This is a genomic window from Caballeronia sp. LZ024, assembly GCF_031451455.1.
Classification (GTDB): Bacteria; Pseudomonadota; Gammaproteobacteria; order Burkholderiales; family Burkholderiaceae; genus Caballeronia; species Caballeronia telluris.
Map to the genome: position 1 here is coordinate 1475069 of NZ_JARUXL010000004.1, position 107356 is coordinate 1582424.

87 protein-coding genes, 1 tRNA gene and 2 pseudogenes are annotated in these 107356 nt (G+C 64.4%); 31 read left to right on the plus strand and 59 right to left on the minus strand.

Features of this window, described 5'->3' with window-relative positions; genetic code table 11:
* Positions 1 to 171, minus strand: a pseudogene (locus QCE48_RS28815) (oxalate/formate MFS antiporter); the annotation flags it as partial.
* A gap of 451 nt (positions 172 to 622) precedes the next feature.
* Between QCE48_RS28815 and QCE48_RS28820 the strand changes: the two are divergent.
* Both QCE48_RS28820 and QCE48_RS28825 read left to right on the plus strand, forming a co-directional pair.
* The gene (locus tag QCE48_RS28820) at positions 623 to 1567 is read left to right on the plus strand and encodes a LysR family transcriptional regulator (protein ID WP_087632838.1); all 945 of its coding nucleotides are present in this window, start codon (positions 623 to 625) and stop codon (positions 1565 to 1567) included.
* Between the two features lie 99 nt (positions 1568 to 1666).
* Positions 1667 to 2005 carry a hypothetical protein gene (locus QCE48_RS28825; RefSeq protein ID WP_309781952.1) on the plus strand — a complete coding sequence of 113 codons (339 nt, stop codon included), beginning with the start codon at positions 1667 to 1669 and terminating at the stop codon, positions 2003 to 2005.
* A 48-nt stretch (positions 2006 to 2053) separates the two neighbouring features.
* Here the strand turns inward: QCE48_RS28825 and QCE48_RS28830 are convergent, their stop codons facing one another.
* From QCE48_RS28830 to QCE48_RS28860, 6 genes are all read right to left on the minus strand, one after another.
* A complete protein-coding gene (locus tag QCE48_RS28830) occupies positions 2054 to 3355 on the minus strand; it encodes an aldehyde dehydrogenase family protein (protein ID WP_309781950.1) in 1302 nt (433 codons plus the stop codon).
* Between the two features lie 123 nt (positions 3356 to 3478).
* Positions 3479 to 3555 (minus strand) — tRNA-Ile (locus QCE48_RS28835).
* A 120-nt stretch (positions 3556 to 3675) separates the two neighbouring features.
* Positions 3676 to 6156, minus strand: coding sequence for an RNA polymerase sigma factor RpoD (gene rpoD / locus QCE48_RS28840; protein ID WP_404981918.1), 2481 nt, complete (start codon positions 6154 to 6156; stop codon positions 3676 to 3678).
* 118 nt (positions 6157 to 6274) lie between these two features.
* Positions 6275 to 8152 carry a DNA primase gene (dnaG, locus tag QCE48_RS28850; protein ID WP_309781949.1) on the minus strand — a complete coding sequence of 626 codons (1878 nt, stop codon included), beginning with the start codon at positions 8150 to 8152 and terminating at the stop codon, positions 6275 to 6277.
* 9 nt (positions 8153 to 8161) lie between these two features.
* A complete protein-coding gene (locus QCE48_RS28855) occupies positions 8162 to 8608 on the minus strand; it encodes a GatB/YqeY domain-containing protein (RefSeq protein ID WP_087632826.1) in 447 nt (148 codons plus the stop codon).
* Positions 8609 to 8953: 345 nt separating this feature from the next.
* The gene (locus tag QCE48_RS28860; protein WP_309781947.1) at positions 8954 to 10186 is read right to left on the minus strand and encodes an NAD(P)/FAD-dependent oxidoreductase; all 1233 of its coding nucleotides are present in this window, start codon (positions 10184 to 10186) and stop codon (positions 8954 to 8956) included.
* A gap of 100 nt (positions 10187 to 10286) precedes the next feature.
* On the opposite strand from QCE48_RS28860, the gene tsaD reads away from it, so the two are divergent.
* Positions 10287 to 11315 (plus strand): tRNA (adenosine(37)-N6)-threonylcarbamoyltransferase complex transferase subunit TsaD, encoded by a 1029-nt coding sequence (tsaD, locus tag QCE48_RS28865; RefSeq protein WP_309781946.1) that lies wholly within the window; start codon positions 10287 to 10289, stop codon positions 11313 to 11315.
* A gap of 3 nt (positions 11316 to 11318) precedes the next feature.
* Here tsaD and QCE48_RS28870 read toward each other — a convergent pair whose 3' ends face one another.
* Both QCE48_RS28870 and QCE48_RS28875 read right to left on the minus strand, forming a co-directional pair.
* Positions 11319 to 11945, minus strand: a complete 627-nt coding sequence (locus QCE48_RS28870; RefSeq protein ID WP_309781945.1) for a glutathione S-transferase family protein — start codon at positions 11943 to 11945, stop codon at positions 11319 to 11321.
* A gap of 38 nt (positions 11946 to 11983) precedes the next feature.
* Entirely contained in the window at positions 11984 to 13276 is a 1293-nt protein-coding gene (locus QCE48_RS28875; RefSeq protein WP_309781942.1) for an MFS transporter, read from the minus strand.
* 29 nt (positions 13277 to 13305) lie between these two features.
* Between QCE48_RS28875 and QCE48_RS28880 the strand changes: the two genes are divergently transcribed.
* Complete coding sequence (locus tag QCE48_RS28880; protein ID WP_309781940.1) at positions 13306 to 14184, plus strand: LysR substrate-binding domain-containing protein; 879 nt, start codon at positions 13306 to 13308, stop codon at positions 14182 to 14184.
* Between the two features lie 46 nt (positions 14185 to 14230).
* On the opposite strand, the gene folE2 is transcribed toward QCE48_RS28880, so the two are convergent.
* From folE2 to QCE48_RS28900, 4 genes are all read right to left on the minus strand, one after another.
* Positions 14231 to 15034: a GTP cyclohydrolase FolE2 gene (gene folE2 / locus QCE48_RS28885; protein WP_309781938.1), complete on the minus strand. Its 804-nt coding sequence runs from the start codon at positions 15032 to 15034 to the stop codon at positions 14231 to 14233.
* A 138-nt stretch (positions 15035 to 15172) separates the two neighbouring features.
* Positions 15173 to 17086 (minus strand): 1-deoxy-D-xylulose-5-phosphate synthase, encoded by a 1914-nt coding sequence (gene dxs / locus QCE48_RS28890; RefSeq protein ID WP_309781937.1) that lies wholly within the window; start codon positions 17084 to 17086, stop codon positions 15173 to 15175.
* A gap of 78 nt (positions 17087 to 17164) precedes the next feature.
* The gene (locus QCE48_RS28895; RefSeq protein ID WP_309781936.1) at positions 17165 to 18052 is read right to left on the minus strand and encodes a farnesyl diphosphate synthase; all 888 of its coding nucleotides are present in this window, start codon (positions 18050 to 18052) and stop codon (positions 17165 to 17167) included.
* Positions 18049 to 18348 (minus strand): exodeoxyribonuclease VII small subunit, encoded by a 300-nt coding sequence (locus tag QCE48_RS28900; RefSeq protein ID WP_309781935.1) that lies wholly within the window; start codon positions 18346 to 18348, stop codon positions 18049 to 18051. Before QCE48_RS28900 ends, QCE48_RS28895 begins: the two co-directional genes overlap by 4 nt.
* Before the next feature lie 319 nt (positions 18349 to 18667).
* On the opposite strand from QCE48_RS28900, the gene QCE48_RS28905 reads away from it, so the two are divergent.
* The gene (locus QCE48_RS28905; protein WP_309781934.1) at positions 18668 to 19774 is read left to right on the plus strand and encodes an aromatic ring-hydroxylating dioxygenase subunit alpha; all 1107 of its coding nucleotides are present in this window, start codon (positions 18668 to 18670) and stop codon (positions 19772 to 19774) included.
* Positions 19775 to 19977: 203 nt separating this feature from the next.
* Entirely contained in the window at positions 19978 to 20847 is an 870-nt protein-coding gene (locus QCE48_RS28910) for a sulfurtransferase (protein ID WP_309781932.1), read from the plus strand.
* A 25-nt stretch (positions 20848 to 20872) separates the two neighbouring features.
* On the opposite strand, the gene QCE48_RS28915 is transcribed toward QCE48_RS28910, so the two are convergent.
* From QCE48_RS28915 to polA, 3 genes are all read right to left on the minus strand, one after another.
* Positions 20873 to 21748: a dienelactone hydrolase family protein gene (locus QCE48_RS28915; protein ID WP_309781931.1), complete on the minus strand. Its 876-nt coding sequence runs from the start codon at positions 21746 to 21748 to the stop codon at positions 20873 to 20875.
* 198 nt (positions 21749 to 21946) lie between these two features.
* Complete coding sequence (locus tag QCE48_RS28920; protein WP_309781930.1) at positions 21947 to 23284, minus strand: NAD(P)/FAD-dependent oxidoreductase; 1338 nt, start codon at positions 23282 to 23284, stop codon at positions 21947 to 21949.
* Between the two features lie 175 nt (positions 23285 to 23459).
* Positions 23460 to 26198 (minus strand): DNA polymerase I, encoded by a 2739-nt coding sequence (gene polA, locus QCE48_RS28925; protein WP_309783749.1) that lies wholly within the window; start codon positions 26196 to 26198, stop codon positions 23460 to 23462.
* A gap of 1 nt (position 26199) precedes the next feature.
* Between polA and QCE48_RS28930 the strand changes: the two genes are divergently transcribed.
* Positions 26200 to 26949: a TIGR00730 family Rossman fold protein gene (locus tag QCE48_RS28930; protein WP_116566132.1), complete on the plus strand. Its 750-nt coding sequence runs from the start codon at positions 26200 to 26202 to the stop codon at positions 26947 to 26949.
* A gap of 60 nt (positions 26950 to 27009) precedes the next feature.
* Here QCE48_RS28930 and QCE48_RS28935 read toward each other — a convergent pair whose 3' ends face one another.
* Positions 27010 to 28539, minus strand: a complete 1530-nt coding sequence (locus tag QCE48_RS28935) for an AMP nucleosidase (RefSeq protein WP_309781925.1) — start codon at positions 28537 to 28539, stop codon at positions 27010 to 27012.
* A gap of 201 nt (positions 28540 to 28740) precedes the next feature.
* Here QCE48_RS28935 and QCE48_RS28940 point away from each other — a divergent pair, with 201 nt between their 5' ends.
* From QCE48_RS28940 to QCE48_RS28960, 5 genes are all read left to right on the plus strand, one after another.
* Positions 28741 to 29142 carry a hypothetical protein gene (locus tag QCE48_RS28940; protein ID WP_309781923.1) on the plus strand — a complete coding sequence of 134 codons (402 nt, stop codon included), beginning with the start codon at positions 28741 to 28743 and terminating at the stop codon, positions 29140 to 29142.
* A 151-nt stretch (positions 29143 to 29293) separates the two neighbouring features.
* Positions 29294 to 30265 (plus strand): homoserine kinase, encoded by a 972-nt coding sequence (locus tag QCE48_RS28945; protein ID WP_309781921.1) that lies wholly within the window; start codon positions 29294 to 29296, stop codon positions 30263 to 30265.
* A gap of 9 nt (positions 30266 to 30274) precedes the next feature.
* On the plus strand, positions 30275 to 31096 hold the full coding sequence (locus tag QCE48_RS28950) for a BPSS1780 family membrane protein (protein WP_309781919.1): 822 nt from the start codon (positions 30275 to 30277) through the stop codon (positions 31094 to 31096).
* 112 nt (positions 31097 to 31208) lie between these two features.
* On the plus strand, positions 31209 to 31661 hold the full coding sequence (locus tag QCE48_RS28955) for a MarR family transcriptional regulator (protein ID WP_309781916.1): 453 nt from the start codon (positions 31209 to 31211) through the stop codon (positions 31659 to 31661).
* 117 nt (positions 31662 to 31778) lie between these two features.
* Positions 31779 to 32198, plus strand: a complete 420-nt coding sequence (locus QCE48_RS28960) for an organic hydroperoxide resistance protein (protein WP_309781914.1) — start codon at positions 31779 to 31781, stop codon at positions 32196 to 32198.
* 124 nt (positions 32199 to 32322) lie between these two features.
* Here the strand turns inward: QCE48_RS28960 and QCE48_RS28965 are convergent, their stop codons facing one another.
* The gene (locus QCE48_RS28965) at positions 32323 to 32496 is read right to left on the minus strand and encodes a DUF3563 family protein (protein ID WP_309781913.1); all 174 of its coding nucleotides are present in this window, start codon (positions 32494 to 32496) and stop codon (positions 32323 to 32325) included.
* A 135-nt stretch (positions 32497 to 32631) separates the two neighbouring features.
* Entirely contained in the window at positions 32632 to 33789 is a 1158-nt protein-coding gene (locus tag QCE48_RS28970; protein ID WP_309781911.1) for a PHB depolymerase family esterase, read from the minus strand.
* Positions 33790 to 34142: 353 nt separating this feature from the next.
* Here QCE48_RS28970 and QCE48_RS28975 point away from each other — a divergent pair, with 353 nt between their 5' ends.
* Positions 34143 to 34826, plus strand: a complete 684-nt coding sequence (locus QCE48_RS28975) for a phosphatase PAP2 family protein (protein WP_309781909.1) — start codon at positions 34143 to 34145, stop codon at positions 34824 to 34826.
* Between the two features lie 19 nt (positions 34827 to 34845).
* Here QCE48_RS28975 and QCE48_RS28980 read toward each other — a convergent pair whose 3' ends face one another.
* Together QCE48_RS28980 and QCE48_RS28985 are read right to left on the minus strand one after the other, a co-directional pair.
* Positions 34846 to 35676 carry a TOBE domain-containing protein gene (locus QCE48_RS28980; RefSeq protein WP_309781908.1) on the minus strand — a complete coding sequence of 277 codons (831 nt, stop codon included), beginning with the start codon at positions 35674 to 35676 and terminating at the stop codon, positions 34846 to 34848.
* A 79-nt stretch (positions 35677 to 35755) separates the two neighbouring features.
* The gene (locus tag QCE48_RS28985; protein ID WP_309781906.1) at positions 35756 to 37234 is read right to left on the minus strand and encodes a CHAD domain-containing protein; all 1479 of its coding nucleotides are present in this window, start codon (positions 37232 to 37234) and stop codon (positions 35756 to 35758) included.
* A 170-nt stretch (positions 37235 to 37404) separates the two neighbouring features.
* Between QCE48_RS28985 and QCE48_RS28990 the strand changes: the two genes are divergently transcribed.
* The 3 genes from QCE48_RS28990 to QCE48_RS29000 all read left to right on the plus strand — a co-directional run bounded on the left by QCE48_RS28990 (position 37405) and on the right by QCE48_RS29000 (position 40373).
* Positions 37405 to 38991, plus strand: coding sequence for an inorganic phosphate transporter (locus tag QCE48_RS28990; RefSeq protein ID WP_309781905.1), 1587 nt, complete (start codon positions 37405 to 37407; stop codon positions 38989 to 38991).
* A 298-nt stretch (positions 38992 to 39289) separates the two neighbouring features.
* Positions 39290 to 39448, plus strand: coding sequence for a DUF3309 family protein (locus tag QCE48_RS28995; RefSeq protein WP_087134915.1), 159 nt, complete (start codon positions 39290 to 39292; stop codon positions 39446 to 39448).
* Positions 39449 to 39584: 136 nt separating this feature from the next.
* Positions 39585 to 40373, plus strand: a complete 789-nt coding sequence (locus tag QCE48_RS29000; RefSeq protein WP_309781900.1) for an SDR family oxidoreductase — start codon at positions 39585 to 39587, stop codon at positions 40371 to 40373.
* Between the two features lie 75 nt (positions 40374 to 40448).
* Here the strand turns inward: QCE48_RS29000 and QCE48_RS29005 are convergent, their stop codons facing one another.
* Both QCE48_RS29005 and QCE48_RS29010 read right to left on the minus strand, forming a co-directional pair.
* Positions 40449 to 40787 (minus strand): hypothetical protein, encoded by a 339-nt coding sequence (locus QCE48_RS29005; RefSeq protein ID WP_309781898.1) that lies wholly within the window; start codon positions 40785 to 40787, stop codon positions 40449 to 40451.
* 19 nt (positions 40788 to 40806) lie between these two features.
* A complete protein-coding gene (locus tag QCE48_RS29010) occupies positions 40807 to 41034 on the minus strand; it encodes a hypothetical protein (protein ID WP_309781896.1) in 228 nt (75 codons plus the stop codon).
* Between the two features lie 258 nt (positions 41035 to 41292).
* On the opposite strand from QCE48_RS29010, the gene QCE48_RS29015 reads away from it, so the two are divergent.
* The 3 genes from QCE48_RS29015 to QCE48_RS29025 all read left to right on the plus strand — a co-directional run bounded on the left by QCE48_RS29015 (position 41293) and on the right by QCE48_RS29025 (position 42805).
* Positions 41293 to 41556, plus strand: coding sequence for a DUF2866 domain-containing protein (locus QCE48_RS29015; RefSeq protein ID WP_309781894.1), 264 nt, complete (start codon positions 41293 to 41295; stop codon positions 41554 to 41556).
* A 140-nt stretch (positions 41557 to 41696) separates the two neighbouring features.
* Positions 41697 to 42077, plus strand: a complete 381-nt coding sequence (locus QCE48_RS29020) for an antitoxin Xre/MbcA/ParS toxin-binding domain-containing protein (protein WP_404981906.1) — start codon at positions 41697 to 41699, stop codon at positions 42075 to 42077.
* A complete protein-coding gene (locus QCE48_RS29025; protein ID WP_404981905.1) occupies positions 42074 to 42805 on the plus strand; it encodes an RES family NAD+ phosphorylase in 732 nt (243 codons plus the stop codon). Before QCE48_RS29020 ends, QCE48_RS29025 begins: the two co-directional genes overlap by 4 nt.
* Before the next feature lie 9 nt (positions 42806 to 42814).
* Here the strand turns inward: QCE48_RS29025 and QCE48_RS29030 are convergent, their stop codons facing one another.
* Positions 42815 to 44071, minus strand: coding sequence for a DNA topoisomerase IB (locus QCE48_RS29030; protein ID WP_309783746.1), 1257 nt, complete (start codon positions 44069 to 44071; stop codon positions 42815 to 42817).
* 136 nt (positions 44072 to 44207) lie between these two features.
* Positions 44208 to 44945, minus strand: coding sequence for a metallophosphoesterase (locus tag QCE48_RS29035; RefSeq protein WP_309781891.1), 738 nt, complete (start codon positions 44943 to 44945; stop codon positions 44208 to 44210).
* A gap of 287 nt (positions 44946 to 45232) precedes the next feature.
* Between QCE48_RS29035 and QCE48_RS29040 the strand changes: the two genes are divergently transcribed.
* From QCE48_RS29040 to treY, 9 genes are all read left to right on the plus strand, one after another.
* On the plus strand, positions 45233 to 45892 hold the full coding sequence (locus tag QCE48_RS29040; RefSeq protein ID WP_309781890.1) for a DUF1345 domain-containing protein: 660 nt from the start codon (positions 45233 to 45235) through the stop codon (positions 45890 to 45892).
* Positions 45893 to 46222: 330 nt separating this feature from the next.
* Positions 46223 to 47842 (plus strand): glycogen synthase GlgA, encoded by a 1620-nt coding sequence (gene glgA / locus QCE48_RS29045; RefSeq protein ID WP_309781889.1) that lies wholly within the window; start codon positions 46223 to 46225, stop codon positions 47840 to 47842.
* Positions 47843 to 48172: 330 nt separating this feature from the next.
* A complete protein-coding gene (locus QCE48_RS29050) occupies positions 48173 to 51565 on the plus strand; it encodes a maltotransferase domain-containing protein (RefSeq protein WP_309781887.1) in 3393 nt (1130 codons plus the stop codon).
* A gap of 135 nt (positions 51566 to 51700) precedes the next feature.
* Positions 51701 to 55162 carry a maltose alpha-D-glucosyltransferase gene (treS, locus tag QCE48_RS29055; RefSeq protein ID WP_404982287.1) on the plus strand — a complete coding sequence of 1154 codons (3462 nt, stop codon included), beginning with the start codon at positions 51701 to 51703 and terminating at the stop codon, positions 55160 to 55162.
* A complete protein-coding gene (glgB, locus tag QCE48_RS29060) occupies positions 55155 to 57371 on the plus strand; it encodes a 1,4-alpha-glucan branching protein GlgB (protein ID WP_309781881.1) in 2217 nt (738 codons plus the stop codon). The genes treS and glgB overlap by 8 nt, the downstream gene beginning before the upstream one ends.
* 89 nt (positions 57372 to 57460) lie before the next feature.
* Positions 57461 to 59722, plus strand: a complete 2262-nt coding sequence (gene glgX, locus QCE48_RS29065) for a glycogen debranching protein GlgX (RefSeq protein WP_309781880.1) — start codon at positions 57461 to 57463, stop codon at positions 59720 to 59722.
* 48 nt (positions 59723 to 59770) lie between these two features.
* Positions 59771 to 61672: a malto-oligosyltrehalose trehalohydrolase gene (gene treZ, locus QCE48_RS29070; protein ID WP_309781879.1), complete on the plus strand. Its 1902-nt coding sequence runs from the start codon at positions 59771 to 59773 to the stop codon at positions 61670 to 61672.
* Between the two features lie 29 nt (positions 61673 to 61701).
* Positions 61702 to 63855 (plus strand): 4-alpha-glucanotransferase, encoded by a 2154-nt coding sequence (malQ, locus tag QCE48_RS29075; RefSeq protein ID WP_309783744.1) that lies wholly within the window; start codon positions 61702 to 61704, stop codon positions 63853 to 63855.
* Positions 63852 to 66719 (plus strand): malto-oligosyltrehalose synthase, encoded by a 2868-nt coding sequence (gene treY / locus QCE48_RS29080; RefSeq protein WP_309781878.1) that lies wholly within the window; start codon positions 63852 to 63854, stop codon positions 66717 to 66719. The genes malQ and treY overlap by 4 nt, the downstream gene beginning before the upstream one ends.
* 9 nt (positions 66720 to 66728) lie before the next feature.
* Here treY and QCE48_RS29085 read toward each other — a convergent pair whose 3' ends face one another.
* Together QCE48_RS29085 and QCE48_RS29090 are read right to left on the minus strand one after the other, a co-directional pair.
* A complete protein-coding gene (locus QCE48_RS29085; protein ID WP_309781877.1) occupies positions 66729 to 68093 on the minus strand; it encodes a hemolysin family protein in 1365 nt (454 codons plus the stop codon).
* 113 nt (positions 68094 to 68206) lie between these two features.
* Positions 68207 to 69331, minus strand: coding sequence for a HAMP domain-containing sensor histidine kinase (locus QCE48_RS29090; protein ID WP_309781876.1), 1125 nt, complete (start codon positions 69329 to 69331; stop codon positions 68207 to 68209).
* A 253-nt stretch (positions 69332 to 69584) separates the two neighbouring features.
* Between QCE48_RS29090 and QCE48_RS29095 the strand changes: the two genes are divergently transcribed.
* Together QCE48_RS29095 and QCE48_RS29100 are read left to right on the plus strand one after the other, a co-directional pair.
* The gene (locus tag QCE48_RS29095; RefSeq protein ID WP_309781874.1) at positions 69585 to 69926 is read left to right on the plus strand and encodes an FKBP-type peptidyl-prolyl cis-trans isomerase; all 342 of its coding nucleotides are present in this window, start codon (positions 69585 to 69587) and stop codon (positions 69924 to 69926) included.
* Between the two features lie 10 nt (positions 69927 to 69936).
* On the plus strand, positions 69937 to 70680 hold the full coding sequence (locus tag QCE48_RS29100) for an AraC family transcriptional regulator (RefSeq protein ID WP_309781873.1): 744 nt from the start codon (positions 69937 to 69939) through the stop codon (positions 70678 to 70680).
* Between the two features lie 34 nt (positions 70681 to 70714).
* On the opposite strand, the gene QCE48_RS29105 is transcribed toward QCE48_RS29100, so the two are convergent.
* The 17 genes from QCE48_RS29105 to leuC form a co-directional block, all read right to left on the minus strand.
* Positions 70715 to 71905, minus strand: a complete 1191-nt coding sequence (locus QCE48_RS29105; protein ID WP_309781871.1) for an O-succinylhomoserine sulfhydrylase — start codon at positions 71903 to 71905, stop codon at positions 70715 to 70717.
* Positions 71906 to 72161: 256 nt separating this feature from the next.
* A complete protein-coding gene (purF, locus tag QCE48_RS29110) occupies positions 72162 to 73709 on the minus strand; it encodes an amidophosphoribosyltransferase (protein WP_309781870.1) in 1548 nt (515 codons plus the stop codon).
* 137 nt (positions 73710 to 73846) lie between these two features.
* A complete protein-coding gene (locus QCE48_RS29115) occupies positions 73847 to 74371 on the minus strand; it encodes a CvpA family protein (protein WP_309781867.1) in 525 nt (174 codons plus the stop codon).
* A 14-nt stretch (positions 74372 to 74385) separates the two neighbouring features.
* A complete protein-coding gene (locus QCE48_RS29120) occupies positions 74386 to 75252 on the minus strand; it encodes an SPOR domain-containing protein (RefSeq protein WP_309781866.1) in 867 nt (288 codons plus the stop codon).
* 51 nt (positions 75253 to 75303) lie between these two features.
* Positions 75304 to 76614 carry a bifunctional tetrahydrofolate synthase/dihydrofolate synthase gene (folC, locus tag QCE48_RS29125; RefSeq protein ID WP_309781864.1) on the minus strand — a complete coding sequence of 437 codons (1311 nt, stop codon included), beginning with the start codon at positions 76612 to 76614 and terminating at the stop codon, positions 75304 to 75306.
* Positions 76615 to 76702: 88 nt separating this feature from the next.
* Complete coding sequence (accD, locus tag QCE48_RS29130; protein ID WP_087632779.1) at positions 76703 to 77575, minus strand: acetyl-CoA carboxylase, carboxyltransferase subunit beta; 873 nt, start codon at positions 77573 to 77575, stop codon at positions 76703 to 76705.
* A 55-nt stretch (positions 77576 to 77630) separates the two neighbouring features.
* Complete coding sequence (gene trpA / locus QCE48_RS29135) at positions 77631 to 78434, minus strand: tryptophan synthase subunit alpha (RefSeq protein WP_309781862.1); 804 nt, start codon at positions 78432 to 78434, stop codon at positions 77631 to 77633.
* Positions 78435 to 78541: 107 nt separating this feature from the next.
* On the minus strand, positions 78542 to 79423 hold the full coding sequence (locus tag QCE48_RS29140; RefSeq protein WP_309781861.1) for a site-specific DNA-methyltransferase: 882 nt from the start codon (positions 79421 to 79423) through the stop codon (positions 78542 to 78544).
* Positions 79424 to 79434: 11 nt separating this feature from the next.
* On the minus strand, positions 79435 to 80628 hold the full coding sequence (gene trpB / locus QCE48_RS29145; protein ID WP_309781860.1) for a tryptophan synthase subunit beta: 1194 nt from the start codon (positions 80626 to 80628) through the stop codon (positions 79435 to 79437).
* Positions 80629 to 80678: 50 nt separating this feature from the next.
* The gene (locus QCE48_RS29150; protein WP_309781859.1) at positions 80679 to 81347 is read right to left on the minus strand and encodes a phosphoribosylanthranilate isomerase; all 669 of its coding nucleotides are present in this window, start codon (positions 81345 to 81347) and stop codon (positions 80679 to 80681) included.
* Entirely contained in the window at positions 81344 to 82147 is an 804-nt protein-coding gene (gene truA, locus QCE48_RS29155) for a tRNA pseudouridine(38-40) synthase TruA (protein ID WP_309781858.1), read from the minus strand. The genes QCE48_RS29150 and truA overlap by 4 nt, the downstream gene beginning before the upstream one ends.
* Position 82148: 1 nt before the next feature.
* A complete protein-coding gene (locus tag QCE48_RS29160; RefSeq protein ID WP_309781857.1) occupies positions 82149 to 84284 on the minus strand; it encodes a FimV/HubP family polar landmark protein in 2136 nt (711 codons plus the stop codon).
* Between the two features lie 124 nt (positions 84285 to 84408).
* Entirely contained in the window at positions 84409 to 85530 is a 1122-nt protein-coding gene (gene asd, locus QCE48_RS29165; RefSeq protein WP_309781856.1) for an aspartate-semialdehyde dehydrogenase, read from the minus strand.
* Positions 85531 to 85908: 378 nt separating this feature from the next.
* Positions 85909 to 86976: a 3-isopropylmalate dehydrogenase gene (leuB, locus tag QCE48_RS29170; protein ID WP_309781855.1), complete on the minus strand. Its 1068-nt coding sequence runs from the start codon at positions 86974 to 86976 to the stop codon at positions 85909 to 85911.
* 26 nt (positions 86977 to 87002) lie between these two features.
* Positions 87003 to 87653, minus strand: coding sequence for a 3-isopropylmalate dehydratase small subunit (gene leuD, locus QCE48_RS29175; protein WP_062640267.1), 651 nt, complete (start codon positions 87651 to 87653; stop codon positions 87003 to 87005).
* Between the two features lie 39 nt (positions 87654 to 87692).
* Positions 87693 to 87815, minus strand: coding sequence for an entericidin A/B family lipoprotein (locus tag QCE48_RS29180; RefSeq protein WP_087632769.1), 123 nt, complete (start codon positions 87813 to 87815; stop codon positions 87693 to 87695).
* 28 nt (positions 87816 to 87843) lie between these two features.
* Complete coding sequence (gene leuC, locus QCE48_RS29185; protein WP_309781852.1) at positions 87844 to 89253, minus strand: 3-isopropylmalate dehydratase large subunit; 1410 nt, start codon at positions 89251 to 89253, stop codon at positions 87844 to 87846.
* A gap of 321 nt (positions 89254 to 89574) precedes the next feature.
* On the opposite strand from leuC, the gene QCE48_RS29190 reads away from it, so the two are divergent.
* Positions 89575 to 91227, plus strand: a complete 1653-nt coding sequence (locus QCE48_RS29190; protein ID WP_309781851.1) for a mechanosensitive ion channel domain-containing protein — start codon at positions 89575 to 89577, stop codon at positions 91225 to 91227.
* A gap of 86 nt (positions 91228 to 91313) precedes the next feature.
* Here QCE48_RS29190 and QCE48_RS29195 read toward each other — a convergent pair whose 3' ends face one another.
* The 15 genes and pseudogenes from QCE48_RS29195 to sdhB form a co-directional block, all read right to left on the minus strand.
* Positions 91314 to 92054, minus strand: a complete 741-nt coding sequence (locus QCE48_RS29195) for a WecB/TagA/CpsF family glycosyltransferase (RefSeq protein WP_309781849.1) — start codon at positions 92052 to 92054, stop codon at positions 91314 to 91316.
* Positions 92055 to 92900: a heparin lyase I family protein gene (locus QCE48_RS29200; RefSeq protein WP_309794364.1), complete on the minus strand. Its 846-nt coding sequence runs from the start codon at positions 92898 to 92900 to the stop codon at positions 92055 to 92057.
* Positions 92867 to 93982 carry a glycosyltransferase family 4 protein gene (locus tag QCE48_RS29205; RefSeq protein WP_309781847.1) on the minus strand — a complete coding sequence of 372 codons (1116 nt, stop codon included), beginning with the start codon at positions 93980 to 93982 and terminating at the stop codon, positions 92867 to 92869. Before QCE48_RS29205 ends, QCE48_RS29200 begins: the two co-directional genes overlap by 34 nt.
* A gap of 1 nt (position 93983) precedes the next feature.
* Positions 93984 to 95051, minus strand: coding sequence for an O-antigen ligase family protein (locus tag QCE48_RS29210; RefSeq protein ID WP_309794372.1), 1068 nt, complete (start codon positions 95049 to 95051; stop codon positions 93984 to 93986).
* A gap of 217 nt (positions 95052 to 95268) precedes the next feature.
* The gene (locus QCE48_RS29215; RefSeq protein WP_404981894.1) at positions 95269 to 96066 is read right to left on the minus strand and encodes a glycosyltransferase family 25 protein; all 798 of its coding nucleotides are present in this window, start codon (positions 96064 to 96066) and stop codon (positions 95269 to 95271) included.
* Positions 96067 to 96090: 24 nt separating this feature from the next.
* Entirely contained in the window at positions 96091 to 97365 is a 1275-nt protein-coding gene (locus QCE48_RS29220) for a flippase (protein ID WP_309781843.1), read from the minus strand.
* Positions 97362 to 98615 (minus strand): UDP-N-acetyl-D-mannosamine dehydrogenase, encoded by a 1254-nt coding sequence (gene wecC / locus QCE48_RS29225; RefSeq protein ID WP_309781842.1) that lies wholly within the window; start codon positions 98613 to 98615, stop codon positions 97362 to 97364. Before wecC ends, QCE48_RS29220 begins: the two co-directional genes overlap by 4 nt.
* A gap of 22 nt (positions 98616 to 98637) precedes the next feature.
* Positions 98638 to 99768 (minus strand): non-hydrolyzing UDP-N-acetylglucosamine 2-epimerase, encoded by a 1131-nt coding sequence (gene wecB / locus QCE48_RS29230; protein WP_309781840.1) that lies wholly within the window; start codon positions 99766 to 99768, stop codon positions 98638 to 98640.
* Between the two features lie 80 nt (positions 99769 to 99848).
* Positions 99849 to 102065 carry a polysaccharide biosynthesis tyrosine autokinase gene (locus QCE48_RS29235; protein ID WP_309783742.1) on the minus strand — a complete coding sequence of 739 codons (2217 nt, stop codon included), beginning with the start codon at positions 102063 to 102065 and terminating at the stop codon, positions 99849 to 99851.
* Between the two features lies 1 nt (position 102066).
* Complete coding sequence (locus QCE48_RS29240; RefSeq protein WP_309781839.1) at positions 102067 to 102510, minus strand: low molecular weight protein-tyrosine-phosphatase; 444 nt, start codon at positions 102508 to 102510, stop codon at positions 102067 to 102069.
* Entirely contained in the window at positions 102507 to 103655 is a 1149-nt protein-coding gene (locus QCE48_RS29245; RefSeq protein ID WP_404981891.1) for a polysaccharide biosynthesis/export family protein, read from the minus strand. The genes QCE48_RS29240 and QCE48_RS29245 overlap by 4 nt, the downstream gene beginning before the upstream one ends.
* 112 nt (positions 103656 to 103767) lie before the next feature.
* Positions 103768 to 105171 (minus strand): undecaprenyl-phosphate glucose phosphotransferase, encoded by a 1404-nt coding sequence (locus QCE48_RS29250; RefSeq protein ID WP_309781838.1) that lies wholly within the window; start codon positions 105169 to 105171, stop codon positions 103768 to 103770.
* Between the two features lie 393 nt (positions 105172 to 105564).
* Entirely contained in the window at positions 105565 to 106866 is a 1302-nt protein-coding gene (gltA, locus tag QCE48_RS29255) for a citrate synthase (protein WP_116566244.1), read from the minus strand.
* Positions 106867 to 106970: 104 nt separating this feature from the next.
* On the minus strand, positions 106971 to 107243 hold the full coding sequence (locus QCE48_RS29260) for a succinate dehydrogenase assembly factor 2 (RefSeq protein ID WP_087632765.1): 273 nt from the start codon (positions 107241 to 107243) through the stop codon (positions 106971 to 106973).
* Positions 107244 to 107257: 14 nt separating this feature from the next.
* Positions 107258 to 107356: pseudogene (gene sdhB / locus QCE48_RS29265) on the minus strand (succinate dehydrogenase iron-sulfur subunit); the annotation flags it as partial.

Here is a 107356-nt window from a genome sequence, read left to right on the forward strand (position 1 = left end):
CGCCGCTTGTCCCCAATGGTGCTTGGCATCCATCGGCACGACGAAGAGCGTCCACGCGTATTGCAGATTCGCGACCAGGCCCATGCAGATGATGCCGATCGCCAGTTGAACCCATCGGTTGGAATGACGGCCGAGCGGTCGCCCGGACGTGACTGTGCCTGCGTTTGCCATGTCTGTCTCCAATTTTTAAGTCGTAGCGCTCGTGCGGCGCTTGATGTCGTGCAGGATCACCGGCGTATTGTGCCGGTGCAGCATCGGGTCGGTCTGTCAGGGGAAATGCTCAAGCCACGCGGCGCGGGCAGGCAACCGCACGGCAAACGGAGTACGCGGATTGAAACAGTCGCCACGCTCCGGACAATACGATCGACGCATCATTTTCTGGCGAATCCCAATATCCGCGGGCTTGCGGAAGGTTGGCGCAGCTTCTTGATGCGCTGCTTGCATCGCCTGTTTCCGGCCGCGCGAGGGGCAAAAAACGCGGCCGTCGACGATGATGAATGTTGCACGGCTTACAACAATTGCCGGGCGTGAAAGCATCGTGGGGGAGAAAAACGATTAGGGAAAGTTATAAAAATTTATTGTATAAATTAGCGATCGTGAATGGATGGAGGGCTTCGCCGTGATGCGCAATGCCACGCTTCGGCAGTTGAAAATCTTCGAAACGGTCGCGCGCCGACTGAGTTTTTCGCGCGCCGCAGAGGAGCTTTACCTGACGCAGCCGGCGGTTTCGACGCAAGTCAAGCAGTTGGAAGAACACGCGGGGCTGCCGCTTTTCGAGCAGCTCGGCAAGAAAATCTATCTGACGCCAGCCGGTAATGAAATGCTTCATTACAGTCGGGCGATTCTGGAGCAATTCCGCGAAGCCGACGACGCCATGGCGCGCCTGAAAGGCATTTCGGGCGGGACGCTGAATGTCGCCGTCATCAGCGCCGGCGACTATTTCTTTCCGCGCCTGCTCGCCGCCTTCACGCAGCGCAACAGCGACGTGCGGCTGAACCTCGCGGTCCACAATCGCGAGGAACTGCTGCATCAGCTGTCCGACAATCTCACCGATCTCGCGATCATGGTCCGCCCACCGAAAGACATGGATACCGAGAACGTGTCGTTCGCGCCGCATCCGTATGTGATCGTCGCGCCGCCGGATCATCCGCTCGTCGGCAAGACGCGCATTCCGCTCGAAGCGCTCGCCGACGAACCGTTCATCGTCCGCGAAAAGGGCTCGGACACCTGGAATTCAATGGAGGAAGGCTTCGCGGGCCGGCTGCCGCGGCTGAATATCGCGATGGAAATCACCAGCACCGAGACGATCAAGCAGGCGGTCATCGCGGGCATGGGCATCAGCTTTCTCTCCGCGCATACGATCAGCCTGGAATTGCAGGTCGGCAAGCTCGCCGTGCTGGACATCGAAGGGTTTCCGGTGAAGCTCAACTGGTTCATCGTGCACCGGAACAACAAACGGCTGCCGCCGGTCGCGCTCGCGTTCAAGCAATTCCTGATCGATGAAGGCGCCGCGCAGATCGAAGAGATCACCCATATCGGTGCAGAAACCGGCAGGCCGAATTCATAAAGTTTTTCTTATCGTTATTCGAAAAAACTTTAACTGTCGTATATGGATTGAAGTTCCTATCCTGTTTCTAACCCCTCACGGCCAAAACAGGAGACGACGATGATCCACGCAACGCACAGCGACGACCGCGAAACCCAGGCGCAACTCTGCGCGTACAACAACGCCTTCGAGGAACTCGACCTGATGTTCCGCTGGGATGCCGATACGTACCGCTCGCTCGCTGCCGTCGAGAGCGACTACGGCCGCATCGCGAAGTACATCGAATCGCATTGCCCGCATCTGCTGACGGCTTATAGCGCCGATTTCCTGTGCCAGGCGATCGTCGAGCGCAAGAACGCCGTGCTGGAAGCGTGCCGCGCGAACACCGTCAAGAACGACGACAGCGCCCGCCGCGCCCGTCTCTGGCGCTCGCGCAACGAAGTTTCCGCGCATGCCTGAGCGTCGCGGGTGCGTTGAAGGAAAGGCGGCCTCGGCCGCCTTTCTTCGTCAGGGCGCGAGCGACACCCATACGGCCTTCGGCTCCGTGAAGTTTTCGATCGCTACATCGCCATGCTCGCGCCCGAAGCCGGAATCGCCGGAGCCGCCCCACGGCAGCCGCACGTCGGTGTAGCCGTAGGTGTTGATCCACACTGTCCCTGCCTTCAATTCCGCCGCCATCCGGTGCACGCGGCCGATATCCGCGCTCCAGACGCCCGCCGCGAGGCTGTACGCCGTGCCGTTGGCGATGCGCAGCGCGTCGGCTTCATCGTCGAACGGGATCACGCTCACCACCGGACCGAAGATTTCCTCCTGCGAGATACGCATCTCGTGCTCGACGTTGGCGAACACGGCCGGCTCGACGAAGTAGCCGCGCTCGCCCACGCGCTGGCCGCCGGTCACGAGCGACGCGCCCTCGCCCCGCCCGATGTCGACGTAATCCAGCACGGTCTGCATCTGTTTCGCGGAAATCAGCGGGCCCATGCCGGTCTCGCTCTTCGACGGATCGCCGAGCTTGATCGCCCGCGCGCGCTCCGCGAGCCGCTCGACGACGTCGTCGTAGACCGCGCGCTGCACCAGCACGCGCGAGCCCGCCGAGCACACCTGACCCGCGTTGAAGAAGATGCCGGACGCGGCGGCGCGGGTGGCGGCGTCGAGATTGGCGTCGGCGAAAATCACGTTCGCCGACTTGCCGCCGAGTTCCAGCGTCACGCGCTTGAAGTTGCCGGCGGCGCCTTGCAGAATCCCGCGTCCGACCGACGGCGAGCCGGTGAACGTGACCTTGTCGACGCCCGGATGCGCGACGAGTGCATCGCCGACCACCGATCCCTTGCCCGTCACGATATTGAGCACGCCCGGCGGCACGCCGGCTTCGAGCGCGAGCCGGCCGATCATCAGCGCCGAGAGTGGCGTGATTTCCGCGGGTTTCACGATCAGCGTGCAGCCGCAGGCGAGCGCGGGCGCGATCTTCCACATGCCGATCATCAGCGGGAAATTCCACGGCACGATCGCCGCGACCACGCCGACCGGCTCGCGCACGGTGTACATGAGCGCGTCCGGGCGCGCGGGGACGACTTGTCCGTTGATTAGGATGCGGCCGCGTTCGGCGGCGCGGATGGCGTTCCACGGCTTGAGCGCGGCGCGCGCGGCCTGCACGGCGCGGTCGACGTCGGCCGCGGTGCCCTGTGCGACCTGCGCGATCGGCTTTTCGGTGGCGGGGTCGAGGTCGGTCGAATAAGTGCCACCGCTCGGCGGCACGGATTCGCCGCCGATCAGCAGTTCATAGCGCTTCAGGTTCGATGTGTTGTCCATGTGTCTCGCTCCTTTTGATGCGTAGAGGGCTTTCGTGACCCTTTCGTCGATTCTATGCGCATCGCAGAAAAGCGGAGGCGCACAGGCGCGGGCGCGCAGGAGGAGTACAGGAGAGAGACGAGCTGGTGGGCCGGGTGGGACTCGAACCCACTATCGGTCGATTATGAGTCGACAGCTTATACCAATTAAGCTTCCGGCCCTTTTAATGAGCAAGGGCAAAAATAAAGCGCCGGGCGGCGCTTTTCGATACATCGGAACATTGCGCTTGTTCTGCGAGGGTTGCGAGTTTGCCTCACAACGCCTCGCAAGACAAGAGCCGGTCAGTTCCCTTCGAGGAACGACTTCAGCTTGTCGGAGCGGCTCGGGTGACGAAGCTTGCGCAACGCCTTCGCTTCGATCTGACGAATCCGCTCGCGCGTCACGTCGAACTGCTTGCCGACTTCTTCAAGCGTATGGTCCGTGCTCATTTCGATGCCGAAACGCATGCGCAGCACCTTCGCCTCGCGCGGTGTCAGCGAATCGAGCACGTCCTTCACGACATCGCGCATGCTCGCGTGCAGCGCGGCGTCGGCCGGGGCGACCGTGTTCGTGTCCTCGATGAAGTCGCCGAGATGCGAATCGTCGTCGTCGCCGATCGGCGTTTCCATCGAGATCGGCTCCTTCGCGATCTTCATGATCTTGCGGATCTTGTCTTCCGGCATCTCCATCTTTTCGGCGAGCGTAGCCGGATCGGGTTCCAAACCCGTTTCCTGCAAGATCTGCCGCGAAATCCGGTTCATCTTGTTAATCGTTTCGATCATGTGGACCGGAATCCGGATGGTGCGCGCCTGGTCCGCGATCGACCGCGTGATGGCCTGACGAATCCACCACGTCGCGTAAGTCGAGAACTTGTAGCCGCGACGATATTCGAACTTGTCCACCGCCTTCATCAGGCCGATATTGCCTTCCTGGATCAGATCGAGGAATTGCAGGCCGCGGTTCGTGTACTTCTTCGCGATGGAAATCACGAGACGCAGGTTCGCTTCCGTCATTTCGCGCTTCGCCTGACGCGCCTTCAGTTCGCCCGCCGCCATCTGGCGATTGGTTTCCTTCAGGTCCTTGAGCGGCAACACGACGCGCGCCTGCAAGTCGAGCAGACGTTGCTGCTGCTCGCGGATCGCGGGAATGTTGCGTTCGAGGATCGCGCTATAGCCATGACCTTCCCCGACGACCTTCTCTGACCAGTCGAGGTCCGTCTCGTTGCCCGGGAAGCGCGTGATGAACTCGGCACGCGGCATGCCGCACTTGTCGACGACCGTGTGCAAAATCTGGCGCTCCACCTGACGCACCTCATCGACCTGCGCGCGCAGCGTGTCGCACAGGCGTTCGACGGTACGCGCGGTGAAGCGGATCGACATCAGTTCGGTCTGGATGGCTTCCTGCGCCTTCAAATACGCCTTCGACTTGTAGCCTTCCTTCTCGTAGGCGCGGCGCATCTTGTCGAACCATTCGCTGATGAGCGAGAACTTCTCCAGCGACGCGCGCTTGAGCGCTTCGAGCTGAGCGGCGTTCGCATTCGCCTGCGCGGTGCTTTCGTCCTCTTCTTCCTCGTCGTCGCTCTCTTCCGCTTCCTCTTCCTCGTTTTCGCTTTCGATCGCTTCCGCTTCCTGCTCGGAAAAACCGTCGGCGTCCTCGGCGTTCGGATCGATCAGGCCGTCGACCAGTTCGTCGACGCGCGTCTCTTCGTTCTGCACGCGCTCGGCCATCGCGAGGATGTCCGCGATGGTGGTCGGGCAGGCGGAAATCGCCATGACCATGTGCTTCAGACCGTCTTCGATCCGCTTCGCGATCTCGATTTCGCCTTCGCGCGTGAGCAGCTCGACCGTGCCCATTTCGCGCATGTACATGCGGACCGGGTCGGTCGTGCGGCCGAATTCGGAATCGACGGTGGACAGCGCGACTTCGGCTTCTTCCTCGACTTCGTCGTCGGAGGACGCAGCGGGCGCGTTGTCGTTCAGGAGCAGCGTTTCCGCATCCGGAGCCTGTTCGTAGACGGCGACGCCCATGTCGTTGAACGTGCTGATGATCCCTTCGATCGCTTCCGTTTCCGTGAAGTTGTCGGGCAGGTGATCGTTGATTTCCGCGTATGTCAGGTAGCCGCGCTCCTTGCCGAGCTTGATGAGCGCGCGCAGTTTCGAGCGCCGCTCCTCCAGTTCTTCGAGCGTGCCGGGCGCCGCCGAGGCGAACGCATCCTTCAGCAGCGCTTTCTCCTTCGCGCGCCGATCACGTGCCTTCACCTTCGCCGACGGAGCCGCGACATTCGCAGGCTCTGCGTTTTGCGTTGCGTCGTCTTCGACGGGTACTTCGTTCAGCTTTTTCGTCATGGAATTCGCCGTGCCGGCTTTAGTCTCGACTCGCGGCTGCTGGACGGCAGCCGATGGAACCGTGGATACTGAATGTGCGCGCGCTGCTTCGTCCTGCGTGCCATGTCCCAGGTCGTCGCGGGGGCCTTCGCGTACTGGCGGACTTCGACCCTCGTTCCTACCCTCCATAACAGCCGCGACCCTTCTGCCCGTCTGTTCGGCTGCGAGCGTTTTGGCGCCGTCGGGCGCTGTCTCCGGCGTGCGCTCGGCCTTGACCGATGTCGCCGACGCCTTCTTCGCAGTCGATTCAGCCAGCGCCTTCTTTTTCGAGCTCGGCGCCTTGCGCGCGCCGGCTGGCGACACGCCCGCGAGAGAAGCGGATTCCTTGTGGGCTGCAGCCCGTTCCGGCTCGTTCGAGCCCTGTCCCGTCGCTTTTTTCCCGCTCGTAGTCTTTGCCATTTGCCTATTTCGCCGGGCGCCCGACGCGCCTGAAAATCCAGACGAATGACGCGCGCCACAAAGGAAAACAAACTCAAAAAACAACTTGCTTAAAACCTTTAATTATAGCATTCCAGGTTTATCTCTCCGGGCTCACCACCCGCCCCGCCTTGATCTGCGCGGCCTTGGCTGACAACTCGCTGAATTCGGCCACTTCCTCCGCCGACAGCGACGACTGCCGCGCCAGTTGATCCAGCCGCGCGCGATAGCTGTCATGGCGCAGTTTCACGACGGTCGCCTGCAATTCTTCCGCGAGCAGCTTGCGTTGCTCGGCGACCCGCTCCGCCGCACCTTCGTCCGCCGGATCACGCATCAGAAGGTCCCGCACATTTTCATCATAGGCGAGAATTTCCTGAAAGATGTCTTCGTATGTCGGGGCATTTGCGGCGTTTCTCAACAAATCCGAAAGCATCTGAAACTCCGCGCTCTCGCCCAACTCGCGCGCGTGGCCGATCACCTCCCCGAACAACTCGCCGTGCTCGGTCATGGTGACGAGCGTCTGTTCGCCCTCGCTGTCGAGCGCTTTTGCGATTCCCGGATACATCACAAGATTACGCAACGCCCGCTGTTCCTGACCCGTCACCCGACGGCGCTCGCTTTTCGGCAGCGCCGAGCGCGCGACCGCGGCGGCGCGCGAATCGATGTCGCACAGCGCGGCGATCTCGCCGAACGGCGTCGCGAGGCGGTCTGCCAACATGTGCAATATCTGCACCCGCAACGCATTCGCCGGCAGCGCCTGCAACAACGGCTTCGCGTCGAACAGCGCTTTCGCGCGGCCTTCGGGCTGATCCAGCTCCTTGTCGTTCAGCACCTCGTTCAGCAGAAACTGCGACAGCGGCATCGCCCGGTCGACCTGTTCGCCGAAGCCGTCGGTGCCGAACTCGCGCACGTAGCTGTCCGGATCGTGTTCCTTCGGCAGAAAGAGAAACCGGACGGTGCGGTTGTCGGCGGCGTGCGGCAGACACGCTTCGAGCGCGCGACGCGCCGCCCGGCGGCCCGCCGCGTCGCCGTCGAAACTGAATACGACGGTGTCGGTCTGGCGAAACAGCTTCTGCACGTGAACCGGCGTGCAGGCGGTGCCGAGCGTCGCGACCGCGTTCGCAAAGCCGAGCTGCGCCAGCGCGACCACGTCCATATATCCTTCGACGACGAGCACATAGCCGAGTTCGCGAATCGCGAGACGCGCCTCGAACAGGCCGTAAAGCTCGCTGCCTTTGCTAAATAACGGCGTTTCGGGCGAATTCAAATATTTCGGCTCGCCGCTGTCGAGAATGCGCCCGCCGAAGCCGATCACATTGCCCTTCACGTTGCGGATCGGGAACATCACGCGTTCGCGGAAGCGGTCATAGCGCCGCGCCTGACCCTGCGCGTCGTTTTTCTCGCTGACGATCACGAGTCCCGCTTCGACGAGGTTGTCGTTGCGGTAGTCGGGAAAGGCGGCCTCGAGGTTCTGCCAGCCGTCCGGCGCATAACCCAGGCCGAAGCGCGCGGCGATTTCGCCCGTCAGCCCGCGCTTTTTCAGATACGCGATCGCATTGGGCGCGCCACGCAACTGTTTGCGATAAAAGTCGCAGGCGGTCTGCATGACTTCCGTCAGCGCGACGCTCACCGCCTTGCTCGGCGCGGGCGCGTAGCCTTCGCCGCCGCCGCCCCTGAACGAAGACGGCTCCTGCGGCACGGTCAATCCGACCGACTGCGCGAGTTCCTTGACCGCCTCGGGAAACGTGAGCCCGGTGTGCTCCATGAGAAAGCTGATCGCCGTGCCGTGCGCGCCGCAGCCGAAGCAGTGATAGAACTGCTTGGTCGGGCTGACCGTGAACGACGGGCTCTTCTCGTTATGGAACGGGCACAGGCCCATGAAATTCGCGCCGCCCTTTTTCAACTGGACGAAGCGGCCCACCACGTCGACGATATCGACGCGGTTGAGCAAATCCTGGAGGAACGCGTGCGGAATCACCGTGCGCGCTTACTTCGACAGCGCCGCCTTGACCTGCGCGGAGACGGCCGTCATGTCCGCCTTGCCCGCGAGCTTCGGCTTGAGCACGCCCATCACTTTGCCCATGTCCTGCGGGCCGGCGGCGCCGGTCGCGGCCACGGCGGCCTCTACTTCCGCGGCGATCGCTTCGGGCGACAACTGCTCCGGCATGTACGCCGCGAGCACGGCGAGCTCGGCGCTTTCCTTCGCGACGAGGTCGTCGCGGCCGGCGCTCTGGAACTGGCTGATCGAGTCCTTGCGCTGCTTGATCATCTTGTCGATGACGGCGGTCACGGCCGCGTCGTCGAGCGTCACGCGGTCGTCAACTTCACGCTGCTTGATCGCGGCGAGCAACAGGCGAATCGTGCCGAGTCGCTCGGTTTCCCGTGCGCGCATCGCGGTTTTCATGTCGTCGCTGATCTGGTCCTTGAGGCTCATCGTTCACCCGGTGCAAGTGCAAATTTGGAGAGGTTGGGCCGGTCTGCCGCTGCCTTCGCCGCCGTGCAAATCGAGGCGAAGAAAGCAAAAACCCGCTTGGGATGCTTCCTCAAGCGGGCCACGACGCGGCCGATATCCGCTGGCAATGGAACACATGGAGGTTCCCCGCCGCGTTTCAATGTGATCCGTTCGACGCGAGCGACGCGCCGCGCGAGGGACTTTTTACGATATCGCCGATCGACCCAATGTACCGATCGAGTATAGCAGGTCGATTCGGCGTTTCGAGTCGGCTCCAGACGCGCATCGCCGCGCCCGAAGCCTTGCCGCATCGGACTTTCGGCAAACTCAGGCGGAGTCGCGCAACGCCCGCTCGCGGGCGAATTCGGCGGCGGCCTGACCGGCCGCGACGCCCGACGCCCACGCCCATTGGAAGTTGTAGCCGCCGAGCCATCCGGTAACATCTACCGCTTCGCCGACGAAGTACAGGCCGGGCGTGCGCGCGCTCATCATCGTCGCCGAGGACAGTTCGCGCGTGTCGACGCCGCCGCGCGTCACTTCGGCCTTGCGATAGCCTTCGGTGCCGTTCGGGGTGAGCGTCCAGCGCGATAGCGACTCACCGACGGCCTTCAGCGTGCGGTCCGGCAGGTCGGCAAGACGGGCGTCGGCGGGAACGCCTCGCGCTTCGAGCCACGTATGCGCGAGGCGCACCGGGACGTGCTCGGCGAGAAACGTCGCGATCTGCTTTTTCGAGCCTGCCTTGGCTTCGAGCAGCGCTTCGGTCGCGTCGATGCCCGGCAGCAAGTCGATGTGGATCGGCTCGGACGGGTTCCAGTAGCTCGAAATCTGCAGCACGCCCGGGCCGGACAGCCCGCGATGGGTGAGCAGCAAATCCTCGGAAAACTCACCGCGCGTCTTGCCTTTGCCGGTACTCAGATCCACTTCGACCGACAGCCCCGAAAGCGCCGAGAACGGTGCCCAGTCGTCGGCGGCGAACGTGAGCGGCACGAGCGCCGGACGCATGTCGACGAGCTTGTGGCCGAACTGCTTCGCCACGCGATAGCCGAAATCCGTCGCGCCGATCTTCGGAATCGACAGCCCGCCCGTCGCGATGACGAGCGCCGCCGCTTCGATCGTGCCCGCCGCCGTGTCGAGCGCGAAGCGTTCGCCGTCGCGCCGGATCGCATCGACCGTCACCGGATGACGCCACGCGACGCGCCCGGCGTCGCATTCGCTTTTCAGCAGTTCAATGATCGATTCGCTGGAGTCGTCGCAGAAAAGCTGGCCTTTGTGCTTTTCGTGCCAGCTCACGCGGTATTGCTTGAGCAGCGCGAGGAAATCGCGCGGCGTGTAGCGGGCGAGCGCCGAGCGGCAAAAATGCGGATTCGCCGACAGAAAATTGGCCGGTCCCGCGTTGATGTTCGTGAAGTTGCAGCGCCCGCCGCCGGAGATGCGGATTTTTTCGGCGAGGCGTTCGGCGTGGTCGATCAGGACGACGCGGCGGCCGCTTTGCGCGGCGACCGCGGCGCACATCATGCCGGCCGCGCCCGCGCCGATGACGGCGATATCGAAGGATTCCATGGCGCGCATTGTAACCGGCGCGCCCGGCGAAACGCCGTCGCGAGGCGCGCGTGGAGGGCCCCGCTGCTATACTTTGACGTTCCCTAAGACGTTGATTCCCATGCTAGTTCTAGGCATCGAAAGCTCCTGCGACGAAACCGGCCTCGCGCTCTACGACACCGAGCGCGGCCTGCTCTCGCACGCGCTGCATTCGCAGATCGCGATGCATCGCGAATATGGCGGCGTCGTGCCGGAACTGGCGTCGCGCGATCACATCCGGCGCGCGTTGCCGCTGCTCGAACAAGTGATGTCGGAAGCCCGCGCCGGACGCGCCGACATCGACGCCATCGCGTTCACGCAGGGTCCGGGTCTCGCGGGCGCGCTACTCGTGGGCGCGAGCGTCGCGAATGCGCTCGCGATGGCGTGGGACAAGCCGACCGTCGGCATCCATCACCTCGAAGGGCATTTGCTCTCGCCGTTGCTCGTCGACGAACCGCCGCCGTTTCCGTTCGTGGCGTTGCTGGTGTCGGGCGGACACACACAGTTGATGCGCGTGACCGACGTCGGCGTGTACGAGACGCTCGGCGAAACGCTCGACGACGCCGCCGGCGAAGCCTTCGACAAAACCGCAAAGCTGCTCGGCCTCGGCTATCCGGGCGGCCCGGAAGTCTCGCGGATGGCGGAATTCGGCACGCCGGGCGCGGTCGTGCTGCCGCGTCCGATGCTGCATTCCGGCGACCTCGATTTCAGCTTCAGCGGTTTAAAAACAGCCGTCCTCACGCAGAGCCGCAAGCTCGGCGCGAATGTCTGCGAACAGGCGAAGGCGGATCTGGCGCGCGGTTTCGTCGATGCCGCCGTGGACGTGCTCGTCGCGAAATCGCTTGCCGCGTTGAAGAAGACGGGATTGAAGCGGCTCGTCGTCGCGGGCGGCGTGGGCGCGAACCGGCAGTTGCGCGAGGCGCTGTCGGCGGCGGCGAAAAAGCGCCGCTTCGACGTCCACTATCCCGACTTGTCGCTTTGCACCGACAACGGCGCGATGATCGCGCTCGCGGGCGCCCTGCGCCTCGCGCGCTGGCCCGAGCAGGCCGTGCGCGATTACGCGTTCACCGTCAAGCCGCGCTGGGACCTGACCTCGCTCGCGGCGGCGTAACAATCAGCTCGGCGGATTGAACGGCTGCACGATCGCCTGAAACGCCGGCAGCGCCTCGCAGCGGTCGGCATGTGCGATGAGCGTCGGCCAGCGCGTCGCCGTGAAGAGCGCAGGATGCGCCTCGCGCGCGAAACGCAGCGCGCAGGCCACGGCGATGTCGGCGTGCGTGATGGCAACGCCGAACCACCAGGGCGTGGCGCGCGCCGCGCGGTCCGCTTCCAGCACGTCCAGCACGCGTTCCACCTGCCCCGTGCAGCGTTCCACCCACATCTCCGATTTCTCCTTGTGCAGCACTCGCTCGTAGACGAGCGCGACGGCCTTGTCGGCGAGACCCGTCGCCAGCGCGCAGATTTTCTGCGTCTGCCGCCGCGCTGGACCCGACGCGGCCATCATCCGCTTGTCCGCGCCCGCTTCCTCGTCGAGATAGTCGAGGATCATCGCGCTCTCGATCAGCACCTCGCCCGAATCGAGCACGAGCGTCGGCACGCGGATCAGCGGATTGAACGGCGCGATCTTGTCGGCGTCACCGAAGACCGACCACGGCTTGTGCTCGAAAGACATCGCGTAAAGCGTCAGCGCGACGCCGACGCGTCGCACGAACGGGGAATCGTATTGGCCGATCAGGATCAAGGTCCGGTTCTCCGCAGTTTATTTTCGGGATAGCCAGTTTAAGGTCGCCGGGGCTTCGGAAACAACGGATAAGCGCCGAGCGCGCACAATCCGGCCACGACCCAGACCGCGCCCCACGATCCGGCCGCGAGCAGATGCGGAATCACGAGCGGCGTGACGAAAAGGCCCGCGAAAACCGCCGTGTTCGCCATCCCGAGCGCGGTGCCGGCGCGCGCGGCGCCGGCGAGCGTCGCGAGTTCGGTGTAGGCCACGCCGTGCCACGCCGACACGCAGATTCCGGCAAACGCGACCAGCGTCATCAAGAGCGCGCCGGAAACGTGGAATGCTTCGAGCGCCGCCGCGAGCACCGCGAACGAGGCGGCGGCGACGAGCGTCGAGCCACGCAGATACGCACGCCGGTTGCCGCGACGGTCGGTGAACCGGCCGCTCCAGACGCGCATCGCCATCGCGCCGATCTGCACGACGGTCATCGTCCCGCTGATCGCGACGAGGCCGAGATGCGCGGCGTCGTGGAGAAAGACGGTCGCGAAGGTGAGCACGGCGAACTGCGGCGAGCACAGCAGGCCGATGCCGAGCACGACGCGCCAGATTTGCGCATCGCGCAACGGAGCCGCGTGCGGCGCATTCGCCGACGCCTGCGCGAACGGCGGCTCGTGCAGCCAGCGCCAGGTGAACGCGGCGGAGAGCGCGCACATCGCCGCGAGCGCACCGAACACGGCGGCGAATCCGTGCGATGCCGCGAGCCACGGCAACACGAGCGCGCCGAGTCCGCCGCCAAGCGGGACGGCGGTCTGGCGGATGCTCATCGCGAGTCCGCGCTCGCCTTCGCGGAACCACGCCATGACGGCGCGTCCGCTCGATCCGTTGACGCTGCCGCTGATCAGTCCCGTCACGCACATGCCGAACACGAGCCAGCCGAGCGCGGGAATCGCGTGAGCGTCGTGCGGCACGACGAAGAGCGCCATCGCGAGAAGCGCGGCGGCGGTGCCCGCGAGGCCGGTCAGCAGCACGGGGCGGTCGCCCCAGCGGTCGGTGAGCATGCCCCACGGCAGTTCCGATACCGCGACGCCCAGCCCCATCGCGCCGAGCACGAGGCCGAGTTGCGCGTTGTCGAAGCGATAGCCCTCGCGCAGCCAGACGGCCGTGGTCGGAATGCCGTTGACGGCCGCCGAAAAGCTCGCGTTCGCGACGACGCCCACGCCGAGCACCGATGCGATTCGCCGCGCGCCGCGCTCTGAAAATCCAGCGGTGTTGCCATGATCCTGTTCTCCGAAATTGACGGAAGCAGTTTCACGCTTTACGATCATCCCGAATATCAGAAAGTTTTGCACTCACGATTCGATAAAACAGGACGGTTGCAATGAACCAGATTTCGTTCGATCTCGCGGTGCTGCGCAGCTTCGTCGCGGGCATCGACCTCGGGAGTTTTGCGAAGGCGGCGGATCGCGTGGGACGGTCGACGTCGGCGGTCAGCGCGCAGATGGGCAAGCTGGAAGAGCAGGCGGGCACGACGCTCTTTCGCAAATCCGGGCGCGGTCTCGCGCTCACCGAAGCCGGCGAGACCATGCTGCGTTACGCGCGCCGCCTGATCGAACTGAACGACGAGGCGGCCGTCGCGATGCGCAGCGTCCATCTGGAAGGCTGGATCCGGCTCGGCTTGCAGGAGGATTTCGGCGAAGTCGTGCTGCCGGACGTGCTCGGGCGGTTTGCGCGCGCGCATCCGAAAGTGCGCATCGAGGCGCGGGTGGCGCGCAACACCGACCTGCTGGAGCGCATCGGCTCGAATCAGCTCGATCTTGCGCTCGTGTGGGGCGCGCCCGCGTCGGAACTGGCCGAGCCGGTCGCCGTGCCGCAGATGTGCTGGATCGGCTCATCCAGCCTGCCGTGGACCCGCGACGACGACGAACCCTTGCCGCTCATCGCGTTCGACCGGCCGTGTCTTTTCCACAGCATGGCGACCAAGGCGCTGGACCGCGCGGGCATCAAATGGCGTGTCGCCTTCACGAGTCCGAGTCTCGCGGGCTTGTGGGCGGCGGCCGCAGCCGGTCTCGGCGTGACGGTGCGCACGCGTTACGGCTTGCCGTCGTCGGTGTGCGCGCTCAAATCGGAGGACAGCGGACTGCCCGAATTGCCGACGATCCCGCTCGCGTTGCTGCGCGCCTCGACGGTCGCGCCAGCGCAGGTCGAGCGGCTCGCGTCGATCGTGCTGGATTCGGTGCGCGGCGGGCCGCTCGCATAAAAAAAGCCGATCGGACGATCGGCTTTTCGGCTGACGCTCGCGCGAATCAGACGCGCTTGTCGCGCTCGATCACCGCATACGCGCTGTGATTGTGGATCGACTCGAAGTTTTCGGCTTCGAGCGTGTACGCGAGCACGCGCTCGTCGGCATTCAGCCGCGTCGCGACATCGCGCACGAGGTCTTCGACGAACTTCGGGTTCTCGTAAGCGCGCTCCGTCACGAACTTCTCGTCCGGGCGCTTGAGCAAGCCCCAGAGTTCGCACGACGCTTCCTCTTCCGCGATCCGGATCAGATCCTCGACGGGCAAATCGCCCGCCAGTTCGGCGGCAATCGTCACGTGCGAGCGCTGGTTGTGCGCGCCGTATTGCGAAATCTTCTTCGAACACGGGCAAAGGCTCGTCACCGGCACGAGCACCTTGAGCGACAGCCGCGTCGTGCCGTCGCGCAGTTCGCCGGTCAGCGTGACTTCGTAATCCATCAGGCTCTCGACGCCGGAAACGGGCGCCGTCTTCATCACGAAATACGGAAACGTCACTTCGATGCGCCCCGCGTGCGCTTCGAGTTTCGCGAGCATCGACTGAAGCATCGCGCGAAACGCGGCCTGATCGAGCGGCGCGCGGTGCTCGTCGAGCAGCGCGACGAAGCGCGACATGTGCGTGCCTTTTTGCTCGGCAGGCAGATGCACGTCGAGATTCCATACGCCGATGCTCGGCTGCACGTCGCCGCTTTGCGTGCGCACGGTGAGCGGATACCGCACGCCCTTCACGCCGACGCGCTGGATCGGAATCTGACGGATGTCCGGCGTGCTCTGCACGTCGGGCATGACGAAGGCGGGATTCATCTGATTCATCTTGTTATGTCCTCATTCGACGCGCGCCTCTCCCGGGCAACGCACGGCGTGAACGGCGATGGCGCGCCGGCATTGAAGCTTCAAGGTGAGACCAGGCGGCGCGCATTCCCCGGGACGCGCCGCCCGTCGCGTTCGATTTCAGGCGACGCGCTTGTTCAGCTTGCCCGCCGCGCTGTCGACGTCGGTCAGGAAGCGCTCGCGGATCGACTTCGCGATGCCCGCGCCGTCCAGCCCGACGCTCGCGAGCAGCTTGACCGGGTCGCCGTGATCGATGAACACGTCCGGCAGGCCCAGTTGCAGCACGGGCTTGATGACCGAACTGGCGAGCAGCACCTCGACGCACGCGGAACCCGCGCCGCCCATGATCGCGCCTTCCTCGACGGTCACGAGCGCGTCGTGGGTCGCGGCGAGTTCGCGCAGCAAATCGGCGTCGATCGGCTTCACGAAGCGCATGTTGGCGACGGTGGCGTCGAGTGCTTCGGCGGCCGCGAGCGACGGCGCGACCATCGTGCCGAACGCGAGAATCGCGATGCGCCTGCCCGAGCCGAGTTTCTGCGACGATTCGCGGCGGATTTCGCCCTTTCCGAGCGGAATCGCGGTCATCTGCTTGACGGCCGCGACGCCCGTGCCCGCGCCGCGCGGATAGCGCACGGCCGCCGGTCCCGGCTGCTGAAGCGCGGTGTACAGCATCTGACGACATTCGTTTTCGTCCGACGCGGCCATCACCGTCATGTTCGGGATGCAGCGCATGAACGCGAGATCGTAGTTGCCGGCGTGCGTCGCGCCATCGGCGCCGACGAGCCCGGCGCGGTCGATGGCGAACACGACCGGCAGATTTTGCAGCGCGACGTCGTGGATCAACTGGTCGTAGGCGCGTTGCAGGAACGTCGAATAGATTGCGACGACCGGCTTCATGCCGTCCGCCGCCAGACCGCCCGCGAACGTCACGGCGTGCTGCTCGGCGATGCCGACGTCGAAATAGCGGTCCGGGAAGCGCTTCTCGAACTCCACCATGCCGGAGCCCTCGCGCATCGCGGGCGTAATGCCGACGACGCGCGAATCCAGCGCGGCGGCGTCGCAGAGCCACTCGCCGAACACCTGCGTGTAGGTTTTCTTCGATGGCGCCGTCGACGGCTTGATGCCTTCCGCCGGATTGAACTTGCCCGGGCCGTGGTAGAGCACGGGATCGGCTTCGGCGAGCTTGTAGCCCTGACCCTTTTTCGTCACGACGTGCAGGAATTGCGGACCGCGCAATTCCTTGATGTTCTGCAGCGTCGGGATCAGTGAATCGAGGTCGTGACCGTCGATCGGGCCGATGTAGTTGAAGCCGAATTCCTCGAACAGCGTAGCCGGCACGATCATGCCCTTCGCGTGCTCTTCGAGCTTGCGGGCGAGATCGAGCATCGGCGGCGCGACGCGCAGCACGCGCTCGACGCCGGCGCGCGCGGCGGCATAGAAACGGCCCGACATCAGGCGCGCGAGATGGCGATTCAGCGCGCCGACCGGCGGCGAAATCGACATGTCGTTGTCGTTCAGGATGACGAGCAGCGGCACGTCGTCCTCGACGCCCGCGTTGTTCATCGCCTCGAAGGCCATGCCGGCGGTCATCGCGCCGTCGCCGATCACGGCGATCGAAAAGCGGTTGTCGCCCTGCAATTTGCTCGCGACCGCCATGCCGAGCGCCGCCGAAATCGACGTGCTCGAATGCGCCGTGCCGAACGTGTCGTACTCGGACTCGCTTCTGCGCGGGAAGCCGGAAATGCCGTTGAGCTGGCGCAGCGTGGGCATCTGGTCGCGGCGGCCGGTCAGGATCTTGTGCGGATAGGTCTGATGGCCGACGTCCCAGACGATGCGGTCGCCGGGCGTGTCGAATACATAGTGCAGCGCGATCGTCAGCTCGACCGTGCCGAGATTCGACGACAGATGACCGCCCGTCTGCGACACGCTGTCGAGCACGTAGGCCCGCAGTTCGTCGGCAAGCGGTTGCAGTTGGTGGCGATCGAGGGCGCGCAGGGCGGCCGGATCGTCGATGGTTTTCAGCAAGTCGTACATCGTCGTCCCATTTTAGGAAAACTGGCGTGATCCGGCAGCGCGTTTTTCGTGCCGGCTGCGGAATCACGCATTCAACGTTCAGTGCACCCGGTTCACGACCAGGTCAGCGAGTTCGGCGAGGCGCTGGGCGCGCGGGCCGAACGGTTCGAGCGCGGCGTGCGCGTCGCGGCGCAGTTGCGCTGCGAGTTCCCGCGACGCGTCCAGTCCGATGATCGACACGTAGGTCGGTTTGTCGTGCTGCGCGTCCTTGCCCGCGGTTTTGCCGAGGGTGGCGGAGTCGGCGGTGACGTCGAGGATGTCGTCCACCACCTGAAACGCGAGACCGACAGCCGCCGCATAAGCGTCGAGCGACGCGAGCGCCGCCGCGTCGGGCGTCGTGCCCGCGAGCGCGCCCATACGCACCGACGCGCGCAGCAACGCGCCCGTCTTCTTCCGATGCATCGTTTCCAGCTCCGGCCGCGACAGCTTCCGGCCGACGCTCTCCAGGTCGATGGCCTGTCCGCCCGCCATGCCGAGCGAGCCGCTCGCCACCGCCAGTTCGCGCACGAGCGCGGCCTGCTGGACATCCGTCAGACCATTGCCGGCGGCCGTCAGCGCGACGAACGCCTGCGACTGCAACGCATCGCCGACGAGCAGTGCCGTCGCTTCGTCATATTGCACGTGTACGGTAGGCTTTCCTCGACGCAATGCGTCGTCGTCCATCGCGGGCATATCGTCATGCACGAGCGAGTACACATGGATCATTTCCAGCGCAACGCTCGCCGTTTCGACCGCCTGCGCGCTCGCGCCGGTCAGCTCGCCAGCCGCGTGGCACAAGAGCGGCCGAACGCGCTTGCCGCCGCCGAGGACCGCGTAGCGCATCGCTTCGTGCAGCTTCGCCGGCGCGACGTCCGCGCCCGGCAGATAGTGTTCGAGTGCCGTCTCCACGCGGTCGAGACTGGCGCGCATCCATTGTTCGAATGTCATAGATCGTCCCCGTTGCCTTCGCCTGCGCGCCGCGCGTCGGTGGGCAGCGATTTGAGCGTGTCGCCGTCGAGCACGCGGACCTGCTGCTCGACTTTTTCGAGCTGCTGCTGGCAAAAGCCGACGAGCGCCGCGCCCCGGCGGTAAGCCGTGAGCGATTCCTCGAGACTCAGGTCTCCGCCTTCCATGCGCGCGACGAGCCCCTCGAGTTCTGTCAGCGCCGCTTCGTAGTTCTCCGGGAGGGCCGTGCCGCTGTCGCCTGGCGCGCCGGCGGCTTCCTCTGTTGCGGTTTTCGCCATGAATCGTTGGTGTGGAATCGAATTTTTGGGAACAAGTCGCACATTCTACGGCAAAAGCCGCTTTTCCGACCTTCACGCCGTTGCCCGCCATATGCACCGGGCCTTGCGCGCGTGCCCGAGCGCCCGTCGGGCACGCGCGCATGTGTCCGGAAACGCTGCCCATTCCCCGCCGGTTCCCCGGAACTCCCGTGCGGAAATTGACCCAAATCAGGACCTTGGCGCCCTGGAAAAGGGGATTTGGGTATAATCGCGGGCTCCCTAAATCGATTTTTCGATGGTTGGGTTGTTCACTGCTTTCACGTCTTCATCGGGAGTGGGAATGTCCAATCTGAGCAATGCATTGCAGTTGAAGGCTGTCCATAGCCAACTGCCAGTCACGGCTTACTTTGACGAAGCGCTTCTGACGCGCGAACTCGAAACACTTTTCAAGCAGGGTCCTCGTTATATCGGGCACGAACTCATGGTTCCCGAAGCGGGGAGCTATTTCGCTTTGCCCGGCGAGGGCGAAGGGCGCGTGCTCGTGCGCAACCAGCAATCGCAGATCGAATTGCTGTCGAACGTCTGCCGCCACCGGCAGGCGATCATGCTCAACGGGCGCGGCCGGGCGGACAACATCGTCTGTCCCCTGCACCGCTGGACTTATGACCTAAAGGGCGAACTGCTCGGCGCGCCGCATTTCGCGGACAAGCCCTGCCTGAATCTCGGCGCCACGCCGCTGCAGAACTGGCAAGGCCTGCTCTTCGAGGCCGAGGGCCGCAACGTCGCGGCCGATCTCGCGCGCCTCGGCACCGCGAAGCATTTCGACTTCTCGGGCTTCATGTTCGATCACGTCGAAGTGCACGAGTGCAATTACAACTGGAAGTCCTTCATCGAGGTGTATCTGGAGGATTACCACGTTGCGCCCTTCCATCCGGGCCTCGGCAGCTTCGTCTCGTGCGACGACCTCACCTGGGAATTCGGCGACTGGTACAGCGTGCAGACGGTCGGCGTGCACAAGAACCTCGAAAAGCCGGGCAGCCCGACGTACCGGAAATGGCACGACGAAGTGCTCAAGTTCCGCAACGGCACGCCGCCCGAATTCGGCGCGATCTGGATGGTGTACTACCCCGGTCTCATGATCGAGTGGTATCCGCACGTGCTCGTGGTGTCGTGGCTGATTCCGCGTGGAGCGCAGAAGACGACGAACATCGTCGAGTTCTACTATCCCGAGGAGATCGCGCTGTTCGAGCGTGAGTTCGTCGAGGCGGAACGCGCCGCGTACATGGAAACGGCGCGCGAGGACGACGAAATCGCTGAACGCATGGACGCGGGCCGCCGCGCGCTGATGTCGCGCGGGGAATCGCAGGTCGGGCCGTATCAAAGCCCGATGGAATCCGGCATGCAGCATTTCCACGAGTTCCTGCGGCATCAGCTTGGCGAAATTTGAAGCGCGTACCGCGCTCATGACGAAAAAAGCCGCGTTCAGCAATGAACGCGGCTTTTTGCATTGGCGCCGGACGGCTGACCGGAAAAGCGAGCATCCGACTTCGCTCTTTGAGCGCGTCTTTTTTGTTTAGACTGAGTGTATCCACTACTCGAAAGCGCCCGCCCTTCTTCGCAAGGCAAGCCGGGCGAGCATCAGGAGCCGTCATGCCGCACACACGCTACACCACGCTCATTTCCGCCGCCAATCTTGCCGAACGGCTTGCCGCCGCGCCCGGCAGCGTGCTCGTCTTCGATTGCCGCTTCGATCTCGCCGCGCCCGAGGCAGGCGCCGCCGCCTACGCGGCCGGCCATCTGCCGGGCGCGCACTACCTGCATCTCGATCGCGATCTGTCGGGCGCGAAGACCGGCACGAACGGACGCCATCCGCTGCCGGATCGCGCGGCGCTCGTCGCAACACTCGCGGGTTTCGGGCTGAACGAAGGCCAGCAGGTCGTCGCCTATGACGCAGCGGGCGGAATGTACGCCGCACGCCTCTGGTGGCTGCTGCGCTGGCTCGGACACGATTCGGTCGCGCTCATCGACGGCGGCATGCAGGCGTGGGAGGCCGCCGGCCAGCCGCTCGACACGCACGTGCCGCCGCATTCGCCCGGCAATTTCAAGGCGGGCAAGCCGCTCGCGGTGACCGTCGACGTCCACGCGGTCGAACGCAATCTGACGGCGCGCGACCATCTGGTGATCGACGCGCGCGCCGCCGACCGCTATCGCGGCGAGAACGAGACCATCGATCCGGTGGGCGGCCACATTCCGGGCGCGCTCAATCGCTTTTTCAAGGACAACCTGACCGACGAGGGTCGTTTCCGCACGGCGCACGAGTTGCGCGACGCGTTCGGCGCGTTGCTCGGCAAGACGCCGCCGGATCGCGTCGTGCTGCAATGCGGCTCGGGCGTGACCGCCTGCCACAACGCGCTCGCGATGGAGATCGCCGGACTGCACGGCGCGGCGCTCTATGGCGGCTCGTGGAGCGAGTGGTGCGCGAACCCGTCGCGGCCCGTCGCGACGGGCGCGACGGCCTGATTCGCGTCATGCGCGCGCGGCGTCGTTACTTGACGCCGTGCTCCTTGAACCACGCGAGGGCGCGGCGCCAGCCGTCCTCGGCGTCGGCCTTCCGATAGCTCGGGCGATAGTCGGCGAAAAATGCGTGCGGCGCGTCGTCGTAGACGACGAATTGCGAGCCGCGCGCCACAGCAGGTCCGCCCGCGATCGCCTGCTTCATCGCCTCGATCGTGTCCTGCGGGATGCTCTGGTCCTGCCGGCCGTAGAGGCCGAGAACCGGCACCTTCAGTTCGCCGGCATTGTCGATCGGGAAGCTCGGGTTGTTCGGCGTCTTGTTGCCGGTCAGCCGTCCGTACCACGCCACGGCGGCCTTCACGCGCGGATTGTGCTCCGCGTAAAGCCACGTGATCCGCCCGCCCCAGCAAAAGCCCGTGATGCCGAGCCGGCTCACGTCGCCACCATGCTCGCCGGCCCACGCGACGGTCGCGTCGATATCGGAGATGACCTGCGAATCCGGCACCTTCGACACGAGCTCCTCGTTCAATTGCTGCATCGACTTGTACGCCGACGCATCGCCCTGTCGCGTGTACAGGTCTGGCGCGATCGCCAGATAGCCGAGCTTCGCGAAGCGCCGGCAGACGTCGGCGATATGCTCGTGGACGCCGAAAATCTCATGGATCACGATGATCACCGGCAGCTTCGTCTTGCCCTTCGGCTGCGCGCGATAGGCGGGCACGAGCGCGCCGTCGGCGCCGCGCACGCCGATCGGACCGGCTTCGAGGCCGTCGCTGTCGGTATGGATGGTTTGCGCCGAGACCGGCAACACGGCTGCGGCGAAGCCGGTGCCGAAGGTGGCCTTGATGAAGGTGCGGCGATCGAACGGAACGTGCGGAATGAGGCTGTCGACTTCAGGCTTAAGCATACGAAGCTCCTGCGGCAAAGGCCGCCGAGGGCCGCCGGCTGCATCGCGCCGGACGACGCTGGAATCGGAGACCGCGCGCCGTTCCCCGGAATGCGACGACGCGTGGCGCTGCACGGCAAGAAGCGCGGCGCAACCTCGGACCGCGCTCCGGACTGCGCGCCCGAAGGCGCGCCGCTCATTCTAAACAGCTTTGAAGCCTCAGTGCAGCTTGACGCGCGGCGCGGTAGAACGGCGCAGCCAGTGCGCGAAGGTGTCGAGCACCATACGCGGATAGCCGTGCAGCGCGGCCACGTGCAGCCGGTACAGCGACATGTACATGAAGCGCGCGAAGAGCCCTTCGATCAGCATGTTCCCGCCGATCAGCCCGCCCATCAGATTGCCGACCGCGCTGTAATGCCCGAGCGACACGAGCGACCCGAAGTCGCGATAGGTGTACTCGGGCAGCGGCTTGCCTTCGAGCCGGCGCGCGAGCGATTTCATCAGGAAGCTCGCCTGCTGGTGCGCGGCCTGCGCGCGCGGCGGCACGTTGCGCTCGTTGCCCGGCCAGGCGCAGGCGGCGCAGTCGCCGAGGGCGAAGATGTCGTCGTCGATTTCGGTTTGCAGCGTGCGGCGCACGATCAACTGGCCGAGACGGTTGGTCGGCAGGCCGTCGAGTTCGCCGAGCACCGCCGGCGCCTTGATGCCCGCCGCCCACACGGTCAGGTCGGCGCGAATCGTCTTGCCGCTCGCGGTGCGGATCGAATCGCGGCCGACTTCCGCGACCGTTTCGCCCGTCATCAGCGTGACGCCGAGCTTGGTGAGCAGCTCGGCGGTCGCCGTTGAGACGCGCTCCTGCAAGGCCGGCAAAATGCGCGGCCCCGCTTCGATCAGCACGATGCCGATGTCGTGTTTCGGATCGAGCTTGTGCAACCCATAGGCCGACAGCACGTGCGCCGTGTTGCGCAATTCCGCCGACAATTCGACGCCCGTCGCGCCCGCGCCGACGATCGCCACCTGGATGCGCGGCTGCCTCGGCTGCCCGGCGACTTCCGGCTCCGGCGGCCGATGCTCCGCGCGCATGCACGCCGCGATCAGCCGCTTGCGAAACAACTCGGCCTGGCCGACGGTATCGAGCGCGATCGAGTTTTCCTGCGCGCCCGCGACGCCGAAGAAGTGCGTCGTGCTGCCGATGGCGACGATAAGCGTGTCGTATTCGAGTTCGCGCTGCGGGATCAACTCGCCGGCTTCGTCGTCGCGCAAAGGGCCGACCGTGATGCGCTTTGCTTTCCGATCCAGCGCGACCAGTTCGCCCTGCGCGAATTCGAAGCCGTGCCACAGCGCCTGCGCCGCGTATTCGAGTTCCTGCGTGAACGGGTCCATGCTGCCCGCCGCGACTTCGTGCAGGAGCGGCTTCCAGATGTGCGTGGGATTGCGATCGATCAGCGTGATCTGCGCTGCGGGGGCCTTCTTGCGGTCGGTGGAACCGTAGCGATCGCCAAGACGCGTGGCAAGCTCGAGTCCCCCGGCCCCTCCTCCAACGATGATGAAGCGATGCATGGCACTCTCCCTTGTCGACCTTGCAACACGGTTGCTTGTCGTAGTTGCGTCTTTATTGCGACTCGTTTGATTCTTCGGACATCGGCATGCGTGCTCGCCTCGACGGACATTGTGCGCGCCGTTGCAGCGCACTCACAAGCCCGCTTGCCGCATGCCGGGCATGCGGCGTTTCCGGTCAGTGGGCTTCCTCCCAGTTGGCGCCCGCGCCGACTTCGGCGACGAGCGGCACCTTGAGCGTCGCGACGCCGCACATCAGTTCCGGCAGACGCTTGCGCACGTCGGACAGTTCTTCCTCCGGCACTTCTAGCACGAGTTCGTCGTGTACCTGCATGATCATCTTCGACTTCGCATTCGATGCTTCGAGCCAGTCCTGCACGGCAATCATCGAAAGCTTGATGAGGTCGGCGGCGGTGCCCTGCATCGGCGCGTTGATCGCGGCGCGCTCGGCCGCCTGACGGCGCGGTCCGCTGCCGCCGTTGATTTCGGGCAACCACAGACGCCGCCCGAACACGGTCTCGACGAAGCCGTTCTGCTTCGCGCTCGCACGCGTGTTCTCCATGTAGGCCGCGACGCCCGGATAACGCGCGAAGTAGCGGTCGATGTAGAGCTTCGCGGCATCGCGCGTGATGCCGAGATTCGACGCGAGTCCGAACGAACTCATGCCGTAGATGAGACCGAAGTTGATGACCTTCGCGATGCGCCGCTGATCGCTGGATACTTCGATCGGCGTGACGCTGAAGATCTCCGAGGCTGTCGCACGATGCACGTCCTCGCCGGCGGCGAACGCGCGCATCAGCGATGCGTCGCCGGAGATGTGCGCCATGATGCGAAGTTCGATCTGCGAATAATCCGCCGAGACGATGCGGCTGCCCGGCGGCGCGATGAACGCCTCGCGGATGCGCCGCCCTTCGCCCGTGCGCACGGGGATGTTCTGCAAATTCGGTTCGTTCGACGACAGGCGTCCCGTGACCGCGACCGCCTGCGCGTAGTTCGTGTGCACGCGGCCCGTCGATGCGTTGACCATGCGCGGCAGCTTGTCGGTATAGGTGGACTTCAGCTTCGACAAGCCGCGATGTTCGAGCAAAATCTTCGGCAGCGGATAGTCTTCGGCGAGCTTCTGCAGCACTTCTTCATCGGTGGAAGGCGCGCCGCTTGGCGTCTTCTTCACCACCGGCAATTGCAGCTTCTCGAAGAAGATCTGCCCGATCTGCTTCGGCGAACCGAGATTGAATTCGCCGCCCGCAAGTTCATACGCGGCGCCTTCGAGTTCGATCAGACGCGTCGCGATCTCGCTGCTTTGCTTCTGCAGTTTCTCGCGATCGATCAGCACGCCGTTGCGCTCCATCTTGCGCAACACGCGCGCGGTCGGCAGTTCGATGTCGCGATACACGCGCAGCAGCCCTTCTTCTTCCGCGACCTGCGGATACAGCGCCTGATGCAGGCGCAGCGTGACGTCGGCGTCTTCCGCGGCGTATTGCGCGGCCTTGTCGAGCGCGACTTCGTCGAAGCCGATCTGCGATGCGCCCTTGCCCGCCACGTCCTCGTACTTGATCGTCTTCACGCCGAGATGGCGCAGCGCGAGGTTGTCCATGTCGTGCGGACGATGCGACTCCAGCACATACGACTGCAACAGCGTGTCGTGCTCGACGCCGTTCAGCTCGATGCCATAGTTCGCGAGCACCTGCTCGTCGTACTTCAAATGCTGGCCGACCTTTTTCTTCGATGCATCCTCGAGCCACGGCTTGAGTTTCTGAAGCACTTCATCGCGCGGCAACTGGTCGGGCGCATCCGGCCCGCGATGCGCAAGCGGAACATACGCCGCGTGCCCCGGCTCGACCGACACCGACAACCCCACGATCTGCGCGACCATCGGATCGAGCGAGGTGGTCTCGGTATCGAACGACGTCAGTTCGGCCGCATCGATCTTCGCGAGCCACGCATCGAACTGCTCCCAGGTCTGCACGGTCTCGTAGTGATGGACGATCTCCGTGGTTTCGGCGGGCGGCGTATCGGTCGGGCCTTCGACCGCATCGGCGATTTCGATTTCGCGCAGCCACGTCTTGAAGCCGTGTCGCGTGAAGAGATCGCGCAGTTCTTCGCGCGCTTCGGGACGGCTCGGCAAGGTCGCGTCGATCGATTCGATCTGCGCGCTCAGATCGCATTCCGTGTGCACGGTGACGAGTTTTCTCGCCATCGGCAGGAAGTCGAGAGCCTTGCGCAGATTGTCTCCTACCGCACCTTTGATCTCGTTCGCATGTGCGACGATGCCATCGAGGGTGTCGTATTGCGTGAGCCACTTCAAGGCCGTCTTGGGGCCGCACTTCTCGACGCCCGGCACGTTGTCGACCGTATCGCCGATCAGCGACAAATAATCGACGATCCGCTCCGGCGGCACGCCGAACTTGTTTGCAACGCCGGCGCGGTCGAGCGTTTCGTTGGTCATCGTATTGATGAGGGTGACATGATCAGTCACGAGCTGTGCCAAATCCTTGTCGCCCGTCGACACGATCACCTTCATGCCGCGCTTCTCGGCGGCAACCGCGAGCGTGCCGATCACGTCGTCGGCTTCCACGCCTTCGATCATCACGAGCGGCCAGCCGAGCGCGCGCACGGTCACGTGAATGGGCTCGATCTGACGCGAGAGATCATCGGGCATCGAGGGCCGGTTGGCCTTGTAGTCGGCGTACCAGTCGTCGCGGAACGTCTTGCCTTTGGCGTCGAATATGCACGCGCTATACTCTGCATTGATTTCGCGCCGCAAGCGGCGCAGCATGTTGATCATGCCGTACAGCGCGCCAGTCGGCCCGCCATCGGGGCCACGTAAATCCGGCATCGCGTGGTAGGCCCGGTAGAGATAGCTAGAACCGTCGACCAATAGCAGGGTCTTACCTTCAAGACTTAGTTCTTCAGGCATTATGAACAAGAGAAAAGTGATTCCGAGTCTGCGATCGCTCGCAGATCAAGAGCGCGCGACGGCCAAAAAGGCTCGCGCATCGTGGCAGATGTTCACGATTATGGCAGAGTTTATCGAGGCGACCGAGTACCTCTCGGAGATCCGCCCTGCCATCAGCATCTATGGTTCGGCGCGTCTGAAACCGGAGTCGCCCTACTACAAACTGACCATCGAAATCGCCCAGCGATTCTCCGATGCAGGCTTCGCCGTGATCTCCGGCGGCGGCCCCGGCATCATGGAAGCGGCCAACAAGGGTGCGCATGCGGGTAAGTCGCCGTCGGTCGGGCTGAACATCGAATTGCCGCACGAGCAGTCGGGCAACCAGTGGCAGGACATCTCGCTGCGCTTTCGTCACTTCTTCACGCGCAAGGTCACGTTCGTCAAGAACTCGGATGCGGTCGTGGTGATGCCCGGCGGTTTCGGCACGCTCGACGAACTGGCCGAAGTGCTCACGCTCATCCAGACGAAGAAATCGCGCCATGTGCCGATCGTGCTCGTCGGCGCGGAGTTCTGGTCGGGCCTGCTCGCGTGGTTCAAGGAGACGCTGCTCACGAACGGCGTGATCGGCGAGAAGGACCTGAACCTGATGCAGGTCATCGACGACCCCGATCAAGTGCTCGACGCGGTGCTCAAGTTCTACGAAGACCGCGAAGAAACGGGCGAACAGCCAGCCGAAGGCAAGTCGGACGAAGACCGGATGTTCTATCTCTGACGCTTGGGCGATTCGGGCGGCCTTCCTTCGAAGGCCGTCCGCTTTCTTTTCAAGAGGCGCCTATTGGAACGCGACTTCCGCGAAGCTGCGCAGCTTGCGGCTGTGGAGTCTCGACAGTCCGTTCATCCGCAGCAACTCCATCGCCTTCACGCCGATCTGCAAATGCTGGTCCACCTGCGCGCGATAGAACTGGTCGGCCATGCCGGGCAGTTTCAGTTCGCCGTGCAGCGGCTTGTCCGATACGCATAACAGCGTGCCGTACGGAACGCGAAACCGGAAGCCGTTCGCGGCGATGGTCGCGCTTTCCATGTCGAGCGCGATCGCGCGGCTTTGCGACAGGCGCTGCACCGGCTCGCGATGGTCGCGCAACTCCCAGTTGCGGTTATCGACGCTCGCGACCGTTCCCGTGCGCATCACGCGCTTCAGTTCCGTGCCTTCGAGTTGCGTGACCTGCGCGACCGCCTTCTCCAGCGCGACCTGCACCTCGGCCAGAGCCGGAATCGGCACCCACAGCGGCAAATCTGCGTCGAGCACGTGGTCCTCGCGCACATAGCCGTGCGCGAGCACGTAGTCGCCGAGGCGCTGCGTGTTGCGCAGACCCGCGCAGTGGCCGAGCATCACCCACGCGTGCGGGCGCAGCACCGCGATGTGATCGGTGATCGTCTTCGCGTTCGACGGCCCGACGCCGATATTGACCATCGTGATGCCGCTGCCGTCCGCACGCTTCAGGTGATACGCGGGCATCTGCGGCAGACGCGCGGGCGGCGTACCTTCGTCCTCGAACTGCTCGCTGAGGTTCGCGTTGTACGTGATGACATCGCCCGGCTCGACGAACGACGAATACTCGCTGCGATAGGCGCGCGTTTCGTCGTCATCGGCACGCGACATCATCGTGCGGCCGAGCTTCACGAACTCGTCGATATAGAACTGGTAGTTCGTGTAGAGCACGTAGTTCTGGAAATGCGTCGGCAAGGTGGCCGTGTAGTGGCGCAGCCGATGCAGCGAGAAATCGACGCGCGCCGCCGTGAAAAGCGCCAGCGGATGCGGCTCGCCCGCGGCCGGCTCATACGTGCCGTTGACGATGCGGTCGTCGAGCAGCGCGAGGTCGGGCGTATCGAAAATATTGCGCATCGCGAGCAGCCGGTCGCGGTCGAGATCGCCTTCCAGATGGATGCCTTCGGCAAACGCGAAGTGAATCGGGATCGGTTGCGCCGACACGCCCACCTCGATCCCGACATGATGGTTCTTCGTCAGAAGCCGCAGTTGCTCGCGGTAATAGTCGCCGAAGAGGTCGGGACGCGTGAGCGTCGTCTCGAAGATGCCCGGCCCCGCGACGAAGCCATAGGAACGCCGTGAGTCGATCTGCGTGTTCAGCTCGGTGCGCACGCGCACGAACGGATAGCAGGCGCGCACGCGGTGCGTGAAGTGCTCGTTGCGTCGATAACGCGCGAACGCGTCGCGCAGAAATGAGGTGTTCGCTTCATAAATCGCCGACAGGCGCGTGACGGCGGAGACGGGATCGTCGAAGGATTCCGTCGGGAAATCGTTGGCGGGCGTGGCCTGAGTGCTTTGTGTTCGGTCGTTTGTCATGATCTGGCGCGCTCGTGTGATGAATCGACATTACCACGGAAGAACGCCAGAACCATGAAGCCCATGCTCGCTGCGTGCGCGTTGCAACACCTTTATGACGCGGCCGTCGGATTCGCCAAAAGCGGCGCAAAATAAGGCGTTGCGCGACCCTTTGGCGGATGCGTTTTGATAAAATCCGGCCCAGTCATTTGGAGAACCACCATGAAGCCGCTTTTCTCTGCCGCCCTCGCGGCAGTCCTCGCCGCCGGCAGCATCAGTGCAATCGCACAGCCGGCGCCCGCGGCAGAACAAGCGCCGGCGCCCCGCGCGATGTCGCCGGAAGAGGCCGCCGGGCTTCCCGATCTGAAGGCTATCAACCGCCCCGCCGCCACGGCAAGCTCGAAAGTCGAGATTTCGCCGCCGCGCACGCCGAGTTACCACGAACTGAGCACGAACGGCACCGAAATCACCGAATATCGCGACAAGGGCAAGCCCGTCGAGATCAACGTGCAGTCGAATTTCGGCACCCGCTATCAGATGAGCGCGCCCGCGGACACGTCGCCCTCGGTGCGCGACAACGGCAAGGCGAGCACGCGCCTGCCGTCGGTGAATCTGCATTATTGATGCGCGTTTATTGAACTTTCGCGAGACATTCCTCGCGACCTCTACAATTCCCGCCTGGCAGCCGCTGCAAGAAGCGCGGCTCGCCGGACTGGCAGCGTCGCGCGCCACGCGCTTGAACGAGCCAGCCGTCCAACCCGACCCACGTTCACGCATGGCCGTATTCACTCCCGTTACCGCTTCCCAGCTCGAAGACTGGCTGCAAGACTACGATCTCGGCGATGTCGTCGATTTTCGCGGCATCCAGTCGGGGATCGAGAACAGCAACTTCTTTCTGACGACGACGCACGGTCAGTACGTGCTGACGATCTTCGAGAACCTCACCGCGACGCAACTGCCGTTCTATCTCGACCTGATGCGTCATCTGGCGTCGCATCGCGTGCCGGTTCCCGATCCGATGCCGCGCCGCGACGGCGCGCTCTTCGCCACGCTCAACGGCAAGCCCGCGACCATCGTCACGAAGCTCGAAGGCACGCCGGAACTGGCGCCGACGCCCGCGCACTGCATCGAGGTCGGCCAGATGCTCGCGCGCCTGCACCTGGCGGGCCGCGATTTTCCGCAGCATCAGCACAATCTGCGCAGTCTCGCGTGGTGGCGTGAGAATGTGCCCGCGATCCTCTCGTTCCTGACCGACGACCAGCGCGCGCTGATCGAAACCGAACTCGCGCATCAGACGGCGTTTTTCAGCTCGGCCGATTACGCGACGCTGCCCGAGGGTCCGTGTCATTGCGACCTCTTCCGCGACAACGTGCTGTTCGCGCACGCGGCGGATCACACGCGCCTCGGCGGCTTCTTCGACTTCTATTTCGCCGGCGTCGACAAATGGCTCTTCGACGTCGCCGTGTGCGTGAACGACTGGTGCATCGACCTCGCGACGGGCGTGCTCGACCCGAAGCGCGTCGACGCCATGCTGCGCGCCTACCAGACCGTGCGGCCGTTCACGCCGGCGGAAGAGCGTCACTGGAACGACATGCTGCGTGCGGGCGCACTGCGCTTCTGGGTGTCGCGCCTGTACGATTTCTATCGTCCGCGTGAGGCCGAGATGCTCAAGCCGCACGATCCGGGACATTTCGAACGCATCCTGCGCGAACGCGTCAAAGCCGCACCTCATCCCGCCTCACGGTAAAGCTCATCTATGCAACTGATCGAAGTCCCCGCCAAAGCCGGTTACGTGTGGTTCCGCCAGGGCATCTGGCTGTTCCGCCGCAATCCGCTCGCCTTTCTCACGGTGTTCTTCGCGTATCTGTTCGTCATGACGCTGATCTCGCGCATCCCGCTGATCGGCCCGCTGTTGCCGCTTCTGCTGATTCCGGGCGTCGCCGTCGGCTTCATGGCTGCGTGCCGTAACACGATCGCCGGCAAACCGGTCTGGCCGACCGTGCTCATCGACGGTTTCCGGTCGTATGGCAGCGTCGTCTCGCGGCGGCTGCTCGTGCTCGGCGCGCTGTATATCGTCGCGATGGCGGTGATTTTCGCGTTGTCGGCGCTCGTCGACGGCGGCATCCTACTCTCGATGATGCTCGGCAGCGGCCCAACCGGCGATCCGGAAACCGTCGCGGCGAGCTTTAGCCCGCTCGCGGTGCTGGTGGCGATGGCCGCGTATCTGCCCGTCGCGATGCTGTTCTGGTTCGCGCCGATCCTCGTCGCGTGGCACGACGTGCCGCCGGCGAAAGCGCTGTTCTTCAGCTTCGTCGGCTGCTGGCGCAATCGCGGCGCGTTCATCTTCTACGGCGTGCTGTGGATCGCCATCGCGATCGCGGTGTCGTTCGGCCTGACCGCGCTGATGCAAGCGCTCGGCGTCGGCCAGGAAGTCGCGCTCGCGGTGCTGATGCCCGCGTCGATCCTCGTGACGACCGCGCTCTATTGCTCGTTCTACGCGACGTATCGCGGCTGCTTCGGCGTGCAGTCGCCGGATACGCCGGACATTCCCGACGCATCGGGGCCGAAGGGCGTTTGATCCGCGTTGTTTTGGAAAACGGGCGCTGAAAGCGCCCTTTTTTTGCGCTTGCCTTCGTGTGCGAAGGATTTCCGTACACTAACGCGATCGCCGCCGCGCCCGGACTCACGCCATGACCACGCCAGAAAATTTCCCGCTCGAACTCGACCAGCAGTTGTGCTTCGCGCTCTATTCGACTTCGCTCGCGATGACGAAAGCGTATAAGCCGCTGCTCGAAAAGCTCGATCTGACCTATCCGCAATATCTGGCGATGCTCGTGCTCTGGGAAAGCGACGACCTGACGGTCAAGGAGATCGCGACGCGCCTGAGCCTCGACTCCGCGACGATGACGCCGCTTCTCAAGCGTCTCGAAGCGCAGGGCTACGTCGAGCGGATTCGCGGCGTCGAGGACGAGCGCCAGGTTCATATCCGCCTGACGGACGCGGGTCGAACGCTGAAGCAGTCGGCACGCGAGATTCCATCGGCGATTTTTTGCGCGGCGGGTGCCGACGCCAATACCATCCTGCACTTGCGCGACTCGCTCGTGCGCCTGCGCGCGTCGCTGAACGAATACATCGCCGACTAATAGATTCAATCGAAGATGGCGATCGAAATTATTTACTTTGTTCGCTAATGATTAGCGCGCTATATTTCTGCCCGTGGTAGCAAGACATCGAACCGAACTCAACGAATGGAGAACCTCATGAGCATCCTCTACAAGGCAACGGCAACGAGCACGGGCGGCCGCGACGGCCGGGCGGTTTCGTCGGATGAGCAACTCGATGTGAAATTGAGCGCGCCGAAGGAACTGGGCGGCACGGGCGCCGTGGGCACAAATCCGGAACAGTTGTTCGCCGCGGGCTATTCGGCGTGTTTCCTGAGCGCGATGAAGTTCGTCGCCGGCCAGCAAAAGCGGGCGATTCCCGCCGATACGACTGTAGCCGCCGATGTCGGCGTGGGCCCGAACAACAACGGCGGATTCGCACTGGACGTCGAATTGCGCATCACGCTGCCGGGCATGGCCGCCGGGGAAGCGCAACAACTCGTCGATGCCGCGCATCAGGTTTGCCCGTATTCGAACGCGACCCGCAACAACGTCGATGTGCGCGTGAAGGTGATCTGACGCAGGTGGAAAGACTGGCGCGGCGAGGACGCGGCGCCAAAAGCAAATGCCGGCTCGCGAGCCGGCATTTACGTTTGAAGCTTGCGCGCGAAAAGCGCGTTGCGCCCTGCCAGGCGCCCTGCGCTTATTGCGCGAGCCACGATGGATGACGCTTTGAAGCGCGACGATCCAGCGTCTTCATGCGGTATTCGAGATCGTAAATGTCGGTGGCTTCGGCGAGATAAGCGTCGTCGCGTTCGCGATCGCGTTGGTCGGGCGTCTTGGTCAGGAACAGGAACAGGCGGCTGAGCAGATACATGGTGAACCTCGAAGATTAGGGTAAATACCTATGACAGAAACGATTATAGGGTAATCCCTAGTCGAGCACCAGTGTTTCGCTCTAGAACTTTGATCCTAAAGACTAATTTGCAACAGATAAAACGCCGGAGCGCCGTCAGGCAAGCAACTCGTCGCCGACGGACTGGTTGACGCGTCGCTGATGCTTGAAAAATTCCCACATCAGCGCGGACGCATCCGGCCCTTTCGACGAATGGAAGGCCACGGTGTCGTCGCCGCCGGCCCAGGAGTGACCGAGTCCACGCACGACGCAGGTCTTCACCACGCGTCGCCCGTTCTTGACGAAATCGCGCACGACGCCGTCCGGCAGCTTTTCCTCACGCGTCTCCCCGGCGCGGCGCGCGCCGGTTGCGTCGATAAAACCGTTCAGCCGCAGGAATTGGGTCGTGAGCTGGTCGGCGTTGGTCGCCGACACGACCGAGTCGAGCTCGCCGTGAACGATCACGGCCGGCATGCCGGGATAATGACGCACGTCGACGCTGGCATCGATTAGCGCGACGGGATTGCTGCGGCTGCCGCGTCGCATGACGTCCATCGCGCCGATCGCGGAACTCGCTTCGCCGAAAACGACGCCCGAATGCAGCCCGACCGCCGCGAACACCGACGGATAGCGCACCGCCAGCAACGCCGCCAGACCGGCGCCCGCCGACATCCCCGCGAGATAGATGCGCTCGCCGTCCAGCCCGTGTTGCGCGACCACCGCCTGCACGAGCGACACGACCGACGCGGCCTCGCCGCCGCCGCCCGCGCTCGAATCGTCGTACCAGCGCCAGCAGCGATGCGGGTGATCGTGCTTCGACTGCTCGGGGTAGAGCACGGCGAAGCCGTAGCGGTCGGCGAGCAGGTTGATGCGCGTGCCTTGGGCGAACTCGTCGGCATTCTGCTTGCAGCCGTGCAGCATCACGACGAGCGGCACGCGCGCGAGCCTGGCTCCCGGCGGCATGTAGAGCGCGTAGGAGACGTGATTGACGAAGCGGCCAGCCGTCGGCGGTGCGGAGTGGAACGAGCGCTCCCACTTGCCACGCGCCCAGGCGGACGCACGCGGGCGCACGCGCGATTCGCGCATCGGCGGCCGCGGGCTGGTTCGCGGCGCTGGCGCCGCCTTGACCGGGCTCGGCGCTTTCGGCTTACGAACCGTTGCGGCGCGCTTTTGTTTGGCCGGCGTGCGGGCCTTCGGCACACGGGCGGGCGCGACTTGGCCGGAGATCAGGCGACGCAAGCCGCGCAGCCAGAGATTGGTGAGACTTTTGGGCATTGATGGGGCCTCCACAGCATGCAGTTGGTTCGGCCACAGCGGATACGCGCAGCAGAACTTGTGCGGTGCACAATAGCATCGTTCGCGCTCGGATGCGTGCGATGACACGATTCAGCAGCTTGGCATTTTTAGCGCCGATGCGCACTGTAACGCCGCGATAACGACAATTGTCGTTATTTATTCACTGGATTTCCTGACCGTTCGGCGAATATTCGGAAATATCCGAAACGCGTATACTGTGCTCGGCCATGCTTTCGCTGGTATCTTCGAGTTTCACTCGCGGAGGACCGAGCGCGAATCCCTCGAACTACCGCATTGCAGCAACCACCGTTCCACCCAAGAAAAATAATTCGATGCCCCATCTTCCCGTTTCCTTGTGGCTGTCCATCACCGCGCTCGGAAGCGTCGGCGTGATGATTCCGCTCGCGCTCGCCACCGGCGTGTGGCTGGGCATCGGTTATCCCCGCAAATATGCGTTCGGCTGGCTCGCCTTGCTCGGCGCTGGCTGCGGACTCGTGTTCCTGAGCAAGATCGCGTTTATCGGCTGGGGCGTGGGATTGCGCGGCTGGGACTTCACCGGCATCAGCGGACACGCGATGGCCGCCACCGCCGTGCTTCCGGTTGCGCTGTTCGTCGCGCTGTTGCCCGCTCGCGGCGCGATTCGCGCGTCGGGCGTGGCTTTCGGGATCGTCGCGGGCGTCGTGATCGGCGTGTCGCGCGTCGTGTTGCATGCGCATTCGGTGTCGGAAGTCGTCGCGGGCTGCGCGCTCGGTGCGGCGGTCGCGATCGCGTTCGCGCGCCTCGCGTGGCGCGCGGAGCCGGGACGGATCGCGCCCGCGCCGGTTGCGGCGAGCCTCGCGGTCGTCGCGATCACGCTGCACGGCGTTCCCGTCCCGACACAGCAATGGATCACGCAGATCGCGCTCGGATTGTCGGGCCATGAGCGCCCGTTCGTGCGCGCGCGCTGGAAAGCCGGCCATCACGACGCGCCGATGCAACGCACCGAGGCCCCCGCGCCGCATTCCACGGCTGCGTAAACGCGCGCCGTCTTGCGCGTCAGCCGCCGAAACCGGCGCCGAGAATCACGCTCGATGCCTTGAAAACCGCGACTGCGTGCCGCCCAGGCGCGAGCGCGAGTGTATCGACGCTCTCGTTCGTGACGATCGCGGTGACGGTCGTCGAGTCGTCGATCGCGAGCGACACTTCCGCGTTCACCGCGCCGCGCGTCACGCGCACGACCGTCCCCTGCAACCGGTTACGCGCCGAGAGCCGCGCCGGTTCGTCCGTCATCAGCATGACCCACGACGCCTTGATGAGCGCGACCGCATCGCGGCCGGGCACGAGCCCGAGCGCCTCGGTGCTCTCGTGCGTCACGACGGCAACCACCGTCTGACCGCCCGGCAGCGCGAGCTGCACCTCGTCGTTGACAGTACCGCGCGTCACCGTCGCCACCTTGCCCGCCAACTGGTTGCGCGCGCTCGTCCGCATGCCGATCCGGCCGATCAGCTGCCAGTTTTCCGCGAATCCGTCGATCGCCGCGCCTGCCTGTTGCAGAAACGCGCGATGCGCGCGCTCGATGACACGAAACGTATCGATGAGACGCAGCGCCGCCGGCGTGAGCGTGGTCCCGCCGCCGCCCTTGCCGCCGCTCGCGCGCACGACGAGCGGTTCGCCCGCCAGATTGTTCATCGCGTCGATGGCGTCCCACGCGGCCTTGTAGCTCATGCCCACCGCTTTCGCCGCGCCGGTGATCGAGCCGGTCTCGCGGATCGCGGCGAGCAGCGCGATGCGCGCCGCGCCGCCGAGCGTCTCGGCGCCGCTTCGCAGCCAGATGGAGCCGCCGACTTCGAGCGTGTCGCCGGGTTGATGCGCTGATTTTTCGGTCATGGTGCGAACGTGAACGGGACGCGCGGATTATATCGGCGCCGCGTCGGGCGTTCCGGTCGCGAGTCGCGGATTCACGCGCCTAATCCGGCGATTTCAGGCGTGGAGCGTCGATCGAGCGAAGAATGCGCTCGCCTTCGGCTGCGTCCTTCGCCTCCGACACCGCCGCCCACGCGCGCGCGAAGCCGCGCTGGTAGTCGTTCGCGCTCGGCAAGGCCGCGAGCCGGTCGGCGGCGACCGCGGCATCGTTCGCCTCGCCAAGAACGGACTGCAAACGAGACAGACGCCTGGCGACGATCTTGCGCGTGCGGCCGGTCGCGAGCGAGCGCAGGAATTCGAGCGCATAGCGCAGCCGTTTCGCGTGGATGCGCACGCGGTGCCGCGCGTGTGCATCGAGCGTCGTGAGATCGGCGACGTCGGCGATCTTTCGATAGTGCTTGCGGATGCGCTTCTTCGCATATTTCGCGAGGTCGACGCCGCTATCGTGGCCGCCGTGGCCGCCGTGCGCTTCGAGCCGCGCGAGCCATTCGACGAATGCGAGCGTCAACCGCGCGTACCGCGTCGAATGCAGCGCGGCGTCGAGCCGTCCGCGTGCGGCCATGCGCTTCGCGTCGGCGGCATCGATGGCGTTGCGCCACGACGGCGCCCCTTGCGCGTCGGCCGCCGCCCAGGCGCCGAGCGTGGTGTCGGTGAAGACGTCCCAGTCGCGCGCGTCGGCGAGCAGGTCGCCGAACCAGTCCAGCTCCGGCGCGATGGTCTCGTCCCACGCGGCATCGACGCAATCGGGGAACAGTTTCAGCAAGGTCTTCAGCCGCCGTTGCGCCACCCGCAACTGATGCACGCGTTCGACGTCGAGCGAGCGCAGCGCGCCGGCTTCGTTGCCGAACCAGTGCGACGCGATCGACGCCGCGATGGCGACGAACGCCTCGCGGGTCGTCGATCGCCGCGGCACATCGACCTTCGATGCGTGCACGACCGGCGCGCCGGACGTGTCTGCATCGTTCGCGTCGTTCGCGTCGGCCAGAAGGTGGAACGGCGCGGCATCGACCGCCGCGCGCGCGACGTCGAAAACCGCGCCGAGCGCATCCGCCGCGTCGGCGGGCGCGGCGAGCGTGAGCGTCGTGCGTTCGCCATCCTGTGCCGCGAGCACCGCCAGCACTGCGCCGACACGCGAATCGGCGCGCCACTGCATGCGCCTCGACTCGCGCGTCGGTGAAAGCACCCGCTCGACATGCTGGAGTGCCGAGGGCGCGTCGCCCGACGCCACGAGTTCGCTCAACGACACGCCGGCATCATCGCCCATCGGCCGCGCGAACTTGCGGCAGCGCGTGACGCCCGGCAGCCCCGCCTGCACGATCTCCACGGCGTGAAGCGTGCGCGCGTCGGCGTGCTGCTCGACCGACAGGCACCAGCCGGGCGCATGCGTTTCGAGTTCCTGCGCGACCACAGCCAGACGCTCCACCTCGACGCCCTTGAAAGGCGGCCCCGCTTCGAGCGCTTCGGCGAGTTCGTCGAACGTCTTCTGCGATGCCACCAGCGCCAATTCAACCCAAGCCGTCATCGAAACCTCACCAGTTACGCGCTCGGCCGCGTCTGTTCATACAAAACGCCAGTCCGGCGCAGTCATCAAGCCGACACAAAACGCATGCAACCATGACTGCCTGCCGGGGCGCGAAACGCAGCGTATCCGTGCCTCCCGGACTCCTAGCCACGCCCATCCAAGGACGCACCATGCCCGATCTCGCCTTTCCCCAGCCACGAGAAGGCCGCTCTACCGGACAGCGGCTCGCGTTGCTGCTGTTCCTGCTCGTCATCGCCGTGGGCGCCATCTACTGCGTCACGCATCTGCTCCAGGACCTGGAAGGCGTGCAGCAGTCGTCGCTGCTTCCGTATGTCCTGCTCGGCGTGGCGTTGCTGATCGCGCTCGGCTTCGAATTCGTCAACGGTTTCCACGATACCGCCAACGCCGTCGCAACGGTGATCTATACCCATTCGCTGACGCCGAATCTTGCCGTCGTCTGGTCCGGCGCGTGGAACTTCATCGGCGTGCTGATTTCGAGCGGCGCCGTCGCGTTCGGCATCCTGCAACTGCTGCCGGTCGAGCTGATCATCGGCGTGGGAAGCTCGCAGGGCTTCGCGATGGTGTTCGCGCTCCTCATCGCCGCGATCATCTGGAATCTCGGGACGTGGGCGCTCGGCCTTCCTTCTTCGAGTTCGCACACGCTGATCGGTTCAGTGATCGGCGTCGGGCTGATGAACCAGATGCTTCACGGCACCAACGGCACATCGGGCGTCGACTGGAGTCAGGCGCTCTCGGTCGGCAAATCGCTGCTGTTCTCGCCGATCATCGGCTTCGTGCTCGCGGGCTTTCTGCTCTACGTGCTCAAACTCGTCGTGCGCGTGCCGGCGCTCTACAAGGAGCCGGAGAAGAATCAGCCGCCGCCGTTCTGGATCCGCTGCCTGCTGATCCTCACGTGCACGGGCGTGTCGTTCGCGCACGGCTCGAACGACGGCCAGAAGGGCATGGGCCTCATCATGCTGATCCTGATCGGCACGGTGCCGACCGCCTACGCGCTCAACAAGGCCGTGAACGCCGGCGAAACGCAGACGTTCCTCTCGGTCAGCCATCACGCCTCCGAAGTGCTGCAGAAATACACGAATGGCGCGGCGCCCGCCGCCGATCCGCGCGCCGCCGTCGAACACTACGTGCAGACGAAGACGCTCGCGCCGGACACGGTGATCGCCGTGAAGCAGGTCGTCGACATCATCGATTCGCAAGTGCGGCCGAACGGCGCGATCTCGGCGCTGCCGCAAGGCATCGTGAACAACGTGCGCAACAACATGTACATCGTGTCGGAGGCGCTGCGCCTGATGGCGAAACAGAAGGCGCCCGCGTTTTCCGCCGACGACGACGCCGTCCTCGGCAACTACAAAAGCCAGATCGATCACGCGACCAAGTTCATCCCGACGTGGGTCAAGGTCGCCGTGGCCGTTGCGCTCGGACTCGGGACGATGGTCGGCTGGAAGCGCATCGTCGTGACGGTCGGCGAGCGTATCGGCAAGACGCACCTGACCTACGGACAGGGCGCGTCGGCGGAACTCGTCGCGATGCTGACGATCGGCGCCGCCGACGTCTACGGCCTGCCCGTCAGCACGACGCATGTGCTCTCGTCGGGCGTCGCCGGGACGATGGCCGCCAACGGCTCCGGCCTGCAATGGCGCACCGTGCGCAGTCTCGCGCTGGCGTGGATCCTGACGCTGCCCGTGTCGGTCGCGCTCGCGGGCGCGCTCTTCTGGGCATTTCGCGGCTTGTTCTGAAGAAACGCGCGGCGCCGCAAGCTGACACGGCGCCTACAAAACGCCGGCAGAACTGTGCAAGTTTTGCCGAGCGTGCTCGCGCGCCGACACTTCGCTGCGCCCGCGCGCGCGGCGCTCTCCCTTTTGCCACAAGGCTTTCCCTCCTGTGGCATGGGCCTTGCTCAAAGCTCACCGTCGATCGCAAAACACAGGGATTCGCGGCGGCTGGACATCCGCCGCGTGGCACGCCGTTATCGCCTTTTTGAACGAGCGCGCATTCCCATCCAAAGCCGCGATCTTTGTATAAGGAGAAGTCGACATGACGATCGGAACCATCTTGCTGATCATCCTGATCCTGTTGTTGGTCGGGGCCATTCCTTCCTGGCCGCACAGCCGTAGCTGGGGCTACGGTCCGAGCGGCATTCTCGGCGTCGTGCTGGTTGTAGTGATCGTCCTCCTGTTGATGGGACGTTTATAAGAACGTTCTTTGCACACGTCTGATGCGCTCTGCATTGCATGCGGAACGGTGCTAAGTTTCCCAACTGGCTCGTTCTACACGAAACGGTTGACGGGCATCTCGCTCGTCAACCGTTCTTTTTTGGAGGATGGAATCGATGAAGCTGAATCTCGACGACAAGCTCGCCCTCGTCTCCGGATCGACGAAGGGGATCGGCTACGCGATCGCAGTCGGGCTCGCACAGGAAGGCGCGCGCGTGATCGTGAACGGCCGCACGCAGAAGTCCGTCGACGAAGCGCTCGCGAAGTTGCGAGAGGCCGTGCCCGACGCGAAGGTCGAAGGTTTCGCGGGCGATCTGGCGGAGCGCGCGCAGGTGGATGCGATCGCCGCGCGCTTTCCAGCCGTCGACATCCTCGTGAACAATCTGGGCATCTTCGATCCGAAGCCGTTCGAGGAGATTCCCGACGAAGACTGGCAGCGTTTCTTCGACACCAACGTGATGTCCGGCGTGCGGCTCACGCGCGCGTACCTGCCGAAGATGAAGGAAAAGAACTGGGGGCGCGTGGTGTTCATCAGCAGCGAGAGCGGCGTCCAGATTCCGGTCGAGATGATTCACTACGGTATGACGAAGACGGCGCAACTCGCGCTTTCGCGCGGGCTCGCGGAGACGTGCGCGGGTACGGGCGTGACGGTGAACGCGGTGCTGCCGGGACCGACGCGCTCGGACGGCGTCGAGGAATTCGTCGACAAGCTGAGCGGCGGGAAATCGTTCGACGAGGTCGAGCACGAGTTCTTCGAAACGGCGCGTCCGAGTTCGCTCATCAAGCGGTTTGCGCAGCCCGAGGAAGTGGCGAATCTGGTGGTTTATGTGTGCTCGGAAGCGTCGTCGGCGACGACGGGCGCGGCGTTGCGCGTGGATGGCGGCGTCGTGCGGTCCGCCTTCTGAGGGCGAGTTCGACATACAAAAAGGGCGCTTGCCGGAAGCGCCCTTTTGTCATGCGATGAAAAGCGGCGAGCCGCTTCAGCCGCCCGAATAACCCACTCGCATCACTTGCCCGTCCGGCCCGATCTTGCGCGGCAGGTTCATCAGCGGATCGACCTGCTTCGGCGCCGGTCTCACGCGCGGCGCGGGAACGGCTTGCGACGGCGATTGCGCGACCGAAGTCTTATCGGCAACCTTCTTCACCGACGTCACGTTCTTGTGCTTCTTTTTCGCCTGCACCGGCATGACGCCGCGCGTCTTTGCCTTGCCCTTCACGGTTTGCGACTCAGGCGGATTCCAGACTTCGGTGTAACGCTCGGCAGCCAGCACGCTCGACGATACCGTCAACAGCAAAACAGTGAGGAATACGGGCTTCAAGACAGTCGCTCCAAATTGATTAGTGATCCGCAGCGCGCGAAAGTATAGCGTCAAGCGTGCGCTCGGACGTCTCCAGTTCCTGCAGCGCGGCGTCCAGACGTTTCAACGCCCGCGCCACCGACCGGCCGCCGCGTGCGAGATCGGGCTCGCCGCGCGTGGCGTCGAATGCAGCCGATACGGCTCGCGTCGCGCGCATGAAGCGCTCGAACGCCGCAGCTTCGGAAGTGCCATTGCGAGCATTCATCATTCGATGTGCCTCCGATCCGTCTCTTCCGGCGATTAAGCTGTATGAATATACAGTAACGCGCCCCGATGGCAAAGCATGCCGAACAAGGCGTCGCAAAAATGCCAAACGTTTTCGTCCGACGATTCATCGCGCCCTTAAGTCGCTCTTAATTCTCGGCCGCCACACTCACCTCGCGATTATGTCCGCCGCCGCGCAGCCCGCGGCGGCTTTCCTGTTCGGCTCGTCGCCGACGCGCATCAACGTGAGTGAGGACGGATCATGTCTGCCAACCCATCGTTTAGCAATCTCGCATCGGAAATGAAGTCCCAGCACGCGCTGGCGCTTCACGAGTGCCGTCTGTCGGCGCCATTCGATCAGCCTTGGGGACCTTCGTACCGGCTCGTCGAATGGGTCGCGAAAAACGATCCGTGCATCCAGCGCCGCGCCGTCCCCGCCGACTGCACGACTTCCGACATCGCCGAAGTCCTGCGCAGCCACGTGCCCGGACGACGCTACGGTCCCGCAGACGGCGACGCAGACTAATCCGTCGGAGACTTGACAAAGCGCTTGACCCAATCCATATATGGACTATTATAAAAATCAAGTTCGAATGGAGACTCACTCACATGACCAACGCCGCCCGCGCAACGCCAGCGGACCCGGGGCTAGCAACACCGCGACCGATGCCTGGTCTGGGTGATCTGTCGGCGGCCGGTCTGCGAGCGTTTTTCAATATCGCCCGCGACTGGTCGCTTTCCGCCGACGAGCAGATCGTCCTGCTAGGGTCGCCCGCCCGCTCGACGTTCTTCAAATGGAAATCGCAGCCGCAGAACGCGCGCCTTAACCGCGACGTGCTCGAACGTCTGTCGCTGATTCTCGGCATCTACAAGGCGCTGCAGATTCTGCTGCCCAGCGCCGACGCCGCCGATACCTGGATCAAGCGTCCCAACAGCGCGCCGCCGTTCGGCGGTCGTCCGGCGCTCGAACGCATGCTGGCGGGCAATGTGAGCGATCTCGTCGCGGTCCGGCAGTATCTCGATGCCATGCGAGGCGGATGGGCGTGATCGAAAGAGCAAGTGCCGCAATACCGGATTGGCGCGCGAACTGGCCGCACGGCGAACTCGACTGGTCGCCGGCCTATCGCGTGATTCCCACCCGCTTTCCCGCCGTGAACCTGTTCGACCGCGTGGCGTCGCCCGGCGATTTCGAGGCGCTCTACGCGCTTGAAGCGATGACCAACGACCGTCTGCGCACCGAGGTCGGCGAACTCGATCTCGTGCCGGCGGAGGAGCGCTGCTTCGGGCCGGGCTGCGGCCCGATCATGGCCGCGTTCACGCATCTGAATCCGAACGGCAGCCGCTTCTCCGACGGCAGCTACGGCGTCTTTTATTGCGCGCGCAGCCGGCAGACGGCGATCGCGGAGACGCGCTATCACTCGACGCTCTTTCTCGCCGCGACGAACGAAGCGCCGCTGCGCCAGCAGATGCGTCTCTACACGGCCATCGCGCAAGGCGAAGTAGTCGATTTGCGCGATGACCGGCTGAAGGACGCGGCGCTCGATCCGCGCATCCTCGATCCCGACGATTACGGCCCCGGCAAGGCGCTCGGGCGCGCGGCGCGCAGGGCGGGCGCGCCGGGGATCGCGTATCCGTCGGTGCGGGACGCGCAAGGCGAATGCCTCGCGGCCTTCCGCACGACGATGCTGCGCGACTGCCGGCATGCCGCGCATCTCGAATACAACTGGAACGGCGAAACGATCGATTACGTGCTGGAGACGAACCAGGTCGGCTGATGGCTTTCGTCAGCCGATCGCGACCGCCGTCGGCGAGCGCGTGCGCGACAGCTTCTTCGCGGCGGGCCGCGCGGCCTTCGGCGCGCCTTTCTTCGCCACGCTGCCGAGCGCCTGCGCTGCGGCATCCTTGCCGCTGTTCTTCAGCGCCCCGGCCCGCGCCTTTCTGCTCGACTTCGCCAGCAGCCCGGTCAGCCGCGCATCGCTCGCATCCGTACCGTTCTTGCCCTTGCGGGCCGCCTCGCGCGCACGGCGCTTCGTATCCTTTTCGAGAAAGATCGCAAGCGCGGCTTCGTCCGTCTTGAGACCGTGACGGCGCGACGCGGGCAGCGCGTCGGCGAGTTCGCCGGCCTCGAACGCCTCGATCACCGCCGGATGCACGTAACACTTGCGGCACACGGCGGGCGTGTTGCGCAGCAGCTTCGACACCTCCTTGATCGTGCCGACCACGTGCTTGCGCGCCTCGCTGACCGTCTCCCACGTCAGCCGCCGCAGCGCGGCGAGCGCGAACACGCTGCCCGCCCACGTGCGATAGTCCTTCGCGGTGAAATCCGCACCCGTGACTTCGCGCAGATAGTCGTTGATGTCGGACGATGTGACGGCATGGCGCGCGCCGTCCGCATCGAGATACTGGAACAGATCCTGTCCCGCGAGATCCATGCAGCGCCTGACGATCTTCGCGACGCGCCGGTCGCTCACCGGCACGTCATGCTCGATCCCGCTCTTGCCGCGAAACTGGAAGCGCAGCGTGCCGGCGGTCACTTTCAGATGTTTCTTGCGCAGCGTCGTCAGGCCGTAGGAGCGGTTCTCACGCGCGTATTCCTCGCTGCCAACGCGGATCAGCGTCGTGTCGAGCAGACGCACGACCGTGGCGAGCACCTTGTCGCGCGGCATGCCGTCGAGGGCGAGATCGCGCGCGACACGCGCCCGCAGCTTCGGCAGCACCGCGCCGAACGCGAGCATGCGCTCGTACTTGGTGGCGTCGCGCGTTTCGCGCCATTGCGGGTGATAGCGATACTGCTTGCGGCCCCGCGCATCGCGGCCCGTCGCCTGAAGATGGCCGCGCGCGTCGGGGCAGATCCAGACGTCGGTATAAGCGGGCGGAATCGCCAGTGCGTTGATGCGGCGGATTTCCACCGGGTCGTCGATGCGCTTGCCTTGCGTGTTGAAGTACGCGAACGCGCCGTCGGTCCATTCGCGTGTGTAGCCGGGGCGCGAATCGTCGACGTAGCGAAGGCCGGGCGGCAGGTCCTCCGGACAGCCTTGCATGCCGCCGTTGCCGTTGCCGCTGGAACTGGATGGGTTGTCTCGTGTCGTGCCGGTCACCGCGCGCCTCGTTGTCCGTTTGGATTCGAGACGCAACGAGCAAAGCCTGTGCCGCCGGTGCGGGGGCGCTTCTAGGCGTTCAGGGCAGCGCCAGTTCCCGCGCGCCTTCGGACGCGGCCCAGCGCTCCTTCACCGACCAGCGCCGGTCGGAACCCGGCTCGACGATCGTCAGGCGGCCATCCGACGAGAATGCGCCGGTATCGATATAGACCTGCGAGCCAATCGTCCTGACGTTGCGCGTCGGCGTGTGGCCGCAGTAGGTGAGCGACAGGCCGACCTGGCGCGACGGATCGGCGCTGCCGAGCGCGAGGCCGCGGCCCCACAGCAGCGTATTGCGGATTTCGCCGGGGAATTCCGCGACTTCGAGATCGGCGTCGGAACCGAAGAACTCGGCGTGCAGCACGTTGAAGCGCTCGGCGCCGTCGCCGACGATGCGCACGAGCGGCAGCACCGAGAGCCGTGCGGCCAGTTCCGACAGTTGATCGTCGGCGACGGTTTCGGCCCACGCGCCGCCGATCGAGTACCACGCCTGACGGCGCATCCTGCCCGACGCGACCGCGATCAGCGCATCCTCGTGGTTGCCGAGGACCGGGAAAAACCACGGCTTGTCGATCAGATTGATCGCGGCGAGCGAATCCGTGCCGCGGTCGATCAGATCGCCGACCGAAAAGAGGCGGTCGCGCGCGCCGTCGAAACCGATTTCGGTGAGCAGATAGCGCAAGGCATCGACGCAACCATGCAGGTCGCCGACCACGAAGTCGCGACCGAGCTTGTTGGCCGGATGCCAGCGAACGGCAGGATGAGTAGGAGCATTCATGCGAATGATCTTAACGCCGTAAAACGCCAGCATGTGCGCGTTTGGACTCTTTCGCAACGCGAATTTCGACGCGACTTTTTGCCGAAGACAGCACCGGCTTTCGGTAATGACGGGATTTCGAGTAAAACATGCCACGAAAAGGACCCCATCCAGCGAAAGCGTGAATTTTTTGCGATACGACACGCCTTTTCGTATTCCGATATAAAGACCGCGCTTCGGAACATTCGTGCAGCGCTTTGAAAGGCATCTGGACAATAATCCGCTGCCTCCGTCCCGACCGCCGAAACATGAACCTGATCCCGACCGTCTTTCGTTATCGCCCGCGCGCGCTGATCGCGCTTGTCATTGGCGTCGTCGCGGCGATCCTCGCGCCGCTGCCCGGCTCGGCCATCGTCCGCACGCTGCTCGGCTGGGACACGGCGGTCTGGCTCTATCTGATCCTGATCTGGGTGAAGATGGCGCGCGCGCGCCAGCAGCAAGTTCAGGAACTCGCCGAGCGCGAGGACGAAAACGCGGCCGCCGTGCTGATTATCGTGAGCCTCGCGGCGATTGCGAGCATCGTGGCGATCGTCGTGGAGCTGTCGGCGGCGAAGAATGCGAGCGTCGCCATCGCGGCCGAGCACTACGCGCTCACCGGCGCGACGATGCTCGGCGCGTGGTTCCTCATCCCGACGATGTTCACGCTCCACTACGCGCGGCACTATTACCAGTCCGACGACAACGACACCGCCCTCGCCTTCCCCGACCGTCAACTGAAGCCCGGCTACTGGGATTTTCTGTACTTCTCGTTCACGATCGCGGTCGCCTCGCAGACCGCCGACGTCTCGCTGCGCTCCACCGAGGTGCGGCGCACCGCGCTCGCGCAGTCGGTCCTGTCGTTCTTCTTCAATCTCGCCGTGCTGGGCCTGAGCGTCAACATCGCGGCGAGCCTCGTCGGCGGCAACTGACGGCGCCCGCAACGTCACTGTCACATCCGCGCCCTAAGCTCATTCGGAAGGCTTCCGAATGAGCTTCCCGCAGGCCACCGTGTAAAAACGAGACGGCCGCCGCAGTCAGTTTTACACGCCGGGCGAACGGCCATTTTCGCGATCCGCTTAACAGCGCGCGGCGCCGTCCGCTTTCCCCAGTTCAATCGAGCGCGTGCCGCATGGCACACGCCTTGCTCTAGAGAGTCCCGCCAAACCAAAAACAACTTGATGAAGCGCCGCGAACGTGCGGTCCGGAACTGTCCGGATACGCCATCGACGGGCTTCCTCTCTCGATCCGGGAGCCGAATTTTGTCCTTGAATGTTCTGCTTATCGCCTCAGAAGCCGTCCCGCTCGCGAAGACCGGAGGCCTGGGCGACATGGTGAGCGCCTATGCGGCCGCGCTGCGCGAAGCGGGCGTCGACGCCACGATCCTCATGCCGGCTTACCCCGGCGCGGTCGCGGCGGCGGAAGGTCTGCACAAGGTTTGCGCGTTGCCGGGGCTTCCCGGTGGCGACGCTGCGCTGTTGCGAGGCAGGATGCCCGATACCGGTGTGCCGCTCCTCCTCGTGCGCAACGACGCGCTCTATGCGCGCGCCGGGCTTTATCAGGACGAACACGGACGCGACTACACCGATAACGCCGTGCGTTTCGCCGCGTTGTCGACGGCTGCGGTGCGCATCGCGCAAGGCCTGCGCGGCGTGAAGAAGCCGCACGTCGTTCACGCGCACGACTGGCACTCGGGCCTCACGCCGCTTCTGATGAAGCACGCGGGCGTGCAGGCGAAGAGCGTCTTCACGATCCACAATCTCGCGTTCCAGGGCAACTACGCGCTCTCGCTCGGCGCCTCGCTCGGCGTGCCGGCGCCGTGGCTCGGGCCGGCGCTCGCCGAACCGAAGAGCATCGAGTTCTACGGCGCGCTGAGTCTGATGAAAGCGGGCATCGTCCACGCCGATTCGGTCACGACCGTGAGCGAAACCTACGCGCGCGAAATCCTCACGCCGCGCTTCGGGCATCTGATGGAAGGCGTGCTGCAAAGCTGCGCGGACAAACTCATTGGCGTCACCAACGGCATCGACGAGAAGACGTGGAATCCCGCCACCGATCCGCTGATCGCCCGCAACTATTCCTTCGACGACATGCGCGGCAAGCACGCCTGCAAGCGCGCGCTGCAGCAGATGTTCGGCCTGCCCGCCGACCCGTTCGCGCCGCTCGTCGCCATCGGCAGCCGGATGACGGGGCAAAAGCTCGCAGACGTGGTCGTCGAAGCCATTCCGCAACTACTCGACAGGCACGCGCGTCTGCAGATCGCCGTGATCGGCAAGGGCGAAGCGTATATCGAACAGGGCTTCCGGCGGCTCGCGCAGGACTGGCCGGACCGCGTCGGCGTGCATATCGGGTATGACGAACGGCGCGCGCACGCGCTGCACGCGGGCGCCGACATCCTGCTGCACGGCAGCCGCTTCGAGCCCTGCGGCCTCACGCAGATCTACGCGATGCGCTACGGCACGGTGCCGGTGGCGTCGCGCGTGGGCGGCCTCGCGGACACCATCGTCGATGCGGCCGATCTCGCTCTCGCGATGCCGCGCGAAGCCACTTACGACACGCCCGTCGTGTACCCGCACAACGTCGCGCCGACGGGCTTTTTGTTCGACGGCGAGACGGCTCACGATGTGATCGCGGGCGCAACCCGGGCAATCGATGCCTTCATGCGGCCCCAACAATGGCGCACACTGCAACGCAACGCGATGTCGCGGGACTTCGGCTGGGCGCAGCCGGTCGCGCGATTCGTCGGACTGTATGCCGAGCTCGCCGGTGCCCGTCCGGCGAAGTCCGCGCTCGGTGTGCGGCACGCGTCCGGACCTGCCCAGCCGGAATTCGCGCAACCCGCGACGGGCGCGTCCGCGGAGCGCGTCGTGCGCACTGCCTGATCTTTCGTCTGAGAAGAGCGCGGCTTTTCGAAAACTGCCTGAACGAGCCGCCCCAAGACGGGCGGCTCGGAACTATCGCCGGCTCGCCGCCGGATGCGGCACGCTACATGCTGCATCGGCCCGTGCGACCCTGGCGCCGCACCGAATGGCGTATCGCTCGAAAGCGGTGCTCGCCGCATGCGTGACCCCGGAAAGGTGATGCTCCAAACACTCTGAGGCCCGTCTGCGGCAGCCGTCCGATGCGGATTGGCTCTTTGCCGCCCGTGAGCGTGATCGCGATTGCTGACCCGCATCCCCGCCACCGCAGGACGACTCTGGAAAAGACGAACGATGGAAAACCATCCCGCCCATCATGCGTACGCGCCGCGTATTTATTTCATCGACCCGCTGCTCGTCGGACCGCTTGCGCGGTGGCCCGCTCACTTCGAGCACGCGGCCGCCCTCGGCTTCGACCACGTCCTGATCGGCTCACCGTTCGTGCCCGGCGCGAACGGCCACAGTCAGACCGTCTCGGATCACCATCGTCTGCATGCCGTCTTCGAATCCGATGCGAGCGCAAGCGAGGGCCTCGCGCAACTCGCCGCCGCCGCGAAAGCGCACGGCCTGACGCTTCTCGTCGATATCGTGATCGACCGGGTGAGCAGCGACGGCGGCCTCTATCACGAGAACAAGCACTGGTTCCTTCCGTTCGAAAGCGCCGAAGCGCGGCTCGATCCGCGTCATCCGCCGCGCGAGGAGAATGTCGCCCACGCGAACTTCGGTGACGGCGAAGCCGCGCATCAGCTCACCGAATGGTGGGCACGCGAACTCCTGCTGCTCGCCGATGCCGGTATCGGCGGGTTTCGCTTCGACGCGCCGCACAAGGTGCCCGCGCATGTCTGGCGGCGGCTCGGCGCGGCGGTGCGGGAACGGCATCCGGACACGAAATGGCTCGCGTGGACGATCGGCATCAGCCGGCACGATCTGCACGGCCTGACGGACGCGGGCTTCGACGCCGTGTTTTCGTCGTCGCGCTGGTGGGATTTCAGGAGCGCATGGCTCGTCGACGAGCACGCCGCGCTCTCGCACGTCGCGTCGCCGATCGCGTTTCCCGAAGAGCCTTACGGCGCGCGCCTCCTGTCCGACCTGCCCGACACGGGCGACACGGCGCTCGTCGAGCGCGCGTACCGCCGCGCGCTCTTCGCGGCGACCGCGATCGGCACCGGCCTGCTCGTGCCGATGGGATTCGAATACGGCGTCGGACTGCCGATGTCGTATCAGTACGGCGTCGCGGCCGAATTCGAGCGCGCGCGCGAACAGGCGCGCTTCGATCTGTCGAAGGACATCGCGCGCGCGAACGCGTTGCAGCGCGACGTCCCGACGCTCGCGACCATCGGCGAAATGCGCGCGCTGACCGGCGCCGGCACGCCGTTCGCGGCGCTCGTGCGCGCGAACGGGCCGGATTTGCGTCTCGCCGATGCCGCCGCGCTGATCGTCGTCAATCCCGATCTTCATTCGCCGGTGTACGTCGATCCGCTGCATCTTCTCGAAGCGGTGCCGGGCAGCTTTACGCGGTTCGCAGCCCTCGGGGAAACCGGCGCGACGCAGGCGCGTCTTGCTCCGTTCACGCTCGCTGCGGGCGAGACCCGGCTCTTTCGCGCCGCGTCCGAGCCGTTCGTGCTGCTCGCGCAGCCGCAGGTCAAGCGCGGCTCGAAGGCCGCCGACAAGAAGTCCGTCACCGAGGCGGTTTCAGCGCCTCGGGTCGCCATCGAGAGCGTGACGCCGTCGGTCGATCACGGGCGTTTTCCGGCGAAGCGCATCGTCGGCGAGGCGGTCGAGGTGCAGGCGGCAATCTTCGCCGAAGGTCACGACAAGCTCGCGGCGGCCGTCCAATGGCGCGCCGCCGACGAAACCGACTGGCACGAAACGCCGATGACCCTCGTGCAGCCGCTCGGCCGCGATCTCTGGACGGCGCGGATTCCACTCGATCGCGTCGGGCGTCACGAATTCACGGTGATCGCGTGGCGCGACGACTTCGCGTCGCTCGTCGATCACATGCAGAAGAAGCTGAACGCCGGGCAGACGGTGGAGCTGGAGATCGAAGAGGCGCGGCATCTGTTCGCGCTGATTCTCGCCGAAGTGCAGACCGCCGAGGGCGCCTCGACCGAGCCGCTCGAAAGTCTCGTCAAGGAGTTCACGAAAGCGGCGCCCGAACGCAAGCTCGAGATCGTGCTCGGCGCCGAAACCGCGAAGGCGATCGCCGCCGCGCGCCACCGGCCGTTTTTGTCGCGCGACCCGGTGACCTATCGCGTCGACGCGGAACGGGCGGCCGCGCGCTTCGCGAGCTGGTACGAGATCTTCCCGCGTTCGATGAGCGACGACGAAAGCCGCCACGGCACGTTCGTCGACGTGATCGGAAAGATGCCGCGCATTCGCGCGATGGGATTCGACGTGCTGTACTTCCCGCCGATCAACCCGATCGGCGTCGCGAATCGCAAGGGCAAGAACAACACGCTGACGGCCCAGCCGGGCGATGTCGGCAGCCCGTATGCGATCGGCGGCAAGGAAGGCGGGCATACGGCCGTGCATCCGGAACTCGGCACGCTCGACGACTTCAAACAGATGCTGGAGAGCGCGCACGCGCATGGCCTCGAAATCGCACTCGATTTCGCGGTGCAGTGCTCGCCGGACCATCCGTGGCTGAAGGAGCATCCGACCTGGTTCGCCTGGCGGCCCGACGGCACGCTGCGTTACGCGGAGAATCCGCCGAAGAAGTATCAGGACATCGTGAATCCGGACTTCTACGCGAAGGATGCGAAGCCCGAGTTGTGGACGTCCTTGCGCGACGTGTTCCTGTTCTGGGTCGCGGCGGGCGTGAAGATTTTCCGCGTCGACAATCCGCACACCAAGCCGTTTCCGTTCTGGGAGTGGGCCATCAACGATGTGCGCGCGCGGCATCCCGATGTGATCTTCCTGTCGGAAGCGTTCACGCGGCCGCGCGTGATGAACCGGCTGGCGAAGCTCGGGTTCTCGCAGTCGTACACGTACTTCACGTGGCGCGAGTCGAAGCGCGATTTCATCGAGTACATGCACGATCTCACGCAGACCGACGCCCGCGAATTCTTCCGCCCGAACTTCTTCGTCAATACGCCGGACATCAATCCGCGCTTCCTTCAGCGTTCCGGGCGCGCGGGGTTCGTGATCCGCGCGGCGCTTGCGGCGACGTTGTCGGGACTGTGGGGCGTCTATAGCGGCTTCGAACTGTGCGAAGCCGCGGCGCTGCCGAACAGCGAAGAGTATCTCGACTCCGAGAAGTATCAGTTGCGTGCGTGGGACTGGAACCGGCCGGGGAATATCGTCGGGGAGATTACGGCGCTCAATCGCGTGCGGCGGGCGAATCCCGCCTTGCAGACGCACCTCGGCGTCAATTTCCTGCCCGCGCACAACGACCAGATCCTGTACTTCGAGAAGTCGAATGCGTCGGGCGATAACGTCGTGCTGGTCGCCATCAATCTCGATCCCTTCAACGAGCAAGGGGCCGACATCGAATTGCCGTGGCAGACCCTCGAACGCTGGGGCGTGCACGAGTGGGACGCGCTCGCGGTGGAGGATCAGATCACCGGGCAGCGCTTTGAATGGCGCGGGCGGCGGCAGCACGTTCGGCTCGATCCGAACTCGTTGCCGTTTGCTATTTGGCGCATCGCGCCGGTGTGGGGCTTGCCGAAGCCATCGGTTGAACTGTGAGGGCGCTGGCGCTTTGGGTGGGTTGTTCGTTTGGTGTGCAGGCGGTTGCTGGGAACTTGCCTTCTTAGTGGTCTATTAGCGCTGTCCCTGTCCGGGGCAGTGCAAACAGACCGACGCAAATACAGGTTCCACGGAATCACGAGCGCACCGGGCAGTGTCCAGCATCAACACCACCCCGCCCAAGCGCCAGCGAAAAAACAACGAACGGAGCGATACATTGTGAAACGCAACAAGTCCTCGACTCTCAGCAACGATCCGCTCTGGTACAAGGATGCGATCATCTACCAGGTTCACATCAAGTCCTTCTTCGACGCGAACAACGACGGCATCGGCGACTTCCCCGGCCTTCTCGCCAAGCTCGACTATGTGGCGGAACTCGGCGTCGACACGATCTGGCTGCTGCCGTTCTATCCCTCGCCGCGCCGCGACGACGGCTACGACATCGCCGACTACCGAAACGTCCACCCCGACTACGGCACCATCGCCGACGTCAAGCGCTTCATTCAGGAAGCGCACGCGCGCGGCATCCGCGTGATCACCGAACTCGTCATCAATCACACGTCGGATCAGCACCCGTGGTTCCAGCGCGCGCGTCACGCCAAGCCCGGGTCGAACCACCGCAACTACTACGTGTGGTCCGACACGGACAAGAAGTACGAAGAAACACGCATCATCTTCATCGACACGGAACCGTCGAACTGGACCCACGATCCGGTCGCGGGCCAGTACTACTGGCACCGCTTCTTCAGCCATCAACCGGACCTGAACTTCGATAACCCCGCCGTCATGAAGGAAGTGCTGCAGGTGATGCGCTTCTGGCTCGACATGGGCATCGACGGTCTGCGGCTCGATGCCGTGCCCTACCTCATCGAACGCGAAGGCACGAACAACGAGAACCTGCCGGAGACGCACGCGATCCTGAAGAAGATCCGCGCGACCATCGACGCGGAATATCCGAACCGCATGCTGCTCGCGGAAGCGAACCAGTGGCCGGAAGACGTGAAGGAGTATTTCGGCGACGAAGACGAATGCCACATGGCGTTCCACTTCCCGCTGATGCCGCGCATCTACATGTCGATTGCGAGCGAGGACCGCTTCCCGATCACCGACATCATGCGCCAGACGCCGGACCTCCCCGAGTCGAATCAATGGGCGATCTTCCTGCGCAATCACGATGAACTGACGCTTGAAATGGTCACGGATTCGGAACGCGACTACCTCTGGAACACCTATGCAAGCGATCGCCGCGCGCGCCTGAATCTCGGCATTCGCAGACGTCTCGCGCCGCTGATGGAACGCGACCGCCGGCGTATCGAGCTGATCAACTCGCTCCTGCTTTCGATGCCGGGCACGCCCGTCATCTACTACGGCGACGAACTCGGCATGGGCGACAACATCCACCTCGGCGACCGCGACGGCGTGCGCACGCCGATGCAATGGTCGTCGGACAGAAACGGCGGCTTTTCGCGCGCCGATCCCGAACAGCTCGTGCTGCCGCCCGTGATGGGCTCGCTCTACGGCTATGACGCGGTCAACGTCGAATCGCAGAGCCGCGACCCGCATTCGCTGCTCAACTGGACGCGCAAGATGCTCGCGGTGCGCCGCTCGAAGCACGCGTTCGGACGCGGCACGATCCGCTTCCTGCGCCCGAACAACCGCAAGATCCTCGCGTATCTGCGCGAACTGGAAGGCGAGCCGCCCGTCCTGTGCGTGGCGAATCTCTCGCGCGCGCCGCAGGCGGTGGAACTCGACCTGTCGGAATTCGCGGGCTCGGTGCCGCTCGAAATGACCGCCGACTCGCCCTTCCCGGCAATCGGCCAGCTCACCTATCTGCTGACCTTTCCGCCCTACGGCTTCCTCTGGTTCCAGCTGTGCCCGGGCAACCTGCGTCCGGCCTGGAGTCAGGCGCCGTCCGAGCAACTGCCCGAATTCGTCACGATGGTGATTCGCGCGGGACAAACCGGCCCGACGCCCGAAAACGTGCGCCTGCTCGAATCGGAGGTACTGCCGTCGTATCTGAGCAAGCGGCGCTGGTTCGCATCGAAGGATCAGAAGCTGCATCGCGTGCGACTCGCCGCGCTCACGACCATCGAAGGCGCGGGCTTCGCGTTCACCGAAATCGAAGCCGATGTCGGCGATCACACCGAGCGCTACGTGCTGCCGCTCGCGATTGCCTGGGGCAGCGAAACCACTTCGCCGCTCTACATGCAGCTCGCGCTTGCGCGCGTGCGGCGCAACCGCAATATCGGCCATCTCACGGATGCGTTCGCCGTGCCGTTCTTCGCCTACGGCGTGCTGAAGAAGCTGCACGAGCGCGCCGTCGTCCCGACCGTGCAGAAGAGCGAAATCCGCTTCATTCCGACCGAGCGACTCGCCGAACTCGACTTCAATCCGCAATCGCCGCCCGAAATCCGCTGGCTCGCCGCCGAACAGAGCAACAGTTCGCTCGTGATCGGCGATCGCGTGGTGCTGAAACTCGTGCGGCGGCTCGTCGGCGGCATTCATCCGGAAGCGGAAATGAGCCGCTATCTGACGAAGCTCGGCTACGCGAACACCGGGCCGCTCTTCGGCGAAGTGGTGCGCGTCGATCCGGAGAACGTGCCGCACACGCTCGCGATCCTGCAGGGCTACATCGACAATCAAGGCGACGCCTGGAACTACGCACTCGACTATCTGCGACGCACCGTCGACGAACTCGCGGTGGCCGTCGATTCCGAAGAGCACGCGTCGGACCGTATGAACGAAGTGCAGGGCTTCGAGGGCTACCGAGCGATTTCGGGCATCATCGGCCGGCGGCTCGGCGAACTGCACGTCGCGCTCGCCTCGCCCACCGACGACGAAGCGTTCTCGCCCACGCGCGCGACGAAGGAAGACGTGCACGACTGGATCGAAGGCACGCTCAAGCTGCTCACGACTGCGCTCGACATCGTCGAGCAGAAGAAGGGCGACTTCAACGAGCACGACCGTTTCCTCGCGCAAAGCTTGACCGACCGGCGCGACAGGCTGATCGACGCGGTGAAGAAACTCGTGCCGGACGACGCCGATGCGCTGTGCATCCGCATCCACGGCGACTTCCACCTCGGCCAGGTGCTGATGGCGCAAGGCGATGCGTTCCTGATCGACTTCGAAGGCGAGCCGGCGCGTCCGCTCGACGAGCGCCGCAAGAAGACGAGTCCGCTGCGCGATGTCGCGGGACTCTTGCGTTCGCTGTCGTATGCGAGCGCCGCCGCGCAACCGACGACGGAAAACGCCCCGCAGCAGACCGCCGATCGCAAGCGCGCGCTCTTCGAGCGTCTGCGCGTGCATGCCGAGGAGAGCTTCTTGCTTCAGTATCGCGAAGCGCTCGAACAGTCGCCGGAACCGATTGCGGGCGAGTCCGTCTACACGGCGCTGCTCGACCTGTTCCTGATCGAGAAGGCCGCCTACGAAATCCGCTATGAAGCGGCGAACCGCCCGACCTGGATCGGCCTTCCGCTGCGCGGCCTCGCTTCGCTTGCGAGCCGCCTGCTCGGCGATACGGGCGCGCCGCCCGCGCCCGGCACGCGACACGTGATCGAAGCCAACAAGGATACGTCCGATGGAACCCAACATGAATAAGCGCAGTGATGCGAGAGACCCTGCGGAAGGGCTGCATTCGCTCGACATCGATGCTCTCGTCGAGGCTCGCCATCCCGATCCGTTTTCGAAGCTCGGTCTGCACCAGACCGACTCCGGTCATGTCGTGCGCGTGCTGCTGCCCGGTGCATCGGGCGTCACCGTGCTCGACCGCGAGTCCGGCGCGCCGCTCGGCAGCCTGACGAAGATTCACGACGCGGGCCTCTACACGGGCTTTGTCGAGAAGCCCGCGGCTTACCGCCTGTCGATCGACTGGCACGGCACGCCGCAGGACACGCACGACACCTACGCGTTCGGCCCGGTTTTGTCGGACGACTGGCTGAATCGGCTGACCCACGGCGATCCTTACGCGGTGATGCACACGCTCGGCTCGCGTCCGTGCACGCACGAAGGCGTGGCCGGCGTGCGCTTTGCCGTGTGGGCGCCGAATGCGCGGCGCGTCTCGCTGGTCGGCGACTTCAACTCGTGGGACGGACGCCGGCATCCGATGCGTCTGCGTCACAACGCGGGCGTGTGGGAGCTGTTCGTGCCGGGGCTGGGCGCGGGCACGCGCTACAAGTACGAGATCGTCTCGCGCGACGGCCACACGCTGCCGCTCAAGGCCGACCCTTGCGCGATGCAGAGCGAGAAGCCGCCGGCGACGGCATCGGTCGTCGCCGATGCGGACGCCATCGACAGCTTCGCCTGGACCGACGACCAGTGGATGCAGGAGCGCGCCGCGCGGCAGACGCCCGCCGCGCCGATCACGATCTACGAAGTGCATGCCGAATCGTGGCTGCGCGTGCCGGAGGAAGGCAACCGCGGCATGAACTGGCACGAGCTTGCAGAGCGTCTGATTCCGTACGCCAAAGGCATGGGCTTCACGCACCTCGAATTCATGCCGATCGCCGAGCATCCGTTCGGCGGATCGTGGGGGTATCAGCCGCTCGGGCAGTTCGCGCCGTCCGCGCGCTTCGGCACGCCGGAGCAGTTCGCGGAATTCGTGAACCGCGCGCACGAAGCGGGGCTGGGCGTGATTCTCGACTGGGTGCCCGCGCACTTTCCGAACGACGCCCACGGCCTCGTTCATTTCGACGGCACGCCGCTCTACGAGCACGCCGATCCGCGCGAGGGCTATCACCAGGACTGGAACACGATGATCTACAACCTCGGCCGCAACGAGGTGAGCGCGTTCCTGATCGCATCGGGCCTGGCGTGGCTCAAGCGCTATCACGTCGATGGACTGCGCGTCGACGCGGTTGCCTCGATGCTCTATCGCGACTACTCGCGCAAGGCCGGCGAGTGGGTGCCGAACATTTACGGCGGGCGCGAGAATCTGGAATCGATTGCGTTCCTCAAGCGGCTCAATCACGAAGTCCGGCAGATTCCGGGCGCGATGACGATCGCGGAGGAATCGACGGCCTGGCCGGGCGTGACGGCTTCGGTGGAAAACGGCGGCCTTGGCTTCGACTTCAAGTGGAACATGGGCTGGATGCACGACACGCTGCACTACATGGAGGAGGACCCGGTCTACCGTCAGTATCATCACCACATGTACACGTTCGGCATGGTGTACGCGTATTCCGAGCGCTTCGTGCTGCCGTTGTCGCATGATGAAGTGGTGCATGGGAAGGGTTCGCTGATCGGCAAGATGCCGGGCGACCGCTGGCAGAAGTTCGCGAACCTGCGCGCGTATCTCGGCTTCATGTGGACGCATCCGGGCAAGAAGCTGTTGTTCATGGGCGGCGAGTTCGGACAGTTCGCGGAATTCAATCACGATGAATCGCCGCACTGGCATCTGCTGGACGATGCGTTCCACGGCGGGCTGCAAAAGCTCGTGCGCGACCTTAACCGGCTTTACGGCGAAGAGCCTGCGCTGCACAAGCTCGATAGCGATCCGCGCGGCTTCGACTGGCTCGTCGGGGACGACAACGCCAACAGCGTTTATGCATTCCGGCGCACGGATGGCGAAGGGCGCGAGCTCGTGGTGGCGTGCAATCTGACGCCCGTGCCGCGGCTCGGATACCGGATCGGTCTGCCTCGCGGCGGACGGTGGAGCGAAGTGCTCAACTCGGATTCGTCGATTTATGGCGGGTCCAACATGGGCAATGCGGGCGTCATTCATGCCGATGACTTCGCAAGTCATGGGCGGGCTTTCTCTGCTGCGCTGACGTTGCCGCCGTTGTCTACGATTGTGCTTCGGGCTGATTGAACGCGCGCTCGTGCTTCGATGAAAGAGAAGCACGAGCGCACCAGCGGGTGTCCAACGTCCAACCTCAGAAAGCGCGAGCAAAAAACCCAATGAACGCATTACCTGAGAGGTTGCTCCCGGGCGCGCCCTACCCGCTCGGAGCCAACTGGGACGGACTCGGTGTCAACTTCGCAGTGTTCTCGTCGAATGCGCACCGCATCGAGGTCTGTCTCTTCGACAGTACCGGCCGCAAGGAACTGATGCGCTTCGACCTGCCCGAATGCACGGACGAAATCTGGCACGGCTACCTTCCGGGCGCGCATCCCGGCACCGTCTACGGCCTGCGCGCGCACGGACCGTATCAGCCGCAACACGGTCATCGCTTCAATCCGCACAAGCTCCTGCTCGACCCCTACGCGAAAAAACTCGTCGGCCCGTGGCGCTGGTCCGACGCGCTTTTCGGCTATCGCGTGCACTCGAACCGGCTCGACATGTCGATGGATCGCCGCGACTCCGCGCCCGCGATGCCCAAAGCCATCGTCACCGACGACGCCTTCGACTGGTCCCGCGACGTGCGCCCCGACACGCCGTGGGGCGAAACCATCATCTACGAAACGCATGTGCGCGGCACCTCCATGTTGCGCAACGATATTCGCCAGCACGAACGCGGCTCGTTCGCGGCGCTGTCGTCGCCGTGGTTCATCGAGCATCTGCAGAACCTCGGCATCACCGCGGTCGAATTCCTGCCCGTCCACGCGTTCCTGAACGACCGCTTCCTCGTCGAGCGCGGTCTGCGCAACTACTGGGGCTACAACACGGCCGCGTTCTTCGCGCCCGAGCCGTCGTATCTCTCGACGCACCGGCTGAACGAAATGCGCATCGCCGTGCGGCAACTGCACGCGGCGGGCATCGAAGTGATCCTCGACGTCGTCTACAACCACACGTGCGAAGGCAACGAACTGGGCCCGACCGTTTCCTGGCGCGGACTCGACAATGCGAGCTATTACCGCCTCATCCCCGGCGACGAGCGCCACTACATCAACGAAACCGGTTGCGGCAACACGGTCAACCTGTCGCATCCGCGCGTGTTGCAGATGGTCATGGACTCGCTGCGCTACTGGTGCACGGCGTTCAACATCGACGGCTTTCGTTTCGATCTCGGCGTCACGCTGGGCCGCGAAGGCCACGGTTTCGACCCCGGTTCCGGCTTCTTCGACGCGATCCGCCAGGACCCCATCCTTTCCACCCGCAAGCTGATTTCCGAGCCGTGGGATATCGGCCCGGACGGTTATCAGGTCGGCAATCATCCGCCCGGTTTCGCGGAATGGAACGACAAGTACCGCGACGGCGTGCGCCGCTTCTGGCGCGGCGACGCAGGCATGCGCCCGGACCTGGCCGCGCGCCTCACCGGATCGGCGGAGCTTTTCAACCGGCGCTTCAGGAAACCGTGGGCGTCGGTCAATTTCGTTGCGTCGCACGACGGCTTCACGCTCGCCGATGTCACGGCCTACGAGCACAAGCACAACGAGATGAACCAGGAAGGCAACAACGACGGACACAACGAAAATTGCAGCGCAAACTGGGGCGTGGAAGGCCCGACTGACGACCCCGAGATCCTCGCCACCCGCGGCCGCATCGCGCGCTCGCTGATCGCCACGACGCTCCTGTCGCTCGGCACGCCAATGCTGCTCGGCGGCGACGAATTCGGACGCTCGCAGCGCGGCAACAACAATGCGTACTGCCAGGACAACGAGGTTTCGTGGATCGACTGGGAAGCGGCGAATTCGCCCGCTGGCCGCGCGCAGACGGAATACGTCGCGCGCGTCATTGCACTGCGCAAAAACTACCCGGTGCTGCGCGAAACGCGCTTCCTCTACGGCGACCGCGAGGTGCTGCCGGGCCTCTACGACGTCAGCTGGTTCGACGAGCGCGGCATGGCGCTGACGATCGAGGCATGGCAGGACCCCGAAGGCCGCGCGCTGACGCTGCGCCGCGCCGGCCCGGGGCTGTCGGGCGAAACGGACGTGATCCTTTTGATGATCAACGCGTCGTCGCAAGCGCTCATCTTCGCACCGCCCCCGCCTCACTTGGAATGGAACGTGCTCCTGGATAGCGCGGCGCCCGACGGGCCGCAGCGGCCGCTCGTCGGCAGCGAACTGGAGGTGGCGGCGCACAGCATCGTCGTGCTGCTCGCCCAGCCGACCGGCGACGCAGACTGGCAGGCCGTCTGGATGGCGGGCGCGCATCAGGGGCCGCGGCTTCTGACGGCGCTGCCGCCCGACCCCGGCACCCTGCCGAGCCGCCGCCCGCCCGATATTCCGTCGGAGCATGCATTCGGCGCGACGCCGGATGCACCGCAACGAACCACTTGAAACGACCCAGGCGCAGCTTTGCAAGGCAAACGAAAACGGCAGGAAACCATGTCCGAATGTCCTATCGATCCGCACAAGCACCACTACTCGTACTGCCTGCCGTTCGGCGCGCACGTGACGGGCGCGGCGCAGGAAACACCCCGGACGCGCTATCGTTTCTGGGCGCCTTCGCGCGAGACGGTGCAACTCGAAATCCACGGTGAGGCGAACACCACGCCGACGCTCGTCGACATGGAGCCGGCCGGCGACGGCTGGTTCGAAGCCGAAGCCGACGGCGGCGCGGGCACGCGCTACCTGTACCGGCTCGACGAGAAGCTCGCGGTGCCCGATCCGGCGTCGCGCTTCCAGCCGGACGACGTACACGGCCCGAGCGAAGTGATCGATCCGCGCGCCTATCGCTGGACCCACACGAACTGGCACGGCCGGCCGTGGGAAGAGACGGTGCTCTACGAACTGCACGTCGGCGCAATGGGCGGCTACGCGGGCGTCACCGCGCGTCTGCCGGAGCTCGCCGAACTCGGCGTGACGGCCATCGAACTGATGCCGCTCAACGATTTCTCCGGCACGCGCAACTGGGGCTACGACGGCGTGCTGCCCTACGCGCCGGACTCGTCGTATGGCCGTCCCGACGACCTGAAAAAGCTCATCGATACCGCGCACGGCCTCGGTCTCATGGTGTTTCTCGATGTCGTCTACAACCATTTCGGGCCGGACGGCAACTATCTGAGCGCGTATGCGAAGACGTTCTTCCGCGAAGGCGTGAACACGCCGTGGGGCCCGGCGATCGACTTCGAGCGCCCGCAGGTGCGCGATTTCTTCTTCGACAACGCGCTCTACTGGCTGCGCGAATATCGCTTCGACGGCCTGCGCCTCGACGCCGTCCACGCGATCAACGACGACGAATGGCTGCGCGAACTCGCGCATCGTGTGCGCGGCGCGGTCGAAACCGGGCGCCACGTGCATCTGGTGCTCGAAAACGAGCACAACACGTCGAACCTGCTGGAGACGCATTTCGACGCCCAGTGGAGCGACGATTCGCACAACACGCTGCACGTGCTCCTGACGGGCGAGAGCGAGAGCTACTACGGCGCCTACGTCGACAAGCCGATCGACAAGCTCGCGCGCGTGCTGTCGGAAGGTTTCGTGTATCAGGGCGAGCCCTCGCCGATTCACGACGACAAGCCGCGCGGCGAGCCGAGCGCGCATCTGCCGCCGACGCGCTTCGTGATGTTCCTGCAGAACCACGACCAGGTCGGCAACCGCGCGATGGGCGAGCGTCTGCGCTCGCTCGTCTCCGACGAGGCGCTTTTCGCCGCGACCGGCCTTCTGCTGCTGTCGCCGCAGATTCCGATGCTTTTCATGGAGGAGCAGTACGGCTCGAAGCAGCCGTTCCTCTTCTTCACCGACTACCACGACGAACTCGCCGATGCCGTGCGCGAAGGGCGTCGCCGCGAATTCGCGAAGTTTTCCGCGTTCACCGATGAAAAGCGCCGCGCGCAGATTCCCGATCCGAACGACGAAGGCACGTTCAGGATGTCGTCGCCGCGCCCGACTGAAGCCGAAAGCGACGCCGACCGTCTCGAATGGCTGCATTTCTATCGCTCGGGCCTCGCTGTGCGCGCGAAGTTGATCACGCCGCGCCTGAAGGATGCGAAGGCGATCGGCGCGACGGTCATCGGCGAGAAGGCGCTCGTCGCGCGCTGGCGGCTCGGCGACGGCGAAACGCTTTGCATCGCGCTCAATCTCGGCGAAACGGCCGTCGCGCTCGGCGAGATGCCGGCCGGCAAGATCATCTTCGAGACGCCGGCCCGCGCGCAGGATCGCGCGAAGCGCGGCGAACTGGGCGAACGCACGTTCGTCGCCTGGCTGACGGGCGACGTCAACGACTACGCCATCGCCCACGACGCGCGCCGCTTCGAGCACACCACCACCGAGGGACACGCCTCGTGAGCCCGACCACCGCCAAACCGTCCGCGCCGATGAGCGCGATCGAAACGCTCGCCGCGCGCGCGGGCTTCGAAGTCGAATGGCTCGACGCGCACAAGAACACGCAGCGCGTGCCCGAATCGACGCTGCGCGTGCTGCTCGACCGCCTCGGCCTGCCCTGCGGCAACGCCACGCAACTGAAGCACAGCATGTCGGCGCTCGATGCCGAACTGTCCGGCCGCAAGCTGCCGCCGCTCATCACCGCCGAAGTGGACCGCGCCATCGCGCTGCCGGTGTCGGCGGCGAAATCGGGCGCGCGCTACCGCATCGAACTGGAAAGCGGCTCCGTGATCGACGGACGGTTCACGTCGCCGAAGGGCGAGATTGCGCTGCTCTCGCCGATCTCGGAGCCGGGCTATCACGCGCTCGTCATCAACGACCATCACACGACGCTCGCCGTCGCGCCGTCGCGCTGCTACACGATCGACGACGCCTGGCGCGCGCTGCACGAAGACGCCACCGGCGACGCGCCGCCGCTCTGGGGCGTCGCCGCGCAGGTCTACGGGCTGCGCCGTGTGGGCGACGGCGGTATCGGCGATTTCTCCGCGCTTGCGACGCTCGCCGTCGAAAGCGCGAAACGCGGCAGCCACGCGCTCGCGATCAGCCCGATGCACGCGATGTTCAGCGCCGAGCCGGACAAATTCAGTCCGTACTCGCCGTCGTCGCGGCTCTTTCTGAACATCTTGCACGTCGATCCGGCCGCCGTCCTCGGCGCGCCCGCGGCCCGCGCGGCGATCGAGCGCGCGGGCGTCGCGAAGGACATGACGGAACTCGAAGGCCTGCCGCTGATCGACTGGCCGAACGCGGCGAAGGCGAAGCTCGCCGTCTTGCGCGAGCTTTTCGCCTGGTTCTCGCAGGACGCGGAAACGCCCTCCGCGAAGGACTTCGCGTCGTTCGTCGAAAGCGGCGGGCGGGCGCTCGAAGACCACGCGCGCTTCGAAGCCTTGCAGGCCGACCAACTGGCGAGCGCGGGCGACGGCCACTGGCGCAACTGGCCGGACGAACTGCGCGACCCGCGCAGCGACGCCGTCGCGGCGTTTGCGGAAGCGAACCGGCGCGAAGTCGATTTCCATCTGTTCACGCAGTGGCTCGCGGCGAAGGGCCTCGCGCACGCGCAGCACGCCGCGCGCGACGCCGGCATGGCGGTCGGATTGATCGCCGATCTGGCCGTCGGCTGCGATAGCGCGGGCAGTCACGCGTGGTCGTATCGCGATGAAATGCTGACGGGCGTGTCCGTCGGCGCGCCGCCCGATCTCTTTAATCAGGCCGGCCAGTCGTGGGGACTCACGACGTTCTCCCCGCGCGCGATGCGCACGCAGGGTTTCTCGGCGTTCATCGACATGCTGCGCGCGTCGTTCGCGCGCGCGGGCGGCATCCGCATCGACCACATTCTCGGGCTGCGGCGCCTCTGGCTCGTGCCCGAAGGCAAGCCGGCCAAGGACGGCGCGTACCTGCGCTATCCGCTCGACGATTTGCTGCGGCTCATCGCGCTCGAATCGTGGCGGCATCGCGCGATCGTGGTCGGCGAGGATCTCGGCACCGTGCCGCCCGGCTTTTCCGAGCGGCTGGAAGAACACGGGCTGCTCGGCATCCGCGTGCTGTGGTTCGAGCGCGCCGTCGAAGGCGACGGTTTCAAGCCACCGTCCGACTGGGACCGCGGCGTGACCGCGACCACGACGACCCACGACCTGCCGACCGTCACCGGCTGGTGGCGCGGCGCGGACATCGAATGGCGCGCGAAGATCGGCCAGACGGCCGCGCGCGCGGACGGCCGCGATCCGGTCGCGCTCGCGATGGACGAGCGCGCCGTGGACCGCGACCATCTGTGGCGCGCGTTCCAGGACGCCGGCGTCGCGCCACCCGACGTCGAAGCGCCGCCCGTCGAGAGCGCGCCGGTCGACGAAGCGCTTGCGTTCGTCGCCGCGACGCCCGCGCCGCTCGTCACGTATCCGCTCGAAGACCTGCTCGGGCTCGCGGACCAGCCGAACCTGCCCGGTTCCATCGACGAGCATCCGAACTGGCGCCGGCGCCTCGCCGCGCCGGTCGACGAACTGTTTCTCGACGATGCGTTCGCCGACCGGCTGCTCGCCGTCGCCAGCGCCCGCGAGCGCTCCACGCCGAACCCTCCACCGAACGAAACACCATGACCGTACCGCGCTCCACGCTCCGGCTGCAGCTTCACAAAGGCTTCACTTTCGACGACGCCGCCGTTCAGGTCGACTACTTCGCCGCGCTCGGGATCAGCCACGCGTATGCGTCGCCGATCACGACGGCGACGAGCGGCTCGACGCACGGCTACGACACCGTCGACTACACGCGCGTGAATCCGGAACTGGGCGGCGAGGAAGGGCTGCGGCGGTTCGTCGAGAAGCTGCGCGCGCACGAAATGGGACTGATCGTCGACGTCGTGCCGAATCACATGGGCGTGGGCGGCTCGGAAAACGCGTGGTGGCTAGACATCCTCGAATGGGGACGACACGCGACGCACGCACGCTTTTTCGACGTCGACTGGCATTCGCCCGATCCCGCGCTGCGCGGCAAGGTGCTGGCGCCGTTTCTCGGCGCGGCCTATGGCGAAGAGCTGCAGGGCGGGAAGATCAAGCTCGCGTTCCGGCCGGACGAAGGGCGCTTCGTGATCGAGTACTACACGAACACGTTCCCGGTGTGCCCGGTCGACTATCCGTCGATCTTGCAGGAAGCGCCCGAACTCGGCCAGCGCTTCACGGGCCTCACGACCCAGCCCGCCGATCAGCCGAAGGCCGCCGAAGCGCGCGCCGCGCTCGTGACGCTCGCCGCGACCGAGGGCGGTCAGGCCGCGATCGCCGCGACGCTCGCCGCGCATTCCGCCGATTCGCCGCAGGGCCGCGAGCGTCTGCACCGGCTGCTGGAGCGCCAGCACTTCCGGCTCGCGTGGTGGCGCACCGCCGCCGACGAAGTCAACTGGCGGCGTTTTTTCGACGTCAGCACGCTCGGCGGCGTGCGCGTCGAGCGTCCGGAAGTGTTCGAGGCGTCGCACGCGCTGATTTTCCGGCTCTTCACCGAGGGACTCATCGACGGCGTGCGCATCGATCACGTCGACGGCCTCGCCGAGCCGCGCGAATATTGCCAGCGCCTGCGTCAGCGGCTCGAAGAACTCGCGCACGAGCGCCCGCCCGCCTTGCAGCACGGCAACGGCCGCACGTATTTCGTCGTCGAGAAGATTCTCGCGCGCGGTGAGCCGCTGCGCCGCGACTGGCAAGTCGACGGCACGACCGGCTACGACTTCATGAACGACGTCGGCGCGCTGCTTCACGATCCGCGCGGCGCGGCGCCGCTCGCGCAGGCGTGGTCCGAATTGACCGGACGCAGCGCAGAATTCGCCGACGAAGCGCTCGTCGCGCGCCGGAAGATCCTGGCGGAAAACCTCTCGGCGGAACTGGATCGCGTCGCGCGGGCGCTGCACCGGATCGCCCGCGACGCGATCACGACGCGCGACTTCACGTTTTCATCGCTACGCCGCGTGGTGGGCGAACTCGTCGTGCAGTTTCCGGTGTATCGCATCTATCCCGTCAACGCCGTGCGCAGCGCCGAGGACGAGCGCTATTTCTCGCAGGCGCTGGAAGGCGCGCGCGCCGTGCTGGCGAGGGCGGATCACGTCGTGCTCGATCAGGTCGCGCAGTGGCTCGGCGGCAAGCTCGCCGACGAGGCGCCCGTCGCCGAAAAGCCGCGCGAGCGTGACCGCAACCAGGCCGCGCAGCAGCAGAACGTGCCGGGCGCGAGCGGTTCGCAACGACGCAGCGCGCAGACGCTCTTCTCGCAGCTGACGTCGCCGGTGGCCGCGAAGGCGGTCGAGGATACAGCGTGCTATCGGTACGGACGGCTGTTGTCGCGCAACGAAGTGGGCGCCGATCCGGGCGAGTTCGCGTTGTCCGTCGACGAATTTCACGAGACCAACGCCGAGCGCGCGAAGTCGTTCCCGCACGCGATGCTCGCCACTGCCACGCACGACCACAAGCGCGGCGAGGATGTGCGCGCGCGCATCGCCGCGTTGAGCGAAATCCCGGAAGAATGGGCGGCGACGCTGCACAACTGGTCGACGTTGAACACGCCTCTGCGCCGGACGGTCGGCGGCGACGACGACGCAAACTGGGCGCCCGGTCCGGATGCGGAAGCGATGTTGTATCAGACGCTCGTCGGCTGCTGGCCGCCGGACCTCTCGCCCGACGACGACGCCGGCGTGAAGGAACTGGCCGAGCGCGTCGCGCAATGGCAACTGAAGGCGTTGCGCGAAGCGAAGCTGCGCACGAGTTGGTTCGCGCCCGACGAGGCCTACGAGAACGCGTGCCGCGACTTTCTGTTCGATATCGTCGCGCCGCAGCGACGCGACGGTTTCCTGCGCGAGTTGCCGGCATTCGCTGCGCGCATCGCGCGGGCCGGGGCGATCAACAGCTTCCAGCAGACCTTGCTGCGGCTGACGTCGCCGGGTGTGCCCGATCTTTATCAGGGCACCGAACTATGGGATTTCAGTCTCGTCGATCCCGACAACCGGCGTCCCGTCGATTTCGAGAAGCGGCGCGCGTGGCTAGCCGAAGGCGAGGAAAAAGGGCCGCCGTCCGAACAACTGGCGAACTGGCGCGACGGACGCGTGAAGCTCGCGCTCGTGCGGCGTTCGCTGGCGTTGCGGCATCACGCGGCGTCGCTGTTCGCGCAGGGCGAGTATTTGCCGCTCGAAGTGACCGGCGAGCATGCGGATCGCGTGATCGCCTATGCGCGGCATGCGGGCAGCGCGTATGCGATCGTCATCGCGACGCGGCTCGCCGAGCCGCTGCTCGGCAAGGACGGCGACGTGCCGCTCGTCGAGCCGGCGCGCTGGGGCGATACGGCGGTGATCCTGCCCGATGCGCTCGGCTCGCGCGCGCTCTTCGACTGGATGAGTACGGGCGCGCCGAAGGCGGAGGGACAGCAACTCTTCGTGCGCGATACGCTCACGGCGATGCCGGTGGCACTGCTTGTGGAGGAAGGGGTGCGATGAGGGCTGAGGCTAATCCGCCTCCTCCAGCGCCTCCTCGCGCGGATACACCCGCACTAAAACGATCCGCGGCCCGTTCATCTTCTTCACGACGATGTCGAAGCGGTCGAACTCCACGCGCTGGCCTTCGCTCGGCAAATCGCCGAGCGCGTTGATGACGAGTCCGCCGACCGACTCCGCGCGCCCCTCGTCGATATCGATGCCGAGCGCCCGTTCCAGCGACACGACCGGCAAGCTGCCCTTGCCCATCAGCGTGCCGTCGTCCATGCGCGACCAGTCGGCGTCGCCCTGACGGAACTCGTCGTGGATCTGCCCGACGAGCGCGCCGAGCAGGTTGTCGAGCGTGAGGAAGCCGATCGGCTTCGAGCCCTTGCGCCCGACCAGCGCGAAATGCGGCGCGCCCTTGCGAAAGCGCCGGAACAGTTCCAGCGCGGACAGCGTCGGCGACACGTATTGCACCGGGCGCGTGTATTTTTCGAGCTTGTCGACCTTGACGGTCTGCTGCTTCGGGAAAGCGAGCGTGATGCCGCGCCCTTCGCTCTCGCGCGCGAGCAGCAAGTCCTTCAAATGGATCATGCCGAGCACGCGCTCGCCGGAAGCGTCGGCGAAAAGCGGATAGCGGCTGAAGCGATGGCGCGCGATCACGGCGAGGTTCTCGCGCATCGGCAGGTCGTTGCGCAGGCCGATCATCTCGTGCGCCGGCCGCATCAGGTCCGACACCGTCATGCGGCTGAAATCGAGCGAATGCGCGATGGTGTTCCACTCGTCCGCGTTATACGACGACGCCCCGCCGAGACGCCGGCCGCGCAGGATCAGCTTGAGCTCGTCGGTGGAATAGTGGGCGTCGTGGCCGTGCTCGCCCGACAGGCCGAAGAGGCGCAGCACCGCGTTCGCGCTCGCGTTGAGCACCCAGATGAACGGATACATCAGCCAGTAGAAGCCGTAGAGCGGCATCGCGAGCCAGAGGCCGACCTGTTCGGCGCGGCGGATCGCCCACGACTTCGGCGCGAGTTCGCCGACGACGATATGCAGGAACGAGATGACCGAAAACGCGAAGAAGAGCGAGATCGAGTCGATCAGCTTCTCCGAATCGATGCCGAAGAGCGCGAAAAGAGGATGCAGCAGCGAGGCGAACGCCGGTTCGCCGATCCAGCCGAGCCCGAGCGAAGCAAGCGTGATGCCGAGCTGACACGCGGAGAGATACGCGTCGAGCTGACCGTGGACCTTCGCGAGCAAACGGCCGGGCAGGCCATTGGTTCGCGCGATGGCCTTGACGCGCGTCGCACGCAACTTGACGAGCCCGAACTCCGCCGCGACGAAAAAACCGTTCAACGCGACGAGCAACATTGCGCCGATAAGCGCGACAACCTGAGCCAAAGCAACTCTCTCCGGAAATGGAAAGCGTCAGTATATGGGCGTAAGGCGATCCGGGCGTAAGACCGGCCTCAAGTTTCCGGCCGGTTTCGCCTGTTGCTGCGTGGTGCGCGCCGCTACATGCCGGAGAGCGGCACGCGCAGGTTCATCGATACAGCGGCGCCATCGGTGACGTCGGCGTGGTCGAAACTGCCGCCGTGCGCCTCCGCGACCCGCTTGCAGAGCGCGAGCCCCCACGCGATGCGCCCAGCCTCGCGCGGCTGCGTCGCCTGCCGGCGTGCGAATGCTTCGAGCGCATGCGGCAACTGCTTGTCGACGAGCGCGGGCGCCGACACCGTGTAGCGCACTTCCGTGCGCCACGTGCTGCCTTCCACCTGGCTCGCGAGCACGACCGAGCCGCCGTGCGCGCTCGCTTCCGTCGCGAACACGAGCATCAGCCAGATCGACTGCGTGAGACGTTCGGCGTCGCCTTCGATCTGCTCTTCGGCGAGCGGAGAATCGACGGTCAGCGTAACGCCACGCGCATTCGCGAGGCTCGCGCGCGCGAGCGCCGCGCTGTGTTCGATGAGCGGCCGGATCGCGGCAGGCGCGAGCGACAACGCCAGCGCCTTGGTTTCGGCGCGCGTCGTATCGACGGTCTGTTCGATCAGCTTGACCTGCTGCTCGACGCCCGAGCGGATGCCAGCGAGCGCGCGCTGCGCGGCGGGATCGGCGGCGTCGATCTTGCGCTCGAGCACGTAGCCCCAGCTGTGGATCGCGTTGAGCGGCCCGCGCAGATCGTGCGACACCACCGAGAGCACGTTGTCGCGCATGAAGAGCGCCGCTTCGGCCCGCAAGTGCGCGAGCCGCTCGGCGTTCGGTTCGCCCGCTGCGGCGTGGCTGGCGCACGGCCACACGATCAGCGTGACGGTGTCGGCGGCGGGCAGCGCGAGAATCGTGAAGCTGCGCGTGAGCCCGCCATCGTCGATCGACGCTTGCGCGCGCTGCGCGCCGTTCGCGTTCTGCGCGGCGTCCGCGGCGGCCGAGAGCACCGCGACAAGCGGCTTCGGCAACGCGGTGTCGCCGAGCGCGCGGCCTTCGAGCGCTTGTGAATCGAGATCGAAAAGGTGAGCGAAGACGGTGTCGGCGCTGATGCAGCGCTGGGCCGCATCGAGCACGAGCACGCCATCGTTGCCGGCGGCCGGTGCATCGCGAAACGTCGCGTGTTCGGGTTCGAGCGCGCCGCTAAAGGACGTTGTCACAGTCGGTATCCTTGCTGGTTCAAAGTTGCCAGGCCTTTTTCAGGACGCAAAGGCATTATATGTGAGCCCATGCCGGACTAGCGCCATCTGCGTAGCCGCGAATCGCGCATCTTTTATCGAGACAGAGCACCGGGAAAGTGAGCAAGTGCCGTGCGCGCTCGGCCCGGCCGATAGGACCTACAATACCCGTTCCAAAACACCGGAACGTCGCGGCGGCAGACCGCCCCGGCGCCGGATCAACCAGGGAGCATTCATGTCGATTGTCACGACCGATTCGGGCCTCAAATACGAAGACACCACCGTGGGCGATGGCGCGGAAGCCGTCGCCGGCAAGACGGTGAGCGTGCATTACACCGGCTGGCTGACGGACGGCCAGAAGTTCGATTCGAGCAAGGACCGCAACGACCCGTTCGCCTTCGTGCTGGGCGGCGGCATGGTCATCAAGGGCTGGGACGAAGGCGTCCAAGGCATGAAGGTCGGCGGCGTGCGACGCCTGACGATTCCGCCGCAACTCGGCTACGGCGCGCGCGGCGCGGGCGGCGTGATTCCGCCGAATGCAACGCTCGTGTTCGAAGTGGAACTGCTCGACGTCTGATTTCGATGGCATGACACACGCGCCGCTCGCCGCCCCGTCGGTCGCGCTGCGCCGCTACGACGCGGTGCAGGCGTCGGACGTGCACGATTTCCACCAGATCGTGCTCGGCCTCGACGGCGCGATGGACATGGCCGTCGAAGGCCGCGAAGCGCGCATCGATTGCCGCGGCGCGTGGATCGTTCCGGCGGGCGCGCGCCACGACTATTCGGCTGCGTGCGAAAACCGGCAACTGGTGCTCGATCTGCCGTTCGCGTCGGTGGCGCTGCCGGAGCGGTTCTTCGAGCGCGCGCGGGCGATCGACGTCGATCCGCTCGTCACGCAACTGGTTCGAAACATTGCGACGCGCGCGCAAGCGCCCACGCGCGCGTTCGCCTGGCAGGCGGCGGCGCATCTCTGCGGCGCGCTGATGTCCGACGTGCGTCTCGACGAAGCGCGCGCACTCGATTTCGCGCGCATCGACCGCTGGCTGCGCGCGCATCTGGCCGAACCGTTGCGCATCGCCGATCTCGCCGCGCATTGCGGGTTCGGCATGCGGCGGTTCCATCAACTCTTCTGCGAAGCGTTCGGCGAGACGCCGCATCGCTATCTGCAGCGCCTGCGCCTCGACGCGGCGCTCACGCTGCTCGCCGATCCGCGCGAGACGCTTTCCGGCATCGCGCTGACAGTGGGTTTCGCCGATCAAAGCGCGTTCACGCACGCGTTCACGAAGCGCTTCAGGATCGCGCCGGGGCAATGGCGCGCCGGCAAGCACTGAAGCGATTGCCGCCACGCCATCGGTCCGAAAACGGTCAGGCGTCCAGACCGCGCTCCAGGTCCGCACGAATGTCCGCCGCATACTCCAGCCCGACCGCGAGCCGGATCAATCCTTCCCGAATGCCCGCCGCTTCGCGCACTTCGGGCGTGAGCCGGCCGTGGGTGGTCGTCGACGGATGGGTGATGGTCGTGCGCGTGTCGCCGAGATTGCCGGTGATCGAGCAGATTTTCGTCGAGTCGATCACGCGCCACGCGTTCGCGCGCTGTTCCTCGCGCGTCGCGCCCTTCAATTCGAACGACACGATCGCCCCGCCCGCCTTCTGTTGCTTCTTCGCGACCGCGTATTGCGGATGCGATTCCAGCCCCGGATAAAACACGCGCTCGACGGCCGGATGGCTTTCGAGCCAACGCGCGATTTCCAGCGCATTCGCCGATTGTTTCTCGACGCGCAACGACAGCGTTTCCATGCCCTTCAGCAGCACCCACGCGTTGAACGCGGAGAGCGTCGGACCGGCGCTGCGCACGAACGGGAACACTTTCTCCATGATGAACTGCTTCGAGCCGACGAGCGCGCCGCCGAGCACGCGGCCCTGGCCGTCGAGGAACTTGGTTGCCGAATGCATGACGACGTCCGCGCCGAGCTTGAGCGGCTGCTGCAATGCCGGACTGCAAAAACAGTTGTCGACGACGAAGAGCGCATTCACCGATTTGGCGATCTTGCCGATCGCTTCGATGTCGGCGATTTCGGTCAGCGGATTCGACGGCGTTTCGAGGAAGAACATCTTCGTCTCGGGACGCACGGCGGCCTTCCACGCGTCGAGATCGGTCGGATCGACGAAAGTGGTTTCGATGCCGAACTTCGAGAAGATCTGCGTGAACATGCCGACCGTCGAGCCGAACAGACTCTTCGAGCTGACGAGGTGATCGCCCTGCTGCATCGACGACATCACGACCGACATGATCGCGGCCATGCCGGACGCCGTCGCCATGCACGCCTCGCCGCCTTCGAGCGCCGCGAGCCGGTTCTGGAACATCGAAACGGTCGGGTTGGTGAAGCGCGAGTAGGTGTACGCCTCTTCCGCGTTCTTGAAGCGCTCGGCGGCCTCGGCGGCGCTCGAAAAGCAGAAGCTCGACGTGAGGAAAAGTGCTTCGGAATGCTCGTTGAAGTCGCTGCGCAGCGTGCCGGCGCGCACGGCGAGCGTGTCGAGATGCAAGTTGTCGTCCATGTTCGTGGTTTCCGTTCGTTGTTCCTGCCCTGCTTTCACCGAAAACAGGGCGCAAAAAAGCCCGCTTGTGCGTCGACAGAAGCGGGCTTGTGCGGAAAAAGCGCAGGCGGTTGTTCGTTTTCAAAGGCCACCGTTTCGCTTTAGCTGTTTGGGGTTCACGCCGGTGAAGGCCGTGCCCCGCGTCCGCAAGCTGATCTCAAATCGACGCAAGTCCCGATGCTAACACGATGCGGGCCGCGCCCGCATCGTGCGCGGCTCACTCCACCGACAATTGCAAGTGCAATTGCGAGCGCGCCATGCCGCCTTCCTGCGCTTCGCTCGCGGCATCGCGGTCCGACTGCGACTGCGGCGCGAGACGCGCGGTCTCGATGCGGTCGAGGTAGTCGGTCGTCACGTCGCCGGTGATGTAGTTGCCGTCGAAGCACGAAGCCTCGAATTCGCCGAGCGCCGGGTTGATGTCGCGGATCGCCTGCTTCAGGTCTTCCACGTCCTGGTACACGAGGTAATCGGCGCCGATCATGCGGGCGACTTCGTCGTCGCTGCGGCCGTGCGCGACGAGTTCGCCGCGCGTCGGCATGTCGATGCCATAGACGTTCGGGAACTTCACCGGCGGTGCGGCCGAGGCGAAGATCACCTTGTTCGCGCCGGCATCGCGTGCCATTTGCACGATTTCATGCGAAGTCGTGCCGCGCACGATGGAATCGTCGACGATCAGCACGTTCTTGCCCTTGAACTCGATGCCCATCGCGTTCAGCTTCTGGCGCACGGATTTCTTGCGCACCGCCTGGCCCGGCATGATGAACGTGCGGCCAACGTAACGGTTCTTGAAGAAGCCTTCGCGATACTCGACGTTAAGCTTCGCCGCGACCTGCATCGCCGCCGGACGCGACGAATCGGGAATCGGCATCACGACGTCGATCGGCACGTCGGGCAGCACGCGCTTGATCTTTTCCGCGAGGTAGTCGCCCATGCGCAGGCGCGCGTTGTAGACCGGCACGCCGTCGAGGCAGGAATCCGGCCGCGCGAGATACACGAGTTCGAAAATGCACGGATTCAGCGACGGCTTCTCGGCGCATTGCTGGCTGTGCAGGTTGCCGTCGTTGTCGATGAAGATCGCTTCGCCCGGTTCCACGTCGCGCACGAATTCGAAGCCGATGCCCTCCACGGCCACCGATTCCGACGCCACCATCCACTCGACGCCCGTCGCCGTTTCCAGCTTGCCGAGCACGAGCGGGCGGATGCCGAACGGGTCGCGGAACGCGACGAGGCCGTAGCCCGCGATCAGCGAGACGATCGCATACGAGCCCTTCACGCGCCGATGAACGCCCGACACCGCCTTGAAGAGCGCGGCCGGATCGACTTGCAAGCCCGAACTCGCGAGTTGCAGTTCGTGCGCGAAGACGTTGAGCAGCACTTCGGTATCGGACGCCGTGTTGATGTGCCGGCGGTCGATGCGGAACATCTCGTCCTTCAGTTGCGTCCAGTTCGTCAGGTTGCCGTTGTGCGCCAGGATGATGCCGAACGGCGCATTCACGTAGAACGGCTGCGCTTCTTCCTCGCTCGACGCGGAACCGGCCGTCGGATAGCGCACCTGGCCGATTCCCACGTTGCCCGGCAGACTGCGCATGTTGCGCGTGCGGAACACGTCGCGCACCATGCCGTTGGCCTTGTGCATGTGGAAATTATTGCCGTTCGCCGTGGCGATGCCGGCGGCGTCCTGACCGCGATGCTGCAGGAGCAGCAGGCTGTCATAGATGAGCTGATTGACGGGGCTTTGGGAAACTACACCTACGATGCCGCACATGGCATGTCCTTCAAAGAGTCGAAACGGGTCCAGAGGCGGTGTCGGAACGACGGATGCGCGTTTCCGGCGGAACCGGAGTCGAAATCGCATCGGCAGCGCGCCGAGCCGTCGCGGTTCCTCGTGTAGCCAGCCTTGAGTTACTGCGCGGTGTCCGGAACGGTGTCCGGCGTGGTGCGCACATACGCGGCGAGCGTAGCGGGAAGCAGCGGTTTCAATTCGCGCACGCCTTGCTCGGCCGCGGGCCTGAGCAACGCATTGCGCCAAAAATCCTTTTGCGGCAGCTCGGTCAGACCGGCAAGGGCGACCAGCACCACTACCAATATAGCCCCTCTCGCGAGGCCGAACAGCAATCCCAGCGACCGGTCGACGCCCCGCAGGCCCGTGACCTCGGTAATTCGCGTCAAAAGCGCGGACAGCACGCCCGAAACCAGCAGCACGGCGCCGACCACCAGCAGAAACGCGACGACCCATTGCGTCAGCGCACCGCCCGGCCAGGTCGCCGGAATATAAGGCACGACGAAACCGACGAAACGCCCGGCGATCAACAGCGCCGCGATCCAGCCGATCAGACCGAACGCTTCGGCGAGCAGGCCGCGCCACATGCCGCGCATCGCGGACAGCCCGATCACGGCCATCACCGCGTAGTCGAAACTCGTGAACATCGCGTCGCGTTCGCCTACTTGCCCGCGCCGCCGCCGAGGCCGGCCTGGCGCACCTTCACGAGCGCAGCCGAAGCCGCCGCGCGGTCCGCGAACGGTCCGGCACGCAGGAGCGAGCGCGTGGAGCCGTCGGCCTGCTTGCGATGTTCCACATATGCGGGCACTCCGGCCGCCTTCAACTTGGTCACCCAGTTCTGGGCGGCGGCTTCGTCGTCGAATGTGCCGATCTGCACGACGAAGCGGCTTCCCGCTGGCGACGACGGCGTGTTCGCGGGGCTCGCCGCCGCGTTCGCGGCAATATTGCCTTCATCCGCTTGCTCTGGCGCCTTCGCGTTCGGGCTCGCGACCGCCGCGGGCGGCGTGGCCGCCTTGGCTGGCGGTCTGGATTCCGTCGGTTTAGCTTCCGCCGGCTTCGATTCCGGTTTGGCTTGCGCGGTGGCCGCCGCGTTGGAGGCGGCTTTCGTTTCCGGCGCCGTCACGCCGGCCGCCACATTATCCGATGCGGCGGCGGGGCCGTCCGGCGCGACGCCCGCTTGCGTGTCGGCGTCCGTCGATTCCTTGCTGGCGGGCCTTGCAGCCGGCGCCGGGCGATTCGGAATGTCGATGGCGATGTCGTCGGTGACGGGCTTCGGGCGCGAATCGAGCACCATCGGCAGGACGATCACGGCGGCGAGCACCAGCGCAACCGCGCCGACGAGCCTGCGCCGGGCGCGCTGTTTTTCGGGAAGCGTGGGGTCGAGCATCATCGCGTCGGCGTCGGGACGCTCGGTGCGCCGGGTCCGGCGCTCCGTGCGGACGGTGTGACGCGTGCCGCGCGAGAAGTCGGAATATGCGTCGCGACCGTCAGGTGCGTCGTCTTTCTTGCCGAACGAGAAAAGTCCCATGTATGGCTTGGTGCGAGAGGCTTGCGGTCGTCCGTCTTAGGGCCGTCCGTCTCAGTGATGCTGCGATTTCCGGTAGGCCATCACGCCAGCCACCGTATAGAAACTGCCGAAAACCAAAATTCTATCATTTTCGGACGCTCTCTTTATTGCATCCTGAAAAGCTTCGGCCGGTGTTTCGAACCGTGCAACGCTGCTGTCGGGGCCGTCCTCGACGCCCGCTTCGCGCAGCGCCGTTTCGAGCGCTTCCGTCGATGCGGCGCGCGGCGTCGGCAGCGACGTCACGTTCCAGTGGTCGATTTCGCCCTTCAGTTGTTTCACGATGCCTTCGACGTCCTTGTCCCCCATCGCGCCGAACACCGCGTAGGTGTACGGGAAAAAGCCCATGTTGCCGAGATTTTGCGCGAGCACGGCCGCAGCGTGCGGATTGTGCGCGACGTCGAGGATGATCTGCGGCTTGCCCGGCAGCACCTGAAAGCGTCCGGCCAGTTCGACGTTCGCGAGTCCCAGCCGGATGTCCTGCGCCGACACGGGAATGCGCTCGCGCAGCGATTCGAGCGCAGCAAGCGCCGCCGACGTGTTGATCAGCTGATTGGCGCCGCGCAGCGCGGGATATGCGAGCGCCGAACGCCGCTGCGACCGGCCAATGTAGCTCCATTGCTGGCGCTCGTTGCCGGGCTGCGCCTCGTAGCGGAAATCGCGCCCGACGAGCCACAGATCCGCGCCGACGGCCTCCGCGTGGTCGATCAGCGTCTGCGGCGGGCTAGGATCGCCGCAAACGGCCGGCTTGCCGGCGCGGAAGATTCCGGCCTTCTCGAAGCCGATTTTCTCGCGCGTATCGCCGAGATAGTCGGTGTGATCGATGTCGATGCTCGTGACGATCGCGCAATCCGTATCGACGATGTTGACCGCGTCGAGCCGCCCGCCCAGGCCGACTTCGAGAATCACGGCGTCCAGTCTGCGCGACGCGAAAAGCCGCAGGATCGCGAGCGTGGTGAATTCGAAATACGTCAGCGAAACGGGTTCGGGCAAGCTCGCGCGCGCCGCTTCTACCGCTTCGAAGTGTTCGAGCAGTTCGGCATCGGTGGCGTCGGCGCCGTCGATGCGCGCGCGTTCGTTGAACGCCAGCAAATGCGGCGACGTGTGACAGCCCACGCGATATCCCGCGCGCAGCAGGATCGTTTCCAGGATCGCGCAGGTGGAACCCTTGCCGTTCGTGCCGCCGACCGTGATGACCGGGCAATCGAAAGACAGCCCGAGCGCATCCTTCACGCGCCCGATGCGCGTCAAACCCATGTCGATGCCGACCGGATGCGCGGCTTCGAGGTGCGCGAGCCACGCGTCGAGGGTAGGAAAAGTGGTCATTTGTCTCGAAATCAGGAAAAACGGACGCCAACGCAAAACGCCGCGCGGAACCTGGCGGGTTCGCGCGCGGCGCCGGATCGTCGCGGGCTCAGGCGACCGAGTCGGCCGGCTGGCGCGTCAACAGCGCCATCAACTGCGCGATCTCTTCGCGCATCTTGCGCCGGTCCACGATCATGTCGATAGCGCCCTTCTGCATCAGGAACTCGGCGCGCTGGAAACCTTCCGGCAGCTTTTCGCGCACGGTCTGCTCGATCACGCGCGGACCCGCGAAGCCGATCAGCGCTTTCGGCTCGGCGATAACAACGTCGCCCAAAAACGCGAAACTTGCGGAAACGCCGCCCATCGTCGGGTCGGTGAGGACGGAAATAAAGGGCAATTTCGCGTCGGAAAGCTTGGTCAGGAGCGCGGTTGTCTTCGCCATTTGCATCAGCGAAAGCAGACTTTCCTGCATCCGCGCGCCGCCGGAAGCGGTGAAGCAGATGAACGGCACATTCTGTTCGAGCGCGTTGCGCGCGCCCCGCACGAACCGCTCGCCGACCACCGAGCCCATCGAGCCGCCCATGAACGAAAACTCGAAGCACGCCACCACGACCGGCAGCGTATGAATCGCGCCGCCCATGACGACCATCGCATCGGTTTCGTCGGTGTCTTCCATCGCCTCTTTCAGGCGGTCCGGATATTTGCGGCTGTCCTTGAACTTGAGCGCGTCGACCGGCAACACTTCCTGGCCGATCTCGTAGCGGCCTTCCGGATCGAGCAGGCCGTCGAGCCGTTCGCGCGCGCCGATGCGCATGTGATGGCTGCACTTCGGGCACACGTGCAGGTTCGCCTCGACGTCGTTGCGATACAGCACCGCCTCGCACGCCGGACACTTGATCCACAGGCCTTCGGGGATGCCCTTGCGGCTTTTCGGATCGGTTTGCTTGATCTTCGGCGGCAGCAGTTTGTCGAGCCAGCTCATCGTTATTCCTTTGCTTTATTCGGCGGTCGCGGCCCTCGGAGCCGCGACCGCGAGTTTATTGTGCAGAGTCGAGCGCCGTGCGGATTTCGGCGATAAAGCGCGTCAGCGACTCCGCGGCCGTATCGGGCGATGCCTCTTCGAGCAGTTGCACGAGCCGGCTGCCAATCACGACCGCGTCCGCAACCTCGCCGATTGCACGGGCCGTTTCGGCATCGCGGATACCGAAACCGACGCCGACCGGCAGCGACACATGCGACTTGATGGCCGGGATTTTACTCGCGATGCTGGAAACGTCCAGATTTGCCGAACCGGTCACGCCCTTGAGCGATACGTAATAGACGTAGCCGCTCGCCACCTTGCCGACGGCGGCGATGCGCTCGTCCGTGGAAGTCGGCGCGAGCAGAAAGATCGGATCGATGCCCGCCTGCTGCATCGACTTGCCGAATTCCACCGATTCCTCCGGCGGATAATCGACGACCAGAACGCCGTCGACGCCCGCTTCCTTCGCGGCCGCGGCGAACGCGTCGGCGCCCATGCGCTCGATTGGGTTCGCGTAGCCCATCAGCACGACGGGCGTCTTGTCGTCGGTTTCGCGGAAGCGCTTGACGTCGGCCAGCACGTGTTTCAGCGACACGCCGCGCGCCAGCGCGCGTTCCGACGACCGCTGGATGACCGGCCCGTCGGCCATCGGATCGGAAAACGGCACGCCCAGTTCGATCACGTCCGCGCCCCCCTTGGCGAGCGCGTGCATGAATTCGACGGTCTGCTCCGGATTCGGGTCGCCAGCCGTGATGAACGGAATCAGCCCTTTCTTGCCCTGCGCGGCGAGCGCCGCAAAAGTATTCTTGATACGGGACATGAGAATTTTCTCGGTAATCGTTGATGCGTGCGTTGATGCGCGCGGATGCATCGGTGCCCGAATGCGCGGTCGATCGCGCTTTCTGGCGGGTCAGCGACGCACAGACGTTATTCGGCTTCGGTGGCAGGGCTTTGCGCGGGCTCGGCGTGCATGACGTCCGCTACGGCGCCAACGGGCGCGAGGCGCACGACTTTCGCCCCGGCGACCCGTTCTTCCGCGATCGCGCAGTAATCGGCGTTGATCTCGTAGCCGGTGAACTGGCGCCCTTGACGCGCACAGGCGACGGCCGTAGTGCCGCTGCCCATGAACGGATCGAGCACGCGGCCGCCCGGCGGGCAACTCGCGAGCACCATGCGCTCGACGATTTCCAGAGGCTTCTGAGTCGGATGATCGACGCGTTCGGCATGCTGCCGATGCAGCCGCGACACCGACCAGACATCCTTTGGATTATAGCCAAGCTCCAGCCACTTACTTCCTTCGAACAGTTTGCGCGAGCGCGCCTTCTTGGTGACGGCGTCGTAGGGGATGCGCACCGGATCGAGATCGAAATAGTAGTCCCTCGATACCGCGAAATAACCGATGTTGTCGTGCACCGACGAATATTTGCGCGTCGTCCCGCCCATGCTCGGCACGCGCCGGTCCCAGACGATCTCGTTGACCATCATCAGCCGGCGTTTGAGGAACACGAACAGTTCGGGCGAATACTGCCAGGTGCAGAAGAGATACAGCGAACCGCTGGGCTTGAGCTTCGGAATCACGAGGTCGAGCCACGCATAGGTCCAGTCGAGGAAAGCCTCGCCCGAGAGCATGTCGGAGTCGTTACCGTAGTTCTTGCCCAGACCATACGGCGGGTCCGCCACGATCAGGTCAATCGAGGCGTCCGGGATATTCACTGCATCGATCAGGAAATCGCGGTTGCGAATGTCGATGTCGGGTTTGCCCTGTTGCAGGGCGCCCACCGACAGCGATTCGTCGATCACGTTGCGCATCGTCCGGGCGCTCAGAACTGGATGCCCGATCGCTCGGCGACCGTATGCATGTCCTTGTCGCCGCGGCCCGACAGGTTGACGAGCAGCACCTTATCCTTCGGCAACGTCCGCGCGAGCTTGGCGCCGTAGGCGAGCGCGTGGCTCGATTCCAGCGCGGGAATGATCCCTTCGATGCGGCAGCAGTCGTGGAAGGCCTTGAGCGCTTCCTCGTCGGTAATGCCGACGTATTCCGCGCGGCCCGCGTCCTTGAGCCACGCGTGCTCGGGGCCGACGCCCGGATAGTCGAGGCCCGCGGAAACCGAATGAGTCTCGATGATCTGGCCGTTCTCGTCCTGCAACAGGTACGTCCGGTTGCCGTGCAGCACGCCCGGACTTCCACCCATCAGCGAGGCCGCATGCCGGCGAGTGTCGATGCCGTCGCCAGCTGCTTCGACGCCGATCAAACGCACGGCTTTATCGTCGATATACGGGTAAAAGATGCCCATCGCATTCGATCCGCCGCCAACACACGCGATCACCGCATCAGGCTGACGACCGGTCATTTCCGGCATCTGCACCTTGCATTCGTCGCCGATCACGCGCTGGAAGTCGCGCACCATCATCGGATACGGATGCGGGCCCGCTACGGTGCCGATGATGTAGAACGTGTTTTCGACGTTCGTGACCCAGTCGCGCATCGCTTCGTTGAGAGCGTCCTTGAGCGTCTTCGATCCCGATTCGACGGGAATCACGGTCGCGCCGAGCAGCTTCATCCGATAGACGTTGGCCGCCTGACGGCGCACGTCTTCCGAGCCCATGTAGACAACGCACTCCATGCCGAAGCGCGCGGCGATTGTCGCCGTCGCAACACCGTGCTGACCCGCGCCCGTCTCGGCGATCACGCGCGGCTTGCCCATCTTGCGCGCGAGCAGCGCCTGGCCGATTACGTTGTTGACCTTGTGCGCGCCGGTGTGATTCAGGTCTTCGCGCTTCAAGTAAAGCTGCGCGCCGCCGAGCATTTCGCTCCAGCGCTTCGCGTGATAAATCGGCGAAGGCCGGCCGACGTAATGCTTCAGCTCGTATTCATATTCGGCGATGAAGGCCGGATCCTGGCGCGCGACGTCGTAGGCATCGCGCAGTTCTTCGAGGGCGTGGATCAGCGTTTCGGAGACGAATACGCCGCCATATTGGCCGAAATGGCCTCTTTCGTCGGGTAAATTGTACATTTGCGTCACTCTCTCGGTGGTCGTGGCGGGACTGTGCCGCCACGTTCGATTCACCCGGCGTCCGCCGCGCGCACTGCGCGCACGAACGCCGCCATGCGGGCGTGATCCTTCACGCCCTTGGCGCCCGGCACTTCGATGCCGCTAGAGACATCGACTGCGAAGGGGCGCACTCGCTGGATTGCGTCAAGGACGTTTTGAGCGTTCAACCCACCACTCAAAACGGCCCGATGCCCGAGATCTGTTGGGATAAGTGACCAATCGAATACCTTTCCACCGCCGCCGTAGCCGTCGACGAGTGCGTCGAGCAGAAGGCCACTGGCTGCTGAATATTTGAACGACGATTCTACCAAATCGGCTGCCGTCGCATCAGGCCCAACACGCACCGCGCGCCAATAGGACAAACCCGCAATCGCGGCGAGTTCGGCGCATTGCTCGGGCGTTTCGTCGCCGTGAAACTGCAGCAGCGACAGCCGCACGCTCGACGTGACCTCGCGCACCCAGTCCGCGCTCGCGTTCACGAACAATCCCACCGACGACACCAGCGGCGGCACGTGACGGGTGAGTTCGATGGCCTGCTGCACGTTCACCGAACGTGCGCTTTTCTCGTAGAAGACGAAGCCGACCGCATCGGCGCCGAGCGCGACGGCGTGTTGCACGTCTTCCACTTTCGAAAGGCCACAGAGCTTGATGCGCGTGCGATGGAGTGTCGGGTCGTTCATGTCGGGTCTGCCCAGACCGCGCTCCACGGCATGCTGCCGAGCTGCGGCGCCGGTACGGCGAAGTTTTCGGGATAACCGACCTCGGCGAGATAGAGGCCGTCGGGCATGAAGGTCGGCGCGGCGATCTTGCGGTCGCGCGCTTCGAGCACGTCGGCCATCCACGAGGCCGGATGGCGAGCGCGACCGATCGCGACGAAGCAGCCCATCAGGTTGCGCACCATGTGATGCAGGAACGCGTTCGCGCGAAAGCGAAAGTGGATGAAATCGCCCTGTTCGCGAATGTCGATCTGGTGAAGATGCTTGACCGGCGTCTTCGACTGGCAATCGGCGGCGCGAAACGACGAAAAATCGTGCTCGCCGATCAGGACCGGGACGGCTTCGCGCATCGCCTGGACGTCGAGCGGCGTGTGGACCCAGCCGGCGCGACCCGTGAGCATCGGCGAGCGCACCGGGTTCACGTACAGCGCGTAGTAGTAGGTGCGTTCGAACGCGGCGAAGCGCGCGTGGAAATCGTCGGGCATCGGCTTCGCCCACTGCACCGCGACAGTCGGCGGCAGGAACGCGTTCGTGCCGCGCACCCAGGAGAACGGCGCGCGGTCGAGGTCCGTATCGAAATGCAGCACCTGCCCGAGCCCGTGGACGCCCGTATCCGTGCGGCCCGCGACGACCGTCGTAAGACGCGTCTGCGCGAACTCGGCGAGCGCGCGTTCGAGCGCGTCCTGCACCGTGTTGCCGTGCGGCTGCGATTGCCAGCCGCAAAACGCGGATCCGTCGTACTGAATGCCTAACGCGATCCGCATGTCAGGAATGCGGCGCAAGCGTCGACAGAAGCGCGGCGGCTTGCTGGCGCGTGGCGGCATCGTTCGAGTCGATCACTTCCTGCAAAAGCGTGCGCGCGCCCGACAGATCGCCCAGATCGATGTATTCCGCCGCGAGTTCGAGCTTGTTGCGCGCGATGGTCGCGATTTGCTCCGGCGTGAAGGCGGGCAAGGGTTCGGTCTGGCTGGACGGCAGATCGAGGTTGAAATCGAGGCGCATCGGGCCGAACCGCGATGCGCCAAGCCCCGCCACCGACGCCGGCCCGGCCGTTCCCGACTCGATTTCCTGCGCAGCGAAAGGCGGTTCGGCCAAATCGGCGATCGGTTCGGACCGGCGTTGCAGGACGTTGGTTTCCGCGACGGGCTGCGGCCTCATCGGCTCGGGTTCGATCGAAGGCGCGATGTCCGGAGCGGGCGCGGCGTGCGGTGCCGTATGCGGTTCGACGAGCGGTTGCGGCGTGGCCGTTCGCTGCGCGATCGGCGGCGGCGCGGGCGGCAATTCACGGCGCGGCGGCAGGCCGAGGTCGAGCGAATCGAGCGCCTCGATCGCCTCGCGCGGGAATTTCGGCTGCGGGAAGCGCGCGGCGGGCGTAGGCTCGTCGTCGCGCTCTTCGTCGACGGCGGGTTCGGGCTGAAGCGCCGGCGTCTCGCGAATGGCAGGTTCGTGCGGCTGCGGTTCCTGCGGCAGCTCCGCAATCGGCTCGGGTTCTTGCGGCGCGGGTTCAACCGCGTGAGCCTGACGCGCGGCGTCTTCGCGAATTTCGGCCTCGCGCGCTTCGGCTTCGAGTTGCATCGCGGCCTGGCGGCTCTCGCGTTCCGCCGCTGCGCGGGCGTCCGCAGCTTGCGCCTCGACGGTGCGCCGCTCCATTTCGCGAGCCCGCTCTTCCCATTGCGCTTCTCTCGCCGCAGCTTCCTGGGCGGCAGCCTCCTTGGCCGCTGCCTCGCGTGCGGCGACTTCTCGTGCTTCCACTTCTCGTGCTTCCGCTTCTCGAACTGCCGCTTCCCGTGCTTCCGCTTCCAGCGCGGCAATCGTCGGCAAAGGCGGTACGAAATCGCGATGCCGTGCCGCCGGCGCCTCGGGCATGAACGGCGCCGGACGCGGCGCGCTTTCGCGCGGGAGCGCGGACGCCTCGTCCGCAGCGGCCTGTGGCGCGCTCGCCGGCGCAGCCGGCCGGGCGTCGGCAACCGGACGCGGCTCGTCGTCGGTTGGTGTTTCGAATGACTGAGCGGCGTCGTAATCTTCCATGCTCGCCGCCACCGCGTTCAGTTCGGCCTCGTCGCGCTGCACGGCGGCACCGTCGAGATTCCCGGCAGTCGTCGCAGCAGCGACAGGCGTCGCGGGCGGAGCGGTATCGCGGGGAATCGCATCGGACTCGCGCGCGCGACGCCGCTTCGACGCACGCAACGCGAACAGCGCAAGCAACACGACAAGAACGCCCACGCCCGCGATGATCCCCGTCGAACCGCCTCGTGACGCCGTCGCGGGCGCCGGGACCGGCGCAGGAGCCGGAACACTGTCTGGAATCGCCGCAGAAGCTGCGGACGTCGATGCTGCCTCGGACGCCGCAGCCGCGCCACCGACGACAGCCGACGCTTCGCTCGCGGCCGGCGCCGGCTCGACGGCCTGCGTCGGCGTGGCGGCACTCGCGCTCGGTGCGGGCGTGACAGCTTCACTGGATGCCGGCGCCTGAACGGCGGCATTCTCGGCAGGCGCCGAAGCAGCCGCACTCGCCGCAGCCGCAGCCGACGCCGCGCCGCCATCCACCGCGGGCACCGTCAGCACCGACCCGAGCCTGAGCCGGCTAGGGTCCTTCCCCATGAACGCGTTGGGATTCGCGTCGAACAAGGCGCGCGCCATCTTCTCGCGGGTCGCGCGGTCTTTCGATCCGGTGAGTTCGCCCGCGATGTCGTTGAGCGACTGGCCCGGCTTCACGGCGTATTGCGCGCCCGCAGCCACCGACGACGACGCTTCTGTCACCGCCGCCGCACCGCTCGCCTGGGCTCGCGCGTCATCCGCGTGCGCCCCGGCGAACACGCACGCGGCGGCGAGCCAGGCCGCGACCGCAGCGCGCGGCGCGCATGACGAAAGGACGTTAGGCCGACGGTGTCGAAGGGTCATTGAGGCTCCAGGCGCGTCGATAAAGATAAACAGCGGGAAAAGCGAAATCGGTCGCACAAAACAAAAAGCGCCGCGGAAACGCGACGCTTTTCATGACTCCGCGCGTCGTGGCGCGTAGTTTACTTCACTTGTCGAGCAGAATGCGCAGCATCCGGCGCAGCGGCTCGGCCGCACCCCACAGCAATTGATCGCCGACCGTGAACGCCGACAGATACTCGCCGCCCATCGCCAGCTTGCGCAGACGGCCGACCGGCACCGTCAGCGTGCCCGTGACGACCGCCGGCGACAGATCGCGCATCGACGCTTCGCGCTCGTTCGGTACGACCTTCACCCAGTCGTTCGCCGAGGCCAGGATGCCGTGCACTTCGTCGAGCGGCACGTCCTTTTTCAGCTTGATCGTGAGCGCCTGCGAGTGGCAGCGCATTGCGCCGATCCGCACGCACAGGCCGTCGACGGGCACCGAACCCGGCTCGCCCATCGCCGGCTTGCCGAGAATCTTGTTGGTTTCGGCGCCGCCCTTCCACTCTTCCTTCGACATCCCGTTGCCGAGATCCTTGTCGATCCACGGAATCAGCGAGCCGGCGAGCGGCACGCCGAAGTTGTCGGTCGGCATGGCGTCGCTGTTCATCGTGGCGAGCACGCGGCGGTCGATATCCAGAATGGCCGACGACGGATTCGCCAGTTCTTCCTTCACCGCGCCATGCAGCGCGCCCATCTGGCTCAGCAGTTCGCGCATGTTCTGCGCGCCCGCGCCCGACGCCGCCTGATAAGTCATGGCCGTCGTCCATTCGACGAGGTTTTCGCGGAACAGGCCGCCGAGCGCCATCAGCATCAGGCTGACCGTGCAGTTCCCGCCGATGAAATTGCGTCCGCCCGCAACCAGCGAATCCTTGATGACGTTCAGGTTCACCGGATCGAGGATGATGACCGCGTCGTCCTTCATGCGCAGCGACGACGCCGCGTCGATCCAGTAGCCGTTCCAGCCCGCCGCGCGCAGCTTCGGGTAGACCTCGTTCGTGTAGTCGCCGCCCTGGCACGTAATGATGGCGTCGCACTTCTTCAGGTCGTCGATGCTTGTCGCGCCTTTCAGCTTCGTCTCGTTTTTAGCGAAAGACGGCGCATTGCCGCCCGCATTGCTGGTGCTGAAGAACACCGGTTCGATCAGGTCGAAATCGCCTTCCTGCTGCATGCGCTGCATCAGGACGCTGCCGACCATGCCGCGCCAACCAACGAGACCTACGTTCATGACTAACCCTTGAAGTGGACGCTTCCCCGCATCCTTACCCGCTGTGACCGCGCGGGGAAGATGGGCGGACACGACGGACGATCAGCGAATCGTGATCGTTTTGTGGGAGATTGTCGTAATGCGCTTGGACGTGCCGATGCGCGCGACGATGGCGAGACGAATCGCGCGGGCCGTTTCGCCGCGTGAAATCGAGTCCAGAGAGATGTGAGAGATCTTCGCCATAACAAAAGAGTCTACACGATAACGCGCTGTTTTCGCCTCGCCTCGCGCGTGTTTCACTGAATTTGACGCGGATCGCGCGCGATAAACGGCGAAAAGAGATGATTTCACGCATTCGGCGGCATCTGGAAAATGCCGCCGAATCGCGTGTTGCGCGCCTTAGAGCGCGGCGAGAACCGCGTCGCCCATTTCCTTCGTGCCGACGGTGCGGCCGTCCTGCGTGGCGATGTCGCCGGTGCGATAGCCCTGCTCCAGGACCTTCTTCACCGCGCCTTCGATGCGGTCCGCCTGCTCCGTCTTGCCGAGCGAATAACGCAGCATCATCGCCGCCGAGAGGATAGTGGCGAGCGGATTCGCCACGCCCTTGCCCGCGATGTCCGGCGCCGAACCGTGCGACGGCTCGTACAAGCCCTTGTTGTTCTTGTCGAGCGAGGCCGACGGCAGCATGCCGATCGAGCCGGTGAGCATCGCGGCTTCGTCGGAGAGAATGTCGCCGAACATGTTGCCGGTCACGACCACGTCGAACGCTTTCGGCGCCTTCACGAGCTGCATCGCGGCGTTGTCGACGTACATGTGCGACAGCTCGACGTCCCCGTATTCCTTCGACACGTCGATCATCACGTCGCGCCACAGTTGCGACGTTTCCAGCACGTTCGCCTTGTCGACGCTCGTCAGCTTCTTCTGGCGCTTTTGCGCCGCCTGAAACGCGACGTGCGCGATGCGGCGCACTTCGGGCTCCGAATAGCGCATCGTGTCGAAGCCTTCCTTTGCGCCTTCGAACAAGCCATCCGGTGACGAGCGCACGCCGCGCGGCTGGCCGAAATAGATGTCGCCGTTCAGTTCGCGGATGATGAGAATATCGAGCCCCGCGACGATCTCCGCCTTCAGCGACGAAGCCGCCGTCAGTTGCGGATAGCAGATCGCCGGGCGAAAGTTCGCGAAGAGTTGCAGATGCTTGCGCAGGCCGAGAATCGCCTGCTCGGGACGCAGCGCGCGTTCGAGCGAATCGTATTTCCAGTCGCCGACCGCGCCGAACAGGATCGCGTCGGCATCCTTCGCGAGCGCGAGCGTCGAATCCGGCAGCGGATGGCCTTTCGCCTCGTAACCCGCGCCGCCGACGGGCGCCTCTTCGAGCTCGAACTTCTCGCCGAGCGCGTTCAGGACCTTGACGGCCTCGTTCATGATTTCCGGACCGATGCCGTCGCCGGGCAGCACTGCAATCTTCATGTTCTTTCCCTGATGAATTGGATGGATTAGCGCACGAGGCGGTTGTTCAGCCACGGCTGCTTCGCGAGGCGCTCGGCTTCGAACTGGCGGATTTTGTCCGCGTGACGCAGCGTGAGGCCGATGTCGTCGAAACCGTTCAGCAGACAGTACTTGCGAAAGCCCGGCACGTCGAACGCGTACTCCGTGCCGTCGCCGGCGCGCACCACCTGCGCTTCCAGATCGACCGTCAGCGAGTAGCCCACGAACGCGTAGGTTTCGTTGAAGAGCTTGTCGACTTGCTGCTCGGTCAGCGCGATCGGCAAAAGACCGTTCTTGAAGCAATTGTTATAGAAGATGTCGGCAAAACTCGGGGCGATGATCGCGCGAAAACCGTATTGATCCAGCGCCCACGGCGCGTGCTCGCGCGAGCTGCCGCAGCCGAAATTCTTGCGCGTCAGCAAAATCGATGCGCCCTTGTAGCGCTCCTGGTTCAGCACGAAATCCGGATTCAGCGGACGCTTGCTGTTGTCCTGCCCCGGCTGGCCGACGTCGAGATAACGCCATTCGTCGAACGCATTCGGGCCGAAGCCGGTGCGCTTGATCGACTTGAGGAACTGCTTCGGAATGATCGCGTCCGTATCGACGTTTTCGCGATCCAGCGGCGCCACGAGCCCGCTGTGAACAATGAATTTTTCCATGTCGCTTTACCGGTTTGGTGTTTGGCCTTGGTTTCTGGCCTACTTCGACGCCTTGTTGCTGATCGCGTTGCCGAGGTGCTGCATGTCCTCGCCGAAGCCGTGGACCGTGTTGCACCCCGCCAGAACGAAGAGCGATGCCATCAAGAGTGCGATGCGCTTCATAGTGACGGTGAATGGCGTGCGGGCGCGTTCAGGCGAGCTTGCGGATGTCGACGAAATGGCCTTCGATGGCCGCCGCCGCCGCCATCGCCGGGCTCACGAGGTGCGTGCGTCCGCCCGCGCCCTGACGGCCTTCGAAGTTGCGGTTCGACGTCGACGCGCAGCGCTCGCCCGGCTCCAGCCGGTCGGCATTCATCGCGAGACACATCGAGCAGCCCGGCTCGCGCCATTCGAAACCGGCGTCCGTGAAAACCTTGTCGAGGCCTTCGCGCTCGGCCTGCGCCTTCACGAGACCCGAGCCCGGCACGACCATCGCGAGCCGGATATTCGACGCGACGCGCCGTCCGAGCGACTTCACGACGTAAGCCGCGGCGCGCAGGTCTTCGATACGCGCGTTCGTGCACGAGCCGATGAAAATCTTGTCCGGCCGGATCGATTCGATCGGCGTGTTCGGCTGCAACGCCATGTAGGTGAGCGCGCGTTCCATCGCGTTGCGCTTGACCGGGTCTTTCTCGCGCTCGGGATCGGGCACGCGCCCGTCGATGGACATCACCATTTCCGGCGACGTGCCCCACGTCACCTGCGGCACGATTTCAGCCGCGTTCAGTTCGACGACGCGGTCGAACTGCGCATCCGGGTCCGACTTGAACTGGCGCCAGTAGTCGGCGGCCTGCTGGAACTCCGCGCCCTGCGGCGAGAACGGACGGTCCTTCAGGTAATTGATGGTGGTGTCGTCCACGGCGACCATGCCGGCGCGCGCGCCCGCTTCGATCGCCATGTTGCAGACGGTCATGCGCCCTTCCATCGAGAGCGCGCGAATGGTCGAGCCGCCGAATTCCATCGCGTAACCGGTGCCGCCCGCCGTGCCGATTTTGCCGATGATCGCGAGCACGATGTCCTTCGCGGTGCAGCCGCGCGGCAACTGACCTTCGACCTTGATGAGCAGGTTCTTGCTCTTCTTTTGCAGCAGCGTTTGCGTGGCGAGCACGTGCTCGACTTCCGACGTGCCGATGCCGTGCGCGAGCGCGCCGAACGCGCCGTGCGTGGACGTGTGCGAGTCGCCGCAGACGATGGTCATGCCCGGCAGCGTCGCGCCCTGCTCCGGCCCGATGATGTGCACGATGCCTTGGCGCAGGTCGTTCATCTTGAACTGCGTGATGCCGTATGCATCGCAATTGGAGTCGAGCGTGTCGACCTGCAGTTTCGAGATGGGATCGGCGATACCGTGCGAGCGGTCGGTGGTCGGCACGTTGTGATCGGACACCGCGAGGTTCGCGCTGATTCGCCACACCGGACGTTCCGCCAGCTTCAGGCCCTCGAACGCCTGCGGGCTCGTCACTTCATGCAGCAAATGACGATCGATATAGAGGATGGACGTGCCATCGTCCTCGGTGTGGATCACATGCGAGTTCCACAGTTTGTCGTACAGAGTCTGGGCCATGGTGAGCGCTCGAGTGGTGACTGCGGGGTGTGTTCTAGGTGTCGGTCGATTATGCCACGCGAAGCGCGCGCGTGTTTCGGCCAAACCCGAAAAAAACCGATAAAAAACAGTGAGTTGGGTGGTAGTCGCGCTACCTGTATCGACGCTACCCGGATGGTTTTTGCAGCGTTCTTCCGCGCGACTTTCGCGAACGCCAGCGCGGAAAAGTGTTTTCTTTCACAGGCTTGTGAGATTCTCGGCATAACGGACATGAAACGGGACAGCGGCTTGAACCGACGCCCAAAACAACCACACCGAAAAAGCGCCTGGAGGACTCACGACATGTCGACGATCGTCCGCTCGATTCCGATGCCCGCACGTGCCCTGGCGGCGTTCTGCGTGGCGCTGGTGCTTCTCTTCGCGGTTTCTGGTGCCGGCGCGCAATCGGCCGCGTCGGCACCCGTGGCGGCGTCGGGGACGGCCGCGCCGGCCGCCGAACTCGAATTCATGAACCGCCCCATCGCAACCTTGCGCGCGACGCTCGGCGCCGTCGATCCGGCATCGCGCGTCGAGAACGCGCTCGCCGTGCTGAACGACCTGCCCGAAGACGCGCTGGGCGCGCCGGTCACGAAAATCACGGGTCAGTTGGGCGCGAACTCCGGCGTGATGTTCTACGCGCGCACGCATCCGCTTTTCGCCTACGCACGCGAAGACGCGCTGCCGGCATCGGGCAGCTTCGAGGCGCAGGCCGCGACCGTCGAAAGCAATCTGAACGCCGTGCTCGAAGCGCGTCGCCGGCAGATGCACTGGCCGAACCTGCTGCGCGGCGCGGTGCTGTCGGTGATCGCGTTCGCGGTGCTGCTCGCACTGATGTGGCTCGTGGCGCGCCTGCGCTCACGCGTGCATGGCCGGCTGTCGCGCGTGCTGGAGCAACATATCCTGCGCCGCACCTCCAGCAAGTTCGACTGGACCGGCTCCGCCGTCCAGCTGACCGCGCAAATCGCGCAGTTGCTCGCCGTGTTCCTGATGTTTTCGCTCGCCTACCTGTGGCTGATCTTCGTGCTCGACCAGTTCCCGCTCACCGCGCCGCTCGGCCGGCGCATGAGCGGTTTCCTGCTGCGACTGCTGATGCAGATCGGTCTCGGCGCGCTCTCCCAGATTCCGGGACTCGTCACGATCGTCGTGATCTTCCTGCTCACCCGCGGCGTGCAGACCGTGCTGCGCAACGTCTTCGACTCGATCCAGCGTCAGCCGAAGTCGTTCCCCGGCCTGCATCCGGAGACGGTGGGCGCGACGCGGCGGCTGCTCGGCGCGGTCGTCTGGGCGATCGCGATCACGTTCGCTTATCCGTACATTCCGGGCTCGCAGAGCGATGTCTTCAAGGGCCTGAGCGTGCTGTTCGGCTTCATGCTGACGCTGGGTTCGACGAGCGTCGTGAACCAGATGATGAGCGGCATGGTGCTCGTCTATTCGCGCGCATTGAGAAAGGGCGACATGGTGCGCATCGGTTCGATGGAGGGTCAGGTGATGAGCGTCGATGCGCTCTCGGTGAAGCTCGTCAATCCGAGCCACGAAGAGGTGACGCTGCCGAACTCGCTGGTCGTGAACAGCCCGATCCAGAACTTTTCGCGACTCGCGGACGAACGCGGCGCGCGCATCGGCGTATCCGTGACGATCGGTTATGACGCGTCGTGGCGCCATGTGCACGCGATGCTCGAAGCCGCCGCCCTGAAGACGCCGCATATCCAGCCGGACCCGGCGCCTTTCGTGATGCAGCGCTCGCTTTCCGATTTCTATGTGGAGTATCAGCTGATCGCCGCCGTCGACGATCCGGCGCAGCGCCCGTACATCCTCTCCGACCTGAACGCGAATATCCAGGACGAGTTCAACGCGGCGGGCGTGCAGATCATGTCGCCGCACTTCCAGACGCAACCGGACGAGCCCGTGTTCGTGCCGAAGGAAAACTGGTTCACGCAGCCAACGGCGAAGGGGTGACGACCGCGTAACGCCTGCTACAAACGGCGACGGTGGCCCGCGATGCCGCCGCCGTCGAGACATCATGCTCTGACGCGATGCCCGCGTCAGGCGCGGCGCGGCATGAGTCGCGCGGCGCAGAGCATCCACGCGAAGCGAAGGTTCGAGCCGAGATAGCGCTTCCACATACGCCGCGGTTCCTGCGCCAGGCGGAAGAACCACTCGAGGCCCGCGCGCTGCATCCAATGCGGCGCCCGCGAGACCTTGCCCGCCACCACGTCGAACGTGCCGCCCACGCCCATCACGAAATCCACACCGAGGTCATCCTTCCAGCGTTGGATGAAATTCTCCTTCAGCGGCGACGTAATCGCGACGAACAGCAATCGCGCGCCCGAGCGCCGGATGCGATCGACGACATCGCGTTCGTCTTGCCAGAAATAGCCGTGATGGAAGCCGGCGACCTGCAGACCCGGATGGGCAGCGGTCGTCACCTCCGCGGTGCGGCGCACGATTTCCTCGCTCGCGCCGAGAAAGTAGACAGGCCACCCGCGCCGCGCCGACATCGCAAGCAGTTGGTCAAACAAGTCGACGCCCGCCACGCGTTCTGGCACGTCATGCCCGAGAAAGCGCGCTCCGAAAACCACGCCCATTCCGTCGATGTTCACGACGTCGCACTGACGCACCGACTCCGCGAGTTGCAGGTCGCGCTGCATGCTCACGAGCTTCGCGACGTTGACCGCCACGTGCTGTGTAAACTGCTCGTTGTCCATGCGCCGCTCGATGGCATCCACTGTTCCCTGCATGGTCGCGATGTCCATCGGGCATCCAAATACTTCGATACGTTTCACTTACCTGCTCCACTCCGTCAATATTCCTTCGCTATACTTATCATTTTCCCGACTTATTTCGATCGACATGGGCCCGTAGTACACGGTCATCCGGTCGATCTTCGACATCTCGCGATGCCAGCCGGGCTTGTACAGTCCGAGCTTGAAATACGCTTGCCTATCGTCCGGATACGCGTTGGGTGCTCCCTTCGAGTCGTAAACAATCCTGCCGTCCTTCCAAAGCTGTGTGACGGCGCGAGCGCCCGTCGCATCCGGCACGTAGCGCAGCGTCCATTCGACCCACTTCCCCCTGTCCTCTGCGGCGCAACAGAGACGCGGCCCGCGGCCGTGCTCCGTATGCTGGCCTCCGCGCTCGGAGAAGGTGTACGTGGCGTTGTCGAGTGTCAGCATGATCGGCGGCGGACCGCTCGCAGCACCTTGATGAATCTGCGTGATGATCTGCGCCTGCCTGGCATCGAAGACGAGCGTCTCCGGAAGATACGTGCTCCATCGAATCAGATAGTCGCGGCCGCCCGCAATGCTCGCCACGCGTGAGAAGACCAGCTCGGCTCGCGGCGATCCGTTCGCCACATGCGAGAAATCGTCGTCAATCGCAATCGAAGTTCGCACCGCGCGGCGCGCCGGTCGCTTCGGATCTACGACGACCTCGATCGCGCCGGGCGTCGCGCTTTGAATTCCGATCCGCGAATCGATCCCTCCGGACCAGTCCGTCGAGTACACCGTGCGATAGGAGGGAGAAACAATCGCTGCGCACCCGGCCACGCTGAAAACGACGAGAACACCTGCGAGCAGGCTATGCAGTGTGCGACAGCTCATCGGCTCTTCTCCGCGACCCGCCGATAGCAATCCGCATATTTGGCGATCATGGCACTCGACGAATAGCGCTCTCGAGCACGCTCGAATCCGGCGGCGCCCATACGAGCGGCGAGATCGGGCTCGTCCATCAATGTCTGGATTCGCTGCGCCAGGCTCTCGATATCGCGGGCTGGGACGAGATAGCCCGTCCGTCCTTCTTCGACCAGATCGAGAAAACCGCCGAGTCGCGTTCCTACGACCGGAAGCCGCGCATACATCGCTTCAAGCGTCGAAATACCGAAGGACTCGTGGTGGCTCGGCATGCAGAACACGCGCGCATTCTGGTAGAACATGCGTTTCGCGTCGCCGTCGAGCCAGCCCGGAAACTCGACGCGATCGTCGATGCCATATGTGCGAGCGACGCGCTTCCACTCTTCGATTTCGTCGCTTCCCGCCAGCTTCATGCGCACGTAGCAGCCTTGCGACTTGAGAAGCGCAATCGCCTTTAGCGCGTCGTTCACGCCCTTAGCCTCGGTCAAGCGGCCCGCGAACGCAACGTAAGGCTCGACATTGTCCGGTTGCGTGTGCGCGCTCGCCTCCGATGCACTGGCCGCGTTGCCAATCACAAAGAGGTCGTCATCCGTGTGGCGGAATCGGCGCAGTTCGCGCGCGATCTCATTCGATACCGCGACCGCCGCATTCGCGCCCCCGATGAAGTGCGCAGCGGCGCGTGCCACCCACGCCGACGACGAATCGACAAACGCAGTGAAGTCTCCGGCATGCAAATGAAAAATCGTCTTCCTGCCCGCGGCGCGCGCGAGCAGGCAAAGCAGATACTTGCGATAGAACGAGCCGCGCACCGAAGTGTGGAAATGCACGATATCCGTGCGAGTCATCGTCAGGATAAACCGCGGCAGGTCAAGCAGGAAGAACAGCAGCATGCCCGCCAATCCCTTCGAGCTTCGCGTTTCGAAGAAGGAGAACGCGATTGCGTGTTTCGCAATACTGTCGCGCTGCGCCCCGAGCTCGCCAAGCACGGATGCGATCCCGCCGCGCTGACCGCGCCCCGGCCCTACGTGAAGGACGCGCACGAGCCGCGCCTCGTCTTGCATGGTGTTAGGGCTTCTCGACATCTCATTCACCTTGGGTCCGCGGCTCTTCGCCACGCTGAACGATCGTCGCCAGTACCGCGAGAAACGGGCTAACGACGGCCGAATTCAATGCATGACCTGCGGTGCACGCAATCAACAGCAGGACCACGAAAAACAGCGTGCCGAAACGCGCGACCCGTCCGCTGCGCGCAACGACGAACCCGCGCTTCAACGCCCGCAGGTAGAACACGAACACGGGCACTCCCAGGCAGAGCGCGAGGTCGGGCACGTCGATCTCCACCAAATAGCGCACGACCGGAAATCCTCCTGTCAGGAGCGGCAGATAATCCAGGCGCGCGATTTCGCCTGCAATCTGCTCGAACTTGAGGTCGCGCCCCGACAGGACAATCGATAGAAGTCCGTTTTCACTCCTCATGTTGTCGTACTGGTAAAGGAAGTAGCGAATGCTCAGATCGACCGCGTCGGCGATGGAGGGAAGCGTCAGATATGCTGTGACCGCGACGCCGGCGATCAATGCAATTGCGATCCCGGCGCGAACCGTGGCGCCCATGACGCTGTGTCGGGCATAGCAATACACCACGAACACGGCGCACGCGCCCACCGCCGCTGCCTTGGTACCCACCAGCAGCGAAGCGCAGAAGACACAGAAGACCAGCACGCCTTCGAGCGGTCGCCAGCCGAATCGGAGGACTCGCGAATACACATACGCGAGCCCGGCGACCATCAATGCAGACGCCTCGTTTTGAGCGTAGACGATGCCCTTGTAGCCCGAACGGATCTGCGTGTCGTCCTGGTAACTGCGGAACGCTTCTATAGAAAAGAGGGCGCCCGCGATGATCGCTGCCGCGTACACGAAGAGCGCCGCGACGACGAACCTTTCGAGGAACGCAAGTTGGCGCCCGTTCAGTCGAGAAAGCGCAGCGAGGTAGACGAAGAATGAGAACACCTTGAGGATGAACACCGTCTGCGCAGCGAATTCCTCGCCCGACATGCCGCCGAGTGCGAGGTTCACGCCAGCGGCGCCGATCCCGATCACGGCCAACAGCGCGACGCGCCAGTTCGATGCGCGCAGGCGCCCGTTCAACAGCATCGCGACAATCAGTCCCGCGACGGTCAAGCCTCTCACGAGCAGCGAATAACGGCCGCCATTGTCGAGATTGCCGCTTGCGCCGCGTATGTTGAGCAGATCGCCGACCGGTGACAGCAGCATTCCTATTGCGAAGATCAAACACGCGAGACGCGCCGAACGGCGTGAGACGCGGTCACGGGAAAGATCCAGCACACCGGATAGCACGCGTTGCGACACGTTATTCATGGCGTGTCACCGCCCCAGACTTTGCACTGACATGCAAGGCCAACACGATGAGCCAACGCATGACCGTGCGTGCCAGTCGCACTGGTGCGAGTAGCGCGTGATGCAGAACGTTGCGCTCGCGCATGCGGGCGCTACGTTCCGCCTCGATGCTGCTCGGCATTGTCTCGAATGCCTCCCACACCACGTAGGGACGCAGCTCCGCGACCCGCAGGCCGATCTCGTCGCGATGAAAGGGCCAGTCGTCGAGGATTGCCGAAATCCTCTCCGCCGTATGATCGAGCGCTGCATGCGCCGCTTGCGCAGAAATCCAGTAACCCACCGCGCCGGATGTCCATTGCTTGAAGGGGAAACCCACGCGCATCCCACCCAGGGAGGTCGCGCGCCTCAGCGGTTCTCGAAGTGCGACGGATGCCGCCGACTCCCGTCGAAGCTTCGATCGTCCGAGCTGCACGATATCCGCGATGCGGATCAGATCGCGCTCGGGTATGTGCAGGAAGCTGTCGAAGAATTTGGCATCGAGCAATGCATCGTCTTCCAGTACGACGGCGCCGCGCCCCGAGGCCGCGATCTTCGCCCAGACCGCGCGATGGCTCATGAAGCAAGCCACTTCGGCGCGCGTCATCGATCGGCCATACCGTGCGCGCACGGCGCGGTCATCGTAGGACAGAAGGAGTTGCTCGTCGGTAAGCGTGCGGGCATCGAGCGCGTCTTCAATGCGAAACGCGACGCCGCGTTGCGCGAGCACCTTCGCGATGGCCTCCCGACGATTCGAACGCGCGAGGGAAATCACATGAACCTGAAACATTCGCAGTACTTAGCCTTTGACGAGTTGCATGAAATGCGCCTTCATGCGCACCGTCCGTACGATCGCCCAAAGGTACACGGCGAGAATGACGGCCTCCGCAATCGCAAACGATGCCGCCGCGCCGACGGCGCCGAAACGAGGTGTCAACGCAAGCGCCAGCATGACGTTGAGTCCTCCAGCACACAGCATTACCATCGATCGATGACGCTCTTCGCCGAAGGGAACGAGCACCTGCAGGCCGAGAAAATAGGCGAGGTTGCCAAAGAGCGTCGCGAGGCACAGCAGTTGCAAGACCGCAGCCGATGCCGCGTATCCTGGACCAAGCACGAGTGCGATGAGCGGTCTCGCGAGAAACGCGCAAAGAACGACGCCCGCGGCCGTAAGAGCGAAGGTAGCGACGGCGCCCGCGACGGTGAGACGTGCGGCGGCTCGCCGGTCGTCTGCGAACAGCCGGGCGATGCGCGGATAAAGCACCGTATTGAGTTGCGCCGGGACCATGTTGCCGACGGTCTTGATCTTGTCGGCGGCCGCGTAGATGCCGACCTGATGCGTGCCGCCGGCATAGCCGAGAATCATTGCGTTGGTCGCGCCGAAAAGACTCACGGATGCAGTCGATAAGAATGTCTGTGCGCTTTGGGCAAGCCGCTCATACACGAGGCGCCACGAACCGACGGGGCGTTTTAGCAGGCCCATCTGCCATGCGATGCAAAGCGACAGAACGCCCGTCAAAATCGGCGCGGCCGCCTGAATCGCCGCCGCGGCCGCTGTGTCGCTGCCGCTCTTCACCAGCACGAAGGTCAACGGTAACGTTAGAAAACGCCCGGCAAGCGATACGGTGGCGAACAGCGAAAAGCTTTCGAGGCCTTGGAACAGCCAGTTCAGCGTAATGACATTTCCGGCCACGGCAAGCCATGAAAAAAACACGACCGCTTTCATCGATGCGAGCGAGCTGTTCAGCATGAAGGCGACCGCGAGTACCGCTGCCGACAGCAGGCACAAGCAAGCCTTTGCGGACATCGTCGACCAGATCAGCGCGTTGAGGGCTTCCGGGCATCGACGACATTCGACTACAGCGCGCGGACCGCTAAGATTGAATCCCCATTCGGCGAGGATGGTGCAATAGGCGACAATCGCGGCCGCCACACCCAGAACGCCGAATTCGCTTGGTCCGAGCGTGCGCGCAAGATAGGGAAACGTCGCGAGCGGAATCAGCGAGTTGCCTATCTGCCACAGCAACATCGTCGCGAGGTTCCTGGTCAGGCCGGCGGCCGCGCTTTGCTTCATGGCACTACACGCCGGCTCGACCACAGTCCGCGCGTGTCGAACACCACTTTCGATTGCAGCCGGTCGGTATCGATGGAGGTGAACTGAGCGTGATCGACGAGCAGCACGACGATGTCCGCGCGTTCGAGCGCTTCGCGCGCCGTAACGAGTTCACCGCCTTCGAGGCAAGCAGGAAGTTCATTGATGTGTGGCTCGACCACCAGCAAGCGTCCAAAGCCATCGTTCAACATGCTGCGCGCGATCCCGACCGCGGGACTTTCACGCAGGTCATCGATATTGGCCTTAAACGACAATCCAAAGCACGCGACGACTGGTTCGCGCAGCTTGCGCGCCGCACGCCGCACTTTGTCGAGCACATAGTTCGGCTTCGTGTCGTTTACTTCGCGTGCGGTCCTGATGAGACGCGCCTGTTCGGGCGCCGAGTCGACGATGAACCACGGATCGACCGCGATGCAGTGTCCGCCCACGCCCGGACCCGGTTGCAGAATGTTTACGCGCGGATGCAGATTCGACAGACCGATCAGTTCCCATACGTTGATGCCAAGCTCTTCGCAGATCATCGAAAGCTCGTTGGCGAACGCGATGTTGACGTCGCGGAACGAATTCTCCGCGAGCTTGCACATTTCGGCCGTGCGCGAATCCGTAACGATGCTGCGACCGCGCAGGAACACGCCATACAACGAACGCGCCGCTTCGCTACAGCGGGCCGTCATGCCGCCGATCACACGGTCGTTCTCGATCAGTTCACGCATCACGGATCCCGGCAACACGCGCTCGGGACAATGCGCAATGCGGATATCGGACTGCTCTCCAGCCTGATGAGGGAAAGTCAGGTCCGGCCGCGCCTCGGCGAGCCACTGCGCCATCTGTTCCGTTGCGCCGACAGGCGAAGTCGACTCGAGCACGACGAGGTCGCCCTTCTTTAACACCGGAGCAATCGATTTCGCAGCGCTTTCGATATATGAGAGATCCGGCCGCTTGTTCTCCATGAAAGGCGTTGGAACAGCGACGAGAAAGGCATCCGCGGGCTCGGGCGTTTCCGTGGCGCGGAGCAATCCTTGCTGCACGGCGGCGCGCACCAGCATGTCCAGATCGGGCTCGACGATATGCACCTCGCCACGATTGATGGTTTGCACGGTGTCGTGATTGACATCGACGCCAATCACCGGGATCTGGCGTGACGCGAACATCGTGGCGGTCGGCAGGCCGATGTAGCCCAGACCGACGACTGAAATCTTTTCGAATTGCATGTGACTCATTCCTGTTGCGGCGTTAATGCAGATAGTCCCGAAGGGCGGCTTCGATTCGTGCGCTCGCGTTGCCGTCGCCATAGGGGTTGCTTCGACCGGTCATCGCCCGATATGCGCTGGCGTCGTCGAGAAGTTCGGTGATGCTGTCCGCAATGAGTCGCTCCTGCGTTCCCACGAGCCGCACAGCGCCCGACTCGATGGCCTCCCGGCGCTCGGTGGTATCTCGCATCACGAGTACAGGTTTGTTGAGCGACGGCGCTTCTTCCTGAATGCCGCCGGAATCGGTCACGATGAGATAGGCGCGGTCCATCAGGCAAACGAATGGCAGATAGTCGAGCGGCTCGACGAGATGCACGTTCGCAATTCCGCTGAGAAGACGCTGCACTGGCTCTCGAACGTTCGGATTCATGTGCACGGGATAGACCACATCGACATCCGGATGACGTCGCGCGACCTGGGCGAGTGCGCTGCACATCCGCTCGAAGCCATCTCCGAAGCTCTCGCGCCGGTGCCCCGTGACGAGCACGATGCGCCGCCCCGTCGCAAGAGGCGGCAGGCTGGCCTCCGCGGTCTGGCGAAGTTGAGGGTTGCGCTCGAGCGACTCGCGCACCATCAGCAATGCATCGATCACCGTATTCCCGGTGACGACGATGCGATCTTCACGAACGCCCTCGCCGATCAGATTCGCCTGGGCGCGCGTGGTGGGCGCGAAGTGCAGCTCGGCGAGCACGGACGTCAGCTTGCGGTTCGCTTCCTCGGGCCACGGAGACAGCAGGTTTCCGGTCCGCAGTCCCGCTTCGACATGACCCATTGGAATCTGCCGGTAGAACGCCGCAAGGCTCGCTGCCATCGTCGTGGTGGTGTCGCCGTGTACGAGCACAATGTCCGGACGAAACTGGTCGAGCACGTCCCGCATGCCGAGCATGATCGACGCCGACAGATCATAGAGATCCTGATTGCGCTTCATCACGTTCAGGTCGTAGTCGGCGCGAATGTCAAAAAGGCCAAGCACCGAATCCAGCATCTGCCGGTGCTGACCCGTTACGCACACACCGCAATCGAATGCCGCGCTGCTTTGCAGATATCGCACGAGCGGCGCCATTTTGATGGCCTCAGGCCGGGTGCCGAACGCCAGTAATACTCGCTTCTTCATCATCAGCTCAATGGTGCAGGGTCTGCGCGCACCCTCGTGCCCTAGCGGCCACGGGACGCGCGTTTGCTAGCAAAAGCGGCTCAAGCCGCTCTTTTCTTGTACTCGTAGAGTCCGGTCGAATAGGCGCCATAGCCCACCCGCGACTGCGGGACATCGGTGAAGAGCACCCCCTTCACTGCGACGCCCGCGTGATTCAGGCGCTTCGTGGTCTCGCGGATCGCGCGCATCGAATGGTGAGCATGGCGCACGACCATCAAAGTGATGCCTGCATGCTTGCCCACCAGCGAAGCGTCAGTGACGGCAAGGACCGGTGGCGTGTCGATAACGATCAGGTCGTAACGCGATTTCACCCGGTCGAGCATTTCGCCGAAGTGACTCGTGGTCAGCAACTCCGCTGCATCCGAGGTACGCGCACCGCACGTCAGGAGATCGAGCTTCGGCAAGACATCACGCCGGATGGCGGACTCGAGGTCGGCGCCCCTCAGCACATCGGCGAGGCCTTTCGAATGCTGCAATCCGAGCGTGTCGCCGAGTTCGCCACGGCGAAGATCGGCGTCGATCAGCAGCACGCGCATGTCGAGTGATCCCAGCAATGCCGCGAGGTTGAGCGAAAGGAACGACTTGCCGATGCTAGGGCTCGGCCCTGTCAGCATGACGACGTTGTTGGCAGATTCCAGCATCGCAACCTGCAGTGCGGTACGAAGACTTCGAATGCCTTCGATCGCGATATCGTCAGGGGCGACGATTGTCAGCACACGACGGCCTTGCACGCCACGCCGCTTGTCGCGCTCGATACGCATCTGCACCTCGCTGCGCGCGATCGCCGCGAGAATCGGCAGACCCAGTTCGCGTTCGATGTCCTCCGAATCTTCGACACTCTGCAAGAGACTCTTTCTGAAGAACGCCATCGCGACGCCCGCCACGACGCCAAATACGGCACCGAGCGCGATCACCAACGCTTTCCGGGGACGCACGGGTTGTTCTTCGACAACCGCGGTGTCGACCACGCGCACGTTGCCCGTCTGACTCGCCTTGAGCACCCGCAATTGCTCCGCACGATTCAGCAGACCGGTATACAGCTCGGTCGTGACACGCACATCGCGTAGCAAACTCAGCGACCCCTGCTCGGTCTGCGGCCGTGTCGACAACTGCCGCGCGATATCGTCGGACATACGCCGCAACGCATCGATCTTCGCGTTCAGCGCCGTGACGGAAGGATGCGCATCATTGAAGGTCTCGACCATCTCGCTACGCTGCTGTTCGAGTTCGCTCAAGCGTGTCTTGGTGTCGACCATCTGCTGCAGCAACAAGCGCGCTTCTTCGGGAACATTGAGCGTTCCGTGCTTTTGCAGATACGCGTTGTAGCGGCGCTCCGCATCCTCGAGTTGGGCGCGCAGTTCAGGCAGCTGCTTGTTTAGAAACGCCAGCGTCTGTTCAGCCTCGGCCGATTTTCGATCGCGGTTCTGCTTGAGGTATTGGCGAGTGATCTCGTTCACGACATCGGCCGTACGCTCCGGATCGCGTCCGTCGAGCGCTACGCCAATCACGCCCGATTGCCGTGCGGTCTCCTGAATCTTGAGATCGTCACGCAACGCGTCGATCGTGCGCTGCGTGGAAAGGTGCGTGACGGTGAACTGTGTGGACGGTAGTGCGTCCAGTACGGAGACGAGCAATTGCACCGGCCGGTTCAAATACTCTCCCTGGGCTAGTTGCCCCGCCCTGCCATCAAGGATGCGCTCGCCACTCGGCGACAACAGCTGATAGGCGCCGTTACCCTGTGCGACGAGCGTGAACGGTTGTTCCAGCAGGCGCGGCGATACGTCGAATTGCGAGATCGCAATCTTCTCGTTTCCCCACGCGAACCGCTTGAGACCGAACGGCGCTTCGATCAACGTGTCGCTTGCAGCGCCCATGTAGCGTGCAATCGCATCTCCGATGAGCGGGAAGCGTCGCGGCTTCGCCTCGATGTCAAGATGAAGCAGCTTGACGCTCTCCCCCGAGACAAGGCGCGAACGGAGCAACTCCATTTCCGCAGCAGTGGTGGCCTTGTTGTCGAACAATGCCGCGAGCGCGCCAAGCGAATCGGACGCGTCGGGGGTGCTTTGCTCCACCTGAATGAGCGCATCGGCCCGATAGACGGGCGGTGCGAAAACGGCGTAGACGGCCGCTAACGTAATCGCGGCGACCGATGTGATGGCGATCAATCGCCAGTTGTCCGCGATCACTCGAAGCGAATCACGCGGGCTCGATTCGTCGTTGCGCTCACCAGTCGTTCGTGAAATGAGTGAAGAGTCCATGCTATTTATGATTCGTTCGATTGATGATGTCGAGCCAGCGTTGCACGCCGTCTTCAATTTCCTTGAGCGACGTTTCGAATGTCGCGCGACCTTTCCGGTATGGATCCGTGACGTCGCGATTGGCTTGTTCGCAGAGCCGATACACGCGTCCTCGCGCGAAGGGAAATGCGCTTTCGATGTCTCGTCGCTGGGAGGAAGTGGCCGTTAGAACCAAGTCCGCGTCGCGCACCATTCGCGCGTCTATCGCATTGGCGACATGCGAGCGGATGTCGATTCCGCGCTCCGCCATCAACTCGATCGCAATGGGGTCCGCCCCAGCACCGACAAGCGCGCCGGTGCCCGCCGAAACGACGTGTGCGCCCGCGAAACGATGGGCGAACAGCGCCATTGCCATCGGACTGCGACAGATGTTGCCCTCGCACACCACGAGTATCGACTTGATCATTTCGCCACGACGATGCCAGTCAGACCGGCGTTGATGGCGGGAAGCAACTGAATCAGGACTCGGCTTGCGCGTGCAAGGCCTGTGCTGTCCACATACACGACGTCATTCGGCTGCAATTCGAATTGATTGGCGAGCACCATGGATACGGGCGAACTCGCGTCAAGCCGATAAACGCGCGAGGTATCTTCCGTCGCTCCACGTACCACGTAGACCTTCGCTGCATCGGACGATGCGGCGTTGAGGCTGCCGCCCTGGGAGAGCGCATCGCTTAACGTGAGCTTGCCGTTCTTCATCGGCAGCGCGGTCGCCGGCTTGTTGATTTCGCCCATCACGAACACACCGCTCTCGTCGCGCGACTGGACGCGCAACAGATCGCCGTCTTTCAACACGATGCGCGACGGGTCCTGCTTGTACCGCAACATCTCAGACAGGTTGAGCGAATGCGAAACTCCGTCACGCACCAGCACCATCCGGCTCTGATCGGCCTGAGGGCTGAAGCCACCGGCACGGCCAATCGCTTCGAGGAGTGTCATCGGCTTGTCGTTGATGGACTGTGCGCCGGGCGAACGCACTTCTCCGTCGATGTACGTCTGCTTTGCGCGAAACGAGGCCACGCGCACGGTGACTTGCGGATTGCGATAGACCCGCGAAAGCTGCCGGACGAGTTGCGCGCGAAACTGCTCGACACCAAGGCCCACGGCCTTGACATTGCCCGCATACGGAAACTGCACGTCGCCTGACTGATCGACCACGAAGCCAGTCGGCGCGTCCGCCGGACGCGCCTGCGTGGCGCTTTGCGCGCCTTGCGCGGCGGCAAGCTCGGGGTGGTCCCAGACGATGATCTGAAGTACGTCGCCTACCCCAAGCGTGTAAGCCTTTGACGCGGTGAAAAGCTCGACTCCAGCCGACTCGTGACTTTTTTTGGCATCGTTACGGAGGCGGCGGATCAAGGCCGGATTGATCTCGTCGAAGGGAACTTGCGGCGTTTGCGCTCCTTCATTCGACGCGTCGCCCGCCGGTTCCGGCATGTGCATTCCCGGAGCAACCGTGCACGCCGACAACATCGTGGATACCACCATCAACAGCGCCAACCCCTTGCCAAATACACCCACGCTTCCTTTGTTTCGTTCCATCTTCGACTGCATCTACTAACCCGCCTTCCGTCGCTTGCCCGCCCTTCTTTATAAAGAAGAACGATATTTCGTTACCCGAACTTAATGATATGCATGATTGGTCAACCTGAGACCGGCTATGCCCTCAATACGCGTCGCGGTCCCTGAATCCCTTTAGGATCGTCCCGAGAATGATCTGCAGATCCAGTTCGTACGACCAATTTCGCAGGTAATAGAGATCGCAATCCACGCGCCCCTGCATCTTCTCGAGGAACTCGGTTTCGCCTCTGAATCCCTTTATCTGCGCCCAACCGGTAATACCTGGCTTGATGCGGTACCGGTGGATATATCCTCCGACAAGATGTTGATAAAGGTCGTCATGCGCAAGCGCATGCGGACGAGGACCGACCACCGACATTTCGCCGCAGAGAACATTGAAGAACTGCGGAAGTTCATCGAGACTCGTGCGTCGCAAGAATGCCCCGATGCGCGTCACACGTGGATCGTCGCGCGTGGCTTGCGTCACCCGGCCGCTCTCCTCCGCGTGAATTCGCATCGTGCGGAACTTGAAGATGTTGAATACGCACCCGTTCACGCCTTTGCGACGTTGCTTAAAGATCACCGGTCCATTCGAAGTGCACTTGATCGCAAGCGCTATCGCAAGGAAAAGAGGAGCCAGTGCGATGAGCACGACACAGGCAAACAATCTGTCGAAGATGGCTTTTCCCAGCAACGCACGCGGCGACGGCGATGCCATCAGGTTGACCGCGGGTGTGCCGAGCAGATCGACGACGTCGCCCCCGAGTGGAGTCAGGCTCCGGACGTTCGGCATCAGGCGAATGTTCACGAACTGGTCGCGAAAGCGCTCCATCAGCGCGCACACGATAGGACCCTCCAAGATCGACAACGCAAGCCAGATCTCCGCGACACATTCATTCTCGACGCGGCGTACGAATGCATCGAGTTCGACGTCGAGGTTCGATTTGTCGAGCGCGTCGGTGTCGAGCACGACGGCCGCACGGAAGCCGGAATCGGAGGCGAGCTCGAGCCTGCGGAGCACGTCGTCACGATGCTGCCCCGCTCCGACCAGCGCCACGTTGCGCAGATTGCGACCGCTACGTCGAAGGCGGTTCAGCATGGCATGGCCGGCCAGGCGTGCAGCAGTGAGCAAGACGCCCGTACTGATCGCCCAGCATGCGAGCCAGGACGCCGACAACCGCAGGCCTTCCGGCGCCACCGACCTGAGCGCGTATGCCATGCAGAGGACAACGAACCATGCCAACGTGACGGTCGCAATCAGACGGAGCTTTGACCGACCCCGCCAAGACCGGTAGATGCCGAACACGGGGAAAAGCAAAAGCGCGACGATGTTCGCCAATGCGAGCAGAGGCACGTCGATGATGTGTTTGGTGCCAATCGGCAAGATCGCAGTTGACGCAATGGCGCACAACGCAATCGCGGCACTATCGAACACGCGTGCTACGACGTCTTCGAGTTCCCACCCGGTTGCGGTGTTCATCACGTTGTTGTGTTTCATCTTTCCCGACATGAATTGTTCTGGTCGTCGCCCACCGGGTGCGTCAGCTTGTCATCGACTGCTACCCGACCTGCCGCCTTGCAGGAGGACCGATACTACGTTTGGACGTACCAAAACAAAATGCGACATCTCCTAAAAACGCATAATTTGCTACATAGAATTGTCTGTAATCATGTATATCCGTTAAGGCAAGTGGCGTTCCTCGAACAATATGCGCCCATTCCAATCGCTCGAATGTTCTTCCGACGCGCGCAGCCGGAGCTCGAGACCCGCGTCCATGGAAATCGGCGCAATGCATCGAAGCGCATAAAAAACAAAACACCCCAATCGGCGAACCGATTGGGGTGTTTTGTTTGAGTCTTTCGGCACCGGCAACATGCGCCGGTGCAGCGTACTGTCAGGCGCTTAGCGCTTGTCGATCGGCTTGACCTCACGCGGCGTCTCACCGATGAACAACTGGCGCGGACGGCCGATCTTCTGCTCGGGATCGGCAATCATCTCGTTCCACTGTGCGATCCAGCCGACGGTACGCGCCATCGCGAAGATGCAGGTGAACATCGACGTCGGGATGCCCAGCGCGCGCTGCACGATGCCCGAGTAGAAATCGACGTTCGGATACAGCTTGCGCGACACGAAGTATTCGTCTTCCAGCGCGATCTTTTCGAGTTCCATCGCGAGCTTGAAGAGCGGGTCGTCGTGCAGGCCCAGTTCCTCCAGCACTTCGTGGCACGTTTCGCGCATCAGCTTGGCGCGCGGATCGTAGTTCTTGTACACGCGGTGGCCGAAGCCCATCAGCTTCACGCCCGAGTTCTTGTCCTTCACCTGCTTGATGAACTCGGGAATGTTGTCGACCGAGCCGATCTCTTCCAGCATGTTCAGCGCGGCTTCGTTCGCGCCGCCGTGCGCCGGGCCCCACAGACACGCGATACCGGCCGCGATACACGCGAACGGATTCGCGCCCGACGAACCCGCGAGACGCACCGTCGACGTCGACGCGTTCTGTTCGTGGTCCGCGTGCAGGATCAGGATGCGGTCGAGCGCGCGCACGAGCACGTCGTTGACCTTGTACTCTTCGCACGGATTCGAGAACATCATGTGCATGAAGTTCGCGCTGTACGACAGGTCGTTCTTCGGATACACGAACGGCTGGCCGATGCTGAACTTGTACGCCATCGCGACGAGCGTCGGCAGCTTCGCGATCATGCGGATCGCCGAGACTTCGCGGTGACGCGGATCGTTGATGTTCAGCGAGTCGTGATAGAACGCCGACAGTGCGCCGACCGCCGCCACCAGAACCGCCATCGGATGCGCGTCGCGACGGAAACCGCGGAAGAAGAAATGCATCTGCTCGTGCACCATCGTGTGGCGCGTGACCGTGTCGACGAACTCGGTCTTTTGCGCCGCGTTGGGCAGTTCGCCCTTCAGGAGCAGGTAGCAGGACTCCAGGAAGTCGGCGTTGACGGCCAGTTCCTCGATCGGGAAACCGCGATAGAGCAGCTCGCCCTTGTCGCCATCGATGTAGGTGATGGCGGAATTGCACGCCGCCGTAGACATGAAGCCCGGGTCATACGTGAACTTGCCGGTCTGACCGTACAGCTTGCGGATGTCGATCACGTCCGGACCCATCGAGCCCTTGTAGATCGGCATTTCGACGCTCGGCGAGTTGTCGCTGAACGATAGCGTGGCTTTAACATCTGACGGGGTCATAGCACATCCTCAATCGAAGTATGGAAACAGGTTTTCGATAATTTGCACGACGGAGCTGCGCGGCAAAGCTGCAGTTTCGGGGGTTTTGCGAATTTCCGCCGAGATCAGGCGGATCGAAGCATCCCGAGCACGCGGATCACATCCGGCGAAGCCAGTTCGCCTTCCGGTTCCTTACGCGCGAGCAGCAAGTCCATCAGGTCGTTGTCGCTCAGCTCAAGCAGGCGGGTCAAGGCGGCCACGTCGGCGTCACTGAGGTCATGCTCATATCGGCTGAAAAAACGCTCGAAGATCAGATCGTTTTCCAGCAGGCCGCGCCGGGCGCGCCAGCGAAGGCGCGCACGGCGTAGAGGGTCGGACTGATGCGGGGTATCACCCATGACAGTAGTCCATCTCAGACAGCGCGGCGCACCATCAATTCCTTGATCTTGCCGATCGCCTTTGTCGGATTGAGCCCCTTCGGGCACACATCCACGCAGTTCATGATCGTATG

Excerpts from the sequence above, each read along its gene's own strand:
- QCE48_RS28970 (WP_309781911.1), bottom strand. The coding sequence starts at position 33,789 with ATGCCCAAAAGTCTCACCAATCTCTGGCTGCGCGGCTTGCGTCGCCTG.
- truA (WP_309781858.1), bottom strand. The coding sequence starts at position 82,147 with ATGCGGATCGCGTTAGGCATTCAGTACGACGGATCCGCGTTTTGCGGC.
- accD (WP_087632779.1), bottom strand. The coding sequence starts at position 77,575 with ATGAGCTGGCTCGACAAACTGCTGCCGCCGAAGATCAAGCAAACCGAT.
- malQ (WP_309783744.1), top strand. The coding sequence starts at position 61,702 with ATGAGCGCGATCGAAACGCTCGCCGCGCGCGCGGGCTTCGAAGTCGAA.
- QCE48_RS29140 (WP_309781861.1), bottom strand. The coding sequence starts at position 79,423 with ATGCGCAACGTGATCGACGAATCGCTGTCGGTGGGCGCCCTGCAACAG.
- QCE48_RS28960 (WP_309781914.1), top strand. The coding sequence starts at position 31,779 with ATGAGCATCCTCTACAAGGCAACGGCAACGAGCACGGGCGGCCGCGAC.
- QCE48_RS28995 (WP_087134915.1), top strand. The coding sequence starts at position 39,290 with ATGACGATCGGAACCATCTTGCTGATCATCCTGATCCTGTTGTTGGTC.
- QCE48_RS28915 (WP_309781931.1), bottom strand. The coding sequence starts at position 21,748 with ATGCTTAAGCCTGAAGTCGACAGCCTCATTCCGCACGTTCCGTTCGAT.
- QCE48_RS28945 (WP_309781921.1), top strand. The coding sequence starts at position 29,294 with ATGGCCGTATTCACTCCCGTTACCGCTTCCCAGCTCGAAGACTGGCTG.
- QCE48_RS28825 (WP_309781952.1), top strand. The coding sequence starts at position 1,667 with ATGATCCACGCAACGCACAGCGACGACCGCGAAACCCAGGCGCAACTC.
- QCE48_RS29105 (WP_309781871.1), bottom strand. The coding sequence starts at position 71,905 with ATGGACGACAACTTGCATCTCGACACGCTCGCCGTGCGCGCCGGCACG.
- QCE48_RS28990 (WP_309781905.1), top strand. The coding sequence starts at position 37,405 with ATGCCCGATCTCGCCTTTCCCCAGCCACGAGAAGGCCGCTCTACCGGA.
- QCE48_RS28830 (WP_309781950.1), bottom strand. The coding sequence starts at position 3,355 with ATGGACAACACATCGAACCTGAAGCGCTATGAACTGCTGATCGGCGGC.
- leuB (WP_309781855.1), bottom strand. The coding sequence starts at position 86,976 with ATGAAGATTGCAGTGCTGCCCGGCGACGGCATCGGTCCGGAAATCATG.
- QCE48_RS28855 (WP_087632826.1), bottom strand. The coding sequence starts at position 8,608 with ATGAGCCTCAAGGACCAGATCAGCGACGACATGAAAACCGCGATGCGC.
- QCE48_RS28860 (WP_309781947.1), bottom strand. The coding sequence starts at position 10,186 with ATGGAATCCTTCGATATCGCCGTCATCGGCGCGGGCGCGGCCGGCATG.
- tsaD (WP_309781946.1), top strand. The coding sequence starts at position 10,287 with ATGCTAGTTCTAGGCATCGAAAGCTCCTGCGACGAAACCGGCCTCGCG.
- QCE48_RS29150 (WP_309781859.1), bottom strand. The coding sequence starts at position 81,347 with ATGAACGACCCGACACTCCATCGCACGCGCATCAAGCTCTGTGGCCTT.
- QCE48_RS28950 (WP_309781919.1), top strand. The coding sequence starts at position 30,275 with ATGCAACTGATCGAAGTCCCCGCCAAAGCCGGTTACGTGTGGTTCCGC.
- QCE48_RS28930 (WP_116566132.1), top strand. The coding sequence starts at position 26,200 with ATGAACAAGAGAAAAGTGATTCCGAGTCTGCGATCGCTCGCAGATCAA.
- purF (WP_309781870.1), bottom strand. The coding sequence starts at position 73,709 with ATGTGCGGCATCGTAGGTGTAGTTTCCCAAAGCCCCGTCAATCAGCTC.
- QCE48_RS29050 (WP_309781887.1), top strand. The coding sequence starts at position 48,173 with ATGGAAAACCATCCCGCCCATCATGCGTACGCGCCGCGTATTTATTTC.
- QCE48_RS28975 (WP_309781909.1), top strand. The coding sequence starts at position 34,143 with ATGCCCCATCTTCCCGTTTCCTTGTGGCTGTCCATCACCGCGCTCGGA.
- QCE48_RS28965 (WP_309781913.1), bottom strand. The coding sequence starts at position 32,496 with ATGTATCTGCTCAGCCGCCTGTTCCTGTTCCTGACCAAGACGCCCGAC.
- QCE48_RS29100 (WP_309781873.1), top strand. The coding sequence starts at position 69,937 with ATGACACACGCGCCGCTCGCCGCCCCGTCGGTCGCGCTGCGCCGCTAC.
- folE2 (WP_309781938.1), bottom strand. The coding sequence starts at position 15,034 with ATGAATCAGATGAATCCCGCCTTCGTCATGCCCGACGTGCAGAGCACG.
- leuC (WP_309781852.1), bottom strand. The coding sequence starts at position 89,253 with ATGGCCCAGACTCTGTACGACAAACTGTGGAACTCGCATGTGATCCAC.
- QCE48_RS29180 (WP_087632769.1), bottom strand. The coding sequence starts at position 87,815 with ATGAAGCGCATCGCACTCTTGATGGCATCGCTCTTCGTTCTGGCGGGG.
- wecC (WP_309781842.1), bottom strand. The coding sequence starts at position 98,615 with ATGCAATTCGAAAAGATTTCAGTCGTCGGTCTGGGCTACATCGGCCTG.
- QCE48_RS29220 (WP_309781843.1), bottom strand. The coding sequence starts at position 97,365 with ATGAAGCAAAGCGCGGCCGCCGGCCTGACCAGGAACCTCGCGACGATG.
- trpB (WP_309781860.1), bottom strand. The coding sequence starts at position 80,628 with ATGTACAATTTACCCGACGAAAGAGGCCATTTCGGCCAATATGGCGGC.
- QCE48_RS29020 (WP_404981906.1), top strand. The coding sequence starts at position 41,697 with ATGCCTGGTCTGGGTGATCTGTCGGCGGCCGGTCTGCGAGCGTTTTTC.
- QCE48_RS28980 (WP_309781908.1), bottom strand. The coding sequence starts at position 35,676 with ATGACCGAAAAATCAGCGCATCAACCCGGCGACACGCTCGAAGTCGGC.
- treZ (WP_309781879.1), top strand. The coding sequence starts at position 59,771 with ATGTCCGAATGTCCTATCGATCCGCACAAGCACCACTACTCGTACTGC.
- QCE48_RS29030 (WP_309783746.1), bottom strand. The coding sequence starts at position 44,071 with ATGCAAGGCTGTCCGGAGGACCTGCCGCCCGGCCTTCGCTACGTCGAC.
- QCE48_RS29205 (WP_309781847.1), bottom strand. The coding sequence starts at position 93,982 with ATGTCGAGAAGCCCTAACACCATGCAAGACGAGGCGCGGCTCGTGCGC.
- QCE48_RS28935 (WP_309781925.1), bottom strand. The coding sequence starts at position 28,539 with ATGACAAACGACCGAACACAAAGCACTCAGGCCACGCCCGCCAACGAT.
- QCE48_RS29095 (WP_309781874.1), top strand. The coding sequence starts at position 69,585 with ATGTCGATTGTCACGACCGATTCGGGCCTCAAATACGAAGACACCACC.
- QCE48_RS29160 (WP_309781857.1), bottom strand. The coding sequence starts at position 84,284 with ATGACCCTTCGACACCGTCGGCCTAACGTCCTTTCGTCATGCGCGCCG.
- treY (WP_309781878.1), top strand. The coding sequence starts at position 63,852 with ATGACCGTACCGCGCTCCACGCTCCGGCTGCAGCTTCACAAAGGCTTC.
- trpA (WP_309781862.1), bottom strand. The coding sequence starts at position 78,434 with ATGTCCCGTATCAAGAATACTTTTGCGGCGCTCGCCGCGCAGGGCAAG.
- QCE48_RS29120 (WP_309781866.1), bottom strand. The coding sequence starts at position 75,252 with ATGGGACTTTTCTCGTTCGGCAAGAAAGACGACGCACCTGACGGTCGC.
- QCE48_RS29115 (WP_309781867.1), bottom strand. The coding sequence starts at position 74,371 with ATGTTCACGAGTTTCGACTACGCGGTGATGGCCGTGATCGGGCTGTCC.
- QCE48_RS28820 (WP_087632838.1), top strand. The coding sequence starts at position 623 with ATGCGCAATGCCACGCTTCGGCAGTTGAAAATCTTCGAAACGGTCGCG.
- QCE48_RS29040 (WP_309781890.1), top strand. The coding sequence starts at position 45,233 with ATGAACCTGATCCCGACCGTCTTTCGTTATCGCCCGCGCGCGCTGATC.
- wecB (WP_309781840.1), bottom strand. The coding sequence starts at position 99,768 with ATGAAGAAGCGAGTATTACTGGCGTTCGGCACCCGGCCTGAGGCCATC.
- QCE48_RS29010 (WP_309781896.1), bottom strand. The coding sequence starts at position 41,034 with ATGATGAATGCTCGCAATGGCACTTCCGAAGCTGCGGCGTTCGAGCGC.
- QCE48_RS29190 (WP_309781851.1), top strand. The coding sequence starts at position 89,575 with ATGTCGACGATCGTCCGCTCGATTCCGATGCCCGCACGTGCCCTGGCG.
- glgX (WP_309781880.1), top strand. The coding sequence starts at position 57,461 with ATGAACGCATTACCTGAGAGGTTGCTCCCGGGCGCGCCCTACCCGCTC.
- QCE48_RS29235 (WP_309783742.1), bottom strand. The coding sequence starts at position 102,065 with ATGGACTCTTCACTCATTTCACGAACGACTGGTGAGCGCAACGACGAA.
- asd (WP_309781856.1), bottom strand. The coding sequence starts at position 85,530 with ATGAACGTAGGTCTCGTTGGTTGGCGCGGCATGGTCGGCAGCGTCCTG.
- QCE48_RS29015 (WP_309781894.1), top strand. The coding sequence starts at position 41,293 with ATGTCTGCCAACCCATCGTTTAGCAATCTCGCATCGGAAATGAAGTCC.
- QCE48_RS29210 (WP_309794372.1), bottom strand. The coding sequence starts at position 95,051 with ATGCTGTTGAACGGGCGCCTGCGCGCATCGAACTGGCGCGTCGCGCTG.
- dxs (WP_309781937.1), bottom strand. The coding sequence starts at position 17,086 with ATGTACGACTTGCTGAAAACCATCGACGATCCGGCCGCCCTGCGCGCC.
- QCE48_RS28985 (WP_309781906.1), bottom strand. The coding sequence starts at position 37,234 with ATGACGGCTTGGGTTGAATTGGCGCTGGTGGCATCGCAGAAGACGTTC.
- QCE48_RS28920 (WP_309781930.1), bottom strand. The coding sequence starts at position 23,284 with ATGCATCGCTTCATCATCGTTGGAGGAGGGGCCGGGGGACTCGAGCTT.
- QCE48_RS28955 (WP_309781916.1), top strand. The coding sequence starts at position 31,209 with ATGACCACGCCAGAAAATTTCCCGCTCGAACTCGACCAGCAGTTGTGC.
- polA (WP_309783749.1), bottom strand. The coding sequence starts at position 26,198 with ATGCCTGAAGAACTAAGTCTTGAAGGTAAGACCCTGCTATTGGTCGAC.
- QCE48_RS28900 (WP_309781935.1), bottom strand. The coding sequence starts at position 18,348 with ATGGCGAAAACCGCAACAGAGGAAGCCGCCGGCGCGCCAGGCGACAGC.
- QCE48_RS29260 (WP_087632765.1), bottom strand. The coding sequence starts at position 107,243 with ATGGGTGATACCCCGCATCAGTCCGACCCTCTACGCCGTGCGCGCCTT.
- QCE48_RS29035 (WP_309781891.1), bottom strand. The coding sequence starts at position 44,945 with ATGAATGCTCCTACTCATCCTGCCGTTCGCTGGCATCCGGCCAACAAG.
- glgB (WP_309781881.1), top strand. The coding sequence starts at position 55,155 with ATGAATAAGCGCAGTGATGCGAGAGACCCTGCGGAAGGGCTGCATTCG.
- gltA (WP_116566244.1), bottom strand. The coding sequence starts at position 106,866 with ATGACCCCGTCAGATGTTAAAGCCACGCTATCGTTCAGCGACAACTCG.
- QCE48_RS28905 (WP_309781934.1), top strand. The coding sequence starts at position 18,668 with ATGTCCAATCTGAGCAATGCATTGCAGTTGAAGGCTGTCCATAGCCAA.
- QCE48_RS28895 (WP_309781936.1), bottom strand. The coding sequence starts at position 18,052 with ATGACATTCGAACAATGGATGCGCGCCAGTCTCGACCGCGTGGAGACG.
- folC (WP_309781864.1), bottom strand. The coding sequence starts at position 76,614 with ATGACCACTTTTCCTACCCTCGACGCGTGGCTCGCGCACCTCGAAGCC.
- QCE48_RS29245 (WP_404981891.1), bottom strand. The coding sequence starts at position 103,655 with ATGCAGTCGAAGATGGAACGAAACAAAGGAAGCGTGGGTGTATTTGGC.
- QCE48_RS28880 (WP_309781940.1), top strand. The coding sequence starts at position 13,306 with ATGAACCAGATTTCGTTCGATCTCGCGGTGCTGCGCAGCTTCGTCGCG.
- QCE48_RS29250 (WP_309781838.1), bottom strand. The coding sequence starts at position 105,171 with ATGTCGGGAAAGATGAAACACAACAACGTGATGAACACCGCAACCGGG.
- QCE48_RS28910 (WP_309781932.1), top strand. The coding sequence starts at position 19,978 with ATGCCGCACACACGCTACACCACGCTCATTTCCGCCGCCAATCTTGCC.
- rpoD (WP_404981918.1), bottom strand. The coding sequence starts at position 6,156 with ATGGCAAAGACTACGAGCGGGAAAAAAGCGACGGGACAGGGCTCGAAC.
- QCE48_RS28940 (WP_309781923.1), top strand. The coding sequence starts at position 28,741 with ATGAAGCCGCTTTTCTCTGCCGCCCTCGCGGCAGTCCTCGCCGCCGGC.
- QCE48_RS29240 (WP_309781839.1), bottom strand. The coding sequence starts at position 102,510 with ATGATCAAGTCGATACTCGTGGTGTGCGAGGGCAACATCTGTCGCAGT.
- QCE48_RS29000 (WP_309781900.1), top strand. The coding sequence starts at position 39,585 with ATGAAGCTGAATCTCGACGACAAGCTCGCCCTCGTCTCCGGATCGACG.
- leuD (WP_062640267.1), bottom strand. The coding sequence starts at position 87,653 with ATGGAAAAATTCATTGTTCACAGCGGGCTCGTGGCGCCGCTGGATCGC.